The sequence below is a fragment of the Streptomyces sp. NPDC020490 genome (genome assembly GCF_044335305.1).
GTDB lineage: Bacteria > Actinomycetota > Actinomycetes > Streptomycetales > Streptomycetaceae > Streptomyces.
The window spans coordinates 107727-220281 of sequence record NZ_JBIRUY010000002.1; the positions used below are offsets into that span (position 1 = coordinate 107727).

Here is a 112555-nt window from a genome sequence, read left to right on the forward strand (position 1 = left end):
GCGGGTCGCATAAGGAGGAGCTATGGCGAACTACACAGTCACCGGCCGAGACGCCGGCGGTCTGCCGGTGGTTTCGGTGACGCTGGCATCGATCGACCAGGAGCAGCAGGTCGTCGCCGAGATGACCATCGTTGACGCGGTCCGGGACTGCCTGGCCGCGGTGCCGGGTGTGCAGTCCGTGCTGGCCCGCAAGTACGAGCAGATCATCACCATCGTCTAGGAGACCCGCATGGCCACACCCCTCACCCCGTCCGCGTTCCTCGCCGCCCTGAAGGCGGAGGGCGTGAAGGTCGTCGAGGTCGGCGACTGGCGCCACCACAACCGGGAAGGGCACGGCGCTTGGGGCCCGGTGCACGGCGTGATGGTCCACCACACCGTCACCAAGGGCACCGCCAACACGGTATCCATCTGCACCAAGGGCTACCCCAGCCTGCCCGGCCCGCTGTGCCACGGCGTCATCGACAAGCAGGGCGTCGTCCACCTCGTCGGATACGGTCGCGCCAACCACGCCGGACTCGGCGACGGCGACGTGCTGAACGCGGTCATCGCAGAGAAGCCGCTGCCCCCCGCGAACCAGGCCGACACGGACGGCAACGCGCGCTTCTACGGCTTCGAGTGCGAGAACCTCGGCGACGGCGCCGACCCGTGGCCTGCCGTCCAGGTCGAGGCGATCGTCCGCACCGCGGCGGCGCTGTGCCGGGCGCACGGCTGGGGCAAGGACGGCGACACGTCCGTCATCGGGCACAAGGAGTGGCAGCCCGGCAAGGTCGACCCGCGCGGGCCGGGGATCACGATGCCGGACGTGCGGAAGCGGGTCGCGGAGCGGCTCAAGCACGCGGCCGGCTGGTCGCCGAACAGCCCCGCCCCGGCGCCGACGCCGACCACAGTCGAGGAGCGGCTCGCCAGTCTGGAGAAGCGCGTCACCGCGCTGGAGAAGAAGGGATCATGACCATGACCTATTTCAAGGACCTCGCCGAACGAGTCGTCGCCACCTACCTGGAGGCGTTCGTCGGCCTGCTCCTCGCGGGTAGCGTCGTCGACCTGCCGGCCGCGAAGGCCGCGGCGGTGGCGGCGATACCGGCCGCGCTGGCGGTGGTGAAGGGTGCTCTGTCGGCGTTCGTCGGGGGCTCGCCGCGAACGGCGGCAGCCCTGCCGGGGGCTGACGGGTGAGCATGGATCCGGGCGTCTACATTCCGCCCGCGCAGATGTACCAGGAGCTGAGATCCCTGAGCGATGGCCTGACCCGTGTGGAGACGAAGCTGGACGGGATCGGGCAGGGCCTGACAGAGCTGGGGAAGGACGTCGCGGATCATGAGACGCGGATCCGAGTCCTGGAACAGAAGATCTGGCGAGCGGCAGGAAGTGCGGCTGTACTCGCCACAGGCGGCGGCCTGTTGGCCCAGTACCTGATCCACTGATACGCCGTCCGGCGTAGAATGAGAGCAACAACCGAACATGGACCCCGGCGACGGCTGCAACCGTCCCGGGGCATGGCCGATCTACTGAGGAGATCGACATGACGAAGCCTACCTGCGCCATATCCGGATGCGAGCAGGGGGTCATCGCTCGCGGCTGGTGCCACCGGCACTACAAGAGGTGGCAGACGCACGGCGACCCCTCCTACGTGCCGCCCGTCCGGGACTGGCGCCCCCGTTTCTGGGCCCGCGTGGACAAGACGGCACCGGGCGGTTGCTGGGTCTGGACCGGGAGCGTGGAGAGCAAGGGATACGGCGCCCCTACCATCAACGGCGCGAAGCGGCCTGCCCACCGCGTCGCCTATGAGGATCTGGTTGGGCCGATTCCCGAGGGACTTCACCTTGACCACCTGTGCCGGGTGCGGCGGTGTGTCAACCCCGAGCATCTTGAGCCCGTGACGAGCCGGGAGAACGCGCTGCGGGGAATCCAGACCAAACTCACGGACGATCAGGCTCGCGCGCTGCATGAGCGCTGGAGGTCTGGTGAGGGAGTGACCGCCTTGGCGCGCGAAGTGTCCATGCACCCGTCCACGCTTCACCACCGGTTCAGGCTTCTGGAAGGCCGCTAGCTCATGAGCTGACCGACCGGCGAGGGGCCCCGCCCGCTTCGGCGGTCGGGGCCCCTTCGTTATGCCGCCTCGACGGTCGCCTGCTCGGCTTGTACGGCGGCGGCCCATGCGACGACCAGCCGCTCATACTCCGCCCGCAGTTCAGCCGTGCCCAGCCTGCCGCCGCCACGCTGCCAGAGCGCGCGGATCGCCTCGTTGAGGACGGCGGCAGAGCGCACGCCGGTAGGGGCGGGGGCGTCGGGGGACATGGATCAAGGGTACGGGCTGTCACCCCTTCGGGCGCTCCGGCAGCTCCGTCACGAACGTGCCCACGCCCGGCTGCATCTGCGCCAGCCCGGCGGCCCGCAGCTCGGTCAGCACCCGGCGCGCCGTCATCTGCGCCACCCCGAACTCCTCATGCAACGCCAGCACGCCCGGCAACTGCGTACCCGGCGGATACGTCCCGTCCACGATCCGCTCCTCGAGGATCGCGTAGATCTGCCGCCACCTCGGCACGTCCGGCTCCCACTCCATGATCGTGACGCTAGGTCCGCTCGTGTCACTGAGCGAGACGAGATCGCCTGTTTCGCCTAGCAACCCTAGCTAGCTAGGTCTACGCTGCACACACGACAAGCCCCCGCAGCCTGGCCGGGCTCGGGGGCGTTGGCCGACGCTTCGAGGGAGCATCGACATGGCGCACAGTACCGCCCGCACAGGCACAGCGACAGGCCTGCCACCGGCCGCCCTCGCCCTCCTGAACCTCCCCGCCATCAGCACCGTCACAGACGGCCAGAAACGCGGCGCCGACTGCGTATGGTGCACCCGCAGCCCGCTCACCGCAGAGACCGCCATCGACTACGGCGAGCAGCTCAGCCCCCTCAGCGACGCCCCGGACAGCGCCCGACAGCGCTGGTACCCGCGCTCCTGCCGACCGTGCACCCGCGATCGGGCGTACCGGGCCCTCCTCGACCACGCGCCCGCCTGCACCGACGGCTGCGCTGACACCGCCGGCTGCGAGATCGGCCGCGCCCTCAACCGGATCATCAGGGAGGCCCGGCGATGACCGGCCGGAAGGGCGCCGCTGACGCCGACGAGGCCGCGTCTCTCGCTGCGGGCCGCGCTGCCGGCTACTGCTCGGCGCCGCGCCCGGGTGGGGGTGGTCGCTGCACCAGGCCCCCAGGTATCCACTCGGACGGGGACCACGTCGACTACTACAACGGCCGCAAGAAGCCGACGGACGCCGAAGGGTACCGCTGGCCCCAGTAGACCCCCGTACCCGGCGCGGCGGTGTGCCGGGCACGGGAATGGCGGCCGCCTCCATGCCGGACAGGTCGGCCGCCGGACCCGCCGCCGGGAACAGGCCCCTGGATCCCGGCGGCGGGTCACCGCACGAGATCCGCCAGCGGCACCTCGAGCGCGTCCGCGATACGGATCAGATTGTCGACCAGCGCGGACTGGTGCCCCTGCTCGATGCGGTTGATGGCCTGCCGGTCCATGCCGGCCGTCTCGGCGAGCGCCTCCTGCGTCAGCCCCCGCTCCCGACGCACGGCGCGGATACGGTCACCGATGGTCCTACGGCGGGCGAGGACCCAGTCGGGTGGCGGGACGGACGGCACCGCTCCACGCTCTCGGGGTCATGATCGCGTGTCTGTATCGCGGACCGTACATTTACAGGCAGGCGGCAGCCGCTTCCACAAGACTCGCACGAGTAAAACACCCGTTCGAGTGACGTGATCGTTGGCTTATTGCCTAACGTGACCACCCGACCGACGATTGCTGCACCCCGCAAGCATCTCCATGCCCAGCCCTGCACAGGTGGCACCTCCAATGACCCACGAGCACTCCTCCGCTCTCACCGACCGGCTCACCGACATCCAGCGCACCCGCGTCACCTTCGCCCACCGCGACCTGGATTTCGCCCGGACCGCCGAACTCACCAACCTCGACCAGGCCGCGCTGATCCTGCTCGTCGAGCGCCTGCGCGGCAGACTCGACGACGCGCTACAGGTCATCGACGAGATCGCCCACCCATCTCTCAGACAGGGGTAAACCACACTGTGGGGCGACACCTACACGCCGAACGGCGTCTTCTACGCCTGGCAGTCCACCGACCTCGCGTCCGGCACCTGGACCGCGCTCGACCAGCGGGCCTACACCCAGCCGGTCAACTCCAAGCACTGCGGCATCACGGCCATCAGCACGGCCGAGTACGACAACCTGGTCGCCGCGTGGGGCACGCCGGCCTGGAACCGCCTCAAGTCCTACAACTACCCGGCACGTTACGTCCGCCACTCCAACTGGGTGGGCCGGATCGACGAGTACCCGGTCGACCCGTACAAGGACACCCTGTGGAAGCTCGTCCCGGGCCTCGCGGACGCCTCCGGGGTCTCCTTCCAGTCGGTCGACTACCCGACGCGGTACCTGCGTCACTACGACTACCAGCTCCGGCTGGACGTCAACGACGGCACGTCGACGTTCGCCGCGGACGCCACCTTCCACCGCACGGCGGGCCTCGCGGACGCGACCTGGACGTCGTTCCGCTCGCACAACTACCCCACCCGCTACATCCGGCACTCCGACTACGTCCTGCGCATCGACCCCGTCTCCACGGCCGCCGAGTCGCAGGACGCCACCTTCCGCGTCGGGTACTGACGCCCGCGGCCCCCGGGACGCGGTGGCGTCCCGGGGGCCGGCGCGCCCGAGGATCCGGCACGCGGAACGGGTCAGGCGCACGGGAGGTGCAGCACGGAGCGGCTGCCCGTGCCCAGGGTGCTGGACTTGACGCCGATGGCGCTCCATACCTTGGCCTGGACCGTGCCGCCGCGCAGGTCGCAGGCGGTGCCGGTGGCGGAGGCGAGCCCCATGCTCTCGGTGTAGTGCTCCCAGCCGGGAATCGGGTCGGTGGCGAAGTAGTGGTAGGTCTCGGTGCGGTCCCAGGTGCCGTCGCCGGTGCAGTCGTAGGAGAGCTGCAACTGGACGGCGTTGCCCACCACGTTGTCGGCGTCGACCGCCAGGTCGAACGAGGTGTTGCCCGCGCCGCGCGTCAGATCCAGTCCGGTGGCAGTGAAGGTGACCGGCTTGTACGGGGTGCCGTCGTGGTTGCTGCCGTCCGCGGAGGGCACCGTGACGCTGCCCGAGTCGCCCTGGGCCGCGGTCAGTTCACCGCCGGCCTGGAAGTACAGGGTCGGTGAGGATCCGCCGCCGGGGGGCGTGCTGGAGCCGGTCGGCGACGGCGAGTCGGTGGGCGTGGGCGAGCCGGTGGGGGACGGGGAGTCGGTGGGGGAAGGCGAGTCGGTCGGGGAAGGCGAGTCGGTCGGGGAGGGGCTGCCGCCGCCCGTGGCGTTTCCTCCGCTCCATTTCTGGGCCCCGGTGGCGACGGTCCGGCCGGCCGGCACCTCGACCGGGGTGCCGTCGGAGAAGTGCACGGTCGCGTCCTGGCTCGTGACGTTGGCGGCGACGTAGGTGCGCTTGCCGTCCTTCACGAAGACGGCCGCCATCGGACTGTCGGCCGTGACCGAGGTGTCCACGGTCCCCAGGGCGGCGAGGTTGCGGATCCAGTGGAAGGTGTGCGCCTTGCTCTCACCCTCCTCGGAGGTGAAGGAGTTGTCGGCGCGGAAGGCGGAGAGTGCGGCGTCGCCGTCGCCGAGGGCCAGGTACTCGTACCAGATGTCGGTCCAGATGGTGGGCCGCGTCTTGCCGCTCTGGTCCAGCATCTCCTGGTAGTTGGCCTTGACGTAGCCCGGGTCGTCGCCGAGGTAGAGGTGACCGCCGGTCACCGGCAACAGGTTGATGCCCTGGATCTGCTCGGGCGCGCTGGAGAACCAGGTCGAGTACGCGCCGCCGTTGCCCCACACCATGCCGACTTCCTTGTGCTTGAAGTCGCCGGGGTAGACGTCGTTCTTCGTGTCGAACCAGTAGTCCTGAATCGCGGCGGCCTGCGTGGTGTACATGTAGATGCCGGCGTCGCGGACGGTCTTGTTCCCGGTGGCGATGCCCCACTGGATCAGCGCGTTGTCGAAGTTTCTGGGGCCAGGCCGCCATGCAGGTCATCGGCCCGATGAACCAGCGCACGGCCGAGAACTTCACCATCGCCGGCGAACTCTACGGCTGGTGCTCCCAGGTCACCGCCGAGGACCTGACCGAGGGATCCGTGGGCCGCGGCATCTTCGACGCCCAGGCACGCGGCGACATCCCACCGGACACGGCCGGCCACATCATCCACCAGTACCTCGGCGCCGGCGTCGACTCGACGATCGCGGCGATCGGCAACATCGTCGCCCTCTTCGCCGCGCACCCCGACCAGCTCGCCCTGGTCCGCGCGAACCCGTCGCTGGTACCGGCGGCGTTCAACGAGGTGCTGCGCTTCTGGCCCCCGGTCAACGCCTGGGGCCGGCGCGCCACCCAGGACGTCGAGGTCGACGGCGCCGTCATCCCGGCCGACGCGCAGATCGCGGTACTGCTCGGCGCCGGCAACCGCGACCCGCGGCACTACGAGAACCCGGACGCCTTCCTCGTCGAGCGCAACCCGGTCGACCACCTGTCGTTCGGCTACGGCCCGCACGGCTGCGCGGGCCAGGGACTCGCCCGCCTGGAGGCCCACGCCGTGATCGAGGCGCTGTCCCGGCGCGTCGAACGCCTCGTCGTCGGCCCCGAGACCCGTGTTCCCAGCAACATCACCCGGAGCATCGAACAGCTCCCCGTCCTGGAGGTGATCCCGGCATGAGGATCGTTCTCGACCGCCCCCGCTGCGAGGGCCACGGCCTGTGCGAGGAGGCCGCGCCCCAGCTCATGCACCTCGACGACGAGGGCGAACTCGTCATCGACCGCGAGGAGTTCGACGAGGCCGACGCCGCCGCGGCGAACGCCGCCGCCCGGGTGTGTCCGGTCGCCGCGCTGAGGATCGTATGAGCGCCGGCACGATCGGCCGCGTCGTGATCGTCGGCAACGGGATCGCCGGGCTCACCGCGGCCGACACCCTCCGCGACGCCGGCTTCGACGGCGAGCTGACCGTCGTCGGCGACGAACCGCACCCGGCCTACAGCCGCCCGGCCCTGTCGAAGGCGCTGCTGCTCGACGGCGACGACCTGTCGTCCCACGAGCTGCCGCCGGCCGGCCACGGGGCGACCGAGCTGCTGGGCGTACGGGCGACCGGACTCGACCTCGACCGCCGGCTCGTCACCCTGGACGACGGCGCGGCCCTGCCGTACGACCGCGTCGTCCTCGCCACCGGCTCCCGGGCCCGACGGCTGTCCGGCCTGCCCGAGGAGCTGACCCTGCGCGGACTCGACGACGCGCTGGCCCTGCGCGGCATGCTGGCCGCCTGGCCGTCGGTCGTCGTGGTCGGCGGCGGCCCGCTCGGCATGGAGATCGCCTCGGGATGCCTGGCCGCCGGCTGCCGGGTCACCCTGGTCTCCCAGGGCCTGCCGCTGATCGTCCAGCTCGGCCCGCACCTCGCCGAGGTCTTCGTGAAGGCCGCGCTGGACAAGGGGCTCACCGTCGTCGAGACCGGGTCGGCTCGGCTCGAACGGCGGTCGGGCGAGGCCAGGGTCGTCCTCGACGACGGCGCGGTCCTGGAGGCGGAGGTGCTGCTGAGCGCCGTCGGTGACGTGCCCAACACCGAGTGGCTCGCGGACACCGGCCTGACCGTGAACGGCACCGTCCCGGTCGACTCCCGCGGGCTGGTCCGCCCCGAGGTGGCGGCCGTCGGCGACCTCGCGGCCTTCCCCACCGCCTCCGGCCTGCGCCGCGTCCCGCTGTGGAGCAGCGCGATCGAGCAGGCGAAGGTCGCCGCGCGGGCGCTGCTGCACGGCGATCAGGCGCCGCCGCTGGAGTTCCAGCCGTACTTCTGGACCGAGCAGTTCGGGCTGACCTTGAAGGCGGTGGGCCACCTGCCGCTGGACGGGGAACCCGCCTACATCGACGGCGGCCCCGGCGGCGGCCCGGCACTCATGCGCTGGTCGCACGCGGACGGCACCGGCGTGGCCGCGGCGCTCGACTACCGCATCCCGATCCCGCGGCTGCGCCGCATGACCCGCCCGGCGGAGTAGGCCTGTGCAGGCCGTGGTACCGGCCGCGGTGCGGGCCGCCGCGTAGGGTTTTCCGCATGCGCGACGACGGAGAGGGCACCACCGGTTCCGGGCTCGACCGGCTGGCGTCGGTCAACCTCAACCTGCTGGTGCCCCTCCTCGCCCTCCTCGAGGAACGCTCCGTGACCAAGGCCGCGCAACGGGTCGGCCTCTCCCAGCCCGCGATGAGCCACGCCCTGACCCGGATGCGGCGCCTGCTGGGCGACGACCTCGTCGTCCGGCAGGGAGCGGGCGTCACCCTGACCCCACGGGCCCTGGAACTGATCACCCCGCTGCGCAGTGCCCTCCAGCAGACGGCGCGCGTGGTGAACTTCCCCTGCTTCGACCCGGCCACGGACGAGCGGGTCATCACGGCCGCCATGACGACCAGCACGGCGTTCGTCATCGGCCCCCGCCTCACCCGGCTCGTCACCGAGCGCGCCCCGCACGCCACCCTGCGCATGCGGACGATCACCGTGCCGACCGAGGCCACCTTCACCGACATGGGCGTCGACGTCGTCCTCGTCTCCGAGGGCCACTTCTCGCCGTACCCGCGCGAACGGCTCTACAACGACCGGGTGGTGGTCGTCGCCTCCCCCGACACGCCCCCGGACGCGACCGCGCTCGACCTCCTGACCACCCAGCCGCACGTCGTCGTCGACACCGACCGCCGCGTCTTCCCGTACTCGGTCCTGGAGGACCAGCAAGTCCCCTACCGCGTAGGCCAGTTGATCTCCGACTTCCTCCTCGTCCCCTACCTGGTCGCCCGAGCCGGCGGCGTGGCCCTCCTCCGCCACCGCGTCGCCGTCACCATGAGCGCCCTGGCCGACCTGCGCATCGAGGAGTTCCCCTTCCCCCTCCCCGGCCTCGGCATCGACATGGTCTTCAACCCCCGCCTGACCGACCAGTACTTCACGGAATGGCTGAGGGGGCTGCTGTTCGAGGCGGCGGGGGAGCTATGACGCCGGGACGGCTACGGCAGCCGGCCGCTCTTGACCGCGCCAACGAAGGAGGCCCACCCGCCGACCGGGAACACGAGCACCGGACCGTGCGGAACCTTGCTGTCCCGCACCGGCACGACGGCGGCGAAGCCGTCGGAGACCTCGACGCAGGCGCCGCCGTCCTGATTGCTGTAGCTGCTCTTACGCCAAGACGCGGCACTCAGGTCGATGGATCGCACGTCGCTTCCTCCAACATCCGCAGACCGTGTCAGTCGCCGAGGCGTCCGCTCTTGACGGCCGCCACGAAGGAGGACCAGCCGCCGGCCGGGAACACGACCACCGGCCCGTGGGGAACCTTGCTGTCCCGCACCGGTACGACGGCGGCGAAGTCGTCGGAGATCTCGACACACTGACCGCCGTCCGAGTTGCTGTAGCTGCTCCTGCGCCAGGCAACGGCGCTCAGGTCGATGGTTCGCATGGCACTTCCTCCAACATGCGCAGGATGTACTTCCGCGACTCATCCGGGGACAGGGCCAAGTCGCGCACCGCATCGTACATTTGCTGGAGATTCTCGACTTGGGCAGCGGTCTCGACAAGGTCGCCCCGGCTCGCGCTCTCAACGTAGGCCACGGCGCGCCCGTCCGGCATTCGCAGGAACATCACGTCGGTGTGCGAGAGGCTGTGAGGTCCCGCGCTATGCGGAAGCACCTGAATCGTCACCGTCGGCCGCTCGGACATCTTGACCAGGTGTGTCAGTTGCTCATGCCAGGCGGCAGTGTCCCTCAACGGAGTGCGCAGAACCGTCTCGGACAGGATCGTACGGAAAGGTGGCGCGTCCTCACCTTCCAACAGGTCACGTCGAGTCAGCCGAGCCTTGACCTGCTGGTCCAGTTCCTTGCCCGTGAGCCGTCCCGCCGCCAGAACTTCCCTCGCGTACCCCTCCGTCTGAAGGATGCCCGGAGGCACACCCACCGCGAAGTGCCACAGGCTCACCGCCTCCGCCTCCAGCGCCATGTACCGCCGGTACCGTTCCCGGAACTGTGTATGGTCTCCGGCCGCCAATTCCCAGAGGGCGAGCAGCAGTCCGGGCGTGCCGTAGTGCGTGTCGAGGGCCTGGACGACCTCCGGGCTGCCGAGCGTCTCGCCCTTCTCCATCTTGCCGAAGAGAGACCAGTCCCAGCCCAGCCGTTCCCCGAGCTGCCGCAGGCTCGTCCCGCTGCCCGCCCGCAGCGTCCTCAGCTCCTCGGCGAAACGCTGACGTGGTTCCTGGCTGCGGCCGGTGACGACGCGTCGCTGCGGCATACGGCTGTCTCCTCTCCGAGAGGCTCGCGTGGACGGTGTGGAACGACCTCCGGGGCGCGGGGAAGCACGGTCCCGACCACAGCCTGGCCGTCCAGATCCTGACGCATTCTCGTAACGCCCGGACTACGCAACGTAATACAGGCAGCGCAGCCGGGTGCCGATATCCACAGGAATGGACCGACAAGGATGACGATGCCCCCCACATCACGACACGCGGAACACGCCACGGCGCTCGACCCGAAGACCCAGGAGGCCGTGGACGCCCGTGACGCCCTCGCCGCCGCGCTCAGCCGGGCCGGCATCCAGCTCCCCGCGATGGACATCCGCACGCCCTGGGCGGACGAGCGGGAGGGCGAGGCCCGGTACGCGCTCGTCCACCTCGGGGTGTGCTCCGCACCCGTGGCCCTGATGCTCGCGGACGCGATCCGGAAAGGGATCGGCACATGACGGAGGACGACGCCGGGGACGCAGACCCGGGCCAACTCCCGGCAGTCGGAGAAGCCGTACGCGACACCGCATGCGACCGGGTCGGCCGGGTCACGGGCCATGAAGGCCCGTACCTTCAGCTCCGGCCGCTGGGCGGTGGCCGCGAGTGGGACGCAGAGCCGTGTCGCGTCCGGGCACTGAGCCAGGACGAACTGCTGAGCGCGCTGCTCGCCGAGGTCAACGCCCGTAGCCGCCAGCGTGCCTGATGCGGGCCGGGCCGCCGTCTACCAGCGGTCGCCGAAGCCGGTTCCAGGCCCGGCGAGGCCAGGGCCCCGAAAGTCGGGCGCCGTGCGGTCCGCGTCCTTGGGCCCGGACTTCCGCCGCAGGAGTTCCTGCGCCCAGGCGACGATACGCGCTGGACGTTCCCCGATCGATGTGTCGTAGTCCGGCTCCCAGTAGTTGCCGTGGTTGTCCAGGGCGGCGTACTCGGTGCCTTTGGCGGCGGGCTTGAGGACCATGCCACAGTGCCCGTAGTGCGAGTCGCCGGCATCGGCGAAGAAGGGGCGGCCGGTTATCTCAAGGCAGCCCTCCAGCACGCCTTGGTGGTGGTAGACGGCGGGAACGGTACACCTGACCCCGCCTACGACAAGGGCGACCGTGCGAGGCTCGGCGCCGTCGGATGTGTGGTCTTGCACAGTGCTCTCTCCCTTGTCGGCTCTGGAGTCCCGTCCCAGAAGGGGCCTTCCGCTTCTCTATGCCGCAACTCTCCGCGTCACCAGCACCATTGGTTCCATGGGCTGGCCCGTTCGGCGGCCGAAGCCTGCGGGGCGGCGACCGCATGCTTCGGCGAGGGGGACGGCGCGCCGGTCGGCAACGCCCACGACGGTCCGGTCGGTCGGTGTCTCAGTCGTCTTCGGCACAGGGTTTCCTGGACTTCGGGTCCGCGGGGAGCAGGTCCACCTCGCCGGGGGTGAGTTCCCGGTCGCCGATGGTGTGGCACAGCTCGCGGTACCAGCGGTCCGGCGCCAGTTGGAGCGGTCCGCCGATGCCTTTGGGGCCGACGTGGAGCACGGTGCTGCCGTCCCTGGAGGCGCCCAGGAAGGAGTGCTGTCCGTCGAGTGCGCTGCCGCTCGGGCCGGTGAAGGAGTAGAAGCTCTCGTAGCCGGGCTTGCCGATCCGGTAGATGCGCACGGCGTTGTTCGCGGCGAGGAGGTAGCGGTCCCCGCCGTCCAGGAAGTTCGCGGCGAACGGTGTGTCCTTCGACTCGGCGACGCTGCGCAGCGGGCCGAGCTCCTTGTGGGGCGGGTCGCCGCGGCGCCAGAGTTCGAAGATCGAGCCTCGGCGCAGGATCGCGAAGTACTTGCCGTGGGAGTCGAACTGGGCGGCGAGGATGTCGTCGCCGGTCTTCACGGTCTCGACGGTGCGTCCGGTGGTGACGTCGACGATGCGGATGCCGGGCCGGTCCAGGACGATGACGCTGATCAGGTTGGGCGCCGGGTAGGGGCCGATCATCAGATCCGCGTCCTTGGCTCCTCCGGCCCGGGAACGGACCATGGCGGCGTCGAAGCGCGCGAGTCGCCGGCCGGTGCGCGGATCCCACTGCTCGACGATGTCCCCCGAGACGGTGAGCAGTTTCCCGTCGCGGTCGAAGAAGTAGTCGAAGTCGTAGGCCGGTTGCCGGCTGCCGCCTTCGCCGCCGGACCCGGCGTCGCCGTTCGAGCCCTCGGAGTCGTCGAGTCGGGGAGGTTCGGCGGTGACGGTGGTGGTGGGGCGCAGCGTGGTGGCGTCGCGGACTGTGACGATGTTCGCGCCCTCGCGGTCGGCGACGAGGCGTCCGGCGCGGTCGAGGGAGAGAGGCTGGGAGCGGTCGGGCACCCAGTAGGGCTTGCGGCGCGGTGCGTCGGCGAGGATGCGGGCGCTGACCTTGCGCGCGTAATACACCCGGATGCGGGAGCCGTCCGCCAGGACGCTGATGGTCTGCCTGCCGTCGGGCGTGAGCAGTTGCTGGGCGACGTCGAGGGTCCAGTTGCCGGGGCGCAGCCGGACGAAACCGATCATCGAGTCGTCGTGCCGGACGTAGTAGAGGCTGCCGCCGGACTCCACGAGCCACGGGCTGCTCTCGGAGAGCAAGGAGGTCGAAGCGGGCAGGCCGTTGCGGGAGAGGACCTTGCCGTCGCGCATGTCGACGACGGTGAGGCCCTGGGCGGAGCTGAGAGCGACGCGGTGGCCGGAGCCGTCGACGGACTGCACGCCGCACATGCCGGATGCGGAGCCCTTGGCCTTCTCCCGGTAGGCGGTGCCCTCGCGCGAGCCGTCGCGGACCCGGTGGACCGTGACCTCGGTGGTCTTGCCCCGCACGTGGCACAGGACGACTCGGGTCCGGTCGCCGGAGAGGTGGATCTGGTCGGCGTCGGCGCGTGCCACGATCCGGCTCCTGCCGGTCTTGAGGTCGAGGGCGAGCAGACCGCCCTTCCGTCCCTGCCCGGGGGCGCGGGACCGCTTGTAGACGGGGACCAGCAACGTCCGGTCGTCGGGGGCCGGCCACGTTCTGGACTCGATGCCCTTGGGCGCCGGGAGGTTCCCGGCGAGGGTGCCGTCAGGGCCGCTGTCCAGGTGCCACCAGACGATGCGTTGGTGCACCTGCGCGGCGATCACCGTGCCGTCGAGGGACATCGCGGGGGTGACGCTCGCGCCGATGCCGATGCCGGGGGCGTCGGGGAGCCGGTGGAGCGGTCCGGCGGGCCGCTTCGCGTCGGGGCGCACCGCGAACCACACGGCCTTGCCGTCGTACTGCACGTAGGCGGCGCGTTTCCCGTCGCCGGAGACCATGACGTAATGGACCTTGCCGGTGGACGGCACCCGCACGGTGCGCACCGATCCGGTCAGGGCGTGCACGAACAGGACGGCTCCGGAGCGCTTGGCCGCCGCGATGACGACATCGCCGTCGCGGCTCTCGTCGAAGACAGTGTCGCCGAGGTCGCCGGAGAGCACCCGGTCGTAATCCCCGGACTGGAGGTACTGGCGCAGCAGTTCGTTCGCGGCCTCCTGTGTGGGGGACGTGTCGTAGGCGGCGAGGGCGAGCAGCGCGGCCCGGGCCGGGTCGATGACCGTGGACTCCTGCGCGGCCTGGGCGAGGGCGCGGGAGGCGTCGAGGGCGGCGCGCTCCTGGCTGCTGCGGCGTTCGACGGCGTAGAGGATGCCGAGTATCAGGGCGAACGTCAGGGCCGTGGCCAGCCCGCCGAACAGGGCCCGGCGCCGGCGGGTGCGGGCGCGGCGCTGGGCCCGGCCGGCGGCCAGGTAGTCCCGCTCGGCCTCGCTCAGGGCCGCGTCGCGGTCCGGCAGCCACTGTTTCGCGCCGGCCATCGCCGCGGTGGTCGGCAGGTGTTCGGGGGCACGGTCCGCGTCCTGCCAACGGTCCATTTCGTGCCGTACGGTCTCCCGCCAGTCGAGGAAGGACCGGTCCTCTGCGACCCACGCGGCGAGCTTGTCCCACTCGCCGATCAGCGCCTCGTGGGTGAGTTCCACGGTCTCGGTGCCGTCGGCGCCGCGGTCGGTGACCAGGAGCCGGGTGTGCGCGGCGAGGCGCTGGGCGAGGCGCCACTGGTCCTCGCCGAGGTCGTCGCGCCGGGCGAGGCGGCGGGTGGCCGCGGCGGCGCCGAGCGGCAGCCGGACCAGATGGGTGAACAGCCGGCGGGCCGTCGCCTCGTCGGCGGGCGGCACGTGCTCGGCCCAGACCCGGTCGGCGTGGTTGCCGAGCGCGCCGGTGACACCGCCGAGTTCGTCGTACGCGCGGTGGGTGAGCACGCCGTTCTCCTGTCGCTGCCACAGCAGGTCGAGGGTGAGGGCGAGGAGCGGCAGGGCTCCGGGTTCGGTGCCGGTGTCGGCGAGGATGCGTTCGGCGAGATGGGGCTCGTAGGAGACGGACGGCAGGGCGTCGACGGGGGCGGTGACGATGGTCCGCAGGTTGTCCTCGCCGAGCGGTCCGATGGCGTGCAGGTGCCGTCCGGTGGCGGGGCCGAGACGCGGGTGGCCGAGGACGGGTTCGAGGAAGTCGGCGCGCAGGGTGGCGAGTACCCGGACGGCGGGCGGCAGGGCATCGGCGGCGAACAGCACGTCGGCCAGTTCCCGCACGGCCTCCGGGGGCTGTTGCAGCAGTTCCTCCAACTGGTCGAGAACTATGAGCAGTTGGTTGCCTTCTTGCGGTTCGAGCAGCCGGTCCGCCGGCCCGGCGATGCCGTGGAGGCGCAGTTCGCCGGAGAGTTCGGGGATGCGTGCCAGTCGGCGGGTCTCGGGCAGGCCGGGTTCCAGCAACGGCAGCAGCGCTGAGGCGAGGGCCGCGAGGGGGCTGCTCCCGGACGCGGGCCGCATGACTACGACGCGGCCACCGCGCGCACGCAGCCGTGGCGCCACACCGGCGAGCGCGAGCGACGACTTGCCGCAACCGGAGGGGCCCACGACAGTGACCCACTGCTGCTCGTCGAGAGCCCGGGCGACCCTGTCGCTCTCGTTCCGCCTGCCGTGGAAGACCGCCGCGTCGGCCTCCTCGAAGGCCTGGAGCCCGCGGAACGGCGAGGGGGGCAGCACGAGCGGGCCCAGACCGGGCCAGGCCGCCACCAGACCGCTGGTGGGGATCAGGTAACCGACCGGCGGCTGACCGGACTCGGCGACGGCGACCATGCCGACCACGCCCGTCAGCCGGTCGTCCCACACGGGGCCGCCACTGAAACCCCGCGACACCGGGTAACCGGCACCGGCGAGATCGGCCTGCACCCAGCCGTCGGCCTGCCGCCCCCGCAGCACGCCCGCGTGCCAGACCCCGCCGGGACGGCCGACGGGCAGCCCGAACGCCCGCACCCGGTGCCCCCACAACCCGCCCCCCGGCTCATCGGCCGGCCCGGCCGCCACCGCCGACGTGTCCCCGTCGACCAATCGCACCGGCCCCGCCCCCGGCAGCGGAGCCGCGAGCCGCAGCACGGCGACATCAGCCGCGCCGGACGCCGCGCCGAAAGACGCGTCGCCCGGAGACCGGGGCGGCACCCACAGTTCGACGACCGCGTCCGAGTGCGGCGGTCCGCCGGACACGAGGGGCAGGTCGACCAGGACCCGCGCACCGGGTTCCGGCGCTGTGCCGGCCGGTGTACCTAGGGCGGCAGAAACGACGTGTGCACAGGTCAGGGCGACCGTTCCGGACACCAGGAAGCCGACGCCGACAGGTTGCCGCCGCGCGTCGAGGATGCGCAGCAGCGCCCTGTCCAGGGCCTTCGGACCGATGGCGGCCGGCTGCCGTGCCAGCTCGTGTGCCGACGTCATCCCGCCGCCCGGTCCGACGGCCGGCGCCGGGTCGAGGTGGCCATGAGATCGCCGGACGTCTCCGCGGTCCGTACCCGGACGGTGTCCGTCATGCCCGGCGGTGCCGCGCCCGGGACGCCACCGGCCACGGACACGGGCGGCTCGAGCAGATGCGCCATGCGGCCCCCTTCAGTCGGTCCTTCAGTCGGTCCTTCACCCGGTTCCTCGTTGTCAGTGCTCACCAGCCGACGCGCGGCGCTACCCGCACAGTCGCCGTGTCCTCGCCTCCGGCGGGAGACCGGCGCGCTCGTCCGCCGTGAACGCCCGGTCGCCGACGATGCGGCACAACTCCCGCCTCCACAGCTCGGGGTCGAGGACCAGGGCCTCGCCCGTGTCCACGGAAGCGCCTTGGAGCACGGTGCCGCCGTCCTCGCTCACGTCCAGGTAGGTGAGCCCGCCCGCCGGCACATCGTCGAACACGTACGAGTCGTCGTAGCCGCGTTCGCCGATCCGGTAGGTGCGTATGGCGTTGTCCGCGGCGAACAGGAAGCGGCCGTCGTCGAGGAAGACGGCGCGGTACGGGGCGGGAGTGATGTCGCCGGCCGTCCTCAGCGGGCCGATCACCCTGCGCGAGGGACGCCCGCGCCGCCACACCTCGACTCCGGTGTCAGGTCGCACGACCGCGAAGTACCGGCCTTCGGAGTCGAACTGGACGGAGAGGACCGCGCCTTCGGTGGGCACGCGGTCCGTGATCCGTCCGTCCGTGATGTCGACGACACGGATGCCGGGCCGTCCCCGCACGATCACGGAGACCTGGTTCCGGCCGGGGTACGGGGTGATCGCCATTGTCGCGTCGGGGTCGTCATCGGGGCGCAGCGCGGCGGCGTCGAAGCGGGCGGTCTGCCGGCCCGTGCGCGGGTCCCACTGCTGGACGACGGTGCCGGAGACGGTCAGCAGGTGGCCGGTGTGGTCGAAGTAGTAGCGGAACGCGTACTCCGGCCGGTGCCAGCTGAGTCCCCCGCTCGCGTCCAGGTCCCGGACCCACGGGGTGCGGGGGCGGGCCTTCGGAGGCCGGGCGGCGGTCACGGCGGCCACCTTCCGCAGCGTCGACGCGTCACGGACGACCACCGTGCTCCGGGACTCGCGGTCGGCGACGAGCCCGCCGGCGGCGTCGAGGACGGGCAGGTCGGTCTCCTCGGGCACCCAGTACGGCTTCGCGCGCGACGTCGACGCGAGGACGTGCCCGCTGCGCCGGGGGCCGGCCGGGCGCAGTTCCATCCGGGAGCCGTCCGCACGGACGAGGATCATCCGCTTCCCGTCGGGGGTCAGCCGCTGCTGACCGGCCTGCGGCAGCCGGTCGCCGTGGGCCAGGTCCACGAAGGCGATCAACGAGTCCTGCCAGCCCCCGTAGTAGAGCCTGCCGTGCGACTCGAGGAGCAGGGGCTCGGTCAGGAACTGCACCACGGTGGATTCCGGCATCGAGACGCTGGAGACCGTCTCGCCCCGCTCCAGATCCAGCAGCCGCACCTCGTCACCCCAGCGCAGCGCGACGCGCCGCCCGGTCGCGTCCACGGCGGCCACCGTGCACTGGTCCGTGGTGTAGGCCTCGTCCCGCTCACGATAGGGGCGGCCGATGCCGGCGCCGTCGGAGGTGCGGTACCGGCGGACGACGGACTGGCCGTTCTCCTCGCGGCACACGACCGCGGTGCGGCGGTCTCCGGACAGATGGATCTCCTGGGCGCCGGAGAGGGATCGCGTGGTACGGCCGGTCGCCATGTCGACGGACTCCAGGGCCTGCGCGCCCGTCCGCGTGTAGGCCGTCGCCAGCAGCGTCCGCCCGTCCGGAGCGAACCAGACCGCATCGGCCATGTCCTGGGGGGCGGGCAGGTCACCGGCGAGCGTACCGCTGTCCAGGTTCCACCACACCAGGCGGCCCCGGACCCGCGCGGCGAGCATGCGGCCGTCCACCGACATCGCGGGGCGCACCGAGGGGTCCCAGCTCACGCCGGTGCCCGGCGCGTCCGGCAGCCGGTGCACCGCGCCGAGCAGGTCTTGCGCGCCTGGTTCCACCTCGAACCACACGGCCCTGCCGTCCGCCTGGATGTAGGCGACGCGCCTGCCGTCCGCGGACACCGCGACGTCCATGACCTGCCCGGTCGCGGGCACCTGTGCGCTGCGGACCCGTCCGGACGTCGCGCCGACGTACAGGACGGCCCGGCCCAGTTCCGAGGTGGCCAGCACGACGTCGCCGTCCCCGCTGGCGGCGAGCTCCCGGACCGTGCCCAGTACGCCGGACAGCACCCGGTCGTAGCTCCGGTAGCGCAGGTACTGGCGGAGGAGTTCGTTGCGCGCCTCAGGCGTCGGCGCGGTCCGGTGGGCGGCGAGTGCCATGAGAACACCGAGGGCCGGTTCGGTGCCCGTGTCGTCCTCCGCCGCCAGGGCGAGGGCGCGGGACGCGGCCTGGGACGCGCGTTCCCGGCTCTCCTGGCGGGTGGCGTAGAACAACGACAGGGCGACCAGGACCAGCAGCACGACGAGGCTGACCGCCGAGAGCACGGCCCGGCGTCTGCGGACCCTCGCGCGGCGGTGGGCGCGGCCGGCGTCCAGATAGTGCCTCTCCGCGCCGGTCAGTTCGTTGCCGCGTTCGCTCAACCACTTTTCCGACTGGGCGAGTTGCAGGAGCGTCGGCAACAGCTCCGGGGCATGCCCGGCCTGCTCCCAGCGGACCATGTCCTGTTGCAGCGTGGCCCGCCACTCCAGGAAGGAGCGGTCCCGGCTGGTCCAGTCGGCCAGTCTGCGCCACCCACCGATCAGCGCCTCGTGAGCGAGTTCCACGGTCTCGGCGCCCCCGGCGTCGGCGCCGACGACCAGCAGCCTGGTCCCGGCCAGCCGTTGCGCCAGGCGCCACTCCTCGGCGTCCAGTTCGGTGCGCAGTGCCATCCGGCGGGTGGGCGCGGGCAGGCCGGCCGGGACCCTGACGAGCCGGGTGAACAGCCGCCTGGCCGCCTCCTCGTCCTCCGGCGGCACGCACTCGTCCCAGACCTGGTCGGCGTGATCACCCAACGCGCCCTGAACGCCGCCGAGTTCCTCGTACGCCCGGTGCGTCAGCAGGCCGCCCTCCTGCCGCTGCCACAGCAGGTCGAGGGTGAGGCCCAGGAGCGGCAGCTCACCCGGTCCCGGGCCGGTGTCGGTGAGGATGCGCTCGGCGAGGTTCGGCTCGTAGGACACACCGGGTACGGCCTCGACGGGTACGGTCACGATCTCGCGCAGCTTCTCCGGGGCCGGCGGGGCGAGCGCGTGCAGGTGTCCGCCGGTCTCGGGGCCGAACCGCGGATGGGCCAGCACCGGCTCCAGGAAGTCGGCACGCAGCGTGATCAGTACGCGGACGGTGTCGGGCAGGGTGTCGCCGGTGAGCAGGCCGGCGAACTCGTCGACGGCGTCCGGCTCCAGGGCGAGGACCTCCTCGAACTGGTCGACCACGACGAGCAGTCGGCTGCCGCGCCGGAGCTGGAGCAGTCGGGCCACCACGTCCACCGGGCCCTGGTTGCGCAGCAGTTCGGCGAGTTCCGCTGTCCGGCCGGGGTGCTCGGACTCGGGCAGACCGGGTTCCAGCAGCGGCAGCAGCGCCGCGGCGAAGGCGGCGAGCGGGCTGCTGCCGGGCGTCGGACGCAGGACCACCACCTGAGCGCCTTCCGCGCGCAGCCGGGGCACCACGCCGGCCAGGGCCAGTGACGACTTGCCGGATCCCGACGGTCCCACGACGGTGACCCGGCGCTCCGCGGCCAGTGCCCGTGCCACCTGGTCGCTCTCGGCCCGTCGGCCGTGGAAGATCGCCGCGTCCGTTTCCTGGAACGCCGACAGCCCGCGGAACGGCGACGGCGGCAGCGTGACCGCACGCAGCTCGGGCCGGGCGGCCACCAGCCCGCTGGTGGGGATCAGGTAACTGACCGGCGGCTGACCGGACTCGGCCACCGCCACCATGCCGACCACGCCCGACAACCGGCCGTCCCACACGGGCCCGCCGCTGAAACCCCGCGACACCGGATAGCCGGTACCGGCGAGATCGGCCTGCACCCAGCCGTCGGCCTGCCGCCCCCGCAGCACGCCCGCGTGCCAGACCCCACCGGGACGGCCGGCGGGCAGCCCGAACACCCGCACCGGGTGCCCCCACAGCTCGTCCGCGTCCACCAACCGCACCGGTGCCGCTCCCGGAAGCGGCGCCTCCAGCCGAAGCACGGCGACATCGGCGGACTCGGCGGACTCGGCGGACGCCGGGGATCCCCCGGCCGGCGCCCGCGGCGGCACCCAGTGCTCGACACCGGCCGTCGTCGCGGGCGGGCCGCCGTCGCGCTGCGCGGCGGGCACGAGGGGAAGGTCGACCTCGATACGGGCGGACGCGGGGGGCGGCGCGTCCCCCGTCGTGCCCAGGGCCGCGTGGACCACGTGCGCGCAGGTCAGGGCGAGCGTGTCGGAGACCAGGAAGGCGACGCCGACAGGCTGCCCGCGGCTGTCGCGGACCCGCAGCACGGCCGCGTCCAGGGACTGCGGATCCGGACCGCCCGTACGCCGGGGCGGTAACGCGGGCGCCGTCATCCCGCCGTGTCCGCCGCCGGTTCGCCGGACGACGGATTGCGCCAGGTCAGGGTGACCTTGAAGTTGGCCTGGCCGGTCGTACGGGAGATCACCACGTCCGCCTCGGCCGACAGGGACAGGCCGAACTCGACACCGATCTCGTCGGGTTGCCGTGCCATGTCACGGAATCCGTCGACGAAGTTCTCCGCGACCGGCCGGATCCCGGCGAGCATGTCGTTCAACGACCGGGTCGCCCGTGCCACGACCTGCCCGGGACGCGCGACCTGCACCAGCCCGTCCTCGACCTCCTCGATCTGGACCTTGACGATGCCGGCCGTGTCCGACGGAGCGGATCCCGTCCCCTCGCCGCCGGCCCCGGACACGGGCAACTCGACCAGATACGCCATGTCTCCCCCTTCACCACACCCACCCGCCACGGCAGCTCCGTACCCTACCGATCCGCCAGCGTGCTGTAACCGAACCATCGCAGAACATCACCGTTCCCACGCTCCTTCACATCCGGTGGCTCCCCGTCCGCACCCTGATGCCAGGGCCGGTCCTGCCGCAGGTCCATGGCGCACCACAGTGCGAAGAGGCCCTGCAGGCGAACGCGGCAGGCGCCGGTGGCACCGCGCCGGGCACCGGACCACGCGGCTCAGGCGTGGGCGACCCGCATGGTGATCTCGGCGATGCGCTCCGCGGAGAGGTCGGGCGGCAGGACCGGCTGGACGAGGTGACTGACCGTCAGGCGTACCACCGCTTCGACGGCCAGGTCCCGGGAGTGGGTGTCGATCTCGGGCCAGGCTTCCGCCGCGTAGACGGTGAGCATGCCGATGGCGCTGTCCAGCAGGGGCTCGGAGCGGGTCGTCAGGTGCGCGAGGAGGTCCTCGTCGCCGCCCCGGCTGCTGGTCAGGATGGCCTTGAGCAGTGAGTTGTCGGCCGCCGTGCGCAGGGTGTACCCGATGGCGGCGGTGATGGCGGCCCGCATGTCGTCGGGGTGGGCGAGGAGTTGGCCCTGTATGCCGGTGAGGAAGCGTTCCACCTCGCGCATCACCAGCGCCTGGCCGATGGCCGACTTGGAGCCGTACTCGTTGTAGACGGTCTGCCGGCTCACTCCGGCGGTGGTGGCGACATGGGTCATCTTCAGCCGGTCCCAGCCCTCGGCCGCGACCCGCTCGTAGGCGGCGTCCAGGATCCGTTCCTTCAGCAGGGAGCGGACCGACTCTCGATAGCGCGTCATCTCGCCCCCATCCTAACGAGCACCGTCCATTCTATTGACACTCCATTCAACACTGTCTAACTTCTGGACAGTTCTCGGCCAAAGTGTCCAATGAGGCAATGGAGGTGGGTCATGGCAGGGGCCGCTCATCCGCTCGGAGCGCCGGCGTCGCAGGTGACGTGGCGGGACGGCAAGCGCTACCTGTGGCTGCTCGGACTGGTGCTCCCCGCCTTCCCGTTCGCGGCGTGGGGACTGGCCGCGGCCACGGACGGCTGGTCCTGGTGGCTGCTGCCGCCGGTCGTCTTCGGCGTGATCCCGCTGGTGGACCTGATGGTCGGCAAGGACTCCGACAATCCGCCCGACAGCGTCCTCGCCTGGCTGGAGTCGGACCGGTACTACCGCTGGTGCACCTACCTGTTCCTGCCCCTCCAGTACGCCGGGCTGGTGCTGGCCTGCCTGCTGTGGTCCCACGGGGGCCTGTCGACCGTGGACAAGGCCGGGCTGACCGTCACCGTCGGCATCGTCGCTGGCTTCGGCATCAACACCGCGCACGAACTGGGCCACAAGAAGGAAGGGCTGGAACGCTGGCTGGCCCGGATCGCGCTCGCCCAGACCTGCTACGGGCACTTCTACATCGAGCACAACCGCGGCCACCACGTGCGGGTCGCCACCCCCGAGGACCCCGCGAGCTCCCGACTGGGCCAGTCCTTCTGGGAGTTCCTGCCCCGCTCGGTGTACGGCAGCGCCCGCTCGGGCTGGCGCCTGGAGAAGCAGCGGCTCGCCCGGCTGGGCAAGAGCCCGTGGAACCCGCACAACGACGTGCTCAGCGCGTGGGCGATGTCGGCGGTCCTCTTCGCCGCGCTCACCGCCGCGTTCGGGGTGGAGGTGCTGCCGTACCTGGCGGTCCAGGCGGTCATCGGCTTCTGCCTGCTGGAGGTCGTCAACTACCTGGAGCACTACGGGCTGCTGCGGCAGAAGACCGCCTCGGGCCGCTACGAGCGCTGCACCCCGCAGCACAGCTGGAACAGCGACGACATCGCCTCCAACATCTTCCTCTACCACCTGCAGCGGCACAGCGACCACCACGCCAACCCCACCCGCCGCTACCAGGCCCTGCGCCACTTCGAGGAGTCCCCGCAACTGCCCACCGGCTACGCGGGGATGATCCTCCTCGCCGTGGTCCCGCCGCTGTGGCGGCGCGTGATGAACCCCCGGCTCCTCTCCCACTACGACGGCGACGTCACCCGGGCCAACATCCACCCCCGCACCCGGGCCAGGGTCCTCGCCCGCCACGGGAGCCGCTGATGAGCCGCTACCTGTGCCCGGTCTGCGACTACGTGTACGACGAGCGTGCCGGCGCGCCCCGCGAGGGCTTCCCCGCCGGCACGGCCTGGGCCGACGTGCCCGACGACTGGCCCTGCCCCGACTGCGGGGTCCGCGAGAAGATCGACTTCGAGGAGCTGACGTGAAGGTCTGGGAATGCCAGGTGTGCGGTTTCGTCTACGACGAGGCGCTGGGCTGGCCCGAGGAGGGCATCGCCCCCGGCACCCGCTGGGAGGACATCCCGGACGACTGGTCGTGCCCCGACTGCGGTGCCGCCAAGGCCGACTTCCAGATGGCCGAGGCGTCCCGTGCCTGAGACGCCCCGGACCACGCCCCGCACCATCGTCGTGGTCGGCACCGGGATCGCCGGCGCGACCGCCGCGCTCACCCTGCGCGAGGAGGGCTTCGACGGCCGCGTCGTCCTGGTGGGCGAGGAACCCCACCCCCCGTACCGGCGTCCGCCCCTGTCCAAGGACCTCGTCAAGCGGGCCCTGACGCCCGAGCGGCTCCGCCTGAAGCCGCCGACGGCCTGGCAGGAGCTGGGCATCGAACTGCGCACCGGCACCAAGGTCACGGGCATCGTCGGCGGCGTCCTGGAATGCGCCGACGGAAGCCGACTGCCGTACGACCGGCTGCTGCTGGCGACCGGCGGCCGCGCCCGCACCCTGCCGTACGCGGCCGAGGACGACCACGTGCACACCCTGCGCCGCCTCGGCGACGTGCCCGCGCTCCGCGCCGACCTGGAGTCCGGCGGCCCGCTGCTGGTCGTCGGCGCGGGACTGCTCGGCCTGGAGGCCGCCGCGAGCGCCCGGGCGGCGGGCCTCGACGTCACCGTCCTGGAAGCCGCGGCGGAACCCCTTCGCCGGGTGCTGCCCGCCCGTCTGCGCCACGCCGTGCTGGACCTGCACCGGGCCCACGGCACCCAGGTGCACACCGGGGTCGCGCTCACCGGGCTCACCCGACGGGACGGCGTACTCGTCGCGACCGCCCGGGACGGACGGAGCTGGCACGCGCACACGGTGCTGGTCGCCGCCGGCCTGCGGCCCGACGTCGAACTGGCCGCCCGGGCGGGCCTGGACGTGGACGACGGCATCCTCGTCGACGCCCTCGGCACGACCAGCGACCCGCGCGTCTTCGCGGCGGGGGACGTGGCCCGGTATCCCGACCCGCACCTCGGACGACGGGTGCGCGTCGAGCAGTGGAACCACGCCCAGCAGCACGCCGCCGCCATCGCGCGGAACATGCTCGGCGCCGGGACACCGTTCACCGCGGTGCCGTGGTCGTGGACCGAGCAGTACGGCGTCATGCTGCAGATCGCCGGTCATTTCACCGACGCCGACTCCCTGGCGGTGCAGGGCGACATCGCCGACTTCGACTTCGCCGCCCTGGCGACCGCGGACGGACGCCCGGTGGGAGCCGTGGCGGCCGGCAGACCCCACGACTTCCGCTCCCTGCGCACGGTCCTCGACCGCCATGCGGGCACCCCACCCCGGACCGCGGCCCACACACCGACGGTCCTCCCGCACGCCGTCCTCACGGGCGGACGCCCGGAGGCCGCGGGCACCGCCGGACCGCCCACTGCCGCCGGGTGATGCCCTGCCCGCCGGGTGATGCCCTGCCCGGCGGGTGATGCCCTGCCCGGCGGTGATCACCTCGGCCGCCGTGCTCGTCGAGGTGATCCGTCCCCGGATGAATGACGCCGCGCTGAAACGGACGCTGTCCCGGCTGCACGGTGGCAGCGGCGTGAACGAGGCGGCGCGGCGGGTGCCGGTGAGAGGCGCCGCCCGTGAACGTTCGCAAGCCCAAGCGCAGCGGTGCACCCTGGAGGACATGGATTCCGGGCAGCGACGCTTCGCCGGCCCCGGGCAGCCGTGGCAGCCCAGTCACACGCTGCTGCTGATTCCGGTCGCGCTCATCGTCCTGATCGCGGTCGCGGACATCGTGACCCCGAGCGACATCGTCCTCGGCCCCCTGCTGGTGATCGCGCCCGCGCTCACCGCCTGGTTCGCGGGCCCCTGGATCACGGGTGGCGTCGGGGCCCTGGCGGTGGCGGCCCAGGCGTTCATCGGCTGGCACTCCGGCCAGCTGTCCTCGCGGCGCGTGATCGTGCAGATCGCCGCCCTGCTGGTGCTCACGTCCCTGATCGTGGTCCTGTGCGCGCTACGCGACCGGCACAGACTCCAGCTGGCCCAGGTGCGGTCGGTCGCCGAGGCCGCACAGCACGTCCTGCTGTGGCCACTGCCGAGCCGGCTCGGCCCGCTGCAGCTGGCCTGTCTCTACCTGGCCGCGGAGGAGGAGGCCGAGATCGGCGGCGACCTGTACGCCGCCGCCCGCACCGACCGCGCGGCCCGCGTGATGATCGGTGACGTGCGGGGCAAGGGCCTGTCCGCCATCGGCGAGGCCGCCCTCCTGCTCGGCGCCTTCCGCGAGGCCGCCCACCAGCACGCCGCCCTGCCCGAACTGGCCGCCGCCCTGGAGCGGAGCATCACCCGCTACCTCGCCGACTTCGAACCCGACGACGAGACGGGCGAACGCTTCGTCACCGCGCTCCTGCTGGAGATCCCCGACGACGAGCCCGTCGTCCGCATGACCAGTTGCGGCCACCTCGCCCCGCTGCTGCTCGGACCCGGCGACGCAGTGACCGTCCCGGACCTCACCCCCGCTCCCCCGCTCGGCGTCGGCCTGACGGACCCCGGCGACCGCACCCTGGACGTGCTGCCGTTCGGCTCCGCGGACACCCTGCTCCTGTACACCGACGGGATCGTCGAGGCCCGCGACCGCGACGGCGTCTTCTACCCTCTCGCGCAGCGCATCGCCCAGTGGGCCGGCAGCACTCCCCAGGCCCTCCTCCACCACCTCCACCGCGACCTGCTCGCCCACACCGCCGGACGCCTCGCCGACGACGTCGCCCTCATCGCCGTCCGCCGCACCCCCGCCCCGCACTCCGGCCACCACCTCGGCCGACCGGCCGGCCCGGCGCGTTCCACCCCTGCGGAGCCACCGGACCACCGCTCCGAACTGCCGCCGTGATCCGGTCGGTGAGGTGGGCGTGGACCGCAGCGTCGGTCTGTGGACAGATCGCGTCGTCCGTCTCATCCCCTCCGGCGGCGGACCCGCCGGGGTGCCCGAGCGCGCCTTTCAGTCAACCAGGATGCGGCGAGGAGGACGGGCAGGGCCGTCCCGATCAGCAGTGCGCAGCCGGTGAACGCGCTCGCCAGGAAATGGCCGCCCACCCGCGCCACACCTTGGTAGTAGCCGACCACGACGGCCATCAGCAGCAGGTAGCCGCCGACGGCGGTGCCGGCCACCTTGCGGATCAGGGCGGGCCAGCCCCGTGCACCGGGGGGCGCGGGAACGGGCCGTCGCGCGCCTCGGCGCAGCAGGCGCAGGCCGAGCGCGAGGCACCCCATGACCAGCAGATAGCCGACCAGCATGAGGGTGACGTCCAGGCGGAGCGGGATCAGGGCAGGTCTCTCCCCCGGCGGACGGCTGGATCCGGACTGATCCGGACTGATCCGAGTCTCACTGTCCGTCCCGGAGCAGGAAGTGCCACCCGCGGACGAAGGCGTGCCAGCCGAACCACAGCCACAGCGCGAACAGCGCCCACCGGCCCGCCGGAAAGCGCATGACTGCTCGCAGGGCGTCGCTGAGGGTGGGGAACGCGTCGCCGGCCCGCAGCAGGCCGATCCCCTCCCAAGCGAACAGGGCGCCGAACAAGACCGCCCAGACCAGATAGCCGGCCAACGGATGCTTCACCACCGAGACCTCCTTGACGCATGCATCCCCGTCCGGCCGCCGTCCGCCACGGTTCCGCCTCGGCAACCGCCCGTGCGGACGGTCGCCCGTGGGCTGAGACCGCGAGGGGGAAAGTGTTGCGCCGGGTGGCGCAGCCGCGGTCGGGGGCGGGCCTGGCCGGCGGGTAGTGCTCGTCGGGTGAACACCTTTCCGGGAGAGGGGCTGCGATGGCCGACGGACCGACGTACCCGGGGCTTGCCCTGTCCGCCCCCGTGGATCTGAGCGGCGCCGGACATTACCTCCACTGGGGCGTGGTGCAGATCTCGGTCGCGAACCTCGTGGTCTTCGCCCTGATGGTGACCGTCTTCGTGCTGGCGCTGCTGCTGCCCTTCCCGCGTGGCCGGCGGCAGCGGTGAGCGGCGTGACGCGCGAGGGCTCCCGGGGTCCGGACGACCGCGCGGGCGGGTGGACGGGTGCCGTGCGGCGGCGCGCCCTGCGCGCGTTTCCCCCGGAGAGGCTGCTGCCCACCACCCAGCCGGAGTACGTGGCCTCCTGGATCTACGTGTTCGGCGTCCTCACGCTCTCCGGCCTGGTGGTCGTCGTCCTCACCGGCTGCGTGCTCGCCCTCAGGGGCCCTGCCTGGTGGCACGTCTCGGACGTCGGGAGGTACGTCAACAGCCTGCACCTGTGGAGTGTGGAACTGTTCATGTTCTTCATGATCGTCCACCTGTGGGGGCAGTTCTTCATGGCGGCCTGGCGCGGGCGCCGGGCGCTCACCTGGATCATCGGGGCGGTGGTCCTCCTCGTCTCGATGGGTACCGCCTTGACCGGCTATCTGGTGCAGCAGAACTTCGACTCCCAGTGGATCGCGGACCAGGCCAAGGACGGCCTGAACTCGGTGGGGGTCGGTGCCTGGTTCAACGTCCTCGACTTCGGCCAGATGTTGATGTGGCACATCGTGCTGCTGCCCCTGACCGTGTCCGTGCTGGCGGCGTGGCACATCCTGCTGGTGCGGCTGCGCGGGGTGGTGCCACCCATCGGGGCCACACCCGAGCCGGTCCCCGCCGAACCCGCCGAGTCCGTGGGACCGGTGGGACCCAAGGGACCCGCGGGACCCGTGGGACCCGTGGGAGGAGGTGGCGCCGGATGACCGGACGGCGGGGCCGCCCGCATCGGAGCAGCAGCCGCCGAGCGCCGGTCCCTGATCCGGATTCGTTCCCGCAACGACCGTACGACCTGGTCATGGAGTTCACCGGCGCGCTGGTGGTGACCGTTCTGCTCACCGCCGGCCTCGCGGCGGTCTTCTCCTCACCCGACGAAAAGCCGGTCACCCTGGCGCGCTGGGCGAGGGCCGCGCCGGCCGACTTCACCGCCACCGCCACCGCCGAACTGGGCCGTACCAGTGGCACGGCGCGCTACGGCCCCCCGTACAACGACACACCCGGCGCCGGACAGAAGATCGGTCCGGTGAGCCTTCAGCGCGCCGCCGGGGTGACCATCCCGATCGACACCGCACGCGACTTCGTGCTCCGTCCGCTGGCCGAGGCGCCGGAACCCCCTGCCGTCGCCACGGCGCTGGCCACCTGGCACGCCGCCTCCGCCGCGCGGCAGCGGCAGTGGGCCGGCGCCTACGCCGACGCGCTCGGGAAGGCTCCGGGAGGCGAGCCGGCCAGGGTCCCGCCAGGGGACTACGGGCCCGTACCGGCCCTGACGGCGCGCCTGCTGGAACTGGCCCGGGCGGGCGCACTCGACGGCCGGCTGCGGACTGCGGGCCGCTTCTACCAGACGGACTACACCAAGCCGCTGCTCTTCCTCGGCGACAGCTCGTACCTGGAGCACCAGGCCCGCGCCGGGCATCTGGCCAGTGACCAGTGGGGGATGATGAACGAGACGGGCGACTGGCCCGGCCAGCCCTGGCTGGGGCTGTACACGTTTTGGTATCAAGTCGAGCCGTTCAGCAGCTCGGGCAACGTCGATGCCCTGGTCTGGGCCCTGATGGGGCTGCTCAGCCTGGTGTTCGTCCTGTTGCCGTTCGTCCCGGGCGTCCGCTCCATCCCGCGGTGGATCGGCGTCCACCGCCTCGTCTGGCGCGACTACTACCGCGCGCACCGGCCGGACCGGCCGGACCGGAGCAGTGAATGACCGGTGCCGTCACGGATTGCCCTGTCTGCTGCGGGCGTCGGCCTCGGCCACCGAGGCACGCCCACGGAGTCCGGATGTCCATCGCGGGGAGCTGGATGCCTGCCTGGCTGAGGGCGTGGGCGAGGGCGTCACGGGCGGCGAGGGCCTCCTGCACGGTCGTGGTCGTGGTCGTGGTGCCGGTGGTGCTGGTGCTCGTCGCGCTGTGCGGGTGGGGCGGTGTGGGGGGCATGAGAGTCCTCGTCGGTCAGTGCTGCGGATTTGATGGCCCGGCTACGCACGGCGTCATTACGCTGCGCAGTTCGGGTGTCACCAGAATGTGCCGGCGCCTGACCGGCCAGGCTGTGGACAGGTTCGTGCTTCCCCGCGCAGCCGAGGTGTTTGCCACATCTTCCACATCGTCCGCGTGAGCGCCTCGGAGGGAGCCCGGCCGTATGCCGCCGTAACCGCCCGGTTCGCGGTGCCGGTATCGTCCGGTCTCCCGACCTGCCCTACCAGCGGCCGACGTTCAGGAAGCGACGCACATGACCAGCCGGCGAGCAACGACGACCCTGTGGCGCCCTACCGGCCCCAAGGAGCTGGATCTGGTGCGGGGGCTGAACTGGCGTGCGTGGCCGCCCCGGTTGCCCGAGCAGCCGATCTTCTACCCGGTCCTCGACGAGGACTACGCGATCAGGATCGCGCGGGACTGGAACGTGAAGCAAGACGGCGCCGGTTTCGTCACTCGCTTCGAGGTCGAGTCGGAATTCCTGAGCCGGTATCCCGTCCAGCAGGCGGGTGGGCGGACGATCCTCGAACTCTGGGTCCCCGCCGAGGAGCTGGACGACGTCAACGCGCACATCGTCGGAGAGATCCAGGTGGTCCACGAGTTCCGCTGAGGCGGACAAGCCTGCTGACAGGGCTCGTTGCCGCTCGGGCTCCAGCTGCTTGGCGCCCGCCCCGCACACCGGGCACGCGAACGGCCGCCCGGCGCCCGTGCCCGGCGCCCGCCACCTCCAGGAGGCCCCATGAGCTCCGGGCCCGCCCTCGCCGCCACCGCCCCGCCGGCCCGGCTCGCCCCGCCGGCCCACCTCGCTCCGCCGGCCCGGCTCGCCCCGCCGGCCCCGGGCGTCTGCGACCTCTGGTTCCTGCCCGTCCGTCACCGCCCCGCCTGGGTACCGCTGCTGTCCTCCCGGGAACGCGACCGTCTCACCCAGCTCGGCGCCACCCCCTCGGGCGCCTCCCTGGTGACCTCCCGCGCCGCGCAACGCCTCGTCACCGCCCGCTATCTCGGCGTCCCCCCGGAGACCGTGCACCCGGTCCGCGGCTGCGAGCGCTGCGACCACCCCTCGCACGGCCGGCCCCGCGTCCCCGGCGCTCCCTTCGACTACTCGGTCTCCCACTGCGAGGAGTGGCTCCTGATCGCCGTGGTCGGCTCGGGGCGCGTCGGCGCGGACCTGGACACCGTCGGCCCGCACCGCGACGTGGAGGGTCTCGCGCGTACCGCCCTCACCTCCGCCGAGCACCGCGCCCACCTCGGGCTCCCCGAGAAGGCCCGCCGGGCCGCCTTCCTCACCGCGTGGGCCCGCAAGGAAGCCGCCGTCAAGCTCACCGGGCACGGCCTCGCCGCCCCGCCCGTCCTCGTCGACGTCGCCGGCCCCCGGGCCACCGCGCCGCGCGTCCCCGACTGGCCCCGCTCCGCCCCCTGGCTGACCGACCTCCCGGCACCGCCCGGCCACGCCGCTGCCCTCGCCACCTCCGAACCGCTGACCGCCCTCCGGCACCGCGCCGAGGCCCTGGACCTCTGACGCGGTGCCGTCATCCGGTGGTCCGGATCAGCAGATCAGTGGATCAGTGGATCAGCGGATCAGCGGATCACGAACGTCATCACGCTCCGAGCGGGAAGCGTGGCGGTGAAGGAGCCGTTCGACACGCCGGCCGTGCCCTGCGACGCGACGTTCCTGCTCGCGTCGGTCAGCCAGGACGAGACGGCGGACCCGGCGCCGTTCGACAGGGTGAACTGCTGACTCACCGCGGCGGTCGCCTTGTTGACGGCGACGACGACCGTGGAGCCGTCGCCCCGGTACGCCGAGACGTAGACGTTCGACGCCGGCTGCGCCGTCGCCTCGACCCGCACGTACCCGGGCCGGACGAACCTGGCGAAGTGCGCCATCATGGCGCCGCGCTTGCTGATGTTGCCGTCCTCGCGCATCGGGCCGTAACTGCGCCGGATGTACCACCAGATGTACGCCTGGAACCCGCCCTCCACCATGGCGCGGTGGAGGTGCTCCCCCACGTCGAGCGCCTGGGGCCAGAGGTCAGCCGAATCCGTGCTGTTGGGGTAGTAGACCTCCGTCATCCACAGTTCCCTGCCCGCGCCCTTCTGCTGGAAGAGGGGGTAAGGGAAGTTCGCGTACGGCGTGCCGTAGAGATGGGTGCCGATCACGTCCACGTTGGCGAGCGCCGCCGGGTCGTTGAGGACCGGGTCCGTCGTGCTCCTGAGGTACTGGAAGGACTCCGGCGCGATGACCCTGGTGCCGATCGAGCCGGCGTTCTCCCGCAGGAACCGGACCATTTCGGTGGGGGTCCACCACGTCCAGTCGTACGCGTAGTCGGGCTCGTTCTGCACCGATATGCCGTACAGGTTCACGCCGTTGTTCCGCAGGTAGGTGGTGAAGTCGTTCAGGTGCTGGGCGTAGGCGCCGTACATGTCGTACCTGAGACGCCGCGCGGCGGTCTGGCTCCCGCGGACGAACGTCTCGACCATGGAGGCGGGCGGGTTCCACGGCGACGCGATGACGCTCACGCCGAGTTCGGCCGCGCGCTTCGCCGTCGCCAGATCGCGGCTCCAGTTCGCCCGGTCCTCCGGCACGGGGATCCTCAGCAGGGAGAATCCCAGCCGTCCGTCGCCGGTGCCGAACGCCGTGTCCCGCTGGGCCGCCGTCAGGTCGCCGGCCCAGGCCGCGTGACTCATGCCGCCGAAGCCCCGGATCGTCTGCCGCGTCGCCGACGGATCGACGACCGCCGCGGCGGCGGCCGTCACGGCCGCGGCGGCGGCCGTCACGGCCGCGGCGCCGGAGGCCGCGGCGCCGGAGGCCCCCACGACCGACGCCGCGGCCGTGAGCACGGGCAGGGCCCCCATCGTCGCCAGGACGGCCCTCCGGCTCGGCGCTCTCCGCTCCCCGCTCACGGGCTCGTTCCGACTCTGCGTCATGTCCCCTCCTCTTGGCTGCTGGTCCTGCCCCGGACCTATGGGAGCGCTCCCATCGACGGGAACGACTGCACACGTGCCTTTTCCTGCGGGAGGTACTGTTCAGGCGTCGCCCCGGCCCGCTCGTCGGCTCGGCAGCGCGGGCGCCTCCGTTCGACATCACGAACGGCGTCCGAGTGGTGGACTTCTGGAAAGTTAACGAGGCCACGCAGCATGGTCAACCCCCGCGCATCGCCGACCGCGAGACCGGGCCGACGGGCGCCCGGGGTCTTCAGGACGTGGACGGCGTCGGCAGGTCCTGGTGTTCCGGTCGCCGCTTGGGGGCCGTCGGCACGGCGAGCACCATGGTCAGGCCGCCGCCGGGCGTGTCTTCGGCGGTGAGCGTGCCGCCGACGGCCTCGGCGAAGCCGCGCGCGACGGCCAGGCCGAGGCCGACGCCGAGACCGCGGGGCGAGTCGCCGTACCGCTGGAAGGCTTCGAAGATGCGGTCCTTCGCCTCGTCCGGGACCCCGGGGCCGCGGTCGACGACCCGTACCTCGACCCGGTCGGCGAGGGCGCTCGCCGACACGAGGACCTTTTCGCCCGCCGGGCTGTACTTGACGGCGTTCTCGACGATGTTGGCGACGGCTCGCTCCAGCAGGCCCCGGTCGACGTGGACCATGGGCAGCGTCTCGGGGATGTCGAGTTCCACACCCGTCTCGGGCACGCCGCCGAGTGCCATGGGCACGACCTCGTCGAGGTCGGTCTCGCGGATGATGGGTGTCACCGTGCCCGTCTGCAGGCGGGACATGTCCAGCAGGTTGCCGACGAGGTGGTCGAGCCGGTCGGCGCCTTCCTCGATGGCCTCCAGGAGCTCTGCCTGGTCCTGTTCGGACCACTCGACGTCGTCGGAGCGCAGTGAGGACACGGCGGCCTTGATGCCGGCGAGCGGGGTGCGCAGGTCGTGGCTGACGGCGGCGAGCAGGGCGGTGCGGATGCGGTTGCCCTCGGCCAGTTCCTTGGCCCGGTCGGCCTCCAGCTGCAGGCGCCGGCGTTCCAGGACGACCGCGGCCTGCGCGGCGAACGCGGCCAGCACCCGGCGGTCGGCGGCGGGCAGCACCCGGCCGCGCAGGGACAGTGCCATGTGGTCGCTGACGGGGACGTCGACGTCCGCGTCCTCCGGGATCTTCGCGGGCCGGGGTCCCACACTGCCGGCGCAGGTCCAGGGAGCGGTCTCGCCGGTTCGCTCCAGCAGGGCCACCGATTCCATGCCGAAGGTCTCGCGGACCCGTTCCAGCAGCGCCTCCAGCGTGGTCTCGCCGCGCAGGACGTGTCCGGCGAGGAAGGAGAGGATCTCCGACTCGGCACGCAGACGGGCGGCCAGATGGGTGCGGCGGGCGGCGAGGTCCACCACCGAGGCCACCGACACGGCGACGCCGACGAAGATCGCGATGGCGAGGATGTTCTGCGGGTCGGCGATCGTCAGGGTGTGCGTGGGCGGGGTGAAGTACCAGTTGAGCAGCAAGGAGCCGGCCATCGCCGAGGCCAGCGCCGGGAGGAGCCCGCCCAGCAGGGCCGCCGCCACCGTCAGGGCCAGGAACAGCAGCATGTCGTTGGCGAGGCCGATGTCCGAAGTGGCGCCGATGAGGAGCCCGGTGAGCAGGGCCGGGCCGAGCAGACCGACGAGCCAGCCCCAGATGACCCGGGACCGTCCCAGGCGCGCTCCGCGCGCCATCGGCAGTCCGCGGCCCTTGCCCGCCGCGTCGTGCGTGATGAGATGGACGTCGAGATCGGGGCCGGACTCGCGGGCGACCGTGGCGCCGACTCCGGGGCCGAAGACGTACTGCCAGTTCTTGCGCCGGGAGACACCCAGCATGATCTGGGTGGCGTTGGCGCCCCGGGCGAAGTCGAGCAGGGCGGCCGGGATGTCGTCGCCGACGACGTGGTGGAAGGTGCCGCCGAGGTCCTCGACCAGGGTGCGCTGGAGGGCCAGTTCCTTCGGGGAGGCGGCGGTGAGGCCGTCGCTGCGGGAGATGTAGACGGCCATGAGCTCACCGCCGGCGCCCTTCTCCGCCAGCCGTGCGGCCCGCCGGACCAGGGTGCGCCCCTCGGGGCCGCCGGTCAGGCCCACCACGATCCGCTCACGCGAGCCCCAGATGGTCGTCACGTGGTGTTCGCTGCGGTACTCCTTCAGGTACTCGTCGACCCGGTCGGCCACCCACAGCAGCGCCAGTTCCCGCAGCGCGGTCAGGTTCCCGGGCCGGAAGTAGTTGGACAGGGCCGCGTCGACCTTGTCCGGCCGGTAGATGTTGCCGTGCGCCATGCGCCGCCGCAGCGCCTCCGGTGACATGTCGACCAGTTCGATCTGGTCGGCCCGGCGTACGACCTCGTCGGGGACGGTCTCCCGCTGCCGCACCCCGGTGATCGATTCCACCACGTCGCCGAGCGACTCCAGGTGCTGGATGTTGACGGTGGCGACGACGTCGATGCCGGCGGCGAGCAGTTCCTCCACGTCCTGCCAGCGCTTGGTGTTGCGGGAACCGGGGACGTTGGTGTGGGCGAGTTCGTCGACCAGGGCGACGGCGGGGGCACGCCGCAGGACACCGTCGAGGTCCATCTCGGTGAAGACGCTTCCCCGGTACTCGATCTCCTTGCGCGGCACCTGCTCCAGGCCGTGCAGCATCACTTCGGTGCGTGGCCGGTGATAGTGCTCGACGAAGGCGACCACGCAGTCGGTGCCCCGCTCGATGCGGCGGTGTGCCTCCGACAGCATGGCGTAGGTCTTGCCGACGCCGGGGGCCGCGCCGAGGTAGATCCGTAGCTTGCCGCGCGCCATGTCAGCCTTCGAAGCGATAGCCCATGCCGGGCTCGGTGATCAGGTAGCGGGGGTGGGAGGGGTCCGTCTCCAGTTTGCGGCGCAACTGGGCCATGTAGACGCGCAGATAGTTGGTCTTGTTGCTCTGGGGAAAGCCCCACACCTCCTGGAGGAGGTACTTCTGCGTGATCAGCCGGCCCGGATTGGTCACCAGGATCTCCAGCAGGTGCCACTCGGTAGGGGTCAGCCGGACGTCCCGCCCGTCCCGGACGACCTTCTTGGCGAGCAGGTCGATGTGGAAGTCCTCCGTCTCGACCAGGGCCGTCTCGGGAGTGATCGGCGCTTCCTCGGTCCGCCGGACGGCGGCCCGCAGCCGGGCCAGCAGTTCGTCCATGCTGAAGGGCTTGGTGACGTAGTCGTCGGCCCCGGCGTCCAGCGCGGCCACCTTCTCGTCGGACGCCTGCCGGGCGGACAGCACCAGGATCGGCACCCGGCTCCAGCCCCGCAGGCCCTTGATGACGTCGACACCGTCCATGTCGGGCAGGCCGAGGTCGAGCAGGATCACGTCGGGCTGACGCGCGGCGGCGAGCCGGAGTGCGGTGGCCCCGTCGGGGGCGGCGTCCACGCCGTAGTGACGTGCCTGCAGGTTGATGACGAGGGCCCGGACGAGCTGCGGGTCGTCCTCCACCACGAGCACCCGGGTCATGGCTGTGCCTTTCCTGTCGTACGTCGTGCCGTCCTCGCTGCGAGCGCGGCGACCGGCTCCATGGCGGCGGGAGCCGACGGAACCGGCATGCGCTCCGGGCCGTCGGCTGCCGTGTGGATGCCCGAGGCCCTCAGTGCTTCGACACGAGGTCCTCGAGCGCGATGTTGAGTTCCAGGACATTGACCCGGGGCTCGCCGATGAAGCCCAGGGTACGGCCCGTGGTGTGGTCCCTGACCAGCTTCTCCACCCGTGCGGCGGACAGGCCGTTGCGCGCGGCGACGCGGCGGACCTGGAGTTCGGCGTAGGCCGGGGAGATGTCCGGGTCGAGGCCGGAGCCCGATGAGGTGACGGCGTCGGCGGGGACGTCCGACGCCTTGACGGTGTATCCGGACACGGAGTTGTCCCGGACGACCGCGGCCTTGGCGTCCCGCACCTGCCCGATGAGGGTCCGGTCATCGGCGGACAGGTTGGTGGCACCGGAAAGGACCAGCCTGTACCGGGTGTTGAGGGTGTTGCTGCCGAGCCCGTTCGCCGGGCGGCCCTGGAACCATTTCAGGTCCGGGTCCGGGGTGTCCTGGCCCTTCTTCAGCGGCAGGTCGTACGGCTGCCCGATGAGGGACGATCCGACGACCCTGCCGTCCGCCTCGACCGCGGAGCCGTTGGCCCTGCCGTGGAACAGCCCCTGGGCGATGCCGGTGACGACCAGCGGGTAGACGACGCCGGTGACCAGCGTCAGCGCGAGAAGAGCGCGCAGGCCCGCCCCGAGCAACCGGGCGGTGTTCGTTACGGAGTTGTTCATGGTGATCAGCACGCCTTTGAGAAGTCACAGCCCGGGGACGATGGAGACGAGCAGGTCGATGATCTTGATGCCGATGAAGGGCGCGATCAGTCCGCCGATGCCGTAGAGGACGAGATTGCGCCGGAGCATCCTGTCGGCGCTCATCGGCCGGTAGCGCACGCCCTTCAGGGAGAGCGGCACCAGCGCGACGATGATCAGCGCGTTGAAGACGACGGCCGACAGGATCGCGGAGTCCGGCGAGGACAGCTGCATGATGTTCAGCTTGTCCAGGCCCGGGTGGACCGCCGCGAACAGCGCCGGGATGATCGCGAAGTACTTCGCGACGTCGTTGGCGATGGAGAACGTCGTCAGCGCGCCGCGAGTGATGAGGAGCTGCTTGCCGATCTCCACGATCTCTATCAGCTTCGTCGGGTCGGAGTCGAGGTCGACCATGTTGCCGGCCTCCTTGGCGGCCGACGTACCGGTGTTCATCGCCACGCCGACGTCCGCCTGGGCCAGGGCCGGCGCGTCGTTGGTCCCGTCACCGGTCATCGCGACCAGCCTGCCGCCCGCCTGCTCCCGCTTGATGAGAGCCATCTTGTCCTCGGGCGTGGCCTCCGCGAGGAAGTCGTCCACGCCCGCCTCCTCGGCGATCGCCTTCGCGGTCAGCGGATTGTCGCCGGTGATCATCACGGTCCTGATGCCCATGCGGCGCAGCTCCTCGAACCGCTCCCGCATGCCGTGCTTGACGACGTCCTTGAGGTGGACGACGCCGAGCACGCGGGCGCCCTTGTCGTCGTGGACGGCGACCAGCAGCGGGGTGCCACCGGCCTCGGAGATGCGGCCGGCCGTGCCGTCCGCGTCCTCGGCGACCGTTCCGCCCCTCTCCTCGACCCAGGAGACGACCGACCCGGCCGCGCCCTTGCGGATGCTGCGCCCGGCGACGTCCACACCGGACATTCGGGTCTGGGCGGTGAACTCGATCCACTCGGCGCCGACGAGCTCGCCCTGGTGGCGTTCGCGCAGCCCGTACCTCTCCTTGGCCAGTACGACGATGGAGCGGCCCTCGGGCGTCTCGTCCGCGAGGGACGACAGCTGGGCCGCGTCGGCGACCTCTGCCTCGGTGGTGCCCTTCACCGGGACGAACTCGGCGGCCCGCCGGTTGCCGAGGGTGATGGTGCCGGTCTTGTCCAGCAGCAGTGTGGAGACGTCACCGGCGGCCTCGACCGCCCGGCCCGACATCGCCAGCACGTTGCGCTGCACCAGGCGGTCCATGCCCGCGATGCCGATCGCGGACAGCAGGGCGCCGATCGTGGTCGGGATCAGGCAGACCAGCAGTGCCACCAGCACGACCGTCGTCAGGTGCGTGCCGGCATGGTCGGCGAGTGGCGGCAGGGTGGCGCAGGCCAGCAGGAACACGATGGTCAGCGAGGCCAGCAGGATGTTCAGCGCGATCTCGTTCGGCGTCTTCTGCCGGGCGGCGCCCTCGACCAGGTTGATCATCCGGTCGATGAAGGTCTCGCCCGGCCTTGTCGTGATCTTGATGACGATCCGGTCGGACAGCACCTTCGTGCCACCGGTCACCGCGGACCGGTCACCGCCGGACTCGCGGATGACCGGGGCGGACTCGCCGGTGATCGCCGACTCGTCCACCGAGGCGACGCCCTCGACGACGTCACCGTCACCCGGGACGATGTCGCCGGCCTCGCAGACCACCAGGTCGCCGATGGTCAGCGCGGTGCCGGGGACCTGCTCCTCCGACGTGCCGCCGGTGAGCAGCCGACGGGCGACGGTGTCGGTCCTGGCCTTGCGCAGGGTGTCGGCCTGGGCCTTGCCCCGGCCCTCGGCGACCGCCTCCGCCAGGTTGGCGAACACGACGGTCAGCCACAGCCAGGCGCTGATGGTCCAGCCGAACCAGTCGCCCGGGTGCCGGCAGGAGAAGACCGTGGTCAGCACGGAGCCGATCCACACCACGAACATCACGGGCGACTTGACCATCACCCGCGGGTCGAGCTTGCGGAAGGCTTCCGGCAGCGACTTGAGCAGCGCCCTGGGGTCGAAGAGGCCGGCTGCGACACGGCCCTCGGCGGGCTTGTGCCCGGTGGGTGCGTCCTGGTGGGGCGCAAGGGTGGGAGTGGACATCGCGTTGTCGTGGCTTTCCGTTCGCATCGTCATGACGCCAGCCCCTCGGCCAGCGGGCCCAACGCGAGGGCCGGGAAGTACGTCAGACCGGTGATGATCAGGATGGCGCCGACGAGCAGGCCGGTGAACAGCGGTTTCTCGGTGCGCAGGGTGCCGGCGGTCACCGGGACCGGCCTCTGTCCGGCGAGCGAGCCGGCCAGCGCCAGTACGAAGATCATGGGCAGGAAGCGGCCGAGGAGCATCGCCAGCCCGGTCGTCGTGTTGAACCAGTCGGTGTTCGCGTTCAGGCCGGCGAAGGCCGAGCCGTTGTTGTTCGCGGCGGACGTGAACGCGTACAGCACCTCGGACAGGCCGTGCGCACCGGAGTTGAGCATCGAGTGCGGCGGGGTCGGCAGCGCCATGGAAGCCGCCGTGAAGACCAGCACCAGGGCGGGGGTGATGAGGATGTAGCAGGCGGCGAGCTTCATCTCGCGGGCGCCGATCTTCTTGCCCAGGTACTCGGGCGTGCGGCCCACCATCAGACCGGCGATGAACACCGCGATCACCGCCATGATCAGCATGCCGTAGAGGCCGGATCCGGTGCCGCCGGGGGCGATCTCGCCCAGCATCATGCCCAGCATGGCGATCCCGCCGCCGAGGCCGGTGAAGGACGAGTGGAAGGAGTCCACCGCACCGGTCGACGTCAACGTCGTCGACACCGCGAAGATCGACGAGCCGCCCACGCCGAAGCGGACCTCCTTGCCCTCCATCGCACCGCCCGCCGCCTGCAGCGCCGGGCCGTGGTGGGCGAACTCCGTCCACATCATCAGCGCGACGAAGCCCAGCCAGATGGTGAACATCGTGGCGAGGATCGCGTAACCCTGCTGCACGCTGCCGACCATCACGCCGAAGGTGCGGGTCAGCGAGAACGGGATCACCAGGATCAGGAAGATCTCGAAGAGATTGGTGAAGGGCGTCGGGTTCTCGAACGGGTGAGCGGAGTTGGCGTTGAAATAGCCGCCGCCGTTGGTTCCCAGCTCCTTGATGGCCTCCTGCGAGGCGACCGCGCCGCCGTTCCACTCCTGCGAGCCGCCCATGAACTGGCCAACCTCGTGGATCCCGGAGAAGTTCTGGATGACCCCGCAGGCGACGAGGATCAGCGCGGCGACCGCCGCGCCCGGCACCAGGATCCGCAGCGTGCCGCGCACCAGGTCGGACCAGAAGTTGCCCAGCTCGCCCGTGCGGGAGCGGGCGAAACCGCGCACCAGTGCCACCGCGACGGCCATGCCCACGGCGGCGGAGACGAAGTTCTGCACGGCCAGACCGGCGGTCTGCACGACGTGCCCCATGGTCTGCTCGCCGGCGTAGGACTGCCAGTTGGTGTTGGTCACGAAGGACACGGCCGTGTTGAACGACTGCGCCGGGCTGACCGAGGAGAAGCCGAGCGAGCCGGGCAGGACGCCCTGGAGACGCTGCAGCAGGTAGAGGAAGAGGACGCCGACGGCGGAGAAGGCGAGGACACCGCGCAGATAGGCGGGCCAGGTCATCTGGGTGTCGGGATCGGCGCCGATGGCCCGGTAGATCCAGTGCTCGACGCGCAGGTGCCGCTTCGAGGAGTAGACCCGGGCGAAGTAGGCGCCGAGGGGGGCGTGGACGAGCGCCAGCGCGCCCACGAGGGCGAGCAGCTGGAGCACGCCGGCGAATGCGGGACCCATGTCGGCGCTCAGAACCTCTCCGGGAAGAGCAGGGCGAGGACGAGATATCCCAACAGGGCGACGGCCGTGGCCAGGCCGACGGCGTTCTCGGCGGTCACAGCTTCGTCACCCCCTTGGCGACGAGAGCCACCAGCGCGAAACCGGCGAGCACGGTGACGACGAAGGCCAGATCGGCCATCGCGGACTCCTGGAGTGAGGTTCGAACGGAACGGACGGTCAGAGAAAACCGCCTTCGCGGCCGGGTCAGGACGTCCGTTGACGGCCCTCTTACGGCGGTCCCCGGGATTTTGACGGAGGCCTTACGCCGGCTGCCCCGCAGCAGTGGGCAGGGGGCGTCGCGGCCGCCCCGGGACGGCGCCCGTCCCGGCACCCGGACGCGAGCAGCCCGCGGACCGGCCGGCCCTGACCGCGGTACGACAAAGACCGGACACATGACGTGACGCTGTGTCTCTCCCCCGGTCCGGTGACCGGCCGGAGAGCCCGCATGGCGAAGGCGCGGAGCAAACCGTGAGGACCTCGCCTTTTGCCGCGTGACGGGCATGCTCCCGGCGATCCCCTAACGGTTTCCTAGCGCGCGCCGAGCGTCCTGCTGTGGGCTTGTGCGTCACTCTCTGCTTACGCTGGTGCCGCCGTCCGTGTGATGGCCGAATTCACCGTTGAGCCGTACGCCAGGAGAGCACACCGATGGTCACCACCGGACATCCGCCGTCCAGCCGCCTGCGGACGTGGATGCTGGAGGGGCTGTCGGACATGGGCCGGCAGGGCGGCCGCACCGCGCCGCGCGCCGTACCCGAGCCCGCGCACAAGGGCCAGCGCTGGTGGCGGGTGATGTGCCTGACCGGTGTCGACTACTTCTCCACTCTCGGCTACCAGCCGGGCATCGCGGCCCTGGCCGCCGGTCTGCTGTCGCCGATCGCCACCGTCGTGCTGGTCGTGGTCACCCTGGCCGGCGCCCTGCCGGTCTACCGCCGGGTGGCGAAGGAGAGCCCGCACGGCGAGGGCTCCATCGCGATGCTGGAGCGGCTGCTGTCGTTCTGGCAGGGCAAGCTGTTCGTCCTGACCCTGCTGGGCTTCGCCGCCACCGACTTCCTGATCACCATCACGCTCTCGGCGGCGGACGCGTCGACCCACCTGGTGCAGAACCCGCACCTCACCGGCGCGCTGCACGGCCACCAGATGCTCATCACCCTCTTCCTGGTGGCCCTGCTCGGTGCGGTGTTCCTCAAGGGCTTCCTGGAGGCGATCGGCGTCGCGGTCGCCCTGGTCGGCGTCTACCTCGCGCTCAACATGGTCGTCGTGATCACCGGCCTGTGGCACGTGCTCACCGCCGCTCGCCTGGTCACCGACTGGACCGGTGCCCTGACCGCGCAGCACGGCAACATATTCGTCATGATCGGTCTGGCCCTGGTCATCTTCCCGAAGCTCGCCCTGGGTCTGTCCGGCTTCGAGACCGGCGTCGCCGTCATGCCGCACGTCCGGGGAGACGACAGCGACACCGAGGAGCACCCCGCGGGCCGCATCCGCGACACGAGGAAGCTGCTCACCACCGCCGCGCTGATCATGAGCGCCTTCCTGATCGCCACCAGTTTCATCACCACGGTGCTGATCCCGGAGAAGGAGTTCCAGGCGGGCGGCCAGGCCAACGGACGCGCACTCGCCTACCTCGCGCACGAATACCTCGGTGGCGCCTTCGGTACGGTCTACGACGTCTCCACGATCGCCATCCTGTGGTTCGCGGGCGCCTCCGCCATGGCCGGCCTGCTCAACCTGATGCCGCGCTACCTGCCCCGCTACGGCATGGCCCCGCACTGGGCGCGTGCCGTCCGCCCCATGGTCATCGTCTTCACCCTCGTCGCCTTCCTGGTCACCTGGATCTTCGACGCCAACGTCGACAAACAGGGCAGCGCCTACGCCACCGGCGTGCTGGTGCTGATCAGCTCCGCCGCCATCGCGGTGACCATCGCCGCGCGCAAGGCCGGACAGCACGGCTGGACCGTCGGGTTCGGCGTGATCTCCGTGGTGTTCCTCTACACGACCGTCGTCAACGTCCTCGAACGCCCGGACGGCGTCAAGATCGGTGCCTGCTTCATCGCGGGCATCATGCTGGTCTCGCTGCTGTCCAGGCTGGCCCGCGCCTTCGAGCTGCGCGTGACCGGCGTGACGCTCGACCCGCTGGCGGAGCGGTTCATCCGGGACATGGCCCACCGCCGTCTCCGCTTCATCGCCAACGAGCCCGGCCATCGCGACAAGGCCGAGTACCGCGACAAGATCGAGCAGATCCGGGCGGACAACGACATGCCGGAGCAGGACGACTTCGTCTTCGTCGAGGTCACGGTCACCGATCCGTCCGAATTCGAGGCGGGCCTGACCGTGCACGGCGAAGTGCTGCACGACCGCTACCGCGTGCTGACCCTGCACTCCGCCTCGATCCCGAACGCCCTCGCCGCTCTGCTCCTGCACGCCAGGGACATCACCGGCCGCATCCCGCACATCTACTTCGAGTGGACCGAGGGCAGCCCGTTCGCCAACTTCCTGCGCTTCTTCCTCTTCGGCCAGGGCGAGGTCGCCCCGGTCACCCGCGAGGTGCTGCGGGAAGCGGAACCGGACCCCACCCGCCGCCCTCGCGTCCACACCGGCTGAGGACCGGCTCCGGCGGAGGCGTCAGGATCCCGTCAGAATTCACCCTCACGATGCCAGGGCTCCGTAAGCGGCGGTCGCCGCGCCCGTCGCAGCCGCCTAGCGTCAGGGACATGCGTCGAAGCGGACCCGCAGGCCCCGTCGGCGACCGCCACTGGCGCGGCAGCGCCCGGCTCGCCGGGAGCTGTGCCCTGACGTTCTGCGGCCTGAGCCTCCTGGTGGACCGGTGCGCGGGAAGCCTGACGTTTCCCCGCGTTCTGCTCTGGGTGACCCTGTCGGTGGCGCTGGGCGCCGTCCTGCTCCCCCAGCGGGTGAGTGCGGGCCCCGGCTGGCTCGCCGCACGCACCCCCTGGCGCCGGTACATCGTCCGCACGGATGCCCTGGCCGCCGTACGGCAACGCGACGGCGTCTGCTCCCACCTGGTACTGCGGGACGTCCACGGTCACCGGCTGGAACTCGATCCCCGGATCCTGGCGGCCAACCCCCTGCTCTGGCACGAGTTCGACACGGGAGTCCGCCGCTCCCTGCGGCGCGGGACGCTGCGCACGGGCGCCGACCTCCTCGACCGGCTGGGCCACCGCATCGACGAGGAGTCGGCGCGGGCGGTGTTCCGGGCGTCGGGCCTTTCCACGGCAAGGACGAGCTGTACGCCACCGTCGCCGCCCACGGGCTGACCACTGGTGGCCGAGACCGCGCCCCGCACCGGCTACCGCCGCACTCGCCTGCGGTCGCCGATCAGCGGAACCACCTCCACACCTTGAGCACAAATTACCCACAACCCTCTCTTCATACCGGCCTCCATGGTCTAGATTGACCATGCTTCTCCTGATCGAAGACGAGGCGACCCGTAATGATCTAGGTCCGGCGCTGCGGAGGGCCAGCATTCGCGTGTCCCCGGCGCCAGACGTGGGGGTGATCAATTCTTGGAGCCCTGGAGGGCCTTGGGTGCGGGGAGCACCCGCGGTCTCGACGGGATCCCGTGCGCCCAGAGGGCCTGGCAGGACAGGCAAGTCCGCTGCCGCCAGGGTCAGTTGTCCAAGCAGCTCTGAGACAGCCGGGATTTCACGCAAGGGGAGGGCCGGGGGGCCTCCCAAGGGGAGGGACAGCGCGGCGTCGGGGGGCGGCGGCCTCCCGAGGCGAGGAACAGTGTTGGACGAACACGTCGAATCACTGGGGACCTGGGGGGGGGGTTCTGTGCGGCAAGGGGGACAAGTCAGCCCGTTTCCGCCCGCGCGCGGGCGTCTGGAGAACGGGGCGATCAGCCGGCCCGCGATCGACTGGGAACAGCGCTACCGCCATGCGGTGATCACCAGCGATACCGTGGCCACGGCTTCCGTGGTGACGGCGATCGGCAACTTCTTCGGGGCCCGGGACGCGGCCAACTGGCACGAGAAGTGGGGAATTCTCGCTTTCGGCACCGAACTGCTGGTGCTGGGGTCCCTCGCGGTGAGCCGGTCGTGGACTCCGGCCGTGCTCGGCCAGGGGGCCGAGGAATTCCGCCGGCTCGGCCGCTCTCTGTTCACGGCGACTGTCGTGCTCGCGCTCGGCGGGATCGCCCTCACCTCGCGCAACATCAAGCTCTGGATCTTCGTCGCGATCCCCGCGACAGCGCTCGTCACCATGGCCGCGCGGTATCTGCTCCGCCTGTGGCTCCACAAACAGCGCAAGGAAGGAAGATGCCTGAGGCCGGTGCTCGCCGCCGGGAGCCCGGACACCGTGCGCGACCTGATCGCCCGGACCCGCAAGTTCCCGCACCTCGGCTGGCGGGTGGACGCGGTGTGCACGCCGGACGGTCGCGGGGCCGACGACGACCAGCTGGACGGAGTGCCGGTCGTCGGCCGGCTGTCCGACGTCGCCAAGCACGTCCGCCACGACGGCTACCGCGTCGTCGCGGTCACGCCGGACGCGCACTGGTCACCGGACCGGCTGCGGCGGCTGGCCTGGAACCTCGAAGGCAGCGACGCCGAGATGGTCGTGGCCCCGGTGCTGATGGAGGTGGCCGGCCCGCGGCTGCATGTCGACGCGGTGCTCGGGATCCCGCTGCTGCGGGTCAGCATGCCGACCTTCAGCGGGGGCCGCCGGGCGATCAAGGAGGTCGTCGACCGGGTGGGCGCCGCGGTCCTGCTGGTGGTCTTCGCGCCGCTGATGGTGCTCGTCGCGCTGCTCGTGCTGGCGGACAGCCGGGGCGGGGCGTTCTACCGCCAGCGCAGGGTCGGCAAGGACGGCCGGGAGTTCACCATCCTCAAGTTCCGCACCATGGTCGTCGGGGCCCACGGGGCACGGGCGGAACTGGCCGGCCTCAACGAGGGCGCGGGCCTGCTGTTCAAGGTCCGCCGGGATCCGCGGGTGACCCGCGTGGGAGCGGTGTTGCGCCGGTACTCGCTCGACGAGCTCCCGCAGCTCTTCAACGTGCTCACCGGATCGATGTCACTCGTCGGACCGCGGCCTCCGCTGCCGGAGGAGTCCGCCGCGTACGGCCCGGACATCCGGCGGCGGCTGCTGGTCAAGCCCGGGCTCACCGGCCTGTGGCAGATCAGCGGACGCAGCGACCTGCCGTGGGACGAGGCGGTCCGCCTCGACCTGCGGTACGTCGAGGACTGGTCGCTCGCCCTGGACACGGTGATCTTGTGGAAGACGCTGCGTGCCGTGCTCCACGGGCAGGGGGCCTACTGATGCGCGCGGGTCGCCCGACCGGCGCGCGGACCGCAGGCCGCAGGGGCCTGCCTGGGGGGAGAGACGGAGCATGAGAGTCAGCGTTTTCGGGCTCGGCTACGTGGGCTGCGTATCAGCCGCCTGCCTGGCCAGCATGGGGCACGAGGTCATCGGGGTGGACGTCAACCCGGTGAAGGTCGACCTGGTCAACGACGGCAAGGCCCCGGTGGTCGAGGAGCGGATCGGCGAACTCATCGACGAGGTCGTGCGGACCGGAGCGCTGCGCGCCACCGGCGACGTCCGCGAGGCGATCATGGGCAGTGAGGTGTCGCTGGTCTGCGTGGGCACGCCCTCGGAGCCCAACGGCAGCCTGTGCACGACGTACTTGGAGCGGGTCACCGAGCAGATAGGCGCCGCGCTGGCCGAGCGGGGCGGGCGGGGCGGGCGGGGCGGGCGGCAGACCGTCGTGTTCCGCAGCACCATGCTTCCGGGCACCTGCCTGAACCTGCTGGTGCCGATCCTGGAGAAGAGCACCGGCGGCACGGCCGGGGTGGACTTCTCAGTCGCGGTCAACCCGGAGTTCCTGCGCGAGGGCACCAGCGTGCGGGACTTCTTCGACCCGCCCAAGACCGTGATCGGCGAGCTCGATCCGGCGAGCGGCGACGCGGTGGCGGCGCTGTACCAGGGCTTGCCCGGCGAGGTGTTCCGGGTGCCGGTCCAGACCGCCGAGGCGGTCAAGTACGCGGACAACGCGTTCCACGGCCTCAAGATCGGCTTCGCGAACGAGCTGGGCGCGGTGTGCCAGGCGCTCGGCGTGGACTCGCACCAGGTGATGGACGTGTTCCTGGCCGACCGCAAGCTGAACATCAGCCCCGCCTACCTGCGGCCCGGCTTCGCCTTCGGCGGCTCCTGCCTGCCCAAGGACCTGCGCAGCCTGGTCCACGCGGCGCAGCGGGCCGACGTCTCGGTGCCCATCCTCTCCCATGTGCTGGCCTCCAACGCCGACCACCTGCAGCGCGCGGTGGACATGGTCGAGCGCACCGGCAAGCGCCGGGTGGGCCTGTTCGGGCTGTCCTTCAAACCCGGCACCGACGACCTCCGCGAGAGCCCGCTCGTCGAACTGGCGGAGAGGCTCTTCGGCAAGGGGTACGACATCAAGATCTACGACGCCAATGTGAGCCTGTCCCGGCTGCTCGGCGCGAACCGCGAGTACATCGAGAACCGGCTGCCGCATCTCGCGCAGCTGCTCGCGGACTCCGTCGACGAGGTGCTCGAGCACGCCGAGGTGTGCCTGGTCGGGACCAGGGATCCGGCGGTGCTGTCGTCGCTGCCCCATGAGGACGGACCGCTGATCGTCGACCTCATCCGCCTTCCCGACGCCGAGGCGCGCCGGGCCGAACCGAGGTACATGGGCCTTGCCTGGTAACGCGACCAGCGGCGACGGGGCGGGCCGGCGCGCGCTGATCCTGGTGGAGAACCTGTCGGTGCCGTTCGACCGGCGGGTGTGGCAGGAGTGCACGACGCTGCGCGACGCGGGCTGGGAGGTGCACGTCATCTGCCCCCGGGGGGAGAAGCGGGACACGGAGCCGGAGGCGGTGATCGACGGGGTGCGGATCCACCGCTACCCGTTGCGCGCGGCGACCGGAGGGCCGGCCGGCTACCTGCGGGAATACGGATCGGCGTTGTGGCACACGGTCCGGCTGGCCCGCAAGGTCGGCCCGGTCGACGTGGTCCACGCCTGCAACCCGCCCGACCTGCTGTTCCTGCCGGCACTGTGGCTGAAGCGGCGCGGCGCGCGGTTCGTCTTCGACCAGCACGACCTGGTACCGGAGCTGTACCTCTCCCGGTTCGACCGCGGCGAAGACCTGCTCTACCGCGCGGTGTGCGCGCTGGAACGGCGGACCTACCGGGCCGCGGACATCGTGCTCGCCACGAACGAGAGCTACCGCGACGTCGCGCTGCGCCGTGGCGGCCGGCGGCCGGAGGACGTCTTCGTGGTGCGCAGCGCGCCCGCCGTCGACCGGTTCCGGCCGGTGCCGCCGGAGCCGGAGTTGAAGCGCGGCAAGCCTCATCTGCTGTGCTACCTCGGCGTCATGGGCCCGCAGGACGGCGTCGACTACGCCTTGCGGGCCCTGGCGAAGCTGCGCGACGAGCTCGGGCGGACCGACTGGCATGCGGTGTTCGTCGGCGCCGGCGACGCCTTCGACGCGATGGTGGAGCTGTCCCGGCGGCTCGGTCTCGGCGAGCAGGTGCAGTTCACCGGGCGCATCCCGGACGCCGACCTGGTGCGCTACCTGAGCACCGCGGACGTGTGCCTGTCTCCCGACCCGCGCAATCCGCTGAACGACGTGTCGACCATGAACAAGGTCCTGGAGTACATGGCGATGGGGCGGCCGATCGTCTCCTTCGACCTCCGGGAGGCGCGCGTCTCCGCCGGTGACGCCGCCGTCTACGCGCCCGCCAACGACGAGGCCGCGTTCGCCGGGCTCATCGCGCTGCTCCTCGACGATCCGGAGCAGCGGGCCCGGATGGGCAAGATCGGCCAGGAGCGGATCAGCGGCCCGCTGTCCTGGCGCAATTCGCAAGCGTCGCTGCTCGCCGCCTACGCCGCCGCCTGCCGGGACCATGCCCCGGTGTCGGCACGTGGGCCGGTCCGTACGGGGAAGAGGCCGCTTCATTGAACGACGACACGATCCGCCTGGTCACGATCGGACGGATTCTGGGCCGGCGGTGGCGGCTTCTCGCCGTACTCGCCGTGGTGGGTGCGCTCGTCGGCTACGGCACCTCGGTGCTGGTGTTTCCGCCGCGGTACACGGCATCGGCGTCGGTGCTGCTGCCGGGGCTGTGGGAGGAACGCGAACTGCTGACCCAGGTGGACATCGCGACCAGCTCGGCGGTGGTCGACCGCGCGGCCGCCACGCTCGGCTGGAAGGGCGTCAGCGGCGTCGAACTGCGGGACCGGGTGAGCGCCAAGGCCGCCGACGGGAACATCATCAAGATCTCGGGCACGGCCGACACCCCGGAGCGCGCGCAGCGGCTCTCCGACCAGATGGCCCAGCAGTTCGTCACCTTCGCCACGCGGATCACGAACGGCTCCACCGCCCCCGAAGCGGCCACCGGAACCGAGGCGCTGCGGAAGAAGGTGACGGAGACCAACCGCCGCATCACCGAACTGGCCGACGCGGCCGACCCGGGGCGGACCGTGGAGAGCGTGCAGGCCCGCACCGAGCTCGAGAAACTGCGCACCGCGCTGCAGGATGCGATGAAGAAGCTGGACGAGGCCGACCCGGCGACCGACAAGGCCGCCATGGTCGTCATGGGTCCGGCGGCCCGGCCGACGGGCGAGGCGCCGCCGACCAGGACGCAGCTCGTCGTCGCCGGGGCGCTGGTGTTCTTCCTGCTCGCGGTCATCGGCCATCTCGTCGCCGCACGGACGAGCCGCCGGCTGCGCGCCGAGCCGGAGATCGCCGCGGCGCTGGGCTCGGCGCTCCTCGGCACCGTCGACGTGCCTGGTGAACGGCGCGCGTACCGGCCGGAGAAGACTGGCACGCGGGCCCGGATCCGCCGGCTTCTCGGCACCGACACCCGGTGGGAGATGCCGGCCCCGCAGTGGTCCGGCGAGGCCGACAGGCAGATCCGCTACCGACGGGTGTGCGCCCGCCTCCGGGACAGGCTGCCGGCCCCCCGCCGGCTGCTGGTCGTCGTACCGGAAGGCGACGAGGTCGCCCGCCGGGCCGCCGGGCAACTCGTCGCCGAGGCCGGGAACGATCCGCTGCTGCGGGTGGCGGAGGTCTCGGTGGACCGGCCGATCGTGCCGGACCGCGAAACGGAGTCCGGCGCCCTGGTCGTCCTCAGCGCGGGCAGCCGGACCGCGGAAGAGCTCACCGGCATCGCCGGGGCGTGTGCGGACGGCGGGCACGAGGTCGTCGGCGTGGTCGTGGCCGGCACGGTCCGCATCCGTCCGACGCGGGCTGCCGGCCGTCCTTCGGACGAGGCCGCCATGGCGTTCGCGGGCCGCGGCCACGCGACGGGAGGTTCAGTGTGACGACGAGGACGACGAGTACGACTTCTCAGTCGCCGGCCGCCGCTCCGCTCATCGACCTGCAGGCGCTGGTGGTCGCGGTCCGCAGGCGCCGCCGTCTCTGGTGCGCCCTGGCGCTGGTCGGACTGCTGATCGGCGCGGCGGTGGCGGTCCTGCTGCCGCCGTCGCCGTCCGCGGTGGCCAAGGTGCTGGTCGCGCATCAGCAGGACCAGCCGAACGACACCGGAACGCTGATCCGCACCGACGTCCAGCTGCTTCAGACCACGCAGATCGCCGACCGGGCCCTGAGGTCCCTGAAGTCCCCGGAGAAGCCCGAGGACTTCATGAAGGAGTACCGGGGCACCGGACTGTCCAACAACGTGCTCCAGATCGACGTGACGGGTGACACCGACGCGGAAGCCGTGGCCCGGGCCGAGGCACTGGCCGAGGCGTTCGTCGCGGACCACGCGCAGCGGATACGGGACATCGCGGACGCCGAGGCCAAGGGCCTGCTCGACCAGCGGGACCGCCTGCAAAAGCAGCTCGCCGAGGTCAACAAGGAGATCGGCGGCCGGTCGGCGGACAGCGACCCGAAAGCGGCGGCGAGCCTCGAGTCGCTCTTCGCCCGCCGGGCCGACCTCACTTCGCGGATCGCCGACTTCGGCCAGCGCGCCGAGGAGGCACGCATCGGCGCGCCCCAGCTCATCGCCGGCACCCAGATCGTGGACGCCCCGCGCGCGGTGCGGCACTCCCTGCCCAAGGCCGCCGTCACCGACGCCGTGGTCGGGCTCGTCCTCGGGCTCTTCCTCGGGCTCGCGCTGGCCGCGGTCGGCGCGGTGGTCGCCGACCGCCCCGTGCTGCGCCGGGACATCGCGGCGAACCTCGGCGCCTCGGTCATCGCGGAGCTGCCCCGCCGGCCGGGCAGGCGCTGGCAGCGCCGACGGACCCGGTCGGCACGCGAACGGCTCACCACGACGCTGGCCCGCACCGTGCGCGGCTCCGCGGAAGCGGTGTCGCTGCTGGAACTGGGCTGTGCGCGCAGCACGAGCGCGATCGCCCTGGACCTCGCCCGGGCCCTGGCGGCGGAGGGGCCGCTGGTCGTCGTCGACGGTCTGCCCGGCCCGCAGCTCGCGGGCCGTCAGAAACCGGGAGACCCCACCGTGGTCAGCGGTGAACGTGCCGCGGCCGTATCGCCCCGGGAGCGCCGGATCGGCGTCGGCTCGGTGGCGCCCGGCACGGCGTGGACGGACCTGAGGTATCTCGGCACCCGGACCGTGCTCGTCGTACGGGCCGGGCACGGCAGCGCCGCATGGCTGCACACAGTGGCGCGGCAGCTCGCGGACCAGCGCATACCGGTGATCGGTGTGGTGCTGATCGACCCCGATCCGCGTGACCGGACCGACGGCACGCTGTGGGACGGGCTGGGCACCGCGCTGCGCGGCCGGAGCGAGCGGCCGGCCCGGCCGAACGGCGGGGGTGCCTCCCACGCCGTTCAGGCGGTGGGAGAGGGCCCTCGGCCCGCGGAGCGGCAGCCGATGTGGGCCGCACGGGTCCCGGACGACGACCAGGAGGTGCGGTAGGACATGTGTGGCATCGCGGGCACGTACCGATGGCCGGACGGAAAGGTCCTGACCGACCGCCTCACCGACACCCTCGCCCACCGCGGCCCGGACGGCGCGGGCCGCTACGGTCACCCCGTCGGGGACGGCGAAGTGCAGCTCGGGCACCGCCGGCTGTCCATCATCGACCTGTCGGAGACCGGCGCCCAGCCGATGGTCTCGGACGGCCTCGCCCTGACGTACAACGGCGAGCTGTACAACGCGCCCGAGCTGCGTGCCGAGCTGGCGGCCGCCGGGGTGCGCTTCCGCGGCACCTCCGACACCGAGGTACTCCTTCAGGCCTGGCGGCGCTGGGGCACGGACTGCCTGCCCCGGCTGCGCGGCATGTTCGCGTTCGGCGTCTTCGACGAGCGAACCGGTGACCTGGTGCTCGCCCGCGACCAGCTCGGCATCAAGCCGCTGTTCCTGCTCCGGCGCGGCGGGGGCCTGGTGTTCGCCTCCGAGCTCAAGGCACTCGCCGCCGCGACCGGCGGGACGCTGCGGGTGGACCACGCGGCGCTGGTGGCCTCACTGCTGTACTACTGGGTGCCGGACTCGCGGTGCGCGTTCCGCGAAGCGGAGAAGCTGCCGCCGGGGAGCTGGCTGAGGTGCCGGCCCGACGGCCGGGTGGAGCGCGGCCGGTTCTGGAACCTGAAGGACGTCGCCGCCGAGGGCCGGGAGCGGGCCCGCAGCGGCGAACAGCCGGACCTGGCCGCCATTGTCGAGGAGTCGACCCGGCGTCACCTGCTCTCCGACGTCCCCGTGGCGACGTTCCTCTCCGGCGGCCTCGACTCCAGTTACCTGACCGCGCTGGCGGCCCGCCGCCGGCCCGGGATCTCCGCCTACACGATCGGCTTCCGCGCCGAGGACGCCAGGTTCGAGGCGATGCCGGACGACCTGCGCTACGCCCGGCAGGTGGCCGAGCGGTTCGGCGTCGACCTGCACGAGATCGAGATCGCCCCGAACGTGCTCGACCTGCTGCCGCGGATGACGTACCACCTGGACGAGCCGATCGGCGACCCCGCCGCGATCAACACGTACCTGATCTGCTCGGCCGCCCGGGAGGCCGGGGTCAAGGTGATGCTCTCCGGGATGGGCGCCGACGAACTGTTCGCCGGGTACCGCAAGCACCTGGCCAACCTGCTCGCGCTGCGCTACCAGCGCGTCCCGCGGCCACTGCGCCGCGCGGTGTCCGGGGCCGTGGACCGGCTGCCGGTCGCCACGTCCCGCCGGGGGTACCGGTCGGTGCGCTTCGCCAAGCGGTTCCTCTCCTTCGCCGATCTGCCGGAGGAGACCGCGTTCCGGCGCAGCTACACCATGTACGACCGGGACGAGTTGCTCGCCCTTGTCGATCCGGACCTGGCCGGGACGGTCGACGAGGTGCTGACCGAACATGCGGACGTCTACCGGGACAACGACCTCGACGACTTCGTCAACCGCATGTGCCTGACCGACGCCCGGATGTTCCTGCCGGGCCTGAACCTCACGTACACGGACCGCTCCAGCATGGCCGCGTCGACCGAGGTGCGGGTGCCGTACGTGGACGTCGAGGTGGTCAAGGCGGCGTTCGCGGTGCCCGGCGACCGCAAGATCGTCGGACGGCAGGGCAAGGCCGTCCTCAAGGAGGCGGCCGCCTCGGTGCTGCCCCGGGAGATCGTCTACCGGCCCAAGGGCCTGTTCAGCGCGCCGCTGCGGGCCTGGATGAGCCGGGATCTGGCACCGCTGGTACGCGAGGTGGTGCACGACGGCGCGCTCGTCGGCTCCGGACTGCTGCGCCGCGACGCGCTCGCCCGCATGGTCGCCGAGGACGCCGCCGGGCAGCGGGACTTCTCCAAGCATCTGTGGCATGTGCTGACGCTCGAGTACTGGTACCGCGACGCGACGGCCGGGTCCGGCCGGGGTGCTCGCCCGGCGGCGTGAAGACGGCTTAGGAACAAGGGGACTTCGGGTGAAACAGGTTGTGCAGAACTACAAGAGCGGCGAGCTGGCGGTGCTCGACGTGCCGGTGCCGGGGTGCAAGCCGGGGGGTGTGCTGGTCCGTACCGCCTACTCGCTGATATCCACCGGGACCGAGCTCATGAAGGTGTCCGAGGCCGGCATGTCGATGCTGGGCAAGGCCCGCTCCCGGCCGGACCAGGTGGCCAAGGTCATGCAGAGCGTGGCCACCAACGGGGTGCCGGCCACCTACCGCAAGGTGATGGGCAAGCTGGACTCTTACACGCCGCTGGGCTACTCGCTGTGCGGGGTGGTCGAGCAGGTCGGCGCCGGGATCGACGACGTGAAGGCCGGCGACCTGGTGGCCTGCGCCGGCAACGAGCACGCGCTGCACGCCGAGTTCAACTGGGTGCCGAAGAACCTCTACGTCCCGGTGCCGGACGGCCTCGCGCCGCGGCACGCCGCCTTCGGCACGGTCGGGTCGATCGCGTTGCAGGGCGTCCGCCAAGGCGAGCCGCAGCTCGGCGAGGTGGCCCTGGTCATCGGCCTCGGCCTGATCGGGCAGCTCGTGGTCCAGCTCCTCACGGCCTCGGGGGTCCGCGTCGTCGGGGTCGACCCCGACCCGGCGCGCTGCGAGCTCGCCGAGCGGCTGGGCGCCGCGGCCTGCGGCGACCCCGCGTCCGCGGCCGTGGAGGCCGCCGTCGCCGAACTCACCGACGGTCACGGCGTGGACCAGGTGTACCTGGCCGCCGGCGGCGGCAGCAACCAGCCCGTCGAGCTGGCCGCCCGGCTGAGCCGGGACCGCGGCCGGGTCGTCGACATCGGCAAGTGCCGCCTGGACCTGCCGTGGAACGCGTACTACGAGAAGGAGCTCGACGTCCGGTTCTCCCGCAGTTACGGCCCCGGGCGCTACGACCCGGAGTACGAGCTCGAGGGCCGGGACTACCCGATCGGCTACGTGCGCTGGACCGAGCGCCGCAACCTGGCGTGCTTCCTCGACCTCGCCGCCCGGGGCAGGATCGACGTGGAGCCCCTGGTCTCCCACGTCGCCGACTTCGCTGACGCGGCCGAGACGTACCGGCGCCTGAAGGACGGCGACCTGAAGGCCGTGACCGTGCTGTTCCGGTACCCCGAACCCGCGGGGGAAGCGGAGGATGCCGGGGCCCCGGCGGTGGCCGTGCCCGCGGTGAAGCGCCCCGGCGACGGAGTGTCCACGCCGGCCCGGGCCGCCGGGACGCCGGTGCGCCTCGCGTTCGTCGGCGCGGGGAACTACGCGACCTCGATGCTGCTGCCGCACCTGGCACAGCGCGACGGCGTCGAGCTGTCGGCGGTCGTCACCACGACGGCGCTGTCCGCGGCCAACGCGCAGCGGAAGTTCGGCTTCGCCGAGGCGACCACCGATCTCGACGCCGTGCTCGGCGACGAGTCCATCGACGCGGTGTTCGTGGTCACCCGGCACAGCTCGCACGCCGAACTGACCCGGAAGGCACTGCTGGCGGGCAAGTCCGTGTTCGTGGAGAAGCCCCTGGCCCTCACCGAGGACGAGCTGGCCGGCGTACTCGCGGCGGTGGAGGAGTCCGGCAACGACCGGCTGCAGGTGGGCTTCAACCGCCGGTTCGCGCCGCTGCTGCAGGAGGCCAGGAAGCGGTTCGGCGCCCGGACCGGTCCGGCGAGCCTGCGCTACCTGGTCAACGCGGGCCGGCTGCAGCACGGCAGCTGGTACCTCCGGCAGGGAACCGAGGGCTCGCGGTTCGCCGGCGAGGGCGGCCACTTCATCGACACGGCGAGCTGGCTGCTGGACGCCGACCCGGTCTCGGTGTACGCGGCCGCCACGTCCGGCAACGAGGACCTGCAGGTCGTCCTGCGCTACCCGGACGGATCCACCGCCACCATCAGCTACGTCACCACCGGCGCGCCCGGCTTCCCCAAGGAGACGCTGGACCTGGTCGCGGACGGCAAGGTGCTGCGGCTCGACGACTTCGTCCGCGCCTCGGTCCACGGGCGCAAGCGGTGGGTCAGTTCGCGGCTGCCCAAGGCCCGGGACAAGGGCCAGTCCGCCGAGCTGGCCGCTTTCATCAAGGCCGTGCGGACCGGCGGGCCGATGCCGGTGCCGCTGGAGTCGCTGGTCGCCACCACCTCGGCCACCCTCGCCGTGCGGACCGGCCTGGCCGGCGGTGCGCCGGTGACGTTGGCGAGGGCGCGATGACCATGAGCGCAGGCTGGTACCTGCGGCGGCTGTCCCGGATGGAGCCGCGGGAGGTCGGCGGCCGGGTGGGCGACGCGGTGCGCAGGCGGCGGTGGCGGTCGGCGCGGCCGGACTGCCCGAGCGTGACCGGCGCCCGGTTCACCGCGGTCCTGCCCGCGGGGACGATGGCCGCGGTGCCTCCGGACGCCGCGAAACGGCTCGTCGCCGAGGCGGACCGGCTGATGTACGGGCACGCCGAGTACTTCGGGGTGGTCCGCGAGGACCTGGCCGACCCGGACTGGTCGTGGGACCCGAAGACCGGGCGCCGGGCCCCGTCGGGTTACGCCTTCGACGTGCCGTACCGGAACGAGGACGCGGTCGGGGACATCAAGCAGATCTGGGAACTGTCCCGGCACCAGTACCTCACCGTGCTCGCCGCCGCCTACGCGGTCACCGGGGACGAGCGGTACGCCGAGCGCGTGGCCGAGCACCTGCGGTCGTGGTGGGCGGCCAACCCGCCGCTGCGCGGCGTGCACTGGATCAGCGGTATCGAGCTGGGCATCCGGCTGCTGTCCTGGGTGTGGATCCGCCGGCTGCTGGACGGCTGGCCGGGCGCGGCCGGGCTGTTCGAGGGCAACCCGGTGGCGCTGGACCAGATCTGGCACCACCAGCGCTGGCTGGCCGCCTTCCCCAGCCGGGGGTCTTCGGCGAACAACCACGTCGTCGCCGAGGCCGCCGGGCAGTTCGCCGCGGCCTGCGCGTTCGGGTGGTTCCCCACCTCGGCACGCTGGCGAGCCGACGCACTGCGGTCGCTGGAACGGCAGCTGCGCGCCAACACCTTCGGCTCCGGCCTCAACCGCGAGCTGGCCACCGAGTACCACGGACTCGTTCTGGAACTCGGCCTGGCCGCGGTGGCCGAGGCGGACGCCGCCGGCGTGCCGGTCCCCGCGTCGGTCCGGCTGGTGCTGCTGCGGATGACCGACGCGCTCGCCGCCGTCGTGGACAGCCGGCTGCGGCCGCCGCGCCAGGGGGACGCGGACGACGGGCACGGTCTGGTCGTGGACGGCGCGGGCACCGACCGCTGGGCCTCGCTGCTGGCCACCGGCGACGCCGTGTTCGGCCGGCTCGCCTGGTGGCCGGCGGTGACCGGCACCGATGTGCGCACTCCGCTGCTGGCCGCGCTCATCGAACCCACTGCACTGTCTGTGAGCCGCCCGACCGGCCGACCGGCGCACTTCGCCGACGCGGGCATGACGATCCTGCGCGGCCCTGGCGAGATCTGGTGCCGCTGCGACGGCGGTCCGCACGGCTTCCTGTCCATCGCCGCGCACGCCCACGCGGACGCGCTGTCCGTGGAGGTCCGGCACGACGGGGTCGACGTGCTCGCCGACCCGGGGACGTTCTGCTACCACGGGCAGCCCGAGTGGCGGCGGTACTTCCGGTCGACCCTCGGCCACAACACCCTGCAACTGGACGGCGGTGACCAGTCCGTCTCCGGCGGCCCGTTCCTGTGGACCCGGCATGCCCGCAGCCGCGTCCTGGCCGCGGACGCGTCCGGCGAGGGGGTGGCCCGCTGGTGTGCCGAGCACGACGGCTACCAGGGCTCCGTGCACCGCCGCCGGGTGGAGCTGACGGCCGCGAGCCGGGAGCTGCGGGTGGTCGACGAGGTGCGCGGCCCGCGCCGGGCCGCGCACCTGGCGTTCCACCTCGGACCGGCGATCGCCGCGGACCTGGCGGGGCACCGGGCGGTGCTCACCTGGACCCGGGACGGTGAGGGACGTTCCGCGGAGCTGGAGCTGCCCGGGCAGCTGTCCTGGCGGGCGCACCGCGGCGAGACCGACCCGCCGCTGGGCTGGTACTCCGCCGGATTCGGGCGCAAGGAACCCGCCACGACCCTGGTCGGCACCGGATTCACCGACGGCGCGGACGGGTTCACCACCGTGCTCAGGTTCCGCGGCTAGGGGGGGCGCGTGGGGTTCAAGAGGCGGCACTGGGCGTCGGCGGCGGCACCGCTGGCGCTGGCCCTGCTGGCGACCGGCTGTGTCGGCTCGTCGAGTTCCGGGGCGGAGCCGAAGGCCGCGCCGTCCACGTCCGCGGCCCCGCCCGCTCCACGGGTGTGCGCCAAGCCCGGGGCCGGGCCGGCGAAGGCGCCGGCGGGCGCGGTGACGGTCGACCCCGCGGTGGTCGGTGACCTGGCGGCGAAGACCAAGAGCAGCCCCCCGCACACCACGTTCTGGCTCCGGCCGGGCAGGCACAGGCTCTCCCCGGACCGGTACGCCCAGGTCATCCCCAAGGAAGGGGACCGCTACCTCGGTGCGCCGGGCGCGGTGCTCGACGGCCGCAGGAAGAACCAGTACGCGTTCGGCGGCCGTGCCCGCGACGTCACCATCCGCTACCTGACCGTGGAACGTTTCGTGGCGCCGCTGAACGAGGGCGTGGTCAACCATGACTCGGCCGACGGATGGGTGATCGAGCACGCGACGGTCCAGAACAACTCCGGCGCCGGGCTGATGGCCGGTGCCCGCCAGCAGGTCCGCGCCAACTGCCTGCGCGGCAACGGCCAGTACGGCATGAACGCGTACAAGGCCGACGGCCGTATCAGCGGCCTGGTGGTCGAGGGCAACGAGATCGTGGGCAACAACACCGACGACTGGGAGCGGCGGCGCAAGGGCTGCGGCTGCACCGGAGGCATCAAGTTCTGGGCCGTCAACGGCGCCGACGTGCGCGGCAACTGGGTGCACGACAACCACGGAACCGGGTTGTGGGCGGACACCAACAACAACGACTTCCTCATAGAGGACAACGTGCTCGAGGCCAACGACGGTGCCGCGCTGATCTACGAGATCAGCTACAACGCGGTCATCCGGAACAACACGATCCGGCGGAACAACTGGGTCGAGGGGCGCAAGGCGGCCGAGAGCGGCGACAACTTCCCGTTCGCGACCGTCTACCTGTCCGAGTCCGGCGGCGAACCACGGATCCGGGCCCGCACCGGCAAGATCGAGATCTACCGGAACGTGCTGCAGGACAACTGGTCCGGGATCACCCTGTGGGAGAACGCCGACCGATTCTGCAACAGCCCCGCCAACACCTCGTCCGGTCAGTGCACCTTGCTGGTCCGGGACACCAAGCGCTGTGCCAGGCCGGCGATCGCCGAGGCGCCGCTCTACGCCGACTGCCGGTGGAAGACACAGCGGGTGGACATCCACGACAACCGCTTCGTGCTGGACGAGTCCGTCGTCAAGTGCACGGAGAAGTGCGACCGGATGGCTCTCCTCGCCAACTACGGAACCTACCCGGACTGGTCCCCGTACAAGGGCGAGCGGGTGGCCGACGCGATCACCACCGGGCAGCACAACCGCTGGCACGACAACGTCTACATCGGGCCGTGGAAATTCGTGGCCCAGGACACGAGCCGGGTGCTCGACTTCCTGGAGTGGCAGGGCACGCCGTACCGGCAGGACGCGGGCAGCACCCTCGACCCCGTGGCCGGTGGTTGAGATGGGCGGAGAACAGAAGCCGGCCGGGCTGCCGGGCGGACCCGACACGGCGGGAACGCGGCCCGGCGCCGTGTCGCGCCCCGTCGGCACCCCGCGGATCGTCGGCATCGTCTGGGGGCTGCTCGTCCTCAACACGCTCGGCTCCGCCGGGGCGAAGACCATCGTCCCGCTGCCCCGCTCCCTCATCCAGATGGTCACCATGGGCGCGCTGGTCGCCGCGTTCACGCTGGCGCTCACGGTCAATCTCCGGCTGCGCGTCCGAGCGAGCGCCTACCTGTTCCTGCTCACCGTGCTGCTGGTGATGAGCGTGATCTCCAGCGCGAACCTGGAGTCCGGGTTCGGCGCGCTGTTCCGGTGCTTCCGGCTGGCTCTCTTCGTCGGCACGCTGTGGCTGCTCAGCCGTTGGTGGGACGGCAGCATGACGTTCGTCCGGCACCACATCCGGATGTACTTCGCGGTGCTCGGATCGGTGGCCGCCGGCCTGGCCGTCTCGCCGGGCGCGGCCCTGCCCGACCTCTACGGCGGACGCCTCGTCGGCGCGTTGTGGCCGCTCACCCCGCCGCAGATCGGGCAGTACGCCGCGGTGATCATCGGGCTCACCGTGCTGCTCCTGCTGGGGCGCAGGACCGACAGGGCGAGCGCGGCCGTGGTCATCGTGCCGTCACTCGTCCTGCTCGCGCTGACCCATACCCGGACGGCCACGCTCGGCCTGCTCCTCGGGCTGGCGCTGGCGATCGGCTCGCTCATCCTGACCAGCGCCGCGGCCCGCCGGTTCTTCACCTGGGCGGTGCTGTGCGCCGTGGTGGCCGCGGTGGGGTTCGCCTCCGCGCTGCAGTCGTGGTTCCTGCGCGGGCAGAGCAAGGAGAACTTCTCCAGTCTCACCGGCCGGGCCAAGGTCTGGGACGCCCTGCTGGCCGCGCCCCGGTCGGCCTCGGAGCAGTGGTTCGGCGTGGGCCTGGGCGACAAGTCGTTCGGCGGGCTGCCGATCGACAACAGCTGGCTGGCCGTCTACAACGAACAGGGTCTGATCGGCGTCACCCTCGTCGCGGCGTTCCTCGTCGTGCTGGGCGGCGTCGCGCTGCTGCGGCCACCGTCGCTGCGGAGGGCCTGCGCGATCTTCCTGATCAGCTACTGCGCGATCGCGTCGTACACCGAGGCCGGTCTCGGCGACGCCTCGCCGTACCTGCTGCATCTGGCCCTGGCCGCCTCGCTGCTCGCGGCACCCGCCGAGGCCGCTCCCCCCTCGACCCCCGAAGTCCCACGACGACGTATCCCGCGCTGGGCCCGCGGATCGGAGGTGGCGTGAGCATGCACGTCCTGGTGGTGCACAACCGCTACGCGTCGGCACAGCCGAGCGGGGAGAACAAGGTCGTCGACCAGGAGGTGGAGCTGCTGCGCGCGGGCGGCCACCGGGTCGGGGTGTTCGAGCGGCGCAGCGACGACATCGCCGCCCGCTCCCTCCTCGGCAAGGCCGCGCTGCCGCTCCTGGTGCCGTGGAACCCGGCGGTGCGCGCGGAGCTCACCGCCCGGCTGCGCGCCGAGCGGCCGGACGTGGTGCACGTGCACAACGTCTTCCCGCTGCTGTCGCCCGCGGTGCTGGCCGCCTGCGCCGACGCCGATGTGCCCGCCGTCGCGACGCTGCACAACTACACCCAGGTCTGCCCTCCCGGCACGCTGCAGCGCGACGGCCGGCCCTGCACCGAGTGCGTCGGATCGGCGCCGCTGCCCGCCGTCCGGCACGGCTGCTACCGCGGCTCCCGCCTCGCGACGGTGCCGCTCGCGGTCAGCCTGTCGGTCAACCGGCGGCGGTGGTGGTCCGGCGTGGAGCGGTTGCTGTGCATCTCCGCGGCGCAGCGCGACGTCCTGGTGCGGTCCGGCATGCCGGCCGAGCGGCTGGCGGTGAAGCACAACTTCGTTCCCGACCCGGGCACCTGCCGAGTGGGCGACGGAGAGCATCTGCTGTATCTCGGCCGGCTCGCGGAGGCCAAGGGCGTGCGGCTGCTCATGGCCGCCTGGGACGAGATCGCGGCGAGCGGCGGTGTGGGCGTCCCGCTCGTGATCGCCGGCGCGGGGCCGCTGGAGCCGGAGGTGACCGCCTGGGCGGCGGGCCGCGACGACGTGTGCTACGTCGGCCTGTTGGACACGGCGGAGTGCCGGAAGGCCATCGCGCGATCGGTCGCCGTGGTGGCTCCCTCGACGTGGCTGGAGGCGTTCGGCCTGGTGGTGGTGGAGGCGATGGCGGCCGGGGTCCCGACCGTCGCCGCCGGTCACGGCGCCTTCGTCGAACTCGTCGAGGACGGGGTGACCGGGCTGCTGCACCAGCCGGGCGACCCCGCCTCGCTCGCGTCCCGCATACGCCGGATCGCGGCCGAACCGGCCCGCAACCGGGAGATGGGCCAGGCGGCCCGGCGCCGTTACGAGCGGGGCTTCAGCCCCGCCGTCGGTCTCGAGCGCCTGGTGGAGGAGTACCGCACCGCGATCGCGGGTCGGTCAGCACTGGCTCGCGGCGGGGACACCCGCGCGAGCAGGGGGGATGGGGACAGCAGATGACACGATGCCGACTCTGCGGCTCGGAAGCGATGGCGAGCGTCGTCGACCTGGGGGCGACGCCACCGTGCGAAAGCTTCCTCGCCGCGGACCAATTGGACCAGCCGGAGCCGGCGTACCCGCTGCACCTGCGGGTCTGCACCGACTGCTGGCTCGCGCAGATCCCTCCGCTGATCACGCCGGAGGAGACGTTCAAGGAGTACGCGTACTTCTCCTCGTACTCGACCTCCTGGGTGGAGCACGCGCGCACGTTCGTCGCCGACGCCGTACAGCGCCTTGACCTCGGTCCCGATTCCTTCGTGGTCGAGGTCGCGAGCAACGACGGGTACCTGCTCAGGCACGTGGTGGACCGGGGGATCCGCTGCCTGGGCATCGAACCGTCGGTGAACGTCGGTGCCGCGGCGCGGGACGCCGGTGTGCCCACGCTCACGGAGTTCCTGAGCCCCGACACCGGCGCGGCGGTCCGCGCGGAGCACGGCCCGGCGAACCTGGTCGTGGCCAACAACGTGTACGCGCACATCCCCGACGTGGTCGGGTTCACCCGCGGGCTGCGCGCCCTGGTCGCCGACGACGGCTGGGTCTCCATCGAGGTGCAGCACCTGCTGACCCTGATCGAGGAGAACCAGTACGACACGATCTACCACGAGCACTTCCAGTACTACACGGTCGCGTCCGCGACCCGGGCCCTGGCGAGCGGCGGACTCACGCTCGTGGACGTCGAGCTGCTGCCCACGCACGGCGGCTCCGTCCGGCTGTGGGCCCGGCCGGACGAGGTGGCCGGCGAGCCGAGCCGGCGGGTGGCCGACGTCCTCGACCGGGAGAAGGCCGCCGGGCTGCGGGAGCTGTCCGGGTACACCGAGTTCTCCGCCCGGGTGGCCAAGGTGCGCCGGGATCTGCTGCGGTTCCTCATCGAGGCGGCCGAGCGCGGCGAGACGGTCGTGGGCTACGGCGCCCCGGGCAAGGGCAACACCCTGCTCAACCACTGCGGGATCCGGCCCGACCTGCTCCCGTACACGGTCGACCGGAACCCGTACAAGCACGGCAGGTTCACCCCGGGCACCCGCATCCCCATTCTGCCGCCCGAGCGGATAGCCGCCGACCAGCCGGACTACGTCCTCGTCCTGCCCTGGAACCTGCGGGCCGAGCTGGTCGAGCAGTTGTCCTTCGTGCACGGCTGGGGCGGCCGGCTGGTCTTTCCCATCCCGGAACTGAGCATTGTCGAGGTGGAGTCATGAAGGTCGTCCTGTTCTGCGGCGGTTACGGGATGCGGATGCGCAACGGAGCCTCCGACGACGTGCCCAAGCCGATGGCGATGGTCGGGCCGCGACCGCTGATCTGGCACGTCATGCGCTATTACGCGTACTTCGGGCACAAGGAGTTCATCCTGTGTCTCGGCTACGGGGCTCACCACATCAAGAACTTCTTCCTCAACTACGAGGAGACGACGTCCAACGACTTCGTGCTGCGCGGCGGGCGGACCGAGCTGCTGTCCACCGACATCGCCGACTGGACGATCACGTTCGCGCAGACCGGCATCGAGTCGCCGATCGGGGAGCGGCTGCGCCGGGTGCGCCACCACCTGGACGGCGACGAGATGTTCCTCGCCAACTACGCCGACGTGCTCACCGACGCCCCGCTGGACGAGATGATCGACCGGTTCGCGGCGCGCGACGCCGGCGCGTCGATGATGGTGGTGCCGCCGCAGTCCTCGTTCCACTGCGTGGAGCTGGGCGAGAACGGCCTGGTGGGTGGCATCACCGCGGTGAGCGACCTGCCGCTGTGGGAGAACGGCGGCTACTTCGTGCTCCGGCAGGAGGTCTTCGACCACATACCGGAGAACGGGGACCTGGTCGCCGACGGATGCGCCCAGCTGGCCAAGCGCGGCCGGCTGGTGGCGCACCAGCACCGCGGCTTCTGGAAGCCGACCGACACCGTGAAGGAGCGGGCGGCGCTCGATGACGCCTACACCCGGGGCGACCGTCCGTGGGCCGTGTGGGAACGGGACGGCGCGGGGGCGGACGCCGGGGTGAGGACCGCGTGATCCGGCTCAGCGCCGGGCGCCCGGAACGGATCGTCGCGGTGGGCGCGCACTGCGACGACATCGCCATCGGCGCCGGCGGCACGCTGCTGACGCTGTGCGGCGCGCGGCCGGGCATCCGCGTCGACGCGCTGGTGCTCTCCGGCGGCGGCACCGACCGGGAGCAGGAGGAGCGGGCCGCGCTCGCCGCCTTCTGCCCGGGCGCCGACCTGCGGCTGACCGTGCACAAGCTGCCGGACGGCCGGTTCCCGGCCCACTGGGAGGAGGCCAAGTCCGCGGTCGAGGAGCTGCGTGCGCAGACCGACCCGGACCTCATCCTCGCCCCGCGCACGGACGACGCGCACCAGGATCACCGCGGACTGGCGCGGCTGCTGCCCACCGCGTTCCGCGACCACCTCGTGCTCGGCTACGAGATCGTCAAGTGGGACGGCGATCTCGGCCGTCCGACGGTGTACCAGCCGCTGTCGCCGGAGACCGCCGAACAGAAGGTGCGGCTGCTGCAGGACCACTACCCCTCGCAGCGGCACCGGCCCTGGTACGACCGGGAGGCATTCCTCGGCCTTGCCCGGATCCGCGGCATCGAATGCCACGCCCGCTACGCCGAGGCGTTCGCCGTCACCAAACTCACGCTCGATCTGGGGGACTGAACCATGCGCGTACTGCTGACCGGACACCAGGGCTACCTGGGCACCGTGATGGCCCCGGTCCTCGCGGCCGCCGGGCACGAGGTCGTCGGCCTCGACGCCGGCCTGTTCGCCGACTGCGTGCTGGGCGAGCCGCCCGCGGACCCGTCCGGGCACCGGGTGGACCTGCGCGACGTCACGGCCGAGCACGTGGCCGGGGTGGACGCCGTGATCCACCTGGCCGCGCTCTCCAACGACCCGCTGGGATCGCTGGCGCCGGACCTCACCTACGACATCAACCACCACGCGTCCGTACGGCTCGCCCGGCTGGCCCGCGACGCCGGCGTGCGGCGCTTCCTGTACGCGTCCACCTGCTCGGTCTACGGCGCCGCCGGCGGCGACGACCTGGTGACCGAGGACGCCCCGCTGCGCCCGGTGACGCCGTACGCGGAGTCCAAGGTGCGGGTGGAGGACGACCTGCACGCGCTGGCCGACGGCGACTTCACCCCGGTGTTCATGCGCAACGCCACCGCCTTCGGCTACTCGCCCCGGCTGCGCGCCGACATCGTGCTGAACAACCTGGTGGGCCACGCCCTGCTGTCCGGCGAGGTGCTGGTGCTCTCCGACGGCACCCCCTGGCGCCCGCTGGTGCACGCCGCCGACATCGCACGGGCCTTCGCGGCCGCGCTGACCGCGCCGCGGGAAGCGGTGCACGACCGGGCGTTCAACATCGGCAGCGAGACCAACAACGTCACGGTCGCCGAGATCGCCGGACAGGTCGCCGAGGCGGTCTCCGGCGCGAAGGTGGTGATCACCGGGGAGACCGGTGCCGATCCGCGCTCGTACCGGGTGGACTTCTCCCGGTACCGCGCCGCGATACCCGGCTTCGACTGCGAGTGGACGGTGAAGCAGGGCGCGCTCGAACTCGCGGACGCCTACCAGAAGTTCGGGCTGACCCGGGAGGACTTCGAGCGACGCTTCACGCGCCTCGCGGTGCTGCGCGCGGCGTCCGACGCCGGCGCCGTCGACGACACCCTGCGGTGGCGCCGATGACCGGGCCCGGCCGGCGGATGCACGCGCTGGTGGAGCGGCTGTACCCGCTGTGCCGGAGCATCACCGGCGACGGCGTGCGCGCCACCCTGGACATCGTCGGCGAGTACGTCCCGCTGCGGGTGCACGAGGTGCCGACCGGGACGCAGGTGCTCGACTGGACCGTGCCGCAGGAGTGGAACATCCGCGACGCCTACATCGCCGACTCCGCCGGCAACCGGGTGGTCGACTTCGCCGCGTCCAGCCTGCACGTGCTCGGCTACAGCGTGCCGGTGTCGGCCACCATGCCGCTGTCCGAGCTCCGCGCGCACCTGCACACCCTTCCGGACCACCCGGGCTGGGTGCCGTACCGCACCAGCTACTACCAGCCGGAGTGGGGGTTCTGCCTGGCCCAGGAGACCCTGGACGCGCTGCCGGACGGCGACTACGAGGTACGCATCGACTCCACGCTCGAAGACGGCCACCTCACCTACGCCGAGCATGTGATCCCCGGTCAGGTCCCGGACGAGGTGATCGTCTCCTGCCACGTCTGCCACCCGTCGCTGGCCAACGACAACCTGGCCGGCATCGCGGTGGCGACGTTCCTGGCCCGGGCGCTGGCGCAGGAGACGCCGTACTACACCTACCGGTTCATCTACGCGCCCGGCACCATCGGGGCGATCACCTGGCTGGCCCGCAACGCGGAGCGGGTGGAACGGGTCAAGCACGGCCTGGTGCTGGCCTGCGCCGGGGACCGTGGCCGGTTGACGTACAAGCAGAGCAGACGCGGCGACGCGGAGATCGACCGGGTGATGCGGTATGTGCTGACCGCATCCGAACGCCCGCATCAGGTCGACGAGTTCACTCCGTACGGCTACGACGAACGGCAGTACTGCTCGCCCGGGTTCGATCTCGGCGTGGGCTCGCTCAGCCGGACCCCGTACGCCGGGTACCCCGAGTACCACACCTCGGCGGACAACCCGGACTTCGTCTCCCCCGAGGCGATGGAGGACACCCTCGCGGTGTGCCGTGAGGCGTTCGCCGTCCTCGACCGCAACCGGCGGTACCTCAACCTCAGCCCCTACGGCGAACCGCAGCTGGGCCGGCGCGGGTTGTACGACGCGCTCGGCGGCCGCAGCGACACCAAGCAGGCCCAGATGGCCATGCTCTGGGTGCTCAGCCTCTCCGACGGCGAGCACAGTCTGCTGGACGTCGCCGAGCGGTCCGGGCTGCCGTTCGACACCGTCGCCGCCGCGGCCGACGCCCTGCACGGCGCCGGACTGATCAAGGCATGACGCCGATGACCGTCGAGGGGGAGAAGACGACGCCGAGGGCGGCGACGGCCAGGAGGGCCCTCGTCGGCCGGCTGTCCTGGGGACTGGCCGACCAGGCGGCCTCCAGCATCAGCAACTTCGCGGTGGGCGTCTACGTGGCCCGCTCGCTGGGGGTGACCGCGTTCGGCGTGTTCAGCCTGGCCTGGGTGACCTACGGGGTGATTCTGAACGTCTCCCGCGGCCTTGCCACCGACCCGCTCGTGGTGCGCTTCAGCGGAGTGCCGGACACGTCCTGGCGCGCGGCGGTGGCCCGGTCGACGGGTACCGCGCTCGGCGTCGGCGCCGCCCTCGGCGCGGCCTCCGTGGTGGCCGGCCTCGCCCTCGGCGGCCGCGTGGGGCCCGCCTTCGCCTGCCTCGGCGTCATGCTGCCGGGGCTGCTGCTGCAGGACGCCTGGCGGTTCGCGTTCTTCGCCGCCGGCGCCGGGCGGAAGGCGTTCGTCAACGACGTCGTGTGGGCCGTCGCGCTCGTCCCGGCCATGGTGGCGGCCGCCCGCGTGGGCAGCGTGGCCGCCTTCGTGCTCGCCTGGGGCGCGTCCGCCACGGTGGCGGCAGGGTACGGCTGCCTCCAGTCCGGCATCCGGCCCCGAGTGACCGAGGCGCGCGGCTGGCTCCGCGAACAGCGCGACCTCGGCTACCGGTACCTGGTCGAGAACACCTGCCTCAGCGGCGCGAGCCAGCTGCGGGCGTACGGGCTCGGCGCGATCGCCGGGGTCGGTGCGGTGGGTGCGGTGCGGGGCGCCGAGCTCCTGATGGGTCCGTTCCTCGCCGTGCTGATGGGGCTGTCGCTGGTCACCGTCCCGGAGGCGGCACGGGTGCTGCGGCAGGCCCCGCAGCGGCTCGGGACGTTCTGCCTCCTGCTCGGCGGCGGGCAGGCCGCCGCCGCGCTGCTCTGGGGCGGGGCGCTGCTGCTGATGCCGGACCGGCTCGGCGAGCTGGCGCTCGGCAGTGTCTGGCACTCCGCCTCGCAGCTCATCGTGCCGATCACCCTCGGCGTCGCGGGCGCCGGCCTCGGCACCGGCGCGGCGGCCGGGCTGCGCGCGCTCGGCGCGGCCCGGCGCAGCCTGCGCTGCCAGCTGTTCGCCTCCGTCTGTTATGTCGGCGGCGGGCTCGGCGGGGCGGCCATGGCCGGCACGGTCGGCTCGGCCTGGGGCGTCGCCGCCGCGACCGTCAGCGGCTCGGCCGTGTGGTGGCTTCAGTTGCGGTCGGCCCTGCGCGAGCACCACCACGACCCCATTCCCGAAGTGAGGACCTCATGACCGACCGCCCCAGGCTGAGCATCGGCCTGCCCGTGTACAACGGCGAGGAGTACCTCGCCGAGTCGCTCGACGCCCTGCTCGGACAGACCTACGAGGACTTCGAGCTGGTCATCTCCGACAACGCCTCGACGGACGGGACCGAGGACATCTGCCGCAAGTACGCGGCGCAGGACTCTCGCATCCGGTACGTCCGGCTGCTCCGGAACGTCGGCGCCACACCGAACCACAACTACGTGTTCACCCAGTGCCGCGGCGAACTGTTCAAGTGGGCCTCGCACGACGACCTCTACGCCCGCGATCTGCTGCGGCGCTGCGTGGAGGCGCTGGACGAGCGGCCGGACGTGATCCTCGCGCACGCCGACCAGGCGGTCGTCGACGGCGACGGCCAGGTGAAGGTCCCCTACGAGTACACGCTCGCCACCGGCTCGCCGCACCCGCCGGAGCGCTTCCGCAGCGTGCTGTTCGAGCCCGGCGGTGACGACTTCTACGGGGTGATCCGGGCCGACGCGCTGCGCCGGGTGAGGCCGATGGACAGCTACCACCACGCGGACCGCACGTTCGTCGCCGAGATCGCCCTGCACGGGCGCTTCCACCAGGTGCCGGAGCTGTTGTACTTCCGCCGCGACCACCCCACCCGCGCCGAGCGGGCGAACCCGTCCAAGCGCGCCCGGTGCGTCAACCTGGACCCGCGCCGGGCGGGCCTGCTGCACCCGACGCCCCGGCTGCTCGCCGAGTACGTCTGGGGCTTCGCCTCGGCGGTCCGGCGGGCGCCGCTCTCCCCTGCCGAGCGGCGCGAATGCTACCGCCACCTGGCCGCGTGGATGACCAGCCGGGTCCGGCCGGGCGCCGGCGAGCGGGTCGAGGACCGCGCCCCGGTCGACCCGGCCAAGCTCACCGTCTCCGTGGACGCCCTGGTCGCCGGGCGTGCGGGCCGTGAAGGGAGGCACGCATGACGTCCGCGGACGAAACCCCGGTGCGCGTCGGGGTGTTCGGCCTGCTCGGCTCCGGCAACCTCGGCAACGACGGGTCACTCGAGGCGGTCCTCGGCCACCTCCGCGCCGAGCACCCGCAGGCGGTCGTGGACGCGCTGTGCGGCGGACCCGAGGCCGTCACCGCCCGGTTCGGGATCCCCGCGACGCGGCTGCACTGGTACCGCGGGGAGTACCGGACCGCGTCGCGTGCGGGCGCGATCGCGGCGAAGGGTCTCGGCAAACTCGTCGACGTCTTCCGCACCGCCGCCTGGGTGCGCCGGCACGACGTGGTGATCGTGCCGGGCATGGGCGTGCTGGAGGCGACGCTGCCGCTGCGGCCGTGGGGGTTCCCCTACTCGCTGTTCCTGCTCTGCGCGAGCGGCCGGCTGCTCGGCACCCGGGTCGCGCTGGTCAGCGTCGGCGCCGCCGAGATCCGCGACCGGCCGACCCGGGCCCTGGTGCGCTGGTCGGCACGGCTGGCCGCGTACCGGTCGTACCGGGACGCCCAGTCCCGGGACGCGATGCGGGCGATGGGCGTGGACACCGCGCGCGACCAGGTCTACCCGGACCTGGCGTTCTCCCTGCCGACACCGCCGGCGAGCCCGGCCTCGGCCTCGCCGGGCACGGTCTGCGTCGGGGTCATGGACTTCCACGGCGGCAACGACGACCGCGCCCGGGCCGATGAGATTTACCGGCGCTACCTCGACGGGACGATCCGGTTCGTCCGCACGCTGGTCGAGGAGGGCAGGCCGGTCCGGCTGCTCACCGGCGACGACTGCGATGCGTCGGTGGTCGCCGCGATCCTCGACGCGGTGGACTCTCCGCTGGTCACCGCGGCCGAACCGGCCTCACTGGCCGACCTGATGAAGGAGATGGCGGTCGCCGACACCGTGGTCGCGGTCCGCTACCACAACCTGATCTGCGCGCTGAAGACCGGCACACCGGTGCTCGCCCTCAGCTACGCGGCGAAGAGCGACGCGCTCATGGACCGGATGGGCCTCGGCGCGTTCTGCCACCCGGCCCGCGAGGTCGACGCCGACCGGCTGCTCGAGCAGTTCCGGGCGCTGGAGAAGCGCTCGGCCGAGCTGCGGCGGACCCTCACCGAGCGGAACCTGGCCGCCACCCGGCAACTCGAGCACCAGTTCGCCGCCTTGACCGCGGCCCTGTTCCCGGCGGCCGACCACGCCCACGCGCATCAGGAGGCCCGATGAAGGCGACCGAAGTCCCGGAGATCGCCGGCGCATACCTGTTCGAGCCGACTCCGTACGCCGACGAACGCGGCTTCTTCTGCCGCACCTTCGACGCCGACGTGGTCCGCTCGGTGGGCCTCGACCCGAACGCCTTCGTCCAGGACAGCGTGTCCCGCTCGGTCCGCGGCGTGGTGCGCGGCCTGCACCTGCGCTCCGGCGCCGGTGAGGCCAAGCTGGTGCGCTGCTCGTACGGGAGGGTCTTCGACGTCGTCGTGGACCTGCGCCCGAGCTCGCCGACGTACCTGGGCCGGGCCTTCTTCGAGCTGTCCGGCGAGACGCAGGCGACCGTGTACATCCCGGCGGGGTGCGCGCACGGCTTCCAGGCGCTGACCGGGACCGCCGACACGTCGTACCGGATCGACCGCCCGCACGATCCGGCCGAGGACGTGACGATCGCCTTCGACGACCCGGAGCTCGCCATTCCCTGGCCGCTGCCGGTCACGTCGATGTCCCAGCGGGACCGGGAGGCGCCGAGCCTCTCCGAGGTCCTGAAGCACAGAGAAAGCTGAGGTCCCCTTGGACACCGAAGGACTCCACCTGCCCCGGTCGCGGGCGGCCAACGAGCGGCTGCACGCCATGATCCCCGGGGGCGCGCACACCTACGCCAAGGGCGACGACCAGTACCCCGAGAACCTGGCCCCGGTCATCAGCCACGGCCGCGGTGCCCACGTGTGGGACATCGACGGCAACCGCTACATCGAGTACGGCTCCGGCCTGCGGTCGGTCAGCCTCGGCCACGCCCACCCGCGCGTGATCGAGGCGGTGCGGCGGGAACTCGACCGCGGCAGCAACTTCGTCCGGCCGTCCATCGTGGAGGTCGAGGCCGCGGAACGCTTCCTGGCCACGGTGCCGACCGCCGAGATGGTGAAGTTCGCGAAGAACGGCTCCGACGCCACCACCGCCGCGGTCCGCCTAGCCCGCGCCGTCACCGGTCGCCCGCGGGTGGCCGTCTGCGCCGACCACCCCTTCTTCTCCGTCGACGACTGGTTCATCGGCACCACACCGATGTCCGCCGGCATTCCGGCGCAGACCAACGAGCTCACCGTGGCGTTCCCTTACGGAGACCTCGCCGCCACGGAGGAACTGCTCACCCGGTACGAGGGCGAGGTCGCCTGCCTGATCCTGGAACCCGCCACCCACACCGAGCCGCCGCCCGGCTACCTCGCCGGCCTGCGCGAACTGGCGGACCGGCACGGCTGCGTACTGATCTTCGACGAGATGATCACCGGCTTCCGCTGGTCCGAGGCGGGCGCCCAGGGCCTGTACGGCGTCGTCCCCGACCTCTCCACGTTCGGCAAGGCGCTGGGCAACGGATTCGCCGTCTCCGCGCTGGCCGGGCGCCGCGAGCTGATGGAGCGGGGCGGGCTGCGCGACACCGGCGACCGGGTGTTCCTGCTGTCCACCACGCACGGCGCCGAAACGCACTCCCTGGCGGCCGCGATGGCCGTGCTCACCACCTACGTCGAAGAGGGCGTCACCGCGCGGCTGCACGCCCTCGGCGAGCGGCTGGCCGCCGGGGTCCGCGACGCCGCGGCCGCCATGGGCGTCGGCGACCACCTCGTCGTCCGGGGCCGGGCCAGCAACCTGGTCTTCGCCACCCTCGACGAGAACCTGCGGCCGTCGCAGCGGTACCGCACCCTGTTCCTGCGCCGGCTCCTCGCGGGCGGAGTGCTGGCCCCCTCGTTCGTGGTGAGCAGCGCGCTCGACGAGGCCGACATCGATCACACCGTCGACGTGGTCGCTCAGGCATGTGCGGTGTACCGGAAGGCGCTGGACGCCGCCGACCCCACTCCCTGGCTGGCCGGACGACCGGTGAAGCCCGTGTTCCGCCGCTCGGCGTGACCTGACGTGGCGTCAGCGGCGCTCCGGCCGGCCGGCGTCGGCCATCCGGTCGGCCGGCCGGTCAGCCACCCGGTCGACCAGCCACGCGGTGGCCGGTACCACCGCCAGCGCGGTGCACCAGCCGCCGAGGACGTCGGTCGGGTAGTGCGCGCCCAGGGCGACCTGCGCCCAGCCCATGGCGGCGCCGGCAACCAGCGCCGCCGCGAGCACGAGTGACGTGCCGGCCGTCCTGCCGAGGCCGAGCCGGCCGGTCACGAGCAGCGCCCCCACGAGGGCGAGCGCGGTGAAGAAGGCGGTGTGCCCGCTCGGGTAGGACAGGTTGTCGCCGTGGATGGTGCGTCCCACCAGGTGCTTGAGCAGCGTCGCCGTCCCCACGGCCACGGCGGCGCCGGCCACCACGAGCACCGCCGCGCGGGGACACCGAAGCAGCAGGCAGCCCGCCACGCACGCCGAGATCAGCAGCGCCGATCCCGCGGGTTCCCCCAGGAAGTCGAGCGCCAGGGCGACGTGCCGCCACGGCGGACGCACACTGTCCGCCGTCGGCCGTACGATCCACCTGTCCACCCTGCCGGGCTCGCTGTGGCCGGCGTACAGGACCCCGAGCACCACGACCACCAGCGCGGCGAGGGCCGCGACCGGCCCGAGCGACACGCGCAGCGACGGGGGCAGCACCGCGGGCCCCGACCGGCCGGTCACACGCCCACCGCGTCCGGTCGCCCGTCGCAGACCATCCGGCGGATGCGACGCACCTCCCCCACCAACGAGCCCCCGTCGTGTCCGACTCGGCCCGCGCGGGAGCCATCAGCCTGTGCATCGAAATCGGTCTCTGCCGGCCACCCTAACCAACGATGCGGTCGCGGCAAACCGCCGTCGGAAAGTCCCTGTGTCAACACTTCGCGAAGTTTGGTCCTGGATCGCCCTTCCGTGCGGAGGTGGGAGGAACCCCGGCCGGCGCACGGCCGGGGTTCCTCGACCGGGAAGGTCAGCGCTGCAGGGTGAGGACACCCGGCCGCCACGGCAGTTGGTCGTAGGGGCCGCTCGCGGAGGGGGACTTGCCCTGGTAGAGGAACTGCAGGTTGCAGGGGTCGACGGTCATGGTCTGGTCGGGGTTGTCGCGGACCAGGTCACCGTGGCTGATGTCGTTGGTCCAGCCGGCGCCGCTGTTGGCCTTGCCCGCGAAGGGGTTGCTCTCGCTCGCGGCCTGCGGGGTCCACGAACCGCTCAGGCTGGAGGCCGTGAACGAGCGGAAGTAGCGCCCGTTCGCACCCATCGCCTCGACGATCATCAGGTACTGGTTCTGGCCCTGGACCTTGTAGACCTGCACCGCCTCGAACAGGTTGGCCGTCGTGTCGCTCATGACCGTGGTGTACGACGAGCCGAAGCTGCCCGGGAAGTTCCCGATCGGCATGCTCGCCCGGTAGATCTTGCCGTTGTCGCCGGCGAAGAACAGGTACATGTTCTGGCCGTCGCCGATCAGGGTCTGGTCGATCGGACCGGTGCCGGAGCCGGAGATGCTGCCGGTGAACAGCGGCTGCGGCGCGGACCAGCCGTTGGGGTTGGTGGGGTCGCTGGACGTGCGGTAGACGAAGGGCCACGCACCCCACTGGTACGCCAGCACCCAGATGTTCTTGGGCGCGAAGTAGAACAGCGTGGGCGCCACCGCCGACTGGCTCATCCCGGTCTGGCCGGCCGACGCCATGTCCGACCAGTTCGTGAACGGGCTGAACATCATCGAGCCGTAGGACGATCCCGACACGTTCGACGCGTAGACCAGGTGCTTGCCGTTGTAGACCACGTCGGTGAAGTCCTTCAGCGAGACCCACCCGTTCGCCGGCTGCGCCAACGCACCCGTCGACGTCCACCGGTACGTCGACGGGAGAGAGCACGTGCCCGGCGGGGTCGTCGTCCCGGAGAGGCCGGTCCACTTCTGGTTGCCGCCGCCGTTGCACGTCCCGATCTGCACTGCCGTGCCGTTGGCCGTACCGGCGCCCGCGGCCTCCAGGCACAGCCCGGACTCCACGCCGACGACCGTGCCGTCGGAGTTCACCCGCCACTGCTGGTTCGCCCCGCCGGAACAGGACCAGATCTGCACCCGGGTGCCGGCCGTGGTGGCGTGGCCGGGGACGTCCAGGCACTTGTTGCCGTACACGGTCAGCTGATTGGCGTCCGTCAGCGTCCACTGCTGGTTGGTCCCGCCCCAGCAGTCGTAGATCTGCAGGTACGTGCCGTCGTCCTGGCTGCCGCCGAGCACGTCGAGGCACCGGTTCGAACCGGCACCGCGCAGGGCGCCGCTGGTGGCCGCCTGAGCCGGGACGGCGACGAGCATCGCCGCCAACGCGGCCAGGACCGCGACCGCGGCGGCGAGCACCGCAGACGTATGCCTGCGGCCGAGACTTCCTCTGTGCATGGGGACTTCCTCAACCTTGAGTGGGCGGTTCCGGTCGGCCTCGTCAGAGGTTGTCCGGACTGTCGGTACCAGACCGCTGCGAGATTGGCGCGGCCATGACATGCGATGGTTCGCAATATCGAACAAGGCTCGAAGGGTCGAGCAACCTGAATGGTAAGGAACCGGTGGACGGCGTCAACACCCCTCGCATGTATCGCCATCCACACCGAAATATTGCGCTGAACCCATGCCGAGAGTCGCCGCACGCTCCATCCACCCAATGACCGAGCCGGACCACACTTGACGCCGGAGCAGACGAAGCGCCCGACTTGACCACCCCGCTCACCGTCCGGCGGGGACCCCGAGTCTCGAAACATTCGAAGGAAAATCAGAAACTTTTGTGCGCGGAGTATTGACGATGCATCGTCAATACCTCAATCATCCCTGCCTGAGAAGCCGACCACAGTTCGACATTTCGAACCTTCCGTGCTGTCCGGGCTCCGGCCCGCTCCGTCCGTCCGTCCGTCTGCCGCCTGGCAGCGGGCGACGCAAGACCCTGCGCTTCAGTCCTTCCGTGATGTCAATCTTGGAGGCACAGTCATGGGCTCGTACGCCCTTCCCAGACCCGTTGTCCGCCGGAAGATCCGCGGCCTGCTGTTGACGCTGGTCGCCGGCGTCCTCGGGGTGATCGCCGCGTTGATCACGCCGCCGACCGCACACGCCGCCGAGAGCACGCTCGGCGCCGCGGCGGCGCAGAGCGGCCGCTACTTCGGCACCGCCATCGCCTCGGGCAAGCTGGGCGACTCGGCGTACACGACGATCGCGGGCCGTGAGTTCAACATGGTGACGGCCGAGAACGAGATGAAGATCGACGCCACCGAACCGCAGCGGGGCCAGTTCAATTTCACCGCCGGTGACCGCGTCTACAACTGGGCGGTGCAGAACGGCAAGCAGGTGCGCGGCCACACCCTGGCCTGGCACTCCCAGCAGCCCGGCTGGATGCAGAGCCTCAGCGGCAGCACCCTGCGCCAGGCGATGATCGACCACATCAACGGCGTGATGGCCCACTACAAGGGCAAGATCGCCCAATGGGACGTCGTGAACGAGGCCTTCGCCGACGGCAGTTCGGGAGCCCGGCGCGACTCCAACCTGCAACGCACCGGCAACGACTGGATCGAGGTGGCCTTCCGCACCGCGCGCGCCGCCGACCCGGCGGCCAAGCTCTGCTACAACGACTACAACATCGAGGACTGGACCTGGGCCAAGACCCAGGCCGTGTACGCCATGGTCCGGGACTTCAAGCAGCGGGGTGTGCCGATCGACTGCGTCGGCTTCCAGTCGCACTTCAACAGCGGCAGCCCCTACAACAGCAACTTCCGCACCACCCTGCAGAACTTCGCCGCCCTCGGCGTCGACGTGGCCATCACCGAACTCGACATCCAGGGCGCCTCGGCCTCGACCTACGCCAACGTGGTCAACGACTGCCTGGCCGTCCCGCGCTGCCTCGGCATCACCGTGTGGGGGGTGCGCGACACCGACTCCTGGCGATCGGGGGACACACCGCTGCTGTTCAACGGCGACGGCAGCAAGAAGCCCGCCTACACCGCCGTCCTCAACGCACTCAACGGCGGCTCCACCACCCCGCCCCCTTCGGCCGGCGGACAGATCAAGGGCGTCGGCTCGGGCCGCTGCCTGGACGTGCCCAACGCCGTCACCACCGACGGCACCCAGCTCCAGCTGTGGGACTGCCACAGCGGCACCAACCAGCAGTGGACGTACACCGACGCCGGCGAGCTCAGGGTCTACGGCAACAAGTGCCTGGACGCCGCCGGCACCGGCAACGGCTCCAAGGTGCAGATCTACAGCTGCTGGGGCGGCGACAACCAGAAATGGCGCCTCAACTCCGACGGATCCATCGTCGGCGTCCAGTCCGGCCTCTGCCTCGACGCGGTCGGAGGCGGAACCGCCAACGGCACCCTGATCCAGCTCTACTCCTGCGCGAACGGCAGCAACCAGCGCTGGACCCGCACCTGACGGTCCCGGGTCGCCGCCGCGTCGGCGGCGACCCTCGCGATCGCCCGCCCGCCGCGATGAATCCGGCGCCCGCCGAGCCGATCGCCCCCTGTCGCGCCGCACGTTCCTCGATGTCACCGGGGCCATGACGGCCGCCGGCCTGACCGCCGGGGTGCACATCGGACTCCGCCCGGCCGGGCCGGCACTCCCCTGCCCCCGGGGGCTGCGCCCGCGCCGATTCCGGCGACGGGCCGCCACCAGGCAGGCATCACGCTCCCCCGGCCGGCCCAGCCCGATCTGCTCGCCGTGGTGGCCGGCCTCGGTGCCGCCGTGGCACCCGGTCCGTTACTGGCCGAACTCGGCCGAGCCATCCGCACACTCACAGCGGGCACCGACACCCGGCTGGTGCGCACGGCCGGTGCCTCGCTGCCCGGTACGGCCGGCCTCCCGCGACGCGCTTCGCGAACGTGCCCGGCCGACGCGACGGACGTCGATCGGTGTCCGCGGCGATCGGGTTTGTGGCCACGTCAGGACGCAAGGGCTGAACAGATGTACGGACCGCGGTGGGGAGCCGCGGTCCGTACATGTGTGGTGAGATCACGGCCGGCAGGCCGGTCCGCTGGTGGCGCAGTCGGTCAGCGCTGCACACCGGCCTTGGCGAGGGCCTTGGCCAGACCGTTGGCCCACAGTTGGTTGACGCGGGACCTCTCGGTCGCGTTCGGGTAGCGGTTGGTGCAGGACGGGCCGGGGCCACCGCCCGACATCAGCTCACTGCACGGGCCGCTGTAGTGGTCGGGCAGACCCAGCACGTGGCCCGTCTCGTGGGCGGCCACCCGGATCGAGTCGTACTGCTGGTTCTGCGCGTAGTCCAGGAAGATGTAGCCGCTGCCGTGGCCGTCGGTGGACGCGTACGACCCGCGTGAGTCGTTGCCCTCGTAGTAGGCGAAGTCAGCGCTGCCCGACGTCGCTTGGAGCTTCACGTTCGACACGGAGCTGTTCCAGATCGAGGCGGCGCTCGATATCTGCGAGCGGAAGCTGGGTGCCTGGGAGGCGTTGTAGTAGACGGTCACCGTCTGGAGGGAGGGCTGCGTGGCCTGCCGCTGGGCGACGGACTTCAGTACCGCGTCGAAGAAGGCCTTGTTGCCGGCCTTCTCGGCGGAACCGACGTAGCCGGCGGCGCTACGCGCCTGGGCCCGGTCGGCGCCCTGGGGCTGGGCGCCCGCCGGGGCCGCGGTGCCCAGGGCCGCCGCGGCGAGTCCGAGACCGAGCGCGAGAGCCGCGAGTCTCCTGGAGTTGTTCTTCCTGGCGCTGGTGCGCAACGACGCCATGTGGGGGGCTCCTGTTCGTTCTGTGGGGTGGAACGATCGGTTGCCAGGAAGTCTCGGACATCTGAACGGGTCCCGGGATGATGGCAAATGGGGATAGCGACGGGCTATCAGGATCCAACTCGTCCAGATTCGCTGGCACTTGGACACCTGGTGTCACACGGAGCCCCGTTCTACGCTCCCCCCATGGAGCTGGAGGTCAGGCACCTGCGCGTGCTCTGCGCCATCGCCGACACTGGCAGTCTGCACAAAGCGGCGCGGGAACTCGGCATGGCGCAGCCCTCGTTGAGCACCCAACTGCGGCGCATCGAGAACACCCTCGGCGCCCAGCTGTTCGTACGCAGCCGCACCGGCTGCCGCCCCACGCCGCTGGGCCTGGCGGTGCTCAGCCGGGCCCGGCCGCTGATGACGGAGTTCTCGGCGATGGTGACGGAGACCCGGGCCGAGGCCGCCCGCGCCGCCTGCGGCTTCCAGCTTCGTATCGGCGCCACGGCGAACCGCGCCATCCCGGGCTGGCTGTACCGGCTGCGGGCCGGGGTGGCGCGGATCGAGCCGACGCTCCAGATGAGCGTTTCCGCCAACTCGCTGCTGGCCATGGTCGCCGCCGGCAAGCTCGACATGGCGTTCGTGCACGAGGTCGAGGGCAGCCCGCTGCGGATGCCGCCCGGACTCTGTGTCCGCGTCCTCGTCGAACGCGAGCCGCAGTTCGTCACGCTTGCCGCGAACCACCCGGCGGCCTCGCGAGGCCGGGTGCGGATGGCCGACCTGGCCGGTGACCGCTGGATGGTCGACGCCACCGTCGACGGCGAGTGGGATGCGCTGTGCCGGGCCCTGCGGTCGGCGGGCCTGCGGCCGGAGATGCTGCACGGCGACTACCTCACCGCGTACTCGCTGGCCGCGATCGGCGAGGTCGTCACCGTCAGCCAGCCCACCGCCCACCCCCGCCCCGATCTGGCCATCCGTCCGCTGGAGGGCGACCCCATCGGCGTGCGGCTGCTGCTGGCCGCCCGCACCGCGGCCGAAGTGGACGAGGTCTACCCGTACCTGGAGGAGTCCTACTGGGCCGTGGCCCGGGAGGCACCGGCCTACGTGGAGTGGCTGGAGAGCGCCGGCACACCGGCCGCCCTGCCGCCCGTCGGCGCGCCCGCCCCACCCGACGGCCGACGCCGGCCGGACGGGCTCGCGAACACGCCGCCCAGAACACCGGCCTGAGCCCCTGCGCGGTCAGCGTGCGCGAATACGCCCAGCGCAAGGGCCGCATCCACGGAACTCCGCTTGTCGACGTCGAGACCCGGCGCCCGATCGATCCCGTGCTGGACCGGGAGGCGAACGAGCTTGCGGCCGGCGTGCCGAGTCTTCATTTCAGCGTCAGGACATCGCCCCGCAACACCCACAGCGCGCACATCGCCCGCAACACCCGCAACGCCCACAGCGCACGCAATGCACCCGCATGAAACCGCAGTTCAGGCGCCCTTTGCGGCCGGTTCAAGGATGGCGACGCACTCCACGTGGTGCGTCATCGGGAACAGGTCGAACGCCCGCAGCGTGCGCACCCGGTAGCCGCCGTCCCGGAAGTACGCCAGGTCCCGTGCCAGGGCGGCCGGGTCGCAGGCGACGTAGGCGATGCGGCGGGCGCCCAGGGAGGACAGGTGCTCCACCGTGCGGCGGCCCGCTCCGGCCCGCGGCGGGTCCAGGACGATCAGGTCGACCTCGGTGATGCCGGTGCGCGGCAGGACCGACTCGACCTTGCCGTGCTCGATGCGGACGCGGTCGAAGCCGGCGAGGTTGTGCCGGGCGTCCTCGACCGCGCGCTTGCCGGACTCGATGCCGAGGACCGCGCCCTGGTCACCGAGCCGGTCGGCGAGGGCGCCCGCGAACAGGCCGACGCCGCAGTACAGGTCGAGCGCCGTCTCGCCCTTGCGCGGCAGCAGGCCCTGCATGACCGCGGTCACCAGGGTGTCCGCAGCCTTGGGGTGGACCTGCCAGAAACCGCCGCTGCCGACACGGTAGGTGCGTCCGTCGGCGCGTTCGCGGACGAAGGGGCGGCCGTGGACGCGGTGCACGCCGCCGTCCTTCTCCCCGACCCGCATCACGGACACCGGCCGGTCCAGCTCCACGATCGGCAGGCGGGCGCCGGGCTTCGGGGTGAGGATCACCTGCCGGTCCTGCGAGCCGGTCGCCGCGATCGCGTCCACGGACGCCATGCCGGTCCAGTCCCGCTTCTCGATGCCCAGCTCGCTGACGCCCTCGGCGGCGATCATGCAGTGGTCGATCGGTTCCACCTCGTGCGAGCGGTGCCGGCGCAGACCGGCGTGCCCGTCGGCGTCGACCGCGTACTGCACGCGCGTGCGCCATTGCGGCACCTGCCCGGCGGGCAGTTTGTCGCCCTCGGCCGGCACCACCGTGCCGTCCCAGCCGGCCTCCTCGGGGGTGAGACCGGCCAGGCGCCGGAGCTGCTCCTCGACGACCTCGCCCTTGAGCCGGCGCTGCGCTCCCGGCTTGGCGTGCTGCCAGTCGCAGCCGCCGCAGCGGCCGGGACCGGCGTAGGGGCAGGGCGCCTCGATGCGGTCCTTGGACGCCGACAGCACCCGCACGGCGTCCGCGCGCAGGAACCGGGCCCCCTCCTCGCCCTCGGTGACCCGGGCCACGACCCGCTCACCGGGCAGCGTGTGCCGGACGAACAGCACCTGCCCCTCGGACGTGCGGGCGATGCAGTGGCCGCCGTGGGCGACGGGGCCGACCTCGACCTCGTACTCCTCCCCCACGAGGGAGCCGAGCGCGCCGGCCGGCGACCCCGCCTGCGAATTCTTCGGTTCTGCCTGCATGGCGGGGTGACTCCAGTAGCGAGAGGGGGTACGGGCGGACAACAGCCCACCAGTCTACTTCGGCGCCGGTGTCTCCTTGGCCCGCTCCTGGGCCGGGCCGCGGCGCACCGAACCGGGCGCGTTCCACTCCTGCCGCCTGCGGGCCCGGAGCTTGGCCGCCTCGGAGGACTGCAGCTGGTAGGGGACGGAGGTGACCATCACGCCCGGCGTGAACAGCAGCCGGCCCTTCAGTCTGAGGGCGCTCTGGTTGTGCAGCAGGTGCTCGTACCAGTGGCCGACGACGTACTCGGGGATGATCACGGACACCGCGTCGCGCGGCGACTCCTTGCGCAGGCTCTTGACGTAGTCGATGACCGGGCGGGTGATCTCGCGGTAGGGCGAGTCGAGGACCTTCAGCGGTACGTCGATGCCGCGCTCCTCCCACTCCTCGCGCAGCGCCTTGGTCTCCAGCGGGTCGACGTTGACGCTGAGCGCCTCCAGGGTGTGGGAGCGCATCAGCTTGGCGTACGCCAGCGCCCGCAGCGTCGGCCGGTGGATCTTGGAGATCAGGACGACGGAGTGGACCCGGGACGGCCGGACGCTGTCGTCGCTCGGTCCCTCGGGGGCCGCGAGCTCCTCGGCCACCCGGTCGTAGTGCTTGCGGATGGCGGTCATCGTCACGTAGAAGATCACCATGCCGAGCAGGGCGACCCAGGCGCCGTGGGTGAACTTGGTGACCAGCACGACGACCAGCACCAGGCCGGTGAAGAAGGCGCCGAAGGTGTTGATCGCACGCGAGCGCATCATGTGGCTGCGCCGGCCGGGGTCCTTCTCCACGGCCAGGTGGCGGTTCCAGTGGCGGACCATGCCGGTCTGGCTGAGCGTGAAGGACACGAACACGCCGACGATGTACAGCTGGATCAGCCGGGTGGAGTCGGCGCCGTAGATGACGACGAGCAGCATCGCCGCGCCCGCGAGGAGCACGATGCCGTTGGAGAAGGCCAGGCGGTCGCCGCGGGTGTGCAGCTGGCGGGGCAGGTAGCGGTCCTGGGCGAGGATCGAGCCGAGCACCGGGAAGCCGTTGTAGGCGGTGTTGGCGGCCAGGAACAGCACCAGGGCGGTGGCCGCGGCGAGCACCACGAACAGGAAGCTGCCCTTGCCGAAGACGGCCTCGGCGACCTGGGTGATCACCGGGTTCTGTACGTAGCCGGCGCCGACCCCGACGCCGTTCCTCAGCAGGTCGGTCGCCGGGTTCTCGGCCATTCTGACCTTGGTGACCAGGGCGAGGACGATGATGCCACAGAACATGGTCACCGCCAGCAGGCCCATCATCGCGAGCGTGGTCGCCGCGTTCCTGGACTTGGGCTTGCGGAAGGCCGGGACGCCGTTGGAGATCGCCTCGACGCCGGTGAGCGCGGCGCAGCCGGAGGAGAAGGCGCGCAGCAGCAGGAAGACCAGCGCGAACCCGGCGAGGCCCTGGTGCTCGGCCCGGATCGTGTACTGGGCCGTCGGCGCCCGCATGGTGTCGTCGAGGACGAGTCCGCGGAACGCGCCCCATATGATCATGATGAAGACGCCCGCGACGAAGACGTACGTCGGGATCGCGAAGAGCTTGCCGGACTCCTTCACGCCGCGCAGGTTCATCAGCGTCAGCAGCACGATCACGGCGACCGCGCAGGCCACCTTGTGCTCGACGACGAACGGGATCGCGGAGCCGAGGTTCTCGATGCCGGAGGCGATCGAGACGGCGACGGTGAGGACGTAGTCGACGAGCAGGGCGCTGGCGACGGTCAGGCCCGCGCGGGGGCCGAGGTTGGTGGTGGCCACCTCGTAGTCGCCGCCGCCGCTCGGGTAGGCGTGCACGTTCTGGCGGTAGGAGGCGACCACTGTGAACATGAGCACGATGACCGCGAGCGCGATCCAGGGGCTGAAGTGGTACGCCGACACGCCCGCGATGGACAGGACCAGCAGCACCTCGCCGGGGGCGTACGCCACGGAGGACAACGGGTCGGAGGCGAAAACGGGTAGGGCGATGCGCTTCGGCAGGAGGGTTTCCCCGAGCCGATCGCTGCGCAGTGCGCGCCCGATGAGAATCCGCTTGGGCACGTCGGTCAGTTTGGACACAACAGAGCATCGTAGGCGTTCGAACGAGTGACCAGCCACCCGCCACCCCGCATCTGCCCACCGGGTGAAAACGGGGCGGTCCCGGCTGCGGATTCCGCAGCCGACGACACCGGCATGCCTATATGACAAACCCCCGCTCGTTTCCCGGCCCTTGCCGCCACCAGGAGGTCCCATGCACAGCACCGCAGAGCTGATCGGCGCCGCGACGGCCCTCCTCGGCCTCGGAATCCTGACACTTGCGAGCGTCCGCAGCATCGGCCGCCGCTGATCTCCACCGGCCCGCGGGGCAACCGCGCACGGGGGTGCCGTCGTCCTACCGCGCGTGTGTAGCTTGGGCCTCGGTCTGAGAACCTGATGTGACCGAGCAGTATCTGGAAACCGGAAGGACGGTCGTGCACATCGTCATCATGGGCTGCGGAAGAGTTGGTTCCGCTCTCGCCCATACGCTGGAGCAACAGGGGCACACGGTCGCCGTGATCGACCAGGACCCCACCGCCTTCCGTCGTCTCGGCCCCGGTTTCGGCGGCCGCCGGGTGACCGGGGTCGGCTTCGACCAGGACACCCTGCGCGAGGCCGGCATCGAGGAGGCCGGCGCGTTCGCCGCCGTCTCCAGCGGCGACAACTCCAACATCATCTCGGCGCGCGTGGCCCGCGAGATGTTCGGTGTGGAGAACGTCGCCGCCCGGATCTACGACCCCCGCCGTGCCGAGGTCTACCAACGCCTGGGCATCCCCACGGTGGCGACCGTCCGCTGGACGGCCGACCAGATGCTGCGCCGGCTGCTCCCCTCGGGCGCCGAGCCGCTGTGGCGCGACCCCACCGGGGGCGTCCAGCTCGCCGAGGTGCACACCTCTGCCGCCTGGGTCGGTCACAAGATCAGCAAGCTGCAGGAGGAGACGGGCGTCCGGGTGGCGTTCCTGACCCGCCTCGGCGAGGCGATACTGCCTTCCTCGCAGACGGTGCTGCAGGACGGCGACCTGGTGCACGTGATGATGCGCACCGACGAGGTCCACAAGGTCGAGGCGGCGTTCGCCAAGGGTCCCGAAGAGGAGGGCGGTCACTGATGCGGGTCGCCATTGCCGGTGCCGGCGCGGTCGGCCGCTCGATCGCGGGCGAGCTGCTGGAGAACGGCCACGAGGTCCTGCTCGTCGACAAGGCGCCGACCGCCATCTCGGTCGAGCGCGTCCCGCGGGCGGAGTGGCTGCTCGCCGACGCCTGCGAGATCACGGCCCTGGACGAGGCGGCCCTCCAGCGCTGCAACGTCGTGATCGCCGCGACCGGCGACGACAAGGTCAACCTGGTCGTCTCGCTGCTGGCGAAGACGGAGTACGGCGTGCCGCGGGTGGTCGCCCGTGTGAACAATCCGAAGAACGAGTGGCTGTTCAACGAGGCGTGGGGCGTGGACGTCGCCGTGTCGACCCCGCGTCTGATGTCGGCGCTGGTCGAGGAGGCGGTGAGCGTCGGCGACCTGGTCCGCCTGCTCCGTTTCAGCCACGGCGACGCCAACCTCGTCGAGCTGACCCTGCCGGAGGAGTCGGCGCTGGCCGGCACGCAGGTCGGCGACGTGGAGTGGCCCGAGGACACCTCCCTGGTGACCATCATCCGCGGCACCCGCGTGCTGACCCCGTCCCGCGAGGACTCGCTGGAGCCGGGCGACGAGCTGCTGTTCGTCGCCGCGCAGGCCCGGGAGGAGCAGCTCGAGGACCTGCTGTCGGTGCGGCGGGAGGACTCCGCGGGCTGAGCGCCGCGGCCGGCAGGTGCAGGTAGCGCCGCGGCCGGCAGGTGTACGTGAGGGGCGCCCGGATCTCCGGGCGCCCCTCACACACGTCGTGCGCGTACACGTACACGTACGTACCGGTGTCTACGTCTCCCGGCGGTGCCGTCCGCCCGTGGACTCGCCGCGCTCCGGCGCCCCGGCGTCGCCCTCCCGCTCGGCCTTCCGCTCCTGCTCGGCCTTCTCCTCCGCCTCCATCTCGGCGAAGACGTCGATGGGAGCGGGCGCCTTGGCGAGGAAGACCCAGGTCAGCCATACGGCGAGCAGGAACGGCGGGATCTTCAGCGCGACCAGGACCCAGCCCAGCTGGGTGGTGTCGGCCCACCAGTACAGCGGGAAGAGGATGGCGCACTTGGCGAGCAGGATCAGCCCCCAGGCCCAGCTCGCCTTCGCGTAGGCGGCCTTGCGGCCCGGGTTGCGGGTGCGCCAGGAGAGGTTCTCCTTGAAGACCGGGCCGAGCATGAGGCCGATCAGCGGGACGCCGGCCAGTGTCGTGACGATGTACGTCAGCGCCAGGCCCAGGGTGTACAGCATGCCGGGCAGGTAGAAGTCCTTCGCGTTGCCCGTCATCATCGCGAAGACGACGCCGAAGACCACGCCGAAGACGCCGCTGAAGGCGTGCTTGACGGTGTCCCGCATGGCCAGGCGGACCACCACGAGCAGCAGGGACACGGCGAGGGCGGCGATGGCCGACCAGTGCAGGTCCTTGTTGATCGTGAAGATGGTGACGAAGAGGAGGCCGGGCAGCACCGTCTCGACCATGCCCCGGACACCGCCGAACGCCTCGAAAAGCGCGGCCTCGGTCACCGCCCGGGCGTCGTCCTGCTGAGTGGTGTCTTCGGTCGTCGGCTTGTCGAGTGACGTCACCGGCTACTCCCGTCCGAGGGGTCTCAGTTCGTATTTGGGGTTGAACAGCACCCGGCGGCCCCGGCTCATCGAGATCCGGCCCGATGCGATCAGCCTGCGTCCCGGCTCTATCCCCACTATGGAACGCCTGCCGAGCCACACCACGTCCAGCGAGCCGGTGCCGTCGAACAGCTCGGCCTCCAGGGCCGGCACTCCGGCCCGCGGGCGCAGCGTGACCGTGCGCAAGGTACCAGTAACCGTGACGACCTGTCGGTCGCCGCAGTCACCGATCCGGGTGCAACCCGCCGTCTCGGCGTCCTCCCGCAGCTCCTCCGACTCCAGGTCCCCCTGGGACGAGGAGAGCCGGTCGAGCATGCGCCGGAACCGGCCCGCCGGCTTTTCGGAACGAGGAACAGCACTCATGCTCTGAAGCCTACCGGGGTGCACTGACGGTTACGTACCCGCCGTGCGCCGCCCCGAACCGGCGCGTACGGGCCGGACGGGCCGTACGCTGCCGCGTCCCGAACCGGCGGCCCTGCTCTGCTCTGCTCTGCTCTGCAGGGAAATGCCGGGAACGTGACGAAGCAGACTCCACCTTACGGGCCGGCCGCGTCACGCACATCCGCTCGGCGGTCCGTCAGCGTTCGACGATCTCGCCGTCGCTCAGTTCCAGCACCCGGTCGGCCAGGTCGAGCAGGTTGGCGTCGTGGGTGGCGACGAGCACGCAGGGCGGTCCCTCCGCCCGGCCGAAGCCGAGTGCGGCGGACCGTTCGCTGTGGACGACGGCCCGCAGCAGTTCCATGACGTGGTGACCGGTCTCGGCGTCCAGCTGGCCGGTGGGCTCGTCGGCGACGATCAGGGCGGGGCCGTTGGCGAGCGCGCGGGCGATGGCGACGCGCTGCTGCTGGCCGCCGGACAGCTCGCCGGGGCGCTGTGCCGCGTGGTCGGCGAGACCGACCAGGGACAGCAGCAGCTCCACGCGCTCCTCGCGTTCACGCGGGTCGGTCCGGCGCAGCCGCATCGGGACGCCGACGTTCTCGGCGGCGGTGAGGATCGGGATGAGCCCGAAGGACTGGAAGACGAAGCCGACGCGGTCGCGGCGCAGGGCGAGCAGCCCGTCCTCGTCCAGCCCGGCCAGGTCCAGCCCGTCGACCTCGACGCGTCCGGCGTCCGGCGCGTCGAGTCCGCCGACGATGTTCAGCAGCGTCGTCTTCCCGGATCCGGAGCGTCCCTCGAGGGCGACGAGCTCGCCGCGCGCCACCTCGAAGGAGACCCCGCGCAGGGCGTGCACGGCGGCGGCCCCGTGGCCGTAGGACTTGTGGACGTCCTCGACGCGCACCATGGTCCCGGTGCGCACCCGGCTGCTCATGTCGCCTCCCCCGTCGGCCGGGCGCCAGTATCGCCGCCCGGCGCCCGCCCGTTCAACGGCCGTGCGCAGGAACGAGGACACGAAGAAGGGCCGCACCCGACCACGGGTGCGGCCCTCGAACGCTCACGGCTACCGGACCTCGGTGATCTCCGGTCCGCGCTGGAGCTGCCCCATGCCGCCGGCGAAGCGGGAGCCCTCTTCCTGCTGGACGCCCTCGGGCACCATCTGGGCGTCGTTCGGCAGCTTCAGGACGATCGGGTCGCGGGGCGCCATCGGGCCGTCGCCGCGGACCACGACCGTGTCCCGGAAGATCTGCTCGAGCAGGCCGGCCGCCTGCGGCTGCACCGCGCCCTGGCCCGAGATCACGCCGCGCAGGAACCAGCGGGGACCGTCCACGCCGACGAACCGCACGACCTGGAAGCCGCCCGTGCCGTCCGGCAGCTGCACCGGGACCTGGGCGCGCAGCTCCCAGCCCAGCGGGCCCTCGGTCTCGTCGACGATGCCGCCCTGCTGGGTGATGCCGGTGGCGATCTCCTCGCGCACCTCGCCCCAGATGCCCTCGCGCTTCGGCGCGGCGAAGGCCTGGAGCTGGATGGCGCTGTCGCGCAGCACGACGGTCGCCGCGACGATCGCGTCGCCCGCGACCTCGACCCGCAGCTCCATGCCGTCCACGCCCGGCACGAACAGCCCGCCGAGGTCCACCCGGCCCTCGCCGGGCCGGCTGACCTCGGAGCTGTCCCAGGGCCCCTCGGGCCGCGGTCCCGGCGCGAGCCTCACCCGCTCGCGCTCGACCTCGTCGTCCGCCTCAGCGTCGACACTGTCGACGACCTGCTCGGCCTCGCCGGCCGCGTCCTCGGCGGCATCCCTCTTCTTGCGACGTCCGAACACGTCACTGTCCTTCCCGGTCGGATACGACCGAAGCGTATCGATTCCCACCCGCCTGGCCGCCCACGGCGGCCTGACCGCTTGTGCCGCTTTTCCCGCCCACCGCGGCGTGACCGCCCGTGGACCCGAAGCCCCCTTCGGCCCGCGCCGAGCCGGGAAGCTCCGCCACCTCCTGGAAGCGGACCCTCTCGACCTGCTGGACCACCAGTTGGGCGATCCGGTCGAAGCGCTCGAACCGCACGGGCTCGTGCGGGTCGAGATTCACCACGATCACCTTGATCTCCCCACGGTACCCGGCATCAACCGTCCCCGGGGCATTCACGAGGGCGACACCGCAGCGGGCGGCGAGACCGGATCGCGGGTGCACGAAGGCCGCGTACCCCTCCGGGAGGGCGATGGACACGCCCGTGGGCAGCACGGCCCGCTCTCCCGGCCGCAGTTCCCGGGCGACGGTGGTGCGCAGATCGGCTCCCGCGTCACCGGGGTGCTCGTACGCCGGTAGCGGTACGTCCGGTTCGACGCGCCGGATCAGCACGTTCACGGGGTCACGGCTCACGGGTTCACCTCGAAGGCGCGGGCCCGCCGGAGCTGGTCCGGGTCGTCCATGGCCGCCTGGATCTCCTCCTTGCGGCCGTGGTCGACGAAGTGGTCGACCTTCACCTCGATGAAGAGGGCGTCGGCGCGGACGGCGACGGGTCCGTCGGGGCCGCCGATCCGCCCGGTGGCGGTCGAGTAGATCTTGCGGCCCGCCACCGCCGTGACCTCGGCCTCCAGGTACAGCACCGTGCCCACCGGGACGGGGCGCACGAAGTCGGTCTCCAGCCGCCCGGTCACGGCGATCGTCCGCAGCAGCCAGTTCAGCGAGCCGAGGGTCTCGTCGAGCGCGGTGGCCAGCACCCCGCCGTGCGCGAGACCGGGCGCGCCCTGATGGGCCGGCTGCACGGTGAACTCGGCGGTGATGCGGACGCCCTCGCCGGCCCGGGCCGCCAGGTGCAGCCCGTGGGGCTGGTCGCCGCCACAGCCGAAACACTGTCCGTAATGGGCGCCGAGAAGCTCGCCGGGCGCGGGGGCGTCGGGATGGCGCACCGGTGTCACCGCGTCGGCGGGAGGCTTCAGAGCTGCGGAAGTACCACTCACAGCCGCAGACCTTACCCGCGCGTCGGCTGGTTCCGGACACCGTGCCAAGCTTGGCTCCATGCAGCTCTCCGCCGCCCCTTACGAAGAACGCCTCACCGCCCCCCGCACCTGGTGGCTGGTCTCGGTCCTGGCCGGGTGCTCCCTGGCCCTGATCCTGCTGCCGTTCGGCACGCTGCCGATGCTGGGCGGCCTGGTGGGCGGCACCGCCGCGGCGGCGGTCGTGGCGAGCTCCTACGGCTCGGTCCGGGTCCGCGTGGTGGGCGGTTCGCTGATCGCGGGCGAGGCGAAGATCCCGGTGACGGCGCTGGGCGAGGCGGAGGTGCTGGACGCGGAGCAGGCCCGGGCCTGGCGCACCCACAGGGCGGACACCCGTGCCTTCATGCTGCTGCGCGCCTACATCCCCACGGCGCTGCGCGTGGAGGTCACCGACCCCGAGGACCCGACGCCCTACCTGTATCTGTCGACGCGGGAGCCGGAGCGGCTGGCGCAGGCCCTGAAGGCGGCCCAGGAGGCCGCGCGGTAGGCGCTCAGCGCCCGAGTTCCTTCCCGAGTTCCTCCGGCGTCAGCGGGTCCGCCGGCTGCTCCAGGGGCGGCAGTTCGGGCAGCGCGTCCCAGGGCACCTGGAGGCGTCTGAGGTCGGCGCGGATGCGGGCCGCGAGCTTTCTGGTGTCCCGGCGGTTCATCAGGGCCCCCACGGCGGCTCCCACCATGAAGGGCATCAGGTTCGGCAGGTCGCGCACCAGGCGCCGCATGATCTGCTGCCGCAGCCGCTGCTTCAGGCTGCTGTTGACCGCGCTGCCGTAGGTCGACGGCTTCGTCACGTCGATCCCGCGCTCTCCCGACCAGGAGTCGAGGTAGGCGGCGGTGCGCTGGGGCAGGTTCCCCGGCGGCCGCGCTCCGTACACCTCGTGCAGCTCGGCGATCAGCTTCAGCTCGATGGCCGCGACGCCGGTGATCTCCGCGGCCAGTTCGGTCGGCATCGCGGGCGGCACGGGCAGCATCGCCGCGGCTCCGACGCCCGCTCCGACCGTGGACGTGCCCAGCACCGCGCCCGCGACGAGCTTGTCGGCGAGCTGTTCGGGCCCCAGGTCGGGGAACTGCTTGCGGAGGGTCGCGAGGTCCCGTACGGGGATCCGCGGGGCGTTCTCGACGACCCGGTCGGTGAGGTACGCGAGGGCCGCCCTGGCGCGGCTGCCGCCCTTGCGGACGCCTTCCCGGGCCGTGTCCCGTATCGCCGCGGCCCGCCGCCGTGCGACGGGCGCGGGGCCGGTCGGCGACGCCGGGGATGCGGCGTGGTCGGCCGGTTCGAGCGAGGCCCCCGCGGTCCCTGGGGAACCGGAAGGGCCTCGCTCGTGGTCACGCGCGCCGTGAGGACCGTCGGACGGTCCGTGGTCCGCTCCCGGCAGGGGGGAGCGGCGCTTCCGAGGAGGGGTCGAGCCGGTCACGGCCGACCCGTCCTCAGTCGCAGTCGCGGCAGATCGGCTGACCGTTCTTCTCCCGGGCCAGCTGGCTGCGGTGGTGCACCAGGAAGCAGCTCATGCAGGTGAACTCGTCCTGCTGCTTGGGCAGCACCCGGACGGCCAGTTCCTCGTTCGAGAGGTCCGCGCCGGGCAGCTCCAGGCCTTCCGCGGCCTCGAACTCGTCGACGTCCACCGAGGAGGTCGACTTGTCGTTCCGCCGGGCCTTGAGTTCTTCAAGGCTGTCCGAGTCGACGTCGTCGTCGGTCTTGCGTGGGGTGTCGTAATCCGTTGCCATGTCGCTCTCCCCCTCTGGGTGTCTGTGGTGTCTCCAGCGCACGTAACGCGTGAGAGGCCGGACTTGTGCCCGACCCGAGGCGGAGATTTTGCCTCACATCAAGGTCTGTTACTCAATCGACACCCAACCGGACTCCTCAAGAGTGATCGGCTTGGATGGCGAACCGGACCGTACACGGTCCCTGTGCCACTCTTCAAAGGCGTCTCACCCTGTACTTCCCGTGATCGCGACCCCCGAAAACCCGGATTTTCCACGCTTTCCGGCGGCTGATGAGATCACTGAGAGTAGATGGCCGGAAATTCGCCCTTGTGATCGATCACACACGGTACCGCCGGGTGGGCGCCCGGGAAATTCCGCGCAAAGCGAACATCCCCGGGGCGTGGCGGCGTGCCGGCGGCATGATCTCAGACCGGCAGGGTGACGCGCATCACGAGACCACCGCCCTCGCGCGGCTGCGCCGCGATGTGCCCACCGTGCGCCCGGGCCACGGAGCGGGCGATGGACAGGCCCAGGCCGACGCCCTTGTCGCTGCCCGTGCGGTCCGTACGCAGCCGTCTGAAGGGCTCGAAGAGGTTGTCGATCTCGTACGCGGGCACCACCGGGCCGGTGTTCGCCACCACGAGGACCGCCTGGCCGTGCTGCACGTCGGTCGTCACGTCGACCCAGCCTCCCTCCGGCACGTTGTACCGCACGGCGTTCTGCACCAGGTTCAGCGCGATGCGCTCCAGCAGTACGCCGTTGCCCTGGACGACCGCCGGCTTCTGCTCGCCGCGGATCACCACGCCCTTGGCCTCCGCCTCGGCGTGCACCTGGTCGATGGCCTGCTCGGCGACCTCGGCGAGGTCGACCGGTTTGCGCTCGACGATCTGGTTGTCGCTGCGGGCGAGCAGCAGCAGCCCCTCGACGAGCTGTTCGCTGCGCTCGTTGGTCGCCAGCAGCGTCTTGCCGAGCTGCTGCAGCTCCACCGGCGCGTTCGGGTCGGACAGGTGCACCTCAAGAAGGGTGCGGTTGATGGCCAGCGGGGTTCTCAGCTCGTGCGAGGCGTTGCCGACGAAACGCTGCTGCGCCGTGAAGGCCCGCTGGAGGCGCTCCAGCATGTCGTCGAAGGTGTCGGCCAGCTCCTTCAGCTCGTCGTCCGGGCCGTCCAGCTCGATACGGCGGGACAGGTCCGAGCCGGCCACCGCGCGCGCGGTCCGGGTGATCCGGCCGAGCGGCGACAGGACACGGCCGGCCATGGCGTAGCCGAAGGCGAAGGCGATCACCGCCAGGCCCAGCAGGGCCAGCAGGGACCGGCTGAGCAGGTCGTCCAGGGCGTGCTGGCGCTGCACCGCTTCGCACTGCTTGAGCACCGCGTTCAGCTCGCTGTCCGGCGCCGTGTTCAGGGCGGGGCAGGTGGAGCTGGTGATGTCCAGGTTGCTTCCGGTCACCGAGAAGGACTGGCCGCTGCCCTCGTGCAGGGCCTGGGCCGCCAGCAGGTAGATGATCGACAGCAGCAGGATCCCGGCGATCAGGAACATGCCGCCGTACAGCAGCGTGAGCCGTATCCGGATGGTCGGGCGCAGCCAGGGGAACGGGGGCTCCGGCCGCCTGGGGTCCCAGGTGGGTTTCGGGGGCGCCTGGGGAGGCGCGGGGGTCGCCGCCACAGGGATCAGATCCGGTATCCGGAGCCGGGCACGGTGACGATGACGGGCGGCTCGCCCAGCTTGCGGCGCAGGGTCATGACGGTCACCCGCACCACGTTCGTGAACGGGTCGGTGTTCTCGTCCCAGGCCTTCTCCAGGAGCTGCTCGGCGGAGACGACCGCGCCCTCGCTGCGCATCAGCACCTCCAGGACGGCGAACTCCTTGGGGGCGAGCTGCACCTCCCTGCCGTCGCGGAAGACCTCACGGCGGTTGGGGTCGAGCTTGATCCCGGCGCGCTCCAGGACCGGCGGCAGGGGCACGCTGGTGCGCCGGCCGAGGGCCCGCACGCGCGCGATGAGCTCGCTGAAGGCGAACGGCTTCGGCAGGTAGTCGTCGGCGCCGATCTCCAGTCCCTCGACCCGGTCGCTGACGTCGCCGGACGCGGTGAGCATCAGCACGCGCGTGGGCATGCCCAGCTCGACGATCTTCCGGCAGACGTCGTCGCCGTGGACCAGGGGGAGGTCGCGGTCGAGGACGACCACGTCGTAGTCGTTGACGCCGATGCGCTCCAGGGCGGCCGCACCGTCGTACACGACGTCGACGGCCATGGCCTCCCGGCGCAGTCCGGTGGCCACCGCATCGGCGAGCAGCTGCTCGTCCTCGACGACGAGTACGCGCACGTCGCTGTCCTTCCTGTGTCCACCCGCGTAGCGCCTGACGGGCGCGCGCGGGCCGGGGTCTTCATGGGTGTGTGCCTCCATCCTGCCCTTTTCGGCCATAAGTCGGCTGTAAGGCGGGTGGCGGGGAATCGAAGGGCGAGTGATCGACCCGGGAATGCGAGATTTTCTCGTCGGGTTGAGGTTTCCGCGGGAGAAACGGCGGGGAGGACGGTTCATACCCCGCGATCACGCTCTGCTAGTGCCGCAACACCATGCGGCACGGCGTCAATCCGCTTTCCGCAGAGCGGGCGTGGGTGTCCGGCACCGTCGCCGCCCGGCTGGGGCAGCGCTGGGCATCCACCGCAGACGTGATCGTCCCTTCCGAACGGCACACCCCCGTGCCACCGACCCACGACCCAGGACGAGGGGGCGCAGCATGGACGCATTCACCGCAGGACTTCTGCAGCGCATAAAGGCGACCGAGTCCGACCTCACGCGGGCTCGCGACGAGGGCGACGACTTCCTCGTCGAGGTTGAGCAGGGCGAACTCGACGACCTGCACCGCCTCGCCGCCGAGCACGGTGTGGAGGTCGGCGCCTAGCGTCTGATCGCTTCGTGAACACGACTCGCTTCGTGAACACGACTCGCTTCGTGAGCACAACAAGAAGTCGCTTCGTGAGCACAGCAAGAAGCACGAACGAGCCCCCGGCGAATCCAGCGCCGGGGGCTCGTTCGTGTGCGGGTACCCCGTGAGGCGGCTCGCAGTCGTTCCCCGGCCGACGGCAGGGGTCCGCCGGGGCCCGGTTCAGTCGTGCCAGGCGCCGAAGTTCTCCAGGAGCTGCTGGAGGGGCTCGAAGACGCCCGGGGTGGCCGCTACCGCCAGGTCGCGTGCGGGGGGCTGTCCGGGGCGTCCACCGGTCAGGGCGCCCGCTTCCCGGGCGATGAGGTCGCCCGCCGCGATGTCCCACGCGTTGAGGCCGCGTTCGTAGTAGCCGTCGAGGCGGCCGGCCGCCAGGTCGCACAGGTCGACCGCGGCCGATCCGCCGCGCCGGATGTCACGCAGCAGCGGGATCAGCCGGTGGGCCACCTCGGCCTGGTGCGTGCGGACCTCGGTGACGTAGTTGAAGCCGGTGGAGACCAGGGCCTGGTCCAGGGGCGGCGCCGGGCGGCAGGACAGACGGCGCTCGCCCTCCCAGGCGCCCGTGGCCCAGGCCCCGCCGCCGCGCACCGCGTGGAACGTCTCGCCGCGCATCGGGACGGCGACGACGCCGACGACGGTCTCGCCGTCCTGCTCGGCGGCGATGGAGACGGACCAGGTGGGCAGTCCGTAGAGGTAGTTGACCGTGCCGTCGAGCGGGTCGATCACCCAGCGGACGCCGCTGGTGCCGTCGGTGGAGGCGCCCTCCTCGCCGAGGAAGCCGTCGTCCGGGCGCTGCGCGGAGATCAGGTCGGTGATCAGCTTCTCGGCCGCGATGTCCATCTCGGTGACGACGTCGATCGGGCTGGACTTGGTGGCGGCGACCGCGAGGTCGGCCGGGCGGCCGTCCCGCAGCAGCTCACCGGCGCGGCGGGCGGCCTCCTGGGCGCACCGCAGGAGTTCTTCGTGCAGGGGGTCGGTCACGGGGTTCCTCACGCGTAGGGGCTGTCGGCGCCCGCGGCGGCCGGGCGGGGGGCCCGGCCGGGGCAGCAGCCCACCGGACAGACGTCGTGGCTCGCGCCGAGCCCGCCCAGGGCGCAGGGGGTGACCCGCTCGTCGCGTTCGGCGGACGCGCGCTCCAGGATCAGCTCGCGGATCGCGGCGGCGAAGCGCGGGTCGGCCCCGACGGTGGCCGAGCGGCGTACCGGCAGGCCCAGCTCGCGGGCCTTGGCGGCGGCTTCGGTGTCGAGGTCGTAGAGGACCTCCATGTGGTCGGAGACGAAGCCGATGGGGGCCATGACGACGGCGGGGACGCCGGCCGCGTGCCGTTCCTCGAGGTGGTCGCAGATGTCGGGCTCCAGCCACGGGATGTGCGGGGCGCCGGAGCGGGACTGGTAGACCAGCTGCCAGGGGTGGTCGACGCCGGTGCACTCGCGGACCGCGTCGGCGATCAGCCGTGCCACGTCCAGGTGCTGCCCGACGTAGGCGCCGCCGTCGCCGTGGCCCTCGACGGGGCCGGAGGTGTCCGCGGCGGCGGTGGGGATGGAGTGGGTGGTGAAGGCGATGTGCGCGCCGTCGCGGACGTCCTCGGGGAGGTCGGCGAGGGAGCGCAGGACGCCCTCGATCATGGGCTCGACGAAGCCGGGGTGGTTGAAGTAGTGCCGCAGCTTGTCGATCCTCGGCAGGTCGAGACCCTCGGCCTCCAGGGCGGCCAGCGCGTCCGCGAGGTTCTCCCGGTACTGGCGGCAGCCCGAGTAGGAGGCGTAGGCGCTGGTGGCCAGGACCAGGATGCGGCGGCGGCCGTCGGCGGCCATCTCGCGCAGGGTGTCCGTCAGGTACGGCGCCCAGTTGCGGTTGCCCCAGTAGACCGGCAGGTCCAGGCCGTGGCCGGCGAAGTCCTCGCGGAGGGCGGCCAGCAGGGCGCGGTTCTGGGCGTTGATGGGGCTGACCCCGCCGAACAGGAAGTAGTGCTGCCCGACTTCCTTGAGGCGTTCCTTGGGGATTCCCCGTCCGCGCGTCACGTTCTCCAGGAACGGGACCACGTCGTCCGGCCCTTCCGGGCCGCCGAAGGAGAGCAGGAGCAGGGCGTCGTAGGGGGTGGCATCGAGCGCGTCTGGCATGGGTCGATCCTGCCACCCGGCACCGGCAATGCCGCCACCCGGCACCGCCGGCCGGGAGACGGGGGGTGGCCCGGTGCGTAAGGTTGCCCCGACTCGTAAGCTGTATCGACTGTAGTCGCACCTTACTGAGCCACCCTCGTCCACACCGCGCCGATTCCTCGCCGCGGGTGGCGGACCCACCGGAGTTCCCGTGCCCAGCCCTTACCGCGCCCTGTTCGCCGCCCCCGGCTCCCTGGGTTTCTCCGCCGCGGGTCTCGTCGGACGGATGCCGCTGTCGATGATGGGCATCGGCGTCGTCACGATGATCTCCCAGATCACCGGGCGCTACGGGCTGGCCGGCGCCCTGTCGGCCACCATCGCGCTGACCGCGGCGGCGATCGGGCCGCAGATATCCCGGCTGGTCGACCTGCACGGCCAGCGCCGGGTGCTGCGCCCGGCGACGCTGGTGGCGCTGACGGCGGCGGCCGGGCTGCTGCTGGCCACGTACTTCCGCTGGCCCGACTGGGTGCTGTTCGTGTGCGCCGCCGGCATCGGCTCGGTGCCGAGCCTCGGCGCGATGGTCCGCGCCCGCTGGGCGGCCCTGTACCGGGGGACTCCGCAGCTGCACACCGCCTACTCGTTCGAGTCGGTGGTGGACGAGGCGTGCTTCATCTTCGGGCCGATCATCTCCATCGGGCTGTCGACGGCGTGGTTCCCCGAGGCCGGTCCGCTGCTCGCCGCCTGTTTCCTGGCGGTCGGCGTCTTCTGGCTGACCGCGCAGCGGGCCACCGAGCCCGCGCCGCACCCGCGTGAGCAGCACGGCGGCGGCACGGCGATACGCTCCCCCGCCCTTCAGGTGCTGGTGGCCACCTTCGTGGCGACCGGGGCGATCTTCGGCGCGGTCGACGTGGTCACCGTGGCCTTCGCCGACGAGCGGGGCCACAAGGGCGCCGCGAGTGTCGTGCTGGCGCTGTACGCGGCCGGTTCCTGCGTCGCGGGGATCGTGTTCGGACTGCTCCGTTTCAAGGGAGCCGCCGCTCGGCGCTGGCTGCTGGGCGTGTGTGCGACGGCCGTGAGTATGATCCCCCTCCTACTGGTCGGGAACTTGCCGTTTCTGGCCGTGGCGCTCTTCGTCTCGGGTCTGTCCATCGCTCCCACGATGATCACGACGATGTCCCTGGTCGAAGAGCACGTACCACGCGCGCAGTCGACCGAGGGCATGACCTGGGTGAGCACCGGGCTCGCGGTCGGCGTCGCGCTCGGCTCCTCGGTGGCCGGCTGGGTCATCGACGCGGCCGGGGCGCGGGCCGGGTACGGGGTTCCGGCGGTGTCCGGGGCCGTCGCGGTCGCGGTCGGTTTCCTGGGGTACCGCCGGCTCAGCAGGCCGGCTCCGCGTCGGGGAGGCACCGTTGAGCAGCACAGCGAGCGGCAGGAACGGCACGTGGCGTAACTGGGGCGGCAACGTCGCCGCGCGTCCCGCGCGGGAGGTCACCCCGGCTTCCGTCGAGGAGCTGGCCGCCGCCGTGCGGGAGGCGGCCGAGGACGGCCTGACGGTGAAGGCGGTCGGCACCGGGCACTCCTTCACGTCGATCGCCGCGACCGACGGCGTGTTGATCCGCCCTCAACTGTTGACCGGCATCCGCAGGATCGACCGGGACGCCATGACGGTCACGGTCGAGGCCGGCACCCCGCTCAAGAGACTCAACATGGCTCTCGCCCGCGAGGGCCTGTCGCTCACCAACATGGGCGACATCATGGAGCAGACCGTCTCCGGGGCCACCAGCACCGGCACCCACGGCACCGGCCGCGAGTCCGCCTCGATCGCCGCCCAGATCAAGGGACTCGAGCTGGTCACGGCCGACGGCTCGGTGCTCACCTGCTCGGAGAAGGAGAACCCGGACGTCTTCGCGGCCGCCCGCATCGGCCTGGGCGCCCTCGGCGTCGTCACGACGATCACCTTCGCCGTGGAGCCGCTCTTCCTGCTCACCGCGCGCGAGGAGCCGATGCCCCTCGACCGGGTCCTCGCCGAGTTCGACCAGCACTGGGCGGAGAACGAGCACTTCGAGTTCTACTGGTTCCCGCACACCGGCAACACCAACACCAAGCGCAACAACCGCAGCCCGGGCCCGGAGCGGCCGGTGGGCCGGTTCGCCGGCTGGCTGGAGGACGAGTTCCTGTCCAACGGCGTCTTCCAGGTGGCCCAGTTGGTCGGCCGCGCGGCGCCGGCGACCGTCCCGGCGATCGCCCGGATCTCCAGCCGGGCGCTGTCGGCGCGCACGTACACCGACATCCCGTACAAGGTCTACACATCGCCGCGCCGGGTGCGGTTCGTGGAGATGGAGTACGCCGTCCCGCGCGAGGCGGTGACCGAGGTGCTGCGTGAACTGAGGTCGATGGTCGACCGCTCGGGCTTCAGGATCAGCTTCCCGGTCGAGGTGCGCACGGCCCCGGCCGACGACATCACCCTGTCGACCGCGGCCGGCCGGGACAGCGCCTACGTCGCCGTACACATGTTCCGCGGGACGCCCTATCAGGCGTACTTCACCGCGGCCGAGCGGATCTTCACCGCGCACGAGGGCCGGCCGCACTGGGGCAAGCTGCACACCCGCGACACGGAGTACCTCGCCGGCGTCTACCCGCGCTTCGGCGAGTTCACCGCGCTGCGGGACCGGCTCGACCCGGACCGCCGCTTCCAGAACGCCTACCTGCGCAGGGTGTTGGGCGACTAGGGCCTGCGCGGCGGATCATGCCGGACAGGCCCTAGTGGGCAACCCGCGGTAACGGAAGGGCCGTACGACCGAAACCTTCGGTTCCGTTTCTGGCGGTCGCGTGAAATACGCCACGTCCAAGATCCAGAAACCCGCTCAACAGACGGCTTCAGGCCATTTCTTGCCAGAAGTTGGGCGGCGCGCCAATCCACGCGAGTGGTCCGAATGGAGTACTGTTGCGAGCCCTGGGTCCGGTCTCCCGCCAGGGCGTCCGGGGCCTTGCCGGACCGCCGGGAGGGGGCGAGTTGCACAGGGTGACGGAGTTGGTCACTTAGCGTTGCAAAGAGGTAACCGTGCCATAACGGCGATCAAGGGCCCGCGCCCGACACGCCGGGCAACACGGCAAGGTTGTGGCAGGCTGCACCCGGGCAGGCCACACTCGACTAGCGGAAGCAGCGACGCACGTGACGTCGGCAGGCACCACCCGGGAGGTCCCCATGCCCGAACTGCGTGTCGTGGCCGTCTCGAATGACGGCACACGGCTGGTGCTGAAGGCTGCCGACTCAACGGAGTACACGCTTCCGATCGACGAGCGGTTGCGTGCCGCCGTACGCGGCGACCGGCCCCGCCTCGGCCAGATCGAGATCGAGGTGGAGAGCCACCTCCGCCCCCGTGACATCCAGGCGCGGATACGTGCCGGTGCCACCGCGGAAGAGGTCGCGCAGATGGCCGGCATCCCCGTGGACCGGGTACGCCGTTTCGAGGGACCCGTGCTCGCGGAGCGCGCGTTCATGGCCGAGCGGGCCCGCAAGACGCCCGTGCGCAGGCCCGGCGAGAACGCGGCCGGACCGCAGCTCGGCGAGGCCGTCCAGGAACGCCTGCTGCTGCGCGGCGCCGAGAAGGACACCGTGCAGTGGGACTCCTGGCGCCGCGACGACGGCACCTGGGAGGTCATGCTGGTCTACCGGGTCGCGGGCGAACCGCACTCGGCGAGCTGGACGTACGACCCGCCCCGGCGGCTCGTCCAGGCCGTCGACGACGAGGCGCGCTCGCTGATCGGCGAATCCGACGACCTCGCCGCGCCGGAGCCCAGCTTTCCGTTCGTGCCGCGCATCGCACGGCTGCCGCGCGACCGCCCGCTGGACCGCCCCGACCGGGAACGGCCGAGCCTGCCCGCGCAGGCGTCCGAGCCCGCCGAGGAGAGCACGAGCGAACGCGACTCGCTGACCAGCCTGTTGGAAGCGGTACCGAGCTTCCGCGGCGACCTGGTGGTCCCGGAGCGTCCGTCGGAGACCGCGTCGGAGGAGCCTGCCGTCGAACCGGCGGAAGAGGAGCCCCCGGCCCCCGCGGCCTCGGCCGGCGCCGGTTCCGCCTATGCCGACGTCCTCATGCCCCGGTCCGTCGGCAGCCACCGCGAGCGCCTCATCGGCTCCACCGACCGCCAGGCGGAGGCCGACGGCGTCCGCCCCGGCCGCCGGGCGGCGGTCCCGAGCTGGGACGAGATCGTGTTCGGCACGCGCCGCAAGAAGCAGGAGTAGCCGACCTGCGCCGAGCCGGACGACGTGAGCCGAGCAGGACGTGAGCTGAGCAGGACGACGTGACGAGGGCCGCGCCGCCGGGCGCGGCCCTCGTCTGTCGCCGGGGCGAGGCCGTCGGCGCTGACCTCGCGCCGGGGCTGACCTCGCCGGGCTGGCCTTGCCGGGGCTGACCATGCAAGGGCTGCCCTTGCTCGCCGGGCTATTGCGGGTCCGGTCCCACGGCCACCGGCCGGGACGGGTCCGCGGACCACTCCGACCACGAACCCACGTACAGGGCGGCCGGAATGCCCGCGACCGCCAGCGCCAGCACCTCGTGCGCCCCCGACACGCCCGAGCCGCAGTACACGCCGACCTCGCGGTCGTCGGACGCGCCGAGGGACGCGAAGCGTTCGGCCAGCTCCTCGGCGGGCAGGAACCGCCCGTCGGGCCCGACGTTCTCGGTGGTGGGCGCGGAGACGGCCCCCGGGATGTGGCCGCCGACCCGGTCGATCGGCTCCACGTCGCCGCGGTAGCGCTCGCCCGCCCGCGCGTCGAACAGCACCCCGGACCGCGCCAGCGCAGCCGCGCCGTCCGCGTCGAGGAGCCCCTCCCCCGGCTTCGGCTCGAAATCGCCCTCGTCCGGGGCGGGCGCCGCCGTCTCCAAGTCGCCCTCCCAGGACGGCAACCCGCCGTCGAGGACCCGCACGTCCGGGTGACCCGTCCAGCGCAGCAGCCACCACGCGCGGGCCGCGGCCCAGCCCTGTCCGCCGTCGTAGACGACCACCGGCCGTCCGGCCGACACGCCCGCCCGCCGCATCGCCGCGCCGAACTCGCCCAGGTCGGGCAGCGGATGGCGGCCCCGCTCGCCGGGGGCGGAGGCGAGTTCGGCGTCGAGGTCCACGTAGACGGCGCCGGGCAGGTGGCCGGCCGCGTACTCGGCGCGTCCGTCGAAGGGCGGCTCACCGGCCGCCTTGGCGAGGCTGAGCTGCCAGCGGACGTCCAGCAGCACGGGCGGGCGCGGGCCCGCCAGTTCGCCCGCGAGTTCGGAGGCGGAAATGATGGCGTTCATGGCCACCATCCTGGCCCATGGGGTGGCCACTTCGCCCGAGTCGGGCTACTCTGCTCGGCCGGGCGGGCCCGATCACCAACCGTACGGGTTCGGACACATGCTGTACAGATGGCCGACATCCTTGGGCGAACGCGTGGAAACAGGCCGACGGCCACACTTTCGGCACACTCCGGACGCGGGCCCTCCCGCGGCGGCGCGCCCAACGGCGCACCACCGGAGGTGGTGCGAGCATCGGCACGGAAGTCCTGCACAGCCGAAGTCCTGCACAGCGGAAGCGACGCGGCCACCGCGAGGGGCCGGGGAGAGAGCGACGATGACCGAGTCATGGGGGACGGCAGGCCCGAACGGCGGGGGGAGGCACACTAGGTACGCGCCGGGCACGCCCTGCTGGGTGAGCCTGATGGTGCACGGGCTGACCGCGACGCAGGACTTCTACGGAGCCCTGTTCGGCTGGGAGTTCGCACCGGGCCCCCAGCAACTCGGGCCGTACGTGCGAGCCCTGCGGGACGGTGACGGTCAGGAGGTCGCCGGGATCGGCCAGTTGCCGCCGGACCGCCATCTGCCCATCGCCTGGACGCCGTACCTCGCCTCGGACGACGTGGACGGGACGGCGGAGACCGTACGGCTGTGCGGCGGCACGGTCGGCGTGGGCCCCCTGGACGCGGGCGAGGCCGGACGCCTCGCGCTCGCCTCCGACCCCTCCGGCGCGGTCTTCGGCATCGCGCAGGCGACGGCGCACCCCGGCCCGGCCGTCACCGGCGTGCCCGGCACCCCCGTCTGGAACGAACTGGTGACCTTCGAGCCCAAGAGCGTCGCGAAGTTCTACGAGACGGTGTTCGGCTACGAGGAGGGCCCCGACGCCGCCTCTGCCTCCGCCGACGGCGACCGCGTGACCCTGCGCGTCGACGGCCACCCGGTCGCCGGCATCCACGGCGTGGGCAACGCCCTCCCCCGCGACCGGGGTTCGCACTGGACGACGTACTTCGAGGTCGCCGACGCCGCCGAGGCGACCGCCCGCCTCGTCCACCTCGGCGGCCACGTCCTCGAACCACCCCACGACAGCCCGGACGGCCGCGTGTCCGCGGTGGCGGATCCGGAGGGGGCACGGTTCGCTTTGCTGGAGCAGCGGGGTTGACCCGGGCTTCCGGAACGGCTGTTGTGGGACCGCGCGGCGGGCGGGGCGCCGGCACAAGGCCGGCCCGCCAACTTCGGCGACGTCTCAGGCGAGGGAACCCCGGGGCCACGCCAGGTGACAGGTGGCGCGAGACGTGGTGGCCGTCACAACCGCCGGCCCGCCCGCAGCTGGGGCCCGCAGAGGCTGATACGTGGACCCACCGGCCATCACTTACACGGCGTCGGTCTGGAGATCGTCGTCCCAGTCGGTCGCCAGTGCGGCCGGCAGCGGCAGCCCGTACTTGTCGCACAGGAAGCGGGTCTGGCAGTACCGCTGGGCGTCGGCGGCCACTCTGCCGAGAACCGCGGAGTTCATGCCGGCACCGATGAGGACGCCCACGAACGGCACGACCTTGGCGACGTTCTTGACCGGCACCCTGGAGCCGGCCGGACCCAGTTGCTGCATCAGCTTCTCCAGAGCCGCCACGAGGCGGTGGTCCTGACGGAGCTTTTCCGACCATCTTATTCGTCCTTTGAGCGCGTCCGCCGCCCGTGCGGTGTCACGCAATGGCTTGGCCTTGGCCGCCTGCGCCATGAAGGACCGCTGTACCAGGCGTTGGATGAAGTCCTGCTCGTCGGGGTCTTTGGCGTCGTAGCCGTAGGAGTACGCTGTGCGCGCTGCTATCGATGTGCTCAGGACCTGGACGACGAGGATGTCCGCTGTCATCGCAACGGGGATACCGGCGACGGGGACCATGGCCAGCAGGCCCATGGCGCCGCCTTCGACCGCGCCGGTGGTCCGCCATTTGAGGGTGTTGCGGGTGAGCAGCCGGTCGCAGACCTTGAGGTCGTGCTGCCGTAGTTCGGTGTAACTGTCCAGGTCGAGGCCTCGCTTGCGTGCGAGCTTCTCGACGTTCTTCGGGTCGTTGAGTTCCAGGGCCGACTCGTTGACCAGCTCGAGCAACGCTGCTGCCCCTGCGAGCGCCGGTCGTAGGGCCGTGTCGGCGACCGCGTCGCCTGCGCGACGGATCGGTTCCGTGACCGACTCCGGCACAGCGTCCGTAACCCGTCTCACGGCGTTTCCCGCGACCTCACCGGTGCGTTCGAGCGCGGCGCTCGCCCAGTTCGGCAGACCACGGCGGTTGTTGCGGCGCCCCCAGTGCTCGTTGAGCGTGTCCCATACCTTCCCCTCGTACTCGCTCATCGGGGTTGCATCATCGACGAGCGGGTCAGCGTCAGTGCTCATTGAGGTTCTCCAATTCGAATGTGATCGCTGGGCCACCACGGTGCCCTACCGGCCGACCGGTGGATGAAGTGTCGTAGGGCTTACGGGCCGTGGAACACCGATCTCCGTGGGAATGCACGTGTCTCTGCTCCAACCCGGCCGAGACGCCTGGAGATTACACGCGGCGTTCGGCCAGGCACCGGCGGTTCGCCGCGCATCGGCGGCCGACGGTGTGGGGTGCGCTTTCAGGTGCGTTCGGCGTCCGTCTGCTGAGAGGTGTGCCGGGTGGCTCCCGGCGTGTCGAGTTCCGCGAGGAGGCTCTCGACGGCGGACCGCCAGGCGCGTACCTGGGTGTGGCTCGGGCCGAGTTCGTCGTGGTGGTACTTGCAGCCGGCGCTGAGCCCGCTCCACAGGGCGTTGACGCGGTGGGCCAGGTCGGGGCCCGCGTAGTGGCGCAGGCAGAGGAGCTTCGCGCGCATGCTGCGGACTTCGCCGAGTCCGGCCTCCCGGGCCGTGAGGGCCGCGTCGACGGCCGCTTCGAGAGCGATCCGGAGGGCGTAGGCCGCGCCGCGGTCGCGGCCTGCCGGGGTCAGCGGGCCGCCCAGGGTCTCGGAGAGGAGGGCGTCGGCGGTCGCGAGGAGTGCGGTGGAGCCGGCGGGAGTGGCGGGGGTGGCGGGCATCAGGCGTTCACCTCGGGCTTGCGGATCCGGTGGGCGAGGTCCTCGATCTTCCTGACGAAGGCGACCGGGTCGGGCGGGAGGAATCCGCCGGGGTGGGCGCCCATCTGGCACTGGTGGATCAGCGTCGTGCTCTCGTGGCCGTACAGGGCGCGCAGGCGGGTCCTGACCTCCTCGTCGGGGTGGATGCGGCCGTCGTCGAAGAGGGCGAAGGACGCGAGGGGGAGGAGTCGCTCGGTCCGGTCGATGGCGGCCTGGAGGCTGTCGGCGGACTGCCCGGTGCGGCTGCGGCGGAGCCAGGCCGCTTCGACGATCGCCTTCGCCAGGGCCTCGCGGCACAGCGACGGCAGGACGTTGCGCAGGGCCGTCGCGGGGCAGTTCTCGGTGTGCGCGAGGGCCATGGCGTCGTCGATGGCCTCCTTGACCGGATCGGTCTCGGACACGATCCTCACCTGGGACTTCTCGCCGCGCTCCACCTTCAGCACGGTCACCGGCAGGCCCTGGCTGCGGAAGGCGTGCGGGAGGCGGGTGTCGTGGGTGAAGACGACGACCTGCCGTTCGCGGCCGAGTTCGTCGAGCACCTGGGCCAGGCCGTCGACCTTCGCCGGGTCCATGGACTGCACGGGGTCGTCGATGACGACGAAGCCGAAGGGGCTGTCGGCGGTGGCGGCGCGGGGCAGGAACAGGGAGAGGGCGAGCGAGTGCAGTTCGCCCTGGCTCATCACGCTCAGGGCCGGGGCCTCGGTGTCGTCGACGGTGACGTCCATGACCAGCTTGCGTACGTTCGCCCGCTCGCTGCCGTGCAGGCCGACCTTCCTCAGGTCGACGCTGCTCTGCTGGCGGAGCTTCTCCCAGATGCGCTGCGTGTGGTCGGCGAAGGCGTCGACGCGGAGGTCGCGGATCTCGGTCGTGAGGTTCTTGATCCAGTTGAGGGCCGCGTTGACCTGCCTCTTCCGCGGCTTGGCCGTGCCGGCCTCGCGGGAGAGCTTGGTCCACTCGGTCAGCAGGTCGACGACCTCGCGCCAGCGTTCGTCCTTGGCCGCCAGTTCCGCACGCGCCGTCCTGGCCACCACCTCGCACGCGTCCGCCAGCGTCACCGCCGCCCGGAACGCGCGCTCGGCGAGCTCGGCCGGATCGGTGATCCGCCGGCACTCGCTCCAGGCCGTCCACGGTTCCGCGAGCGCGGCCGGGAACTCCTGCGGCACGACGACCAGGTCCTGCACGGTCCGCATCGCGGCGCGCACGGCGGCCTCCGCCCCGCGTACCGCCTCGGCCTCCCGCAGCAGCGCGGCGATCTCCGCCTCGGCGCGGGCGGCCCATGCCCGGTCGAGGACCTGCTCGGTGCCGCACACCGGGCAGGCCGTGTCGTCGGCGTGCCGGTCGCTGTGCGCGAGGGCCGCCTGGAGCAGTTCGGCCCTGCCGAGGGCGTCCGCGGCCGCGGAACCCTTCAGGTCCTCGGCGTCGGCCAGGGCGCGCTGCAACGCGTCGACGGCCGCGCCGACCCGGTCGAGGTCGGGACCTTTGGCGTCGGCCTCCAGACGCGCCTCCCGCAGGCGGCCCTCGTCGGCCGTCGGCACGCCGGCGATCAGGGCGTCGAGCGTGGCGTAGTCCGGGCCACCCCTCTCCTCCACCGCCACGAGGGCCCTGAGCGCGCGGTCGTCGTGCTCGACCGCCTCCAGGGCCGCGAGCAGGACCGGCTTCTTCTCCTTCTCGGCCTTCTCGACGGCTTCGAGTTCCTTCCGCTGCTCCGTCAGCCGCCGCGAGGCCGCGTTGAGGTACTCCAGCCCGAGGATGCCGGCGATGCTGTCGTACATCTGGGACGGCTTGCCGTTGATCATGTTGCCCAGGTCGGCGTACGACAGGAACGGGCGATGGTTCCGCGTCGCCTGCTCCCAGCCGGCCTGCTCCAGCGGCACGGTGCCGTGTCCCGGCCGCTTGAGCACGGCCTCGGAGCCGGTGAACGCGTCGCCGGTCCAGGTGCGGGTGAGGGTGCCCGGGGACGGGTCGCCCTCGACCATCAACTTGGCCTCCACGCGGGTGGGTTCGTCGTGGTGCAGGTTGCGCCAGCGGACGGCGCGGTTCGGGTGCTGTCCGGAGCAGTGCGCGTTGGTTCCGGTGAACAGCGTCTCGACGGCCTCGGCGATGCTCGACTTGCCGGAGCCGTTGCGTCCGACGACGAGCGTGACGCCGGGCTTCGGCCGCAGATTCAGCCGTGCTTCCGAACCGACGCCGCGAAAGCCGGTGACGGTGACCTTCCCCAGGTAGACGCGTCCGGCGGAGGTGCGGGCGCCGCCTGCCGCGGAGGGCTCGGAGTCGCCGAGTGCCTCGCGGATCAGGGTCTTCACCGGGTCGGTGAGCTTCCGGTCCCCTGCCAGCCGGGCCGCGACGAGCTCGGGCAGCGGCAGCGCGTTGTCGGGGGTCTGTTCCGTCGTGTCGTCCATGAGGTGTCTCCCGTGATTCCCGTACTGACGTGGAAGGGGCGAGCACCGACAGGCACCTGGGGAGCGGGCGGACCGCTGGGGCGCCTGTCGACGGACTGAACCGTAGGAGTGGTCGGGTCTTGCTTGGTGTCTTGTCTGTGATAACCGCAGTTATCACGGCAGTTGATGGCATGAAGTGATCACTGCGAGGTGGGGAGAGACCCTGTTCGCCCGCCTCGTGATCAGTGAGCGATCAGTCGGCTCACCCTCTCGCCTCGCCGGTTCGCCGCCGAGTCCGGGCCGGGAACGCGTACTCGGCCCAGACCGTCTTGCCGGGACCGTCCGGGCGCGGGTGCCAGTCCCAGTGGGTCGCGAGTTGCGATACGAGGAGCAGCCCACGGCCGGCTTCTTCCGCGTCGGGGACGTCCGGCGGGGCGGTGGGGCGGCGGGGGTGGCGTTCAGTGCGGGTGTCGGTGACCTCGACGCGTACGGTGCGGTCGTCGGGGGCGGCTTGGAGGCGGAGGTGGAAGTCCCGGCCGGGGACGTGACCGTGCTGTACGGCGTTCGCGCTCAGCTCGGCGACGATCAGCACGATCGCGTCATGCGCGTCGGTGCCGTACGGGATGCCCCACCCGTCCAGGCGGACGGCCGCGAGACGGCGGGCGAGCCGGGCTCCGCGAGGTGTGGAGGTGAAGCGCATCTCGAAGGTGTGGCGGTGTGGTGGCTGGGGCGCCTTCAAGGGGGTTGAGGGGGCGGTGGGTTGGACGGTGCCGGTGGGATTGGCGGGATTGATGGGTTTCGTCGTCATGCCCCTCAACGTCTCGTTGGTCGCGTAGCGTGACCAGTGGTGACGCAGCGACAGGGGCTGGCTGTACGCGCACTGTACGCACGAGTCGGAGCTGCGGGCCGTTACGGCTTCCCATGCGGGGGCGTTGGGCTCCAAGAGGCGGTGGTGAGATGGCTGAGCGCAAGGGTGCGGCGGCGGGGGCCGAGGCGGCTTCCGGGGAACACGGAGACCGGGACGGCGCGGGAGTGGCGGTGGTGAGTCTCGGGGACGGGTGGGAAAACGACGACGGGGCCGGGCGGCGGCCGGAGGACGAGGCGGGGCGCGGTGTCGTCGTCGCGTTCGGGCAGACCATGAAGACCCTGCGGCTCCGGGAGGGGCTGGAGCGCGAGGAGTTCGGCAGGCGGCTCGGGTACTCGGCGTCCACGATCGCGTCGTTCGAGCAGGGACGGCGGATCCCGTCACCCCGGACCATCGAGCGGGCGGACGAGGTGCTGAGGGCGGGCGGGTTGCTGTGCCTGTGGAAGGAGCAGGTGGAGCGGGCTCAGTATCCGGTGTTCTTTCAGGGGATGGCGGTGTTGGAGAAGGAGGCCATTGAGCTGGTCGCCTACGACACGCTCGTGGTCAAAGGGCTGCTCCAGACCGAGGAGTACATGAGGGCGGTCCTCGCTATGAGGCGTCCTCCCCTGGATGAGGAGACCATCGAGCTGCGGGTGACGGCACGGCTGGCCCGGCAGGACATCTTCGATCGTCGGCCTGCTCCGCTACTGAGCTTTGTGCTGGATGAGGCGATCCTACGGCGTCCCTACGGAGGTAAGGCCGTGCTGCGCGGGCAGTTGGAGCACCTGCTGCTGATCGGCCAGAAGCGCAATGTCGAGATCCAAGTCATGCCGGTGGAGCGCGAGGACAACGCCGGTGTGAACGGACCGTTCACCGTCGTCACGCGCAAGGACGGCAAGAAGTTCGTGTACGCCGAAGCACAGGGAATCGGCTCTTTGCAGACCGACCCGGAGCAAGGGGTTCTGGCCGCCGCCCGTTATGGGATTATCCGATCACAGGCTCTCAGTCCGCGAGAGTCACTGGAGCTCATCGAAGGGTTGCTGGGATCGCTATGAACAACGCTGAGTCCTCGACCGTCGCCTCCGGCCTCGCCTGGTTCAAGAGCAGCTACAGCGGAACCGAGGGCGGTGATTGCGTGGAGATCGCGACCGGTACGGCAGCCGTGCACGTCCGGGACTCCAAGGCCGTAGCCGGTCCGGTCCTCACCGTGTCGCGTAAGGCGTGGGCGGGATTCGTCGGGCTGGCCTCGTCGGAGGGGCGTGTCTGACGCTCGTACGGTTGTGAGAGCCCTGCCGGCCTGGGTTTCGGTCGGCAGGGCTTTCGCGTTCAGTTCTCCGGGACCCCGTTGACGGACCACTCGTTGGCGAAGTGCTCCATCTGGCGGAGGACCAGGTCGATGGCCTCCTTCTGCTGGTCCGGCGGGTAGTTGTTGCGGGCCAGGAGGCGCTTGATGGTGCTGCGCAGGCGGGCGCGGACGGACTCGCGGGCTATCCAGTCGGGCTTGAGCTGGCGGCGGACCTCGGTGACGAGTTCGCGGGCGATGCCCGCCAGGACCTCGTCGCCCATCAGCGAGCGCGCTGTGCCGTGGTCGGCGACGGCGTCGTAGAAGGCGAGTTCGCGCCAGTTCAGGGGCGGGTCGAACTTCTCGCCCCGGCGGGCGTCGGCGGCGACCTCCTTGGCCATCTCGACCAGTTTGGCGATGAGTTCGGCGCTGGTGTACTGCTGGCGCATGTAGCGCACCATCAGGTCCTGGAGGCGTTCGGAGAACGTGGTCTGCCGGACGATGTTGTGCCGGGTGACCTCGCGCATCTTCCGCTCGACGAGCCGCCGCAGGGCCTCGGCCGCCAGGTGCGGGGTCTCGCTGTTCTGGAGCTGGGCGACGAGCGCGTCGGTGAGGTGGGTGAGGTCGGCGGTCTCCAGCCCGGCTTCGGCGAACAGGTCGGTCACGCCGCCCGTCTCCACCACCGACGAGGTGAGCTGGGCGAGGTAGAGCTCGACGTCGCGGGCCACGGGTAGGCCGCGGGCCTCCCGCTCCATGGCGTCCAGCTTGGCCATGTAGGCGCGGACCTCGGCGAAGAACTGGATGTGCCGCTTCCAGGCCGGCTTGTCCGCGAACCGGCTCCCGACCTCCTTTGAGCTGCCCGCCAACGCCCAGAAGCGTTCCAGGCGGTAGGCGTGGTCGCGGAAGCGGCGGCCCAGGGTCTGGCGCGGGTCGTCGAGCTGGTCGGGGTTGTTGCCGGGGGTGCGGGGGTCGCGCAGGTGGTTGGCGGTCTTCAGGGCCGCGTCGACGAAGGCGCGGGGGCCGGGACGGTCGATCAGGGGTTCCCAGGCGAAGCCGCGCAGGATGCCGGTGAGGACGTCGTACTCGTTGCGCAGTTCGTCCAGTGCGCGTTCGACGTCCTGGCCGAGGGTGCGGTCGCGCTGGTCGGCCTCGGTGTACTCGGCGATGGCCCGCTGGAGGTTCTCGGTCAGCGGGGCGTAGCCGACGAGGAGGCCGTCCTCCTTGCCGCGAAAGCGGCGGTTGACCCGGGCGAGGGCCTGCATGAGGTTGGCGCCCTTGAGCGGCCGGTCCAGGTACATGGTGTGGATCGGCGGGGCGTCGAAGCCGGTCAGGAGCATGTTGTTGACGATGAGCAGTTCCAGCTCGTCGTCGGGGTCCTTGGCCCGGTTGATGACCGTCTTGCGGCGGCTGTCGGTCAGCGCGTGGGCGAGCAGCGCGTCCGAGTCCTTGCGGGAGTTCGACGAGAAGACGATCTTCATCGTGCCCTTCTCGAACTCGTCGCTGTGCCACTCGGGCCGCAGCTCGCGCAGGGCGTCGTAGACGCGGACGCAGATCTCGCGGGTCGCGCACACCACCATCGCCTTGCCGGGCGCACCGCCCGACTCGGAGGCGCCGACGAACGGCTTCATCCGTTCCCGGCGGGCCTCCCAGTGGTCCACCAGGTCGGCGGCGAGGTCCCTTATGCGGGCCGGCGCGCCGTACATCGCGTTCATCGTCGCCACGGCCTGTTCGACGCGGCGGCGTTCGGTGTCGTCGAGGCCGTCGGTGATCCGGTCGGCCTCCTCGTCGATGGTGGTCGGGTCGATGTCGCGGTCCAGGACGAGCTGGATCACGCGGCTCTCGTGGTAGACCTTCACGGTCGCGCCGTCGTCGGCGGCGCGCTTGAGGTCGTAGACGTCGATGTAGTCGCCGAACACCTCGCGGGTGTTGCGGTCGGCCTCCGAGATGGGCGTGCCGGTGAAGGCGAGCAGCGTGGCGTGCGGGAGCGCGTCGCGCAGGTGACGGGCGAGGCCGTTGAGGTCGTCGTAGTGGCTGCGGTGGGCCTCGTCGACGATCACGACGATGTTCCGGCGGTCGGAGAGCATCGGGTGGTCGGTGCCCGACTCCCGCTCCTCCTTCGTCTTGCCGAACTTCTGGAGCGTGGTGAAGAGGATCCCTCCCGTCCTCTTCGCCGCCAGCTCCTCGCGGAGTTCGGCGCGGGTGACGACCTGCTTGGGCGTCTCCGGGAGGATCTCGCTCTCCTGGAACGTCGAGTAGAGCTGGTCGTCGAGGTCCGTGCGGTCGGTGACGACCACGACGGTGGGGTTCAGCAGGGCCGGGTCCCGCATCACCAGGGTGGTGGTGAGGACCATCTCCTCCGACTTGCCGGAGCCCTGGGTGTGCCAGACGACGCCGGCCTTGCCGTCGCTGGCCGAGGCCGTGCGGACGGCGTCGGCGGCGCGGGTGACCGCGTGGTACTGGTGCGGCTTGGCGATGCGCTTCATCCGCTTCGAAGGGACGAAGTTGATGAAGGAGTGGACCAGTTCGAGGAAGCGGGACTGGGTGAACAGGCCGTGGATCGCCAGGTTCTGCCCCGACTCCGCGAAGCCGTCGGCGGTGAGCGGGTCGACGCGGGCGCCGAACTCGTCCGTGTTCCAGGGGGCGAAGTGCTCGTAGGGGGTGAACGGCGTGCCGTACTTCGCGGTGATGCCGTCGGAAAGCAGGACGACGGTGTTGTAGCGGAAGGCGGTCGGGAACTCCTGGACGTACCGCGCCACTTGGGCGTGCGCCGTCTGGAGCGTCGCGTCCTCGTCGCCGGCGCGCTTCAGCTCGATGACGGCGAGGGGGAGGCCGTTGACGTACAGGACGACGTCGAAGCGGCGATTCCTGTCGCCGTCGATCACCGTGACCTGGTTCAGGGCACGGTAGGTGTTCGCGTCCGGGTCGGTCAGGTCGACGAGGCGGATCGTGGGGTTGTGCTCGGCGCCGAAGGAGTCGGTGTAGGTGACGGAGCGTATGCCGGTGGTGAGGTGGCGGTGGGCGGCCCGGTTCTCCTCGTAGGTGTCCTGGGAGCCGGGGGTGGCGGCGGTCGTGACGGCTTCGTGGACGGCGTCCGGGGGCAGGTCCGGGTTCAGGCGCTCGATCGCGTCCCGGAGGTCCGGGTAGAGGATCAGGTCGTCCCAGGACTTGCGGTGCCCGGACCCGGGCGCGAACTCGTTACCGGACGCCGGCAGCCAGGCCAGTTCGGCCAGTTCGTCGAGGGCGAGGACTTCCCAGTCGGCTTCGGTGGGGCGGTGGTGGGATGTGTCGTCGGGCTCGTTTCCGTCGTGATGCGTCGCTGTCATGTGGCGTCCTCGACAATCTTCTCGGCGTCCTTGACGCGGAGGCGACCGGACATGAGTTGGGGGAGGAGGGTGTCGCGGAGGCTGGCGAGGGCCCGGTTCTCTTGTGCGGCATGGGCAGCAGCAGCGTGGAGGGCCGCGGCTTTCTGAGCGAACACCGCCATCTCCGTCGCGTGCGGCAACCGGATCTGCATAGCCTTGAAGTTCTTGCGGCTGAGCTCCAGGAAAGTGGAACCGTTGGCCAAGCTGATCATCTCGTCCACACGGGAGCGCATCTCATGCAGGAGCCACCAACGCATTTCCTCGCTCGGAGGCAGCACCACGATGAACCCCTGATTGACGGCTGCAGGAACCTGCGGCAACGCGAAGGCGCCGATAGTGGCGCGAGAGGTCATGAAGATGGATTGCGCGGAATAAAGCTGGGAGGCACAGTTATCAAGGCCCAGTTCCGTGATGTTCCGGCTCGTCTCGAACAGATAGGGGGAAGCAAGAGCCGTCACGTCGGAGGGAGTGGTCCAACAGATGTCTCCACCCCAGTACTCGTCCACCTTGGTGCTCGGAGTTCCCCCGCCAGCGACCCCGGCAACGGAGCCGAAGGTCTCCTCACTGAGAACGAGACCGCTTGCTACCCGAAGGAACTCTGTATCAGCCAGGTCGACAGCCGTGGCGGCGATGCGCTCGTTGACGGCGATTTTGTCATCCAGCGCCCCAATGACACCGACCACAGCATCACGTTCTACCCTCGGCGGCAGAGGCACCGGCAGTATACGTAGGTCCTTAAGATTCAGCGTGGCCTGGACCGTCGTATTGAGACGGTCTCGCATATAGCGCTGCGCACCTTCGGATTCAAGATAGTACCGCAGCCAACGAGGGGAAACGTCCGACTTCGGACGCAACACCCCGATAGCTCTGGCCACATTCCACCCAGCCAGTTCTGGGGGGGCAACCGCCACCTGTCCCGTGGAACCAACCAACGTCAGAAGGAGCTCTCCGCCTTGAAGGCGCGTCCTCACATACTTAGATTCAATCTCGGGCGACACTCGAAGCGGCTCTCCGACGTCCACACTGCCGTTGCGTACATCCTTCACCCGCACAATAGGAACACCGGACGCCTGAGCCTGCCCAGGCTGCACAATTCCGTATGAAATGGTACTGTTCAAGAGCGCCTCAAGCGGAACCTCTTTCCATT

At 71.5% G+C, this 112555-nt stretch carries 108 protein-coding genes and 1 pseudogene (3 of these 109 cut by a window edge); 62 read left to right on the top strand and 47 right to left on the bottom strand.

Annotated features, from left to right (window positions below; translation table 11 throughout):
• The 6 genes from ACH4ZX_RS03950 to ACH4ZX_RS03975 form a co-directional block, all read left to right on the top strand.
• A protein-coding gene (locus tag ACH4ZX_RS03950) for a hypothetical protein (RefSeq protein ID WP_398267054.1) crosses the window boundary here: on the top strand, window positions 1-13 show its end. It extends 548 nt beyond the left edge of the window; only the last 13 of its 561 coding nucleotides appear in the window; its start codon lies beyond the left edge, outside the window; the stop codon is at window positions 11-13.
• A gap of 9 nt (window positions 14-22) precedes the next feature.
• On the top strand, window positions 23-220 hold the full coding sequence (locus ACH4ZX_RS03955) for a hypothetical protein (RefSeq protein WP_398267056.1): 198 nt from the start codon (window positions 23-25) through the stop codon (window positions 218-220).
• A 9-nt stretch (window positions 221-229) separates the two neighbouring features.
• Window positions 230-949 (top strand): N-acetylmuramoyl-L-alanine amidase, encoded by a 720-nt coding sequence (locus tag ACH4ZX_RS03960; protein ID WP_398267059.1) that lies wholly within the window; start codon window positions 230-232, stop codon window positions 947-949.
• Complete coding sequence (locus tag ACH4ZX_RS03965; RefSeq protein ID WP_398267062.1) at window positions 946-1170, top strand: holin; 225 nt, start codon at window positions 946-948, stop codon at window positions 1168-1170. Before ACH4ZX_RS03960 ends, ACH4ZX_RS03965 begins: the two co-directional genes overlap by 4 nt.
• 2 nt (window positions 1171-1172) lie before the next feature.
• Window positions 1173-1418, top strand: a complete 246-nt coding sequence (locus tag ACH4ZX_RS03970) for a hypothetical protein (RefSeq protein ID WP_398267638.1) — start codon at window positions 1173-1175, stop codon at window positions 1416-1418.
• A 98-nt stretch (window positions 1419-1516) separates the two neighbouring features.
• Window positions 1517-2044 (top strand): HNH endonuclease, encoded by a 528-nt coding sequence (locus ACH4ZX_RS03975; RefSeq protein WP_398267065.1) that lies wholly within the window; start codon window positions 1517-1519, stop codon window positions 2042-2044.
• A 59-nt stretch (window positions 2045-2103) separates the two neighbouring features.
• Here the strand turns inward: ACH4ZX_RS03975 and ACH4ZX_RS03980 are convergent, their stop codons facing one another.
• Entirely contained in the window at window positions 2104-2262 is a 159-nt protein-coding gene (locus ACH4ZX_RS03980) for a hypothetical protein (protein WP_398267068.1), read from the bottom strand.
• 49 nt (window positions 2263-2311) lie between these two features.
• Window positions 2312-2557 (bottom strand): GntR family transcriptional regulator, encoded by a 246-nt coding sequence (locus ACH4ZX_RS03985; RefSeq protein ID WP_398267071.1) that lies wholly within the window; start codon window positions 2555-2557, stop codon window positions 2312-2314.
• Between the two features lie 157 nt (window positions 2558-2714).
• Between ACH4ZX_RS03985 and ACH4ZX_RS03990 the strand changes: the two genes are divergently transcribed.
• Complete coding sequence (locus ACH4ZX_RS03990; protein WP_398267074.1) at window positions 2715-3086, top strand: hypothetical protein; 372 nt, start codon at window positions 2715-2717, stop codon at window positions 3084-3086.
• Window positions 3083-3289: a hypothetical protein gene (locus tag ACH4ZX_RS03995; protein ID WP_398267077.1), complete on the top strand. Its 207-nt coding sequence runs from the start codon at window positions 3083-3085 to the stop codon at window positions 3287-3289. The genes ACH4ZX_RS03990 and ACH4ZX_RS03995 overlap by 4 nt, the downstream gene beginning before the upstream one ends.
• Window positions 3290-3405: 116 nt before the next feature.
• On the opposite strand, the gene ACH4ZX_RS04000 is transcribed toward ACH4ZX_RS03995, so the two are convergent.
• On the bottom strand, window positions 3406-3639 hold the full coding sequence (locus tag ACH4ZX_RS04000) for a helix-turn-helix domain-containing protein (protein WP_398267080.1): 234 nt from the start codon (window positions 3637-3639) through the stop codon (window positions 3406-3408).
• Window positions 3640-3850: 211 nt separating this feature from the next.
• Here ACH4ZX_RS04000 and ACH4ZX_RS04005 point away from each other — a divergent pair, with 211 nt between their 5' ends.
• Complete coding sequence (locus ACH4ZX_RS04005; protein ID WP_398267083.1) at window positions 3851-4072, top strand: hypothetical protein; 222 nt, start codon at window positions 3851-3853, stop codon at window positions 4070-4072.
• Between the two features lie 6 nt (window positions 4073-4078).
• Window positions 4079-4675 (top strand): annotated as a pseudogene (locus ACH4ZX_RS04010) (AbfB domain-containing protein); the annotation flags it as partial.
• A 71-nt stretch (window positions 4676-4746) separates the two neighbouring features.
• Here ACH4ZX_RS04010 and ACH4ZX_RS04015 read toward each other — a convergent pair.
• On the bottom strand, window positions 4747-6030 hold the full coding sequence (locus ACH4ZX_RS04015; RefSeq protein ID WP_398267641.1) for a glycosyl hydrolase: 1284 nt from the start codon (window positions 6028-6030) through the stop codon (window positions 4747-4749).
• A 50-nt stretch (window positions 6031-6080) separates the two neighbouring features.
• Here ACH4ZX_RS04015 and ACH4ZX_RS04020 point away from each other — a divergent pair, with 50 nt between their 5' ends.
• The 4 genes from ACH4ZX_RS04020 to ACH4ZX_RS04035 are packed head-to-tail and all read left to right on the top strand — an operon-like array spanning window position 6081 to window position 9050.
• The gene (locus ACH4ZX_RS04020; protein ID WP_398267086.1) at window positions 6081-6746 is read left to right on the top strand and encodes a cytochrome P450; all 666 of its coding nucleotides are present in this window, start codon (window positions 6081-6083) and stop codon (window positions 6744-6746) included.
• Complete coding sequence (locus ACH4ZX_RS04025; protein WP_398267089.1) at window positions 6743-6931, top strand: ferredoxin; 189 nt, start codon at window positions 6743-6745, stop codon at window positions 6929-6931. The genes ACH4ZX_RS04020 and ACH4ZX_RS04025 overlap by 4 nt, the downstream gene beginning before the upstream one ends.
• Window positions 6928-8070, top strand: coding sequence for an NAD(P)/FAD-dependent oxidoreductase (locus tag ACH4ZX_RS04030; RefSeq protein ID WP_398267092.1), 1143 nt, complete (start codon window positions 6928-6930; stop codon window positions 8068-8070). Before ACH4ZX_RS04025 ends, ACH4ZX_RS04030 begins: the two co-directional genes overlap by 4 nt.
• A 56-nt stretch (window positions 8071-8126) precedes the next feature.
• Window positions 8127-9050 (top strand): LysR family transcriptional regulator, encoded by a 924-nt coding sequence (locus ACH4ZX_RS04035; RefSeq protein WP_398267094.1) that lies wholly within the window; start codon window positions 8127-8129, stop codon window positions 9048-9050.
• A gap of 11 nt (window positions 9051-9061) precedes the next feature.
• On the opposite strand, the gene ACH4ZX_RS04040 is transcribed toward ACH4ZX_RS04035, so the two are convergent.
• From ACH4ZX_RS04040 to ACH4ZX_RS04050, 3 genes are read right to left on the bottom strand one after another with little or no spacing between them, the layout of a single operon-like run.
• Complete coding sequence (locus tag ACH4ZX_RS04040) at window positions 9062-9268, bottom strand: DUF397 domain-containing protein (protein WP_398267097.1); 207 nt, start codon at window positions 9266-9268, stop codon at window positions 9062-9064.
• Between the two features lie 29 nt (window positions 9269-9297).
• Window positions 9298-9507, bottom strand: a complete 210-nt coding sequence (locus ACH4ZX_RS04045; RefSeq protein WP_398267099.1) for a DUF397 domain-containing protein — start codon at window positions 9505-9507, stop codon at window positions 9298-9300.
• Window positions 9489-10331 (bottom strand): helix-turn-helix domain-containing protein, encoded by an 843-nt coding sequence (locus tag ACH4ZX_RS04050; protein WP_398267102.1) that lies wholly within the window; start codon window positions 10329-10331, stop codon window positions 9489-9491. Before ACH4ZX_RS04050 ends, ACH4ZX_RS04045 begins: the two co-directional genes overlap by 19 nt.
• A gap of 186 nt (window positions 10332-10517) precedes the next feature.
• Between ACH4ZX_RS04050 and ACH4ZX_RS04055 the strand changes: the two genes are divergently transcribed.
• Complete coding sequence (locus ACH4ZX_RS04055) at window positions 10518-10778, top strand: hypothetical protein (RefSeq protein WP_398267105.1); 261 nt, start codon at window positions 10518-10520, stop codon at window positions 10776-10778.
• A complete protein-coding gene (locus ACH4ZX_RS04060; protein WP_398267108.1) occupies window positions 10775-11023 on the top strand; it encodes a hypothetical protein in 249 nt (82 codons plus the stop codon). The genes ACH4ZX_RS04055 and ACH4ZX_RS04060 overlap by 4 nt, the downstream gene beginning before the upstream one ends.
• An 18-nt stretch (window positions 11024-11041) precedes the next feature.
• On the opposite strand, the gene ACH4ZX_RS04065 is transcribed toward ACH4ZX_RS04060, so the two are convergent.
• The 6 genes from ACH4ZX_RS04065 to ACH4ZX_RS04090 form a co-directional block, all read right to left on the bottom strand.
• Window positions 11042-11452 carry a hypothetical protein gene (locus ACH4ZX_RS04065; protein ID WP_398267111.1) on the bottom strand — a complete coding sequence of 137 codons (411 nt, stop codon included), beginning with the start codon at window positions 11450-11452 and terminating at the stop codon, window positions 11042-11044.
• Between the two features lie 208 nt (window positions 11453-11660).
• Window positions 11661-16067 carry a trypsin-like peptidase domain-containing protein gene (locus tag ACH4ZX_RS04070; protein WP_398267114.1) on the bottom strand — a complete coding sequence of 1469 codons (4407 nt, stop codon included), beginning with the start codon at window positions 16065-16067 and terminating at the stop codon, window positions 11661-11663.
• Window positions 16064-16225, bottom strand: a complete 162-nt coding sequence (locus tag ACH4ZX_RS04075) for a hypothetical protein (protein ID WP_398267117.1) — start codon at window positions 16223-16225, stop codon at window positions 16064-16066. The genes ACH4ZX_RS04070 and ACH4ZX_RS04075 overlap by 4 nt, the downstream gene beginning before the upstream one ends.
• A 79-nt stretch (window positions 16226-16304) precedes the next feature.
• Window positions 16305-20639 (bottom strand): trypsin-like peptidase domain-containing protein, encoded by a 4335-nt coding sequence (locus ACH4ZX_RS04080; RefSeq protein ID WP_398267119.1) that lies wholly within the window; start codon window positions 20637-20639, stop codon window positions 16305-16307.
• Entirely contained in the window at window positions 20636-21025 is a 390-nt protein-coding gene (locus tag ACH4ZX_RS04085; RefSeq protein ID WP_351886667.1) for a CU044_2847 family protein, read from the bottom strand. The genes ACH4ZX_RS04080 and ACH4ZX_RS04085 overlap by 4 nt, the downstream gene beginning before the upstream one ends.
• 248 nt (window positions 21026-21273) lie before the next feature.
• Window positions 21274-21858, bottom strand: a complete 585-nt coding sequence (locus tag ACH4ZX_RS04090; RefSeq protein ID WP_398267122.1) for a TetR family transcriptional regulator — start codon at window positions 21856-21858, stop codon at window positions 21274-21276.
• 111 nt (window positions 21859-21969) lie between these two features.
• Between ACH4ZX_RS04090 and ACH4ZX_RS04095 the strand changes: the two genes are divergently transcribed.
• The 5 genes from ACH4ZX_RS04095 to ACH4ZX_RS04115 all read left to right on the top strand — a co-directional run bounded on the left by ACH4ZX_RS04095 (window position 21970) and on the right by ACH4ZX_RS04115 (window position 26190).
• Window positions 21970-23142, top strand: coding sequence for an alkane 1-monooxygenase (locus ACH4ZX_RS04095; protein WP_398267125.1), 1173 nt, complete (start codon window positions 21970-21972; stop codon window positions 23140-23142).
• On the top strand, window positions 23142-23306 hold the full coding sequence (locus tag ACH4ZX_RS04100; protein ID WP_351886659.1) for a rubredoxin: 165 nt from the start codon (window positions 23142-23144) through the stop codon (window positions 23304-23306). Before ACH4ZX_RS04095 ends, ACH4ZX_RS04100 begins: the two co-directional genes overlap by 1 nt.
• On the top strand, window positions 23303-23476 hold the full coding sequence (locus tag ACH4ZX_RS04105; protein WP_398267129.1) for a rubredoxin: 174 nt from the start codon (window positions 23303-23305) through the stop codon (window positions 23474-23476). The genes ACH4ZX_RS04100 and ACH4ZX_RS04105 overlap by 4 nt, the downstream gene beginning before the upstream one ends.
• Window positions 23469-24752 carry an NAD(P)/FAD-dependent oxidoreductase gene (locus tag ACH4ZX_RS04110; protein ID WP_398267132.1) on the top strand — a complete coding sequence of 428 codons (1284 nt, stop codon included), beginning with the start codon at window positions 23469-23471 and terminating at the stop codon, window positions 24750-24752. Before ACH4ZX_RS04105 ends, ACH4ZX_RS04110 begins: the two co-directional genes overlap by 8 nt.
• A gap of 238 nt (window positions 24753-24990) precedes the next feature.
• A complete protein-coding gene (locus ACH4ZX_RS04115) occupies window positions 24991-26190 on the top strand; it encodes a PP2C family protein-serine/threonine phosphatase (protein WP_398267135.1) in 1200 nt (399 codons plus the stop codon).
• 62 nt (window positions 26191-26252) lie between these two features.
• On the opposite strand, the gene ACH4ZX_RS04120 is transcribed toward ACH4ZX_RS04115, so the two are convergent.
• Both ACH4ZX_RS04120 and ACH4ZX_RS04125 read right to left on the bottom strand, forming a co-directional pair.
• Window positions 26253-26594, bottom strand: coding sequence for a DUF6256 family protein (locus ACH4ZX_RS04120; RefSeq protein ID WP_398267138.1), 342 nt, complete (start codon window positions 26592-26594; stop codon window positions 26253-26255).
• An 88-nt stretch (window positions 26595-26682) separates the two neighbouring features.
• Window positions 26683-26919, bottom strand: coding sequence for a DUF6186 family protein (locus ACH4ZX_RS04125; RefSeq protein WP_398267141.1), 237 nt, complete (start codon window positions 26917-26919; stop codon window positions 26683-26685).
• Between the two features lie 203 nt (window positions 26920-27122).
• Here ACH4ZX_RS04125 and ACH4ZX_RS04130 point away from each other — a divergent pair, with 203 nt between their 5' ends.
• The 5 genes from ACH4ZX_RS04130 to ACH4ZX_RS04150 all read left to right on the top strand — a co-directional run bounded on the left by ACH4ZX_RS04130 (window position 27123) and on the right by ACH4ZX_RS04150 (window position 30821).
• Window positions 27123-27311 (top strand): hypothetical protein, encoded by a 189-nt coding sequence (locus ACH4ZX_RS04130; RefSeq protein ID WP_398267144.1) that lies wholly within the window; start codon window positions 27123-27125, stop codon window positions 27309-27311.
• Between the two features lie 5 nt (window positions 27312-27316).
• Window positions 27317-28045, top strand: a complete 729-nt coding sequence (locus ACH4ZX_RS04135; RefSeq protein ID WP_398267146.1) for a cytochrome b N-terminal domain-containing protein — start codon at window positions 27317-27319, stop codon at window positions 28043-28045.
• A 92-nt stretch (window positions 28046-28137) separates the two neighbouring features.
• Window positions 28138-29037 (top strand): hypothetical protein, encoded by a 900-nt coding sequence (locus ACH4ZX_RS04140; RefSeq protein ID WP_398267149.1) that lies wholly within the window; start codon window positions 28138-28140, stop codon window positions 29035-29037.
• A 521-nt stretch (window positions 29038-29558) separates the two neighbouring features.
• The gene (locus ACH4ZX_RS04145) at window positions 29559-29912 is read left to right on the top strand and encodes a hypothetical protein (RefSeq protein ID WP_398267152.1); all 354 of its coding nucleotides are present in this window, start codon (window positions 29559-29561) and stop codon (window positions 29910-29912) included.
• Between the two features lie 129 nt (window positions 29913-30041).
• The gene (locus tag ACH4ZX_RS04150) at window positions 30042-30821 is read left to right on the top strand and encodes a 4'-phosphopantetheinyl transferase family protein (protein ID WP_398267155.1); all 780 of its coding nucleotides are present in this window, start codon (window positions 30042-30044) and stop codon (window positions 30819-30821) included.
• A 59-nt stretch (window positions 30822-30880) separates the two neighbouring features.
• Here ACH4ZX_RS04150 and ACH4ZX_RS04155 read toward each other — a convergent pair whose 3' ends face one another.
• The 7 genes from ACH4ZX_RS04155 to kdpF all read right to left on the bottom strand — a co-directional run bounded on the left by ACH4ZX_RS04155 (window position 30881) and on the right by kdpF (window position 40436).
• Entirely contained in the window at window positions 30881-32227 is a 1347-nt protein-coding gene (locus ACH4ZX_RS04155; RefSeq protein ID WP_398267158.1) for a glycoside hydrolase family 30 beta sandwich domain-containing protein, read from the bottom strand.
• Between the two features lie 268 nt (window positions 32228-32495).
• Complete coding sequence (locus tag ACH4ZX_RS04160; protein ID WP_398267161.1) at window positions 32496-35039, bottom strand: ATP-binding protein; 2544 nt, start codon at window positions 35037-35039, stop codon at window positions 32496-32498.
• A 1-nt stretch (window position 35040) separates the two neighbouring features.
• Complete coding sequence (locus ACH4ZX_RS04165; protein ID WP_398267164.1) at window positions 35041-35724, bottom strand: response regulator; 684 nt, start codon at window positions 35722-35724, stop codon at window positions 35041-35043.
• Window positions 35725-35854: 130 nt separating this feature from the next.
• Entirely contained in the window at window positions 35855-36523 is a 669-nt protein-coding gene (locus tag ACH4ZX_RS04170) for a potassium-transporting ATPase subunit C (protein ID WP_398267167.1), read from the bottom strand.
• 24 nt (window positions 36524-36547) lie between these two features.
• Window positions 36548-38677, bottom strand: a complete 2130-nt coding sequence (gene kdpB / locus ACH4ZX_RS04175; RefSeq protein ID WP_398267170.1) for a potassium-transporting ATPase subunit KdpB — start codon at window positions 38675-38677, stop codon at window positions 36548-36550.
• Entirely contained in the window at window positions 38674-40338 is a 1665-nt protein-coding gene (gene kdpA / locus ACH4ZX_RS04180; protein ID WP_398267173.1) for a potassium-transporting ATPase subunit KdpA, read from the bottom strand. Before kdpA ends, kdpB begins: the two co-directional genes overlap by 4 nt.
• 8 nt (window positions 40339-40346) lie before the next feature.
• Complete coding sequence (gene kdpF, locus ACH4ZX_RS04185) at window positions 40347-40436, bottom strand: K(+)-transporting ATPase subunit F (protein WP_360748174.1); 90 nt, start codon at window positions 40434-40436, stop codon at window positions 40347-40349.
• 586 nt (window positions 40437-41022) lie between these two features.
• On the opposite strand from kdpF, the gene ACH4ZX_RS04190 reads away from it, so the two are divergent.
• The 23 genes from ACH4ZX_RS04190 to ACH4ZX_RS04300 all read left to right on the top strand — a co-directional run bounded on the left by ACH4ZX_RS04190 (window position 41023) and on the right by ACH4ZX_RS04300 (window position 71756).
• Window positions 41023-42978 (top strand): amino acid transporter, encoded by a 1956-nt coding sequence (locus ACH4ZX_RS04190; protein ID WP_398267176.1) that lies wholly within the window; start codon window positions 41023-41025, stop codon window positions 42976-42978.
• Between the two features lie 110 nt (window positions 42979-43088).
• Entirely contained in the window at window positions 43089-43649 is a 561-nt protein-coding gene (locus tag ACH4ZX_RS04195) for a hypothetical protein (RefSeq protein ID WP_398267179.1), read from the top strand.
• A 520-nt stretch (window positions 43650-44169) separates the two neighbouring features.
• Window positions 44170-45648: a sugar transferase gene (locus tag ACH4ZX_RS04200; protein ID WP_398267182.1), complete on the top strand. Its 1479-nt coding sequence runs from the start codon at window positions 44170-44172 to the stop codon at window positions 45646-45648.
• A gap of 70 nt (window positions 45649-45718) precedes the next feature.
• Window positions 45719-47053, top strand: a complete 1335-nt coding sequence (locus ACH4ZX_RS04205) for a nucleotide sugar dehydrogenase (protein WP_398267184.1) — start codon at window positions 45719-45721, stop codon at window positions 47051-47053.
• Window positions 47043-48308, top strand: coding sequence for a glycosyltransferase family 4 protein (locus tag ACH4ZX_RS04210; RefSeq protein WP_398267187.1), 1266 nt, complete (start codon window positions 47043-47045; stop codon window positions 48306-48308). Before ACH4ZX_RS04205 ends, ACH4ZX_RS04210 begins: the two co-directional genes overlap by 11 nt.
• Complete coding sequence (locus ACH4ZX_RS04215; protein ID WP_398267190.1) at window positions 48305-49672, top strand: Wzz/FepE/Etk N-terminal domain-containing protein; 1368 nt, start codon at window positions 48305-48307, stop codon at window positions 49670-49672. The genes ACH4ZX_RS04210 and ACH4ZX_RS04215 overlap by 4 nt, the downstream gene beginning before the upstream one ends.
• The gene (locus tag ACH4ZX_RS04220) at window positions 49669-51228 is read left to right on the top strand and encodes a Wzz/FepE/Etk N-terminal domain-containing protein (protein WP_398267193.1); all 1560 of its coding nucleotides are present in this window, start codon (window positions 49669-49671) and stop codon (window positions 51226-51228) included. The genes ACH4ZX_RS04215 and ACH4ZX_RS04220 overlap by 4 nt, the downstream gene beginning before the upstream one ends.
• 3 nt (window positions 51229-51231) lie before the next feature.
• On the top strand, window positions 51232-53166 hold the full coding sequence (gene asnB / locus ACH4ZX_RS04225; RefSeq protein WP_398267196.1) for an asparagine synthase (glutamine-hydrolyzing): 1935 nt from the start codon (window positions 51232-51234) through the stop codon (window positions 53164-53166).
• Window positions 53167-53194: 28 nt separating this feature from the next.
• Window positions 53195-55387, top strand: a complete 2193-nt coding sequence (locus ACH4ZX_RS04230) for a bi-domain-containing oxidoreductase (RefSeq protein ID WP_398267198.1) — start codon at window positions 53195-53197, stop codon at window positions 55385-55387.
• Window positions 55384-57327, top strand: a complete 1944-nt coding sequence (locus ACH4ZX_RS04235) for an alginate lyase family protein (protein WP_398267201.1) — start codon at window positions 55384-55386, stop codon at window positions 57325-57327. The genes ACH4ZX_RS04230 and ACH4ZX_RS04235 overlap by 4 nt, the downstream gene beginning before the upstream one ends.
• 9 nt (window positions 57328-57336) lie before the next feature.
• Complete coding sequence (locus ACH4ZX_RS04240) at window positions 57337-58866, top strand: right-handed parallel beta-helix repeat-containing protein (RefSeq protein WP_398267204.1); 1530 nt, start codon at window positions 57337-57339, stop codon at window positions 58864-58866.
• Window position 58867: 1 nt separating this feature from the next.
• Window positions 58868-60172, top strand: a complete 1305-nt coding sequence (locus ACH4ZX_RS04245) for an O-antigen ligase domain-containing protein (RefSeq protein ID WP_398267207.1) — start codon at window positions 58868-58870, stop codon at window positions 60170-60172.
• 2 nt (window positions 60173-60174) lie between these two features.
• Window positions 60175-61416 (top strand): glycosyltransferase, encoded by a 1242-nt coding sequence (locus ACH4ZX_RS04250; RefSeq protein ID WP_398267644.1) that lies wholly within the window; start codon window positions 60175-60177, stop codon window positions 61414-61416.
• The gene (locus ACH4ZX_RS04255) at window positions 61413-62648 is read left to right on the top strand and encodes a class I SAM-dependent methyltransferase (protein ID WP_398267210.1); all 1236 of its coding nucleotides are present in this window, start codon (window positions 61413-61415) and stop codon (window positions 62646-62648) included. The genes ACH4ZX_RS04250 and ACH4ZX_RS04255 overlap by 4 nt, the downstream gene beginning before the upstream one ends.
• Window positions 62645-63454 (top strand): glucose-1-phosphate cytidylyltransferase, encoded by an 810-nt coding sequence (locus tag ACH4ZX_RS04260; RefSeq protein ID WP_398267213.1) that lies wholly within the window; start codon window positions 62645-62647, stop codon window positions 63452-63454. Before ACH4ZX_RS04255 ends, ACH4ZX_RS04260 begins: the two co-directional genes overlap by 4 nt.
• On the top strand, window positions 63451-64098 hold the full coding sequence (locus tag ACH4ZX_RS04265; protein ID WP_398267215.1) for a PIG-L deacetylase family protein: 648 nt from the start codon (window positions 63451-63453) through the stop codon (window positions 64096-64098). The genes ACH4ZX_RS04260 and ACH4ZX_RS04265 overlap by 4 nt, the downstream gene beginning before the upstream one ends.
• Before the next feature lie 3 nt (window positions 64099-64101).
• Complete coding sequence (locus tag ACH4ZX_RS04270; RefSeq protein ID WP_398267218.1) at window positions 64102-65127, top strand: NAD-dependent epimerase/dehydratase family protein; 1026 nt, start codon at window positions 64102-64104, stop codon at window positions 65125-65127.
• Window positions 65124-66398, top strand: coding sequence for a DUF4910 domain-containing protein (locus tag ACH4ZX_RS04275; protein ID WP_398267221.1), 1275 nt, complete (start codon window positions 65124-65126; stop codon window positions 66396-66398). The genes ACH4ZX_RS04270 and ACH4ZX_RS04275 overlap by 4 nt, the downstream gene beginning before the upstream one ends.
• Window positions 66395-67693 (top strand): hypothetical protein, encoded by a 1299-nt coding sequence (locus ACH4ZX_RS04280; RefSeq protein WP_398267224.1) that lies wholly within the window; start codon window positions 66395-66397, stop codon window positions 67691-67693. The genes ACH4ZX_RS04275 and ACH4ZX_RS04280 overlap by 4 nt, the downstream gene beginning before the upstream one ends.
• Window positions 67690-68646, top strand: coding sequence for a glycosyltransferase family 2 protein (locus tag ACH4ZX_RS04285; RefSeq protein ID WP_398267227.1), 957 nt, complete (start codon window positions 67690-67692; stop codon window positions 68644-68646). Before ACH4ZX_RS04280 ends, ACH4ZX_RS04285 begins: the two co-directional genes overlap by 4 nt.
• On the top strand, window positions 68643-69875 hold the full coding sequence (locus tag ACH4ZX_RS04290; RefSeq protein ID WP_398267230.1) for a polysaccharide pyruvyl transferase family protein: 1233 nt from the start codon (window positions 68643-68645) through the stop codon (window positions 69873-69875). The genes ACH4ZX_RS04285 and ACH4ZX_RS04290 overlap by 4 nt, the downstream gene beginning before the upstream one ends.
• Entirely contained in the window at window positions 69872-70423 is a 552-nt protein-coding gene (locus ACH4ZX_RS04295; protein WP_398267233.1) for a dTDP-4-dehydrorhamnose 3,5-epimerase family protein, read from the top strand. The genes ACH4ZX_RS04290 and ACH4ZX_RS04295 overlap by 4 nt, the downstream gene beginning before the upstream one ends.
• A 7-nt stretch (window positions 70424-70430) precedes the next feature.
• Window positions 70431-71756 carry a glutamate-1-semialdehyde 2,1-aminomutase gene (locus ACH4ZX_RS04300; RefSeq protein WP_398267235.1) on the top strand — a complete coding sequence of 442 codons (1326 nt, stop codon included), beginning with the start codon at window positions 70431-70433 and terminating at the stop codon, window positions 71754-71756.
• 12 nt (window positions 71757-71768) lie between these two features.
• On the opposite strand, the gene ACH4ZX_RS04305 is transcribed toward ACH4ZX_RS04300, so the two are convergent.
• Both ACH4ZX_RS04305 and ACH4ZX_RS04310 read right to left on the bottom strand, forming a co-directional pair.
• Entirely contained in the window at window positions 71769-72452 is a 684-nt protein-coding gene (locus ACH4ZX_RS04305) for a phosphatase PAP2 family protein (RefSeq protein WP_398267238.1), read from the bottom strand.
• Between the two features lie 286 nt (window positions 72453-72738).
• Window positions 72739-74163: a non-reducing end alpha-L-arabinofuranosidase family hydrolase gene (locus ACH4ZX_RS04310; protein ID WP_398267241.1), complete on the bottom strand. Its 1425-nt coding sequence runs from the start codon at window positions 74161-74163 to the stop codon at window positions 72739-72741.
• Between the two features lie 579 nt (window positions 74164-74742).
• Between ACH4ZX_RS04310 and ACH4ZX_RS04315 the strand changes: the two genes are divergently transcribed.
• The gene (locus tag ACH4ZX_RS04315; RefSeq protein WP_398267244.1) at window positions 74743-76176 is read left to right on the top strand and encodes an endo-1,4-beta-xylanase; all 1434 of its coding nucleotides are present in this window, start codon (window positions 74743-74745) and stop codon (window positions 76174-76176) included.
• Window positions 76177-76790: 614 nt separating this feature from the next.
• On the opposite strand, the gene snpA is transcribed toward ACH4ZX_RS04315, so the two are convergent.
• Window positions 76791-77483: a snapalysin gene (gene snpA, locus ACH4ZX_RS04320; RefSeq protein ID WP_398267247.1), complete on the bottom strand. Its 693-nt coding sequence runs from the start codon at window positions 77481-77483 to the stop codon at window positions 76791-76793.
• A gap of 183 nt (window positions 77484-77666) precedes the next feature.
• Here snpA and ACH4ZX_RS04325 point away from each other — a divergent pair, with 183 nt between their 5' ends.
• Window positions 77667-78692: a LysR family transcriptional regulator gene (locus ACH4ZX_RS04325; protein WP_398267250.1), complete on the top strand. Its 1026-nt coding sequence runs from the start codon at window positions 77667-77669 to the stop codon at window positions 78690-78692.
• A 17-nt stretch (window positions 78693-78709) separates the two neighbouring features.
• Window positions 78710-78934 (top strand): hypothetical protein, encoded by a 225-nt coding sequence (locus tag ACH4ZX_RS04330; protein ID WP_398267253.1) that lies wholly within the window; start codon window positions 78710-78712, stop codon window positions 78932-78934.
• Window positions 78935-78943: 9 nt separating this feature from the next.
• Here the strand turns inward: ACH4ZX_RS04330 and ACH4ZX_RS04335 are convergent, their stop codons facing one another.
• Together ACH4ZX_RS04335 and ACH4ZX_RS04340 are read right to left on the bottom strand one after the other, a co-directional pair.
• Entirely contained in the window at window positions 78944-80305 is a 1362-nt protein-coding gene (locus ACH4ZX_RS04335; RefSeq protein ID WP_398267256.1) for a class I SAM-dependent RNA methyltransferase, read from the bottom strand.
• A 54-nt stretch (window positions 80306-80359) separates the two neighbouring features.
• Entirely contained in the window at window positions 80360-82408 is a 2049-nt protein-coding gene (locus tag ACH4ZX_RS04340) for an amino acid permease (protein ID WP_398267259.1), read from the bottom strand.
• A 392-nt stretch (window positions 82409-82800) separates the two neighbouring features.
• Between ACH4ZX_RS04340 and ACH4ZX_RS04345 the strand changes: the two genes are divergently transcribed.
• Window positions 82801-83472, top strand: a complete 672-nt coding sequence (locus ACH4ZX_RS04345) for a potassium channel family protein (protein ID WP_398267647.1) — start codon at window positions 82801-82803, stop codon at window positions 83470-83472.
• Entirely contained in the window at window positions 83472-84149 is a 678-nt protein-coding gene (locus tag ACH4ZX_RS04350) for a potassium channel family protein (RefSeq protein WP_398267262.1), read from the top strand. Before ACH4ZX_RS04345 ends, ACH4ZX_RS04350 begins: the two co-directional genes overlap by 1 nt.
• Before the next feature lie 120 nt (window positions 84150-84269).
• Here ACH4ZX_RS04350 and ACH4ZX_RS04355 read toward each other — a convergent pair whose 3' ends face one another.
• The 6 genes from ACH4ZX_RS04355 to ACH4ZX_RS04380 form a co-directional block, all read right to left on the bottom strand.
• The gene (locus ACH4ZX_RS04355; protein WP_398267265.1) at window positions 84270-85049 is read right to left on the bottom strand and encodes a DUF3159 domain-containing protein; all 780 of its coding nucleotides are present in this window, start codon (window positions 85047-85049) and stop codon (window positions 84270-84272) included.
• 3 nt (window positions 85050-85052) lie between these two features.
• The gene (locus tag ACH4ZX_RS04360) at window positions 85053-85451 is read right to left on the bottom strand and encodes an OB-fold nucleic acid binding domain-containing protein (protein WP_398267268.1); all 399 of its coding nucleotides are present in this window, start codon (window positions 85449-85451) and stop codon (window positions 85053-85055) included.
• A gap of 214 nt (window positions 85452-85665) precedes the next feature.
• The gene (locus tag ACH4ZX_RS04365; protein ID WP_398267271.1) at window positions 85666-86397 is read right to left on the bottom strand and encodes an ABC transporter ATP-binding protein; all 732 of its coding nucleotides are present in this window, start codon (window positions 86395-86397) and stop codon (window positions 85666-85668) included.
• A 129-nt stretch (window positions 86398-86526) separates the two neighbouring features.
• Window positions 86527-87285: a DUF3710 domain-containing protein gene (locus ACH4ZX_RS04370; protein WP_398267274.1), complete on the bottom strand. Its 759-nt coding sequence runs from the start codon at window positions 87283-87285 to the stop codon at window positions 86527-86529.
• 1 nt (window position 87286) lies between these two features.
• Complete coding sequence (dut, locus tag ACH4ZX_RS04375) at window positions 87287-87838, bottom strand: dUTP diphosphatase (RefSeq protein ID WP_351886499.1); 552 nt, start codon at window positions 87836-87838, stop codon at window positions 87287-87289.
• The gene (locus ACH4ZX_RS04380) at window positions 87835-88419 is read right to left on the bottom strand and encodes a PaaI family thioesterase (protein ID WP_360757051.1); all 585 of its coding nucleotides are present in this window, start codon (window positions 88417-88419) and stop codon (window positions 87835-87837) included. Before ACH4ZX_RS04380 ends, dut begins: the two co-directional genes overlap by 4 nt.
• A gap of 58 nt (window positions 88420-88477) precedes the next feature.
• Between ACH4ZX_RS04380 and ACH4ZX_RS04385 the strand changes: the two genes are divergently transcribed.
• Entirely contained in the window at window positions 88478-88942 is a 465-nt protein-coding gene (locus tag ACH4ZX_RS04385; RefSeq protein ID WP_398267278.1) for a DUF3093 domain-containing protein, read from the top strand.
• A gap of 4 nt (window positions 88943-88946) precedes the next feature.
• Here ACH4ZX_RS04385 and ACH4ZX_RS04390 read toward each other — a convergent pair whose 3' ends face one another.
• The 4 genes from ACH4ZX_RS04390 to ACH4ZX_RS04405 all read right to left on the bottom strand — a co-directional run bounded on the left by ACH4ZX_RS04390 (window position 88947) and on the right by ACH4ZX_RS04405 (window position 92476).
• Complete coding sequence (locus ACH4ZX_RS04390) at window positions 88947-89864, bottom strand: hypothetical protein (protein ID WP_398267281.1); 918 nt, start codon at window positions 89862-89864, stop codon at window positions 88947-88949.
• A gap of 13 nt (window positions 89865-89877) precedes the next feature.
• Window positions 89878-90174: a DUF4193 domain-containing protein gene (locus ACH4ZX_RS04395; protein ID WP_003997302.1), complete on the bottom strand. Its 297-nt coding sequence runs from the start codon at window positions 90172-90174 to the stop codon at window positions 89878-89880.
• 404 nt (window positions 90175-90578) lie between these two features.
• Complete coding sequence (locus ACH4ZX_RS04400; RefSeq protein ID WP_324785206.1) at window positions 90579-91817, bottom strand: HAMP domain-containing sensor histidine kinase; 1239 nt, start codon at window positions 91815-91817, stop codon at window positions 90579-90581.
• A 5-nt stretch (window positions 91818-91822) separates the two neighbouring features.
• Window positions 91823-92476: a response regulator transcription factor gene (locus ACH4ZX_RS04405; RefSeq protein ID WP_010353034.1), complete on the bottom strand. Its 654-nt coding sequence runs from the start codon at window positions 92474-92476 to the stop codon at window positions 91823-91825.
• A 415-nt stretch (window positions 92477-92891) separates the two neighbouring features.
• Between ACH4ZX_RS04405 and ACH4ZX_RS04410 the strand changes: the two genes are divergently transcribed.
• Window positions 92892-93056 (top strand): hypothetical protein, encoded by a 165-nt coding sequence (locus ACH4ZX_RS04410; RefSeq protein ID WP_398267286.1) that lies wholly within the window; start codon window positions 92892-92894, stop codon window positions 93054-93056.
• A 204-nt stretch (window positions 93057-93260) separates the two neighbouring features.
• Here ACH4ZX_RS04410 and ACH4ZX_RS04415 read toward each other — a convergent pair whose 3' ends face one another.
• Both ACH4ZX_RS04415 and ACH4ZX_RS04420 read right to left on the bottom strand, forming a co-directional pair.
• Window positions 93261-94076: an inositol monophosphatase family protein gene (locus ACH4ZX_RS04415; RefSeq protein WP_398267289.1), complete on the bottom strand. Its 816-nt coding sequence runs from the start codon at window positions 94074-94076 to the stop codon at window positions 93261-93263.
• Between the two features lie 8 nt (window positions 94077-94084).
• Complete coding sequence (locus ACH4ZX_RS04420; RefSeq protein ID WP_398267292.1) at window positions 94085-95212, bottom strand: ferrochelatase; 1128 nt, start codon at window positions 95210-95212, stop codon at window positions 94085-94087.
• 190 nt (window positions 95213-95402) lie between these two features.
• Here ACH4ZX_RS04420 and ACH4ZX_RS04425 point away from each other — a divergent pair, with 190 nt between their 5' ends.
• The 3 genes from ACH4ZX_RS04425 to sepH all read left to right on the top strand — a co-directional run bounded on the left by ACH4ZX_RS04425 (window position 95403) and on the right by sepH (window position 99437).
• Entirely contained in the window at window positions 95403-96641 is a 1239-nt protein-coding gene (locus ACH4ZX_RS04425; RefSeq protein ID WP_398267295.1) for an MFS transporter, read from the top strand.
• Window positions 96601-97920 carry a D-arabinono-1,4-lactone oxidase gene (locus ACH4ZX_RS04430; RefSeq protein WP_398267298.1) on the top strand — a complete coding sequence of 440 codons (1320 nt, stop codon included), beginning with the start codon at window positions 96601-96603 and terminating at the stop codon, window positions 97918-97920. The genes ACH4ZX_RS04425 and ACH4ZX_RS04430 overlap by 41 nt, the downstream gene beginning before the upstream one ends.
• Window positions 97921-98396: 476 nt before the next feature.
• Window positions 98397-99437, top strand: coding sequence for a septation protein SepH (sepH, locus tag ACH4ZX_RS04435; protein ID WP_398267301.1), 1041 nt, complete (start codon window positions 98397-98399; stop codon window positions 99435-99437).
• Window positions 99438-99636: 199 nt separating this feature from the next.
• On the opposite strand, the gene ACH4ZX_RS04440 is transcribed toward sepH, so the two are convergent.
• Window positions 99637-100485: a sulfurtransferase gene (locus ACH4ZX_RS04440; RefSeq protein ID WP_398267304.1), complete on the bottom strand. Its 849-nt coding sequence runs from the start codon at window positions 100483-100485 to the stop codon at window positions 99637-99639.
• A 313-nt stretch (window positions 100486-100798) separates the two neighbouring features.
• On the opposite strand from ACH4ZX_RS04440, the gene ACH4ZX_RS04445 reads away from it, so the two are divergent.
• Window positions 100799-101620: a VOC family protein gene (locus ACH4ZX_RS04445; RefSeq protein WP_398267307.1), complete on the top strand. Its 822-nt coding sequence runs from the start codon at window positions 100799-100801 to the stop codon at window positions 101618-101620.
• 210 nt (window positions 101621-101830) lie between these two features.
• Here ACH4ZX_RS04445 and ACH4ZX_RS04450 read toward each other — a convergent pair whose 3' ends face one another.
• The 4 genes from ACH4ZX_RS04450 to ACH4ZX_RS04465 all read right to left on the bottom strand — a co-directional run bounded on the left by ACH4ZX_RS04450 (window position 101831) and on the right by ACH4ZX_RS04465 (window position 106728).
• Window positions 101831-102844 (bottom strand): EcsC family protein, encoded by a 1014-nt coding sequence (locus tag ACH4ZX_RS04450; RefSeq protein WP_398267310.1) that lies wholly within the window; start codon window positions 102842-102844, stop codon window positions 101831-101833.
• 224 nt (window positions 102845-103068) lie between these two features.
• A complete protein-coding gene (locus ACH4ZX_RS04455; protein ID WP_398267313.1) occupies window positions 103069-103503 on the bottom strand; it encodes a hypothetical protein in 435 nt (144 codons plus the stop codon).
• Entirely contained in the window at window positions 103503-105941 is a 2439-nt protein-coding gene (locus ACH4ZX_RS04460) for an AAA family ATPase (RefSeq protein WP_398267316.1), read from the bottom strand. Before ACH4ZX_RS04460 ends, ACH4ZX_RS04455 begins: the two co-directional genes overlap by 1 nt.
• Before the next feature lie 241 nt (window positions 105942-106182).
• Window positions 106183-106728 carry an ATP-binding protein gene (locus ACH4ZX_RS04465; RefSeq protein WP_398267319.1) on the bottom strand — a complete coding sequence of 182 codons (546 nt, stop codon included), beginning with the start codon at window positions 106726-106728 and terminating at the stop codon, window positions 106183-106185.
• A gap of 149 nt (window positions 106729-106877) precedes the next feature.
• Here ACH4ZX_RS04465 and ACH4ZX_RS04470 point away from each other — a divergent pair, with 149 nt between their 5' ends.
• Entirely contained in the window at window positions 106878-107819 is a 942-nt protein-coding gene (locus ACH4ZX_RS04470; protein ID WP_398267321.1) for a helix-turn-helix domain-containing protein, read from the top strand.
• Window positions 107816-108031: a DUF397 domain-containing protein gene (locus ACH4ZX_RS04475; RefSeq protein WP_398267324.1), complete on the top strand. Its 216-nt coding sequence runs from the start codon at window positions 107816-107818 to the stop codon at window positions 108029-108031. The genes ACH4ZX_RS04470 and ACH4ZX_RS04475 overlap by 4 nt, the downstream gene beginning before the upstream one ends.
• Window positions 108032-108090: 59 nt before the next feature.
• Here the strand turns inward: ACH4ZX_RS04475 and ACH4ZX_RS04480 are convergent, their stop codons facing one another.
• Complete coding sequence (locus ACH4ZX_RS04480; protein ID WP_398267327.1) at window positions 108091-111369, bottom strand: type I restriction endonuclease subunit R; 3279 nt, start codon at window positions 111367-111369, stop codon at window positions 108091-108093.
• Window positions 111366-112555: the 3' portion of a restriction endonuclease subunit S gene (locus ACH4ZX_RS04485; protein ID WP_398267330.1), read on the bottom strand. It continues 7 nt past the right edge of the window; only the last 1190 of its 1197 coding nucleotides appear in the window; its start codon lies beyond the right edge, outside the window — the gene reads right to left on this strand; it ends in the stop codon at window positions 111366-111368. The genes ACH4ZX_RS04480 and ACH4ZX_RS04485 overlap by 4 nt, the downstream gene beginning before the upstream one ends.
• Window position 112555, bottom strand: a 1-nt sliver of a protein-coding gene (locus ACH4ZX_RS04490) for a type I restriction-modification system subunit M (protein ID WP_398267333.1). It continues 1622 nt past the right edge of the window; just 1 of its 1623 coding nucleotides falls inside the window; its start codon lies off the right edge, out of view — the gene reads right to left on this strand; only part of the stop codon is in view: it crosses the right edge, with 1 base visible at window position 112555. The genes ACH4ZX_RS04485 and ACH4ZX_RS04490 overlap by 8 nt, the downstream gene beginning before the upstream one ends.

Coding starts and splice junctions, on each gene's coding strand:
- ACH4ZX_RS04465 (WP_398267319.1), bottom strand. CDS start 106,728: ATGACGACGAAACCCATCAATCCCGCCAATCCCACCGGCACCGTCCAA.
- ACH4ZX_RS04470 (WP_398267321.1), top strand. CDS start 106,878: ATGGCTGAGCGCAAGGGTGCGGCGGCGGGGGCCGAGGCGGCTTCCGGG.
- ACH4ZX_RS04360 (WP_398267268.1), bottom strand. CDS start 85,451: ATGAGTGCTGTTCCTCGTTCCGAAAAGCCGGCGGGCCGGTTCCGGCGC.
- ACH4ZX_RS04070 (WP_398267114.1), bottom strand. CDS start 16,067: ATGACGTCGGCACACGAGCTGGCACGGCAGCCGGCCGCCATCGGTCCG.
- ACH4ZX_RS04035 (WP_398267094.1), top strand. CDS start 8,127: ATGCGCGACGACGGAGAGGGCACCACCGGTTCCGGGCTCGACCGGCTG.
- ACH4ZX_RS04475 (WP_398267324.1), top strand. CDS start 107,816: ATGAACAACGCTGAGTCCTCGACCGTCGCCTCCGGCCTCGCCTGGTTC.
- ACH4ZX_RS04030 (WP_398267092.1), top strand. CDS start 6,928: ATGAGCGCCGGCACGATCGGCCGCGTCGTGATCGTCGGCAACGGGATC.
- ACH4ZX_RS04250 (WP_398267644.1), top strand. CDS start 60,175: ATGCACGTCCTGGTGGTGCACAACCGCTACGCGTCGGCACAGCCGAGC.
- ACH4ZX_RS04055 (WP_398267105.1), top strand. CDS start 10,518: ATGACGATGCCCCCCACATCACGACACGCGGAACACGCCACGGCGCTC.
- ACH4ZX_RS04420 (WP_398267292.1), bottom strand. CDS start 95,212: ATGCCAGACGCGCTCGATGCCACCCCCTACGACGCCCTGCTCCTGCTC.
- ACH4ZX_RS04440 (WP_398267304.1), bottom strand. CDS start 100,485: ATGAACGCCATCATTTCCGCCTCCGAACTCGCGGGCGAACTGGCGGGC.
- ACH4ZX_RS04275 (WP_398267221.1), top strand. CDS start 65,124: ATGACCGGGCCCGGCCGGCGGATGCACGCGCTGGTGGAGCGGCTGTAC.
- asnB (WP_398267196.1), top strand. CDS start 51,232: ATGTGTGGCATCGCGGGCACGTACCGATGGCCGGACGGAAAGGTCCTG.
- ACH4ZX_RS04170 (WP_398267167.1), bottom strand. CDS start 36,523: ATGAACAACTCCGTAACGAACACCGCCCGGTTGCTCGGGGCGGGCCTG.
- ACH4ZX_RS04280 (WP_398267224.1), top strand. CDS start 66,395: ATGACGCCGATGACCGTCGAGGGGGAGAAGACGACGCCGAGGGCGGCG.
- ACH4ZX_RS04150 (WP_398267155.1), top strand. CDS start 30,042: ATGAGCTCCGGGCCCGCCCTCGCCGCCACCGCCCCGCCGGCCCGGCTC.
- snpA (WP_398267247.1), bottom strand. CDS start 77,483: ATGGCGTCGTTGCGCACCAGCGCCAGGAAGAACAACTCCAGGAGACTC.
- ACH4ZX_RS04460 (WP_398267316.1), bottom strand. CDS start 105,941: ATGGACGACACGACGGAACAGACCCCCGACAACGCGCTGCCGCTGCCC.
- ACH4ZX_RS04335 (WP_398267256.1), bottom strand. CDS start 80,305: ATGCAGGCAGAACCGAAGAATTCGCAGGCGGGGTCGCCGGCCGGCGCG.
- ACH4ZX_RS04195 (WP_398267179.1), top strand. CDS start 43,089: ATGCGTCGAAGCGGACCCGCAGGCCCCGTCGGCGACCGCCACTGGCGC.
- ACH4ZX_RS03995 (WP_398267077.1), top strand. CDS start 3,083: ATGACCGGCCGGAAGGGCGCCGCTGACGCCGACGAGGCCGCGTCTCTC.
- ACH4ZX_RS04445 (WP_398267307.1), top strand. CDS start 100,799: ATGACCGAGTCATGGGGGACGGCAGGCCCGAACGGCGGGGGGAGGCAC.
- ACH4ZX_RS04045 (WP_398267099.1), bottom strand. CDS start 9,507: ATGCGAACCATCGACCTGAGCGCCGTTGCCTGGCGCAGGAGCAGCTAC.
- ACH4ZX_RS04455 (WP_398267313.1), bottom strand. CDS start 103,503: ATGCCCGCCACCCCCGCCACTCCCGCCGGCTCCACCGCACTCCTCGCG.
- ACH4ZX_RS03970 (WP_398267638.1), top strand. CDS start 1,173: ATGGATCCGGGCGTCTACATTCCGCCCGCGCAGATGTACCAGGAGCTG.
- ACH4ZX_RS04155 (WP_398267158.1), bottom strand. CDS start 32,227: ATGACGCAGAGTCGGAACGAGCCCGTGAGCGGGGAGCGGAGAGCGCCG.
- sepH (WP_398267301.1), top strand. CDS start 98,397: ATGCCCGAACTGCGTGTCGTGGCCGTCTCGAATGACGGCACACGGCTG.
- ACH4ZX_RS04245 (WP_398267207.1), top strand. CDS start 58,868: ATGGGCGGAGAACAGAAGCCGGCCGGGCTGCCGGGCGGACCCGACACG.
- ACH4ZX_RS04090 (WP_398267122.1), bottom strand. CDS start 21,858: ATGACGCGCTATCGAGAGTCGGTCCGCTCCCTGCTGAAGGAACGGATC.
- ACH4ZX_RS03965 (WP_398267062.1), top strand. CDS start 946: ATGACCATGACCTATTTCAAGGACCTCGCCGAACGAGTCGTCGCCACC.
- ACH4ZX_RS04190 (WP_398267176.1), top strand. CDS start 41,023: ATGGTCACCACCGGACATCCGCCGTCCAGCCGCCTGCGGACGTGGATG.
- ACH4ZX_RS04095 (WP_398267125.1), top strand. CDS start 21,970: ATGGCAGGGGCCGCTCATCCGCTCGGAGCGCCGGCGTCGCAGGTGACG.
- ACH4ZX_RS04060 (WP_398267108.1), top strand. CDS start 10,775: ATGACGGAGGACGACGCCGGGGACGCAGACCCGGGCCAACTCCCGGCA.
- ACH4ZX_RS04255 (WP_398267210.1), top strand. CDS start 61,413: ATGACACGATGCCGACTCTGCGGCTCGGAAGCGATGGCGAGCGTCGTC.
- ACH4ZX_RS04395 (WP_003997302.1), bottom strand. CDS start 90,174: ATGGCAACGGATTACGACACCCCACGCAAGACCGACGACGACGTCGAC.
- ACH4ZX_RS04285 (WP_398267227.1), top strand. CDS start 67,690: ATGACCGACCGCCCCAGGCTGAGCATCGGCCTGCCCGTGTACAACGGC.
- ACH4ZX_RS04115 (WP_398267135.1), top strand. CDS start 24,991: ATGGATTCCGGGCAGCGACGCTTCGCCGGCCCCGGGCAGCCGTGGCAG.
- ACH4ZX_RS03960 (WP_398267059.1), top strand. CDS start 230: ATGGCCACACCCCTCACCCCGTCCGCGTTCCTCGCCGCCCTGAAGGCG.
- ACH4ZX_RS04005 (WP_398267083.1), top strand. CDS start 3,851: ATGACCCACGAGCACTCCTCCGCTCTCACCGACCGGCTCACCGACATC.
- kdpB (WP_398267170.1), bottom strand. CDS start 38,677: ATGACGATGCGAACGGAAAGCCACGACAACGCGATGTCCACTCCCACC.
- ACH4ZX_RS04140 (WP_398267149.1), top strand. CDS start 28,138: ATGGAGTTCACCGGCGCGCTGGTGGTGACCGTTCTGCTCACCGCCGGC.
- ACH4ZX_RS04315 (WP_398267244.1), top strand. CDS start 74,743: ATGGGCTCGTACGCCCTTCCCAGACCCGTTGTCCGCCGGAAGATCCGC.
- ACH4ZX_RS04100 (WP_351886659.1), top strand. CDS start 23,142: ATGAGCCGCTACCTGTGCCCGGTCTGCGACTACGTGTACGACGAGCGT.
- ACH4ZX_RS04290 (WP_398267230.1), top strand. CDS start 68,643: ATGACGTCCGCGGACGAAACCCCGGTGCGCGTCGGGGTGTTCGGCCTG.
- ACH4ZX_RS04145 (WP_398267152.1), top strand. CDS start 29,559: ATGACCAGCCGGCGAGCAACGACGACCCTGTGGCGCCCTACCGGCCCC.
- ACH4ZX_RS04085 (WP_351886667.1), bottom strand. CDS start 21,025: ATGGCGTATCTGGTCGAGTTGCCCGTGTCCGGGGCCGGCGGCGAGGGG.
- ACH4ZX_RS04130 (WP_398267144.1), top strand. CDS start 27,123: ATGGCCGACGGACCGACGTACCCGGGGCTTGCCCTGTCCGCCCCCGTG.
- ACH4ZX_RS04025 (WP_398267089.1), top strand. CDS start 6,743: ATGAGGATCGTTCTCGACCGCCCCCGCTGCGAGGGCCACGGCCTGTGC.
- ACH4ZX_RS04205 (WP_398267184.1), top strand. CDS start 45,719: ATGAGAGTCAGCGTTTTCGGGCTCGGCTACGTGGGCTGCGTATCAGCC.
- ACH4ZX_RS04480 (WP_398267327.1), bottom strand. CDS start 111,369: ATGACAGCGACGCATCACGACGGAAACGAGCCCGACGACACATCCCAC.
- ACH4ZX_RS04075 (WP_398267117.1), bottom strand. CDS start 16,225: ATGGCGCATCTGCTCGAGCCGCCCGTGTCCGTGGCCGGTGGCGTCCCG.
- ACH4ZX_RS04365 (WP_398267271.1), bottom strand. CDS start 86,397: ATGAGCAGCCGGGTGCGCACCGGGACCATGGTGCGCGTCGAGGACGTC.
- ACH4ZX_RS04310 (WP_398267241.1), bottom strand. CDS start 74,163: ATGCACAGAGGAAGTCTCGGCCGCAGGCATACGTCTGCGGTGCTCGCC.
- ACH4ZX_RS04325 (WP_398267250.1), top strand. CDS start 77,667: ATGGAGCTGGAGGTCAGGCACCTGCGCGTGCTCTGCGCCATCGCCGAC.
- ACH4ZX_RS04350 (WP_398267262.1), top strand. CDS start 83,472: ATGCGGGTCGCCATTGCCGGTGCCGGCGCGGTCGGCCGCTCGATCGCG.
- ACH4ZX_RS04270 (WP_398267218.1), top strand. CDS start 64,102: ATGCGCGTACTGCTGACCGGACACCAGGGCTACCTGGGCACCGTGATG.
- ACH4ZX_RS03990 (WP_398267074.1), top strand. CDS start 2,715: ATGGCGCACAGTACCGCCCGCACAGGCACAGCGACAGGCCTGCCACCG.
- ACH4ZX_RS04385 (WP_398267278.1), top strand. CDS start 88,478: ATGCAGCTCTCCGCCGCCCCTTACGAAGAACGCCTCACCGCCCCCCGC.
- ACH4ZX_RS04450 (WP_398267310.1), bottom strand. CDS start 102,844: ATGAGCACTGACGCTGACCCGCTCGTCGATGATGCAACCCCGATGAGC.
- ACH4ZX_RS04080 (WP_398267119.1), bottom strand. CDS start 20,639: ATGACGGCGCCCGCGTTACCGCCCCGGCGTACGGGCGGTCCGGATCCG.
- ACH4ZX_RS03985 (WP_398267071.1), bottom strand. CDS start 2,557: ATGGAGTGGGAGCCGGACGTGCCGAGGTGGCGGCAGATCTACGCGATC.
- ACH4ZX_RS03955 (WP_398267056.1), top strand. CDS start 23: ATGGCGAACTACACAGTCACCGGCCGAGACGCCGGCGGTCTGCCGGTG.
- ACH4ZX_RS03975 (WP_398267065.1), top strand. CDS start 1,517: ATGACGAAGCCTACCTGCGCCATATCCGGATGCGAGCAGGGGGTCATC.
- ACH4ZX_RS04235 (WP_398267201.1), top strand. CDS start 55,384: ATGACCATGAGCGCAGGCTGGTACCTGCGGCGGCTGTCCCGGATGGAG.
- ACH4ZX_RS04295 (WP_398267233.1), top strand. CDS start 69,872: ATGAAGGCGACCGAAGTCCCGGAGATCGCCGGCGCATACCTGTTCGAG.
- kdpA (WP_398267173.1), bottom strand. CDS start 40,338: ATGGGTCCCGCATTCGCCGGCGTGCTCCAGCTGCTCGCCCTCGTGGGC.
- ACH4ZX_RS04260 (WP_398267213.1), top strand. CDS start 62,645: ATGAAGGTCGTCCTGTTCTGCGGCGGTTACGGGATGCGGATGCGCAAC.
- ACH4ZX_RS04410 (WP_398267286.1), top strand. CDS start 92,892: ATGGACGCATTCACCGCAGGACTTCTGCAGCGCATAAAGGCGACCGAG.
- ACH4ZX_RS04165 (WP_398267164.1), bottom strand. CDS start 35,724: ATGACCCGGGTGCTCGTGGTGGAGGACGACCCGCAGCTCGTCCGGGCC.
- ACH4ZX_RS04050 (WP_398267102.1), bottom strand. CDS start 10,331: ATGCCGCAGCGACGCGTCGTCACCGGCCGCAGCCAGGAACCACGTCAG.
- ACH4ZX_RS04160 (WP_398267161.1), bottom strand. CDS start 35,039: ATGGCGCGCGGCAAGCTACGGATCTACCTCGGCGCGGCCCCCGGCGTC.
- ACH4ZX_RS04120 (WP_398267138.1), bottom strand. CDS start 26,594: ATGCTGGTCGGCTATCTGCTGGTCATGGGGTGCCTCGCGCTCGGCCTG.
- ACH4ZX_RS04020 (WP_398267086.1), top strand. CDS start 6,081: ATGAACCAGCGCACGGCCGAGAACTTCACCATCGCCGGCGAACTCTAC.